Source organism: Pseudomonas proteolytica (assembly GCF_007858275.1).
In the GTDB taxonomy this organism is placed as follows: domain Bacteria; phylum Pseudomonadota; class Gammaproteobacteria; order Pseudomonadales; family Pseudomonadaceae; genus Aquipseudomonas; species Aquipseudomonas proteolytica.
On record NZ_VFEV01000004.1, the window covers coordinates 1 to 115,343 of the forward strand.

Annotated in this window: 95 protein-coding genes, 2 tRNA genes and 1 pseudogene (1 of these 98 running past the window's edge); 55 read left to right on the forward strand and 43 right to left on the reverse strand. The window is 61.9% G+C overall.

Going from position 1 to position 115,343, the window contains the following annotated elements:
• Window positions 1–276: 276 nt before the first annotated feature.
• The 4 genes from speA to FIV38_RS04105 form a co-directional block, all read right to left on the reverse strand.
• Window positions 277–2,190, reverse strand: a complete 1,914-nt coding sequence (gene speA / locus FIV38_RS04090; protein WP_029297633.1) for an arginine decarboxylase — start codon at window positions 2,188–2,190, stop codon at window positions 277–279.
• Between the two features lie 196 nt (window positions 2,191–2,386).
• Complete coding sequence (locus tag FIV38_RS04095) at window positions 2,387–2,758, reverse strand: translation initiation factor Sui1 (protein ID WP_029297635.1); 372 nt, start codon at window positions 2,756–2,758, stop codon at window positions 2,387–2,389.
• A 314-nt stretch (window positions 2,759–3,072) separates the two neighbouring features.
• Window positions 3,073–3,609, reverse strand: coding sequence for an NUDIX hydrolase (locus FIV38_RS04100; protein ID WP_092233171.1), 537 nt, complete (start codon window positions 3,607–3,609; stop codon window positions 3,073–3,075).
• 3 nt (window positions 3,610–3,612) lie between these two features.
• The gene (locus FIV38_RS04105; RefSeq protein WP_029297639.1) at window positions 3,613–4,680 is read right to left on the reverse strand and encodes a DUF2333 family protein; all 1,068 of its coding nucleotides are present in this window, start codon (window positions 4,678–4,680) and stop codon (window positions 3,613–3,615) included.
• Window positions 4,681–4,954: 274 nt separating this feature from the next.
• Here FIV38_RS04105 and FIV38_RS04110 point away from each other — a divergent pair, with 274 nt between their 5' ends.
• From FIV38_RS04110 to FIV38_RS04170, 13 genes and pseudogenes are all read left to right on the forward strand, one after another.
• Window positions 4,955–6,625, forward strand: a complete 1,671-nt coding sequence (locus tag FIV38_RS04110) for a response regulator (protein WP_029297642.1) — start codon at window positions 4,955–4,957, stop codon at window positions 6,623–6,625.
• 1,501 nt (window positions 6,626–8,126) lie between these two features.
• Window positions 8,127–8,642 (forward strand): annotated as a pseudogene (locus FIV38_RS31085) (methyl-accepting chemotaxis protein); the annotation flags it as partial.
• 297 nt (window positions 8,643–8,939) lie between these two features.
• Entirely contained in the window at window positions 8,940–9,395 is a 456-nt protein-coding gene (gene aroQ / locus FIV38_RS04120) for a type II 3-dehydroquinate dehydratase (protein ID WP_029297648.1), read from the forward strand.
• Between the two features lie 24 nt (window positions 9,396–9,419).
• The gene (gene accB, locus FIV38_RS04125) at window positions 9,420–9,884 is read left to right on the forward strand and encodes an acetyl-CoA carboxylase biotin carboxyl carrier protein (protein ID WP_029297651.1); all 465 of its coding nucleotides are present in this window, start codon (window positions 9,420–9,422) and stop codon (window positions 9,882–9,884) included.
• A 17-nt stretch (window positions 9,885–9,901) separates the two neighbouring features.
• Window positions 9,902–11,263, forward strand: coding sequence for an acetyl-CoA carboxylase biotin carboxylase subunit (accC, locus tag FIV38_RS04130; RefSeq protein WP_003188188.1), 1,362 nt, complete (start codon window positions 9,902–9,904; stop codon window positions 11,261–11,263).
• A 284-nt stretch (window positions 11,264–11,547) separates the two neighbouring features.
• A complete protein-coding gene (gene prmA / locus FIV38_RS04135) occupies window positions 11,548–12,426 on the forward strand; it encodes a 50S ribosomal protein L11 methyltransferase (protein WP_092233165.1) in 879 nt (292 codons plus the stop codon).
• A 30-nt stretch (window positions 12,427–12,456) separates the two neighbouring features.
• Window positions 12,457–13,668, forward strand: coding sequence for a DUF3426 domain-containing protein (locus tag FIV38_RS04140; protein WP_092233162.1), 1,212 nt, complete (start codon window positions 12,457–12,459; stop codon window positions 13,666–13,668).
• Between the two features lie 186 nt (window positions 13,669–13,854).
• Window positions 13,855–14,868 (forward strand): tRNA dihydrouridine synthase DusB, encoded by a 1,014-nt coding sequence (gene dusB / locus FIV38_RS04145; RefSeq protein WP_029297661.1) that lies wholly within the window; start codon window positions 13,855–13,857, stop codon window positions 14,866–14,868.
• Window positions 14,865–15,185 carry a DNA-binding transcriptional regulator Fis gene (gene fis, locus FIV38_RS04150; protein ID WP_003186237.1) on the forward strand — a complete coding sequence of 107 codons (321 nt, stop codon included), beginning with the start codon at window positions 14,865–14,867 and terminating at the stop codon, window positions 15,183–15,185. Before dusB ends, fis begins: the two co-directional genes overlap by 4 nt.
• Before the next feature lie 81 nt (window positions 15,186–15,266).
• A complete protein-coding gene (gene purH, locus FIV38_RS04155) occupies window positions 15,267–16,874 on the forward strand; it encodes a bifunctional phosphoribosylaminoimidazolecarboxamide formyltransferase/IMP cyclohydrolase (protein ID WP_070994300.1) in 1,608 nt (535 codons plus the stop codon).
• Between the two features lie 155 nt (window positions 16,875–17,029).
• Window positions 17,030–18,322, forward strand: coding sequence for a phosphoribosylamine--glycine ligase (gene purD, locus FIV38_RS04160; RefSeq protein WP_029297678.1), 1,293 nt, complete (start codon window positions 17,030–17,032; stop codon window positions 18,320–18,322).
• Between the two features lie 102 nt (window positions 18,323–18,424).
• Complete coding sequence (locus FIV38_RS04165) at window positions 18,425–21,202, forward strand: hybrid sensor histidine kinase/response regulator (RefSeq protein ID WP_029297680.1); 2,778 nt, start codon at window positions 18,425–18,427, stop codon at window positions 21,200–21,202.
• A gap of 278 nt (window positions 21,203–21,480) precedes the next feature.
• Entirely contained in the window at window positions 21,481–22,077 is a 597-nt protein-coding gene (locus tag FIV38_RS04170; protein ID WP_029297681.1) for a MarC family protein, read from the forward strand.
• A gap of 8 nt (window positions 22,078–22,085) precedes the next feature.
• Here FIV38_RS04170 and FIV38_RS04175 read toward each other — a convergent pair whose 3' ends face one another.
• The 5 genes from FIV38_RS04175 to cobG form a co-directional block, all read right to left on the reverse strand.
• Entirely contained in the window at window positions 22,086–22,868 is a 783-nt protein-coding gene (locus tag FIV38_RS04175; protein WP_092233159.1) for a hypothetical protein, read from the reverse strand.
• A gap of 297 nt (window positions 22,869–23,165) precedes the next feature.
• Window positions 23,166–24,803 carry a precorrin-3B C(17)-methyltransferase gene (gene cobJ, locus FIV38_RS04180; protein ID WP_092233156.1) on the reverse strand — a complete coding sequence of 546 codons (1,638 nt, stop codon included), beginning with the start codon at window positions 24,801–24,803 and terminating at the stop codon, window positions 23,166–23,168.
• On the reverse strand, window positions 24,803–25,537 hold the full coding sequence (locus tag FIV38_RS04185) for a precorrin-2 C(20)-methyltransferase (protein WP_413469514.1): 735 nt from the start codon (window positions 25,535–25,537) through the stop codon (window positions 24,803–24,805). Before FIV38_RS04185 ends, cobJ begins: the two co-directional genes overlap by 1 nt.
• Window positions 25,534–26,160, reverse strand: a complete 627-nt coding sequence (locus FIV38_RS04190; RefSeq protein ID WP_029297694.1) for a precorrin-8X methylmutase — start codon at window positions 26,158–26,160, stop codon at window positions 25,534–25,536. Before FIV38_RS04190 ends, FIV38_RS04185 begins: the two co-directional genes overlap by 4 nt.
• A complete protein-coding gene (cobG, locus tag FIV38_RS04195) occupies window positions 26,153–27,457 on the reverse strand; it encodes a precorrin-3B synthase (RefSeq protein WP_092237290.1) in 1,305 nt (434 codons plus the stop codon). The genes FIV38_RS04190 and cobG overlap by 8 nt, the downstream gene beginning before the upstream one ends.
• Before the next feature lie 111 nt (window positions 27,458–27,568).
• Between cobG and cbiE the strand changes: the two genes are divergently transcribed.
• The 12 genes from cbiE (at window position 27,569) to FIV38_RS04255 (ending at window position 40,233) form a co-directional block, all read left to right on the forward strand.
• Window positions 27,569–28,774 carry a precorrin-6y C5,15-methyltransferase (decarboxylating) subunit CbiE gene (gene cbiE, locus FIV38_RS04200; RefSeq protein ID WP_092233153.1) on the forward strand — a complete coding sequence of 402 codons (1,206 nt, stop codon included), beginning with the start codon at window positions 27,569–27,571 and terminating at the stop codon, window positions 28,772–28,774.
• Window positions 28,771–29,496: a cobalt-precorrin-6A reductase gene (locus FIV38_RS04205; RefSeq protein ID WP_092233150.1), complete on the forward strand. Its 726-nt coding sequence runs from the start codon at window positions 28,771–28,773 to the stop codon at window positions 29,494–29,496. The genes cbiE and FIV38_RS04205 overlap by 4 nt, the downstream gene beginning before the upstream one ends.
• A 115-nt stretch (window positions 29,497–29,611) precedes the next feature.
• Window positions 29,612–29,935 carry a helix-turn-helix domain-containing transcriptional regulator gene (locus FIV38_RS04210; RefSeq protein WP_057958200.1) on the forward strand — a complete coding sequence of 108 codons (324 nt, stop codon included), beginning with the start codon at window positions 29,612–29,614 and terminating at the stop codon, window positions 29,933–29,935.
• A 102-nt stretch (window positions 29,936–30,037) separates the two neighbouring features.
• Window positions 30,038–30,430 (forward strand): DUF2946 domain-containing protein, encoded by a 393-nt coding sequence (locus tag FIV38_RS04215; protein WP_092233147.1) that lies wholly within the window; start codon window positions 30,038–30,040, stop codon window positions 30,428–30,430.
• A gap of 45 nt (window positions 30,431–30,475) precedes the next feature.
• On the forward strand, window positions 30,476–30,958 hold the full coding sequence (locus FIV38_RS04220; protein WP_029297710.1) for a copper chaperone PCu(A)C: 483 nt from the start codon (window positions 30,476–30,478) through the stop codon (window positions 30,956–30,958).
• Between the two features lie 19 nt (window positions 30,959–30,977).
• A complete protein-coding gene (locus FIV38_RS04225; RefSeq protein ID WP_092233144.1) occupies window positions 30,978–31,400 on the forward strand; it encodes a DUF2946 domain-containing protein in 423 nt (140 codons plus the stop codon).
• 94 nt (window positions 31,401–31,494) lie between these two features.
• The gene (locus FIV38_RS04230) at window positions 31,495–33,570 is read left to right on the forward strand and encodes a TonB-dependent copper receptor (RefSeq protein WP_032867214.1); all 2,076 of its coding nucleotides are present in this window, start codon (window positions 31,495–31,497) and stop codon (window positions 33,568–33,570) included.
• 148 nt (window positions 33,571–33,718) lie between these two features.
• Window positions 33,719–35,101 carry a PepSY-associated TM helix domain-containing protein gene (locus FIV38_RS04235; protein WP_092233141.1) on the forward strand — a complete coding sequence of 461 codons (1,383 nt, stop codon included), beginning with the start codon at window positions 33,719–33,721 and terminating at the stop codon, window positions 35,099–35,101.
• A 153-nt stretch (window positions 35,102–35,254) separates the two neighbouring features.
• Window positions 35,255–37,363, forward strand: a complete 2,109-nt coding sequence (locus tag FIV38_RS04240; protein ID WP_092233138.1) for a TonB-dependent receptor — start codon at window positions 35,255–35,257, stop codon at window positions 37,361–37,363.
• A 130-nt stretch (window positions 37,364–37,493) separates the two neighbouring features.
• Entirely contained in the window at window positions 37,494–38,282 is a 789-nt protein-coding gene (locus FIV38_RS04245; protein ID WP_029297725.1) for an ABC transporter ATP-binding protein, read from the forward strand.
• Window positions 38,279–39,226 (forward strand): ABC transporter substrate-binding protein, encoded by a 948-nt coding sequence (locus FIV38_RS04250; protein ID WP_092233135.1) that lies wholly within the window; start codon window positions 38,279–38,281, stop codon window positions 39,224–39,226. Before FIV38_RS04245 ends, FIV38_RS04250 begins: the two co-directional genes overlap by 4 nt.
• Window positions 39,223–40,233 (forward strand): FecCD family ABC transporter permease, encoded by a 1,011-nt coding sequence (locus FIV38_RS04255; RefSeq protein ID WP_092233132.1) that lies wholly within the window; start codon window positions 39,223–39,225, stop codon window positions 40,231–40,233. The genes FIV38_RS04250 and FIV38_RS04255 overlap by 4 nt, the downstream gene beginning before the upstream one ends.
• Window positions 40,234–40,266: 33 nt before the next feature.
• Here FIV38_RS04255 and FIV38_RS04260 read toward each other — a convergent pair whose 3' ends face one another.
• A complete protein-coding gene (locus tag FIV38_RS04260; RefSeq protein ID WP_092233129.1) occupies window positions 40,267–46,161 on the reverse strand; it encodes a DUF4329 domain-containing protein in 5,895 nt (1,964 codons plus the stop codon).
• 283 nt (window positions 46,162–46,444) lie between these two features.
• On the opposite strand from FIV38_RS04260, the gene urtA reads away from it, so the two are divergent.
• From urtA to FIV38_RS04320, 12 genes are all read left to right on the forward strand, one after another.
• On the forward strand, window positions 46,445–47,710 hold the full coding sequence (gene urtA, locus FIV38_RS04265; protein WP_029297732.1) for an urea ABC transporter substrate-binding protein: 1,266 nt from the start codon (window positions 46,445–46,447) through the stop codon (window positions 47,708–47,710).
• Window positions 47,711–47,806: 96 nt separating this feature from the next.
• A complete protein-coding gene (gene urtB / locus FIV38_RS04270) occupies window positions 47,807–49,309 on the forward strand; it encodes an urea ABC transporter permease subunit UrtB (protein WP_092233126.1) in 1,503 nt (500 codons plus the stop codon).
• The gene (gene urtC, locus FIV38_RS04275) at window positions 49,309–50,388 is read left to right on the forward strand and encodes an urea ABC transporter permease subunit UrtC (protein ID WP_029297736.1); all 1,080 of its coding nucleotides are present in this window, start codon (window positions 49,309–49,311) and stop codon (window positions 50,386–50,388) included. Before urtB ends, urtC begins: the two co-directional genes overlap by 1 nt.
• Window positions 50,385–51,245, forward strand: coding sequence for an urea ABC transporter ATP-binding protein UrtD (gene urtD, locus FIV38_RS04280; protein WP_029297738.1), 861 nt, complete (start codon window positions 50,385–50,387; stop codon window positions 51,243–51,245). The genes urtC and urtD overlap by 4 nt, the downstream gene beginning before the upstream one ends.
• 157 nt (window positions 51,246–51,402) lie before the next feature.
• Window positions 51,403–52,101, forward strand: a complete 699-nt coding sequence (gene urtE, locus FIV38_RS04285) for an urea ABC transporter ATP-binding subunit UrtE (RefSeq protein WP_029297740.1) — start codon at window positions 51,403–51,405, stop codon at window positions 52,099–52,101.
• 30 nt (window positions 52,102–52,131) lie between these two features.
• Complete coding sequence (locus FIV38_RS04290; protein ID WP_092233123.1) at window positions 52,132–52,971, forward strand: urease accessory protein UreD; 840 nt, start codon at window positions 52,132–52,134, stop codon at window positions 52,969–52,971.
• A gap of 144 nt (window positions 52,972–53,115) precedes the next feature.
• Entirely contained in the window at window positions 53,116–53,418 is a 303-nt protein-coding gene (locus tag FIV38_RS04295) for an urease subunit gamma (RefSeq protein WP_032862374.1), read from the forward strand.
• 9 nt (window positions 53,419–53,427) lie between these two features.
• Window positions 53,428–53,958 carry a GNAT family N-acetyltransferase gene (locus FIV38_RS04300; RefSeq protein ID WP_029297747.1) on the forward strand — a complete coding sequence of 177 codons (531 nt, stop codon included), beginning with the start codon at window positions 53,428–53,430 and terminating at the stop codon, window positions 53,956–53,958.
• 5 nt (window positions 53,959–53,963) lie between these two features.
• The gene (locus FIV38_RS04305) at window positions 53,964–54,497 is read left to right on the forward strand and encodes a GNAT family N-acetyltransferase (protein ID WP_029297748.1); all 534 of its coding nucleotides are present in this window, start codon (window positions 53,964–53,966) and stop codon (window positions 54,495–54,497) included.
• Entirely contained in the window at window positions 54,494–54,799 is a 306-nt protein-coding gene (locus FIV38_RS04310; RefSeq protein WP_070994282.1) for an urease subunit beta, read from the forward strand. The genes FIV38_RS04305 and FIV38_RS04310 overlap by 4 nt, the downstream gene beginning before the upstream one ends.
• A gap of 111 nt (window positions 54,800–54,910) precedes the next feature.
• Window positions 54,911–56,611: an urease subunit alpha gene (gene ureC / locus FIV38_RS04315; RefSeq protein WP_092233120.1), complete on the forward strand. Its 1,701-nt coding sequence runs from the start codon at window positions 54,911–54,913 to the stop codon at window positions 56,609–56,611.
• 95 nt (window positions 56,612–56,706) lie between these two features.
• A complete protein-coding gene (locus FIV38_RS04320; protein WP_070994281.1) occupies window positions 56,707–57,834 on the forward strand; it encodes a sensor histidine kinase in 1,128 nt (375 codons plus the stop codon).
• 269 nt (window positions 57,835–58,103) lie between these two features.
• On the opposite strand, the gene cbpA is transcribed toward FIV38_RS04320, so the two are convergent.
• Window positions 58,104–59,048 carry a curved DNA-binding protein gene (cbpA, locus tag FIV38_RS04325; protein ID WP_092233116.1) on the reverse strand — a complete coding sequence of 315 codons (945 nt, stop codon included), beginning with the start codon at window positions 59,046–59,048 and terminating at the stop codon, window positions 58,104–58,106.
• A 272-nt stretch (window positions 59,049–59,320) separates the two neighbouring features.
• Here cbpA and FIV38_RS04330 point away from each other — a divergent pair, with 272 nt between their 5' ends.
• Window positions 59,321–60,589 (forward strand): Hsp70 family protein, encoded by a 1,269-nt coding sequence (locus FIV38_RS04330; RefSeq protein ID WP_092233113.1) that lies wholly within the window; start codon window positions 59,321–59,323, stop codon window positions 60,587–60,589.
• 134 nt (window positions 60,590–60,723) lie between these two features.
• Here the strand turns inward: FIV38_RS04330 and FIV38_RS04335 are convergent, their stop codons facing one another.
• From FIV38_RS04335 to FIV38_RS04345, 3 genes are all read right to left on the reverse strand, one after another.
• The gene (locus FIV38_RS04335; RefSeq protein ID WP_029297762.1) at window positions 60,724–61,737 is read right to left on the reverse strand and encodes an AI-2E family transporter; all 1,014 of its coding nucleotides are present in this window, start codon (window positions 61,735–61,737) and stop codon (window positions 60,724–60,726) included.
• Between the two features lie 178 nt (window positions 61,738–61,915).
• Window positions 61,916–62,215: a PsiF family protein gene (locus FIV38_RS04340; protein ID WP_029297763.1), complete on the reverse strand. Its 300-nt coding sequence runs from the start codon at window positions 62,213–62,215 to the stop codon at window positions 61,916–61,918.
• Between the two features lie 71 nt (window positions 62,216–62,286).
• Window positions 62,287–63,075, reverse strand: coding sequence for an AraC family transcriptional regulator (locus tag FIV38_RS04345; protein WP_029297765.1), 789 nt, complete (start codon window positions 63,073–63,075; stop codon window positions 62,287–62,289).
• Between the two features lie 97 nt (window positions 63,076–63,172).
• On the opposite strand from FIV38_RS04345, the gene FIV38_RS04350 reads away from it, so the two are divergent.
• The gene (locus FIV38_RS04350) at window positions 63,173–64,051 is read left to right on the forward strand and encodes a DMT family transporter (protein ID WP_092233110.1); all 879 of its coding nucleotides are present in this window, start codon (window positions 63,173–63,175) and stop codon (window positions 64,049–64,051) included.
• A 14-nt stretch (window positions 64,052–64,065) separates the two neighbouring features.
• Here FIV38_RS04350 and FIV38_RS04355 read toward each other — a convergent pair whose 3' ends face one another.
• The gene (locus FIV38_RS04355) at window positions 64,066–64,956 is read right to left on the reverse strand and encodes an esterase/lipase family protein (RefSeq protein ID WP_029297769.1); all 891 of its coding nucleotides are present in this window, start codon (window positions 64,954–64,956) and stop codon (window positions 64,066–64,068) included.
• Between the two features lie 176 nt (window positions 64,957–65,132).
• Between FIV38_RS04355 and FIV38_RS04360 the strand changes: the two genes are divergently transcribed.
• On the forward strand, window positions 65,133–65,663 hold the full coding sequence (locus tag FIV38_RS04360; protein WP_029297770.1) for a ferritin-like domain-containing protein: 531 nt from the start codon (window positions 65,133–65,135) through the stop codon (window positions 65,661–65,663).
• Between the two features lie 112 nt (window positions 65,664–65,775).
• On the opposite strand, the gene FIV38_RS04365 is transcribed toward FIV38_RS04360, so the two are convergent.
• Complete coding sequence (locus tag FIV38_RS04365) at window positions 65,776–67,845, reverse strand: AsmA family protein (protein WP_092233107.1); 2,070 nt, start codon at window positions 67,843–67,845, stop codon at window positions 65,776–65,778.
• A 368-nt stretch (window positions 67,846–68,213) separates the two neighbouring features.
• Between FIV38_RS04365 and FIV38_RS04370 the strand changes: the two genes are divergently transcribed.
• Window positions 68,214–68,633, forward strand: a complete 420-nt coding sequence (locus FIV38_RS04370; protein WP_092233104.1) for a hypothetical protein — start codon at window positions 68,214–68,216, stop codon at window positions 68,631–68,633.
• Between the two features lie 152 nt (window positions 68,634–68,785).
• Entirely contained in the window at window positions 68,786–69,418 is a 633-nt protein-coding gene (locus FIV38_RS04375; protein ID WP_029300780.1) for a TetR family transcriptional regulator, read from the forward strand.
• A 5-nt stretch (window positions 69,419–69,423) separates the two neighbouring features.
• On the opposite strand, the gene FIV38_RS04380 is transcribed toward FIV38_RS04375, so the two are convergent.
• Window positions 69,424–69,945: a C40 family peptidase gene (locus FIV38_RS04380; protein WP_029300782.1), complete on the reverse strand. Its 522-nt coding sequence runs from the start codon at window positions 69,943–69,945 to the stop codon at window positions 69,424–69,426.
• Between the two features lie 308 nt (window positions 69,946–70,253).
• On the opposite strand from FIV38_RS04380, the gene ureE reads away from it, so the two are divergent.
• From ureE to FIV38_RS04410, 5 genes are all read left to right on the forward strand, one after another.
• A complete protein-coding gene (ureE, locus tag FIV38_RS04385; RefSeq protein ID WP_092233102.1) occupies window positions 70,254–70,754 on the forward strand; it encodes an urease accessory protein UreE in 501 nt (166 codons plus the stop codon).
• A complete protein-coding gene (locus FIV38_RS04390; protein WP_092233099.1) occupies window positions 70,751–71,425 on the forward strand; it encodes an urease accessory protein UreF in 675 nt (224 codons plus the stop codon). The genes ureE and FIV38_RS04390 overlap by 4 nt, the downstream gene beginning before the upstream one ends.
• A gap of 9 nt (window positions 71,426–71,434) precedes the next feature.
• Window positions 71,435–72,049: an urease accessory protein UreG gene (ureG, locus tag FIV38_RS04395; protein ID WP_029300789.1), complete on the forward strand. Its 615-nt coding sequence runs from the start codon at window positions 71,435–71,437 to the stop codon at window positions 72,047–72,049.
• A gap of 22 nt (window positions 72,050–72,071) precedes the next feature.
• The gene (locus FIV38_RS04400; protein ID WP_092233097.1) at window positions 72,072–72,644 is read left to right on the forward strand and encodes a HupE/UreJ family protein; all 573 of its coding nucleotides are present in this window, start codon (window positions 72,072–72,074) and stop codon (window positions 72,642–72,644) included.
• A gap of 184 nt (window positions 72,645–72,828) precedes the next feature.
• A complete protein-coding gene (locus tag FIV38_RS04410) occupies window positions 72,829–73,950 on the forward strand; it encodes an AGE family epimerase/isomerase (RefSeq protein WP_070996417.1) in 1,122 nt (373 codons plus the stop codon).
• A 120-nt stretch (window positions 73,951–74,070) separates the two neighbouring features.
• Here FIV38_RS04410 and FIV38_RS04415 read toward each other — a convergent pair whose 3' ends face one another.
• The 9 genes from FIV38_RS04415 to amaB form a co-directional block, all read right to left on the reverse strand.
• The gene (locus tag FIV38_RS04415; RefSeq protein ID WP_029300498.1) at window positions 74,071–74,976 is read right to left on the reverse strand and encodes a cation diffusion facilitator family transporter; all 906 of its coding nucleotides are present in this window, start codon (window positions 74,974–74,976) and stop codon (window positions 74,071–74,073) included.
• A 172-nt stretch (window positions 74,977–75,148) separates the two neighbouring features.
• Window positions 75,149–75,913, reverse strand: a complete 765-nt coding sequence (locus FIV38_RS04420; RefSeq protein WP_029300500.1) for an SDR family oxidoreductase — start codon at window positions 75,911–75,913, stop codon at window positions 75,149–75,151.
• A gap of 790 nt (window positions 75,914–76,703) precedes the next feature.
• Window positions 76,704–77,420, reverse strand: a complete 717-nt coding sequence (locus FIV38_RS04425; protein WP_029300502.1) for an ABC transporter ATP-binding protein — start codon at window positions 77,418–77,420, stop codon at window positions 76,704–76,706.
• The gene (locus FIV38_RS04430) at window positions 77,417–78,292 is read right to left on the reverse strand and encodes an ABC transporter ATP-binding protein (protein ID WP_029300504.1); all 876 of its coding nucleotides are present in this window, start codon (window positions 78,290–78,292) and stop codon (window positions 77,417–77,419) included. The genes FIV38_RS04425 and FIV38_RS04430 overlap by 4 nt, the downstream gene beginning before the upstream one ends.
• Window positions 78,289–79,566 (reverse strand): high-affinity branched-chain amino acid ABC transporter permease LivM, encoded by a 1,278-nt coding sequence (livM, locus tag FIV38_RS04435; protein ID WP_029300505.1) that lies wholly within the window; start codon window positions 79,564–79,566, stop codon window positions 78,289–78,291. Before livM ends, FIV38_RS04430 begins: the two co-directional genes overlap by 4 nt.
• A gap of 2 nt (window positions 79,567–79,568) precedes the next feature.
• Complete coding sequence (locus FIV38_RS04440) at window positions 79,569–80,483, reverse strand: ABC transporter permease subunit (RefSeq protein WP_029300506.1); 915 nt, start codon at window positions 80,481–80,483, stop codon at window positions 79,569–79,571.
• Window positions 80,484–80,705: 222 nt separating this feature from the next.
• The gene (locus FIV38_RS04450; RefSeq protein WP_092233094.1) at window positions 80,706–81,842 is read right to left on the reverse strand and encodes a branched-chain amino acid ABC transporter substrate-binding protein; all 1,137 of its coding nucleotides are present in this window, start codon (window positions 81,840–81,842) and stop codon (window positions 80,706–80,708) included.
• Between the two features lie 389 nt (window positions 81,843–82,231).
• The gene (gene amaA, locus FIV38_RS04455) at window positions 82,232–83,515 is read right to left on the reverse strand and encodes an L-pipecolate oxidase (protein WP_092233090.1); all 1,284 of its coding nucleotides are present in this window, start codon (window positions 83,513–83,515) and stop codon (window positions 82,232–82,234) included.
• Window positions 83,516–83,664: 149 nt separating this feature from the next.
• Complete coding sequence (gene amaB / locus FIV38_RS04460) at window positions 83,665–85,155, reverse strand: L-piperidine-6-carboxylate dehydrogenase (RefSeq protein ID WP_092233087.1); 1,491 nt, start codon at window positions 85,153–85,155, stop codon at window positions 83,665–83,667.
• Window positions 85,156–85,304: 149 nt separating this feature from the next.
• On the opposite strand from amaB, the gene FIV38_RS04465 reads away from it, so the two are divergent.
• From FIV38_RS04465 to nadE, 3 genes are all read left to right on the forward strand, one after another.
• Entirely contained in the window at window positions 85,305–86,195 is an 891-nt protein-coding gene (locus FIV38_RS04465) for a LysR family transcriptional regulator (RefSeq protein ID WP_092233084.1), read from the forward strand.
• A 148-nt stretch (window positions 86,196–86,343) separates the two neighbouring features.
• Window positions 86,344–87,558 (forward strand): nicotinate phosphoribosyltransferase, encoded by a 1,215-nt coding sequence (pncB, locus tag FIV38_RS04470; protein WP_029300515.1) that lies wholly within the window; start codon window positions 86,344–86,346, stop codon window positions 87,556–87,558.
• A 3-nt stretch (window positions 87,559–87,561) separates the two neighbouring features.
• Entirely contained in the window at window positions 87,562–88,389 is an 828-nt protein-coding gene (nadE, locus tag FIV38_RS04475; protein WP_092233081.1) for an ammonia-dependent NAD(+) synthetase, read from the forward strand.
• A gap of 133 nt (window positions 88,390–88,522) precedes the next feature.
• Here the strand turns inward: nadE and azu are convergent, their stop codons facing one another.
• Window positions 88,523–88,969: an azurin gene (gene azu / locus FIV38_RS04480; RefSeq protein WP_029300520.1), complete on the reverse strand. Its 447-nt coding sequence runs from the start codon at window positions 88,967–88,969 to the stop codon at window positions 88,523–88,525.
• A gap of 382 nt (window positions 88,970–89,351) precedes the next feature.
• Between azu and FIV38_RS04485 the strand changes: the two genes are divergently transcribed.
• Complete coding sequence (locus FIV38_RS04485; protein ID WP_092233078.1) at window positions 89,352–89,540, forward strand: hypothetical protein; 189 nt, start codon at window positions 89,352–89,354, stop codon at window positions 89,538–89,540.
• A gap of 155 nt (window positions 89,541–89,695) precedes the next feature.
• Here the strand turns inward: FIV38_RS04485 and FIV38_RS04490 are convergent, their stop codons facing one another.
• The 13 genes from FIV38_RS04490 to rnr form a co-directional block, all read right to left on the reverse strand.
• Window positions 89,696–90,586, reverse strand: a complete 891-nt coding sequence (locus FIV38_RS04490; RefSeq protein WP_092233075.1) for a transglutaminase family protein — start codon at window positions 90,584–90,586, stop codon at window positions 89,696–89,698.
• Window positions 90,586–93,072, reverse strand: coding sequence for a circularly permuted type 2 ATP-grasp protein (locus FIV38_RS04495; RefSeq protein ID WP_092233072.1), 2,487 nt, complete (start codon window positions 93,070–93,072; stop codon window positions 90,586–90,588). The genes FIV38_RS04490 and FIV38_RS04495 overlap by 1 nt, the downstream gene beginning before the upstream one ends.
• 97 nt (window positions 93,073–93,169) lie before the next feature.
• On the reverse strand, window positions 93,170–96,454 hold the full coding sequence (locus FIV38_RS04500; protein WP_092233069.1) for a transglutaminase family protein: 3,285 nt from the start codon (window positions 96,452–96,454) through the stop codon (window positions 93,170–93,172).
• A 237-nt stretch (window positions 96,455–96,691) separates the two neighbouring features.
• On the reverse strand, window positions 96,692–97,150 hold the full coding sequence (locus FIV38_RS04505; protein WP_092233066.1) for a hypothetical protein: 459 nt from the start codon (window positions 97,148–97,150) through the stop codon (window positions 96,692–96,694).
• Window positions 97,147–98,067, reverse strand: a complete 921-nt coding sequence (locus tag FIV38_RS04510; RefSeq protein WP_092233063.1) for an Ssp4 family T6SS effector — start codon at window positions 98,065–98,067, stop codon at window positions 97,147–97,149. Before FIV38_RS04510 ends, FIV38_RS04505 begins: the two co-directional genes overlap by 4 nt.
• A gap of 250 nt (window positions 98,068–98,317) precedes the next feature.
• Entirely contained in the window at window positions 98,318–100,621 is a 2,304-nt protein-coding gene (locus tag FIV38_RS04515; RefSeq protein WP_029300547.1) for a YgiQ family radical SAM protein, read from the reverse strand.
• A 212-nt stretch (window positions 100,622–100,833) separates the two neighbouring features.
• A complete protein-coding gene (dnaB, locus tag FIV38_RS04520; protein WP_017138451.1) occupies window positions 100,834–102,231 on the reverse strand; it encodes a replicative DNA helicase in 1,398 nt (465 codons plus the stop codon).
• Between the two features lie 110 nt (window positions 102,232–102,341).
• Window positions 102,342–102,788, reverse strand: a complete 447-nt coding sequence (rplI, locus tag FIV38_RS04525) for a 50S ribosomal protein L9 (RefSeq protein WP_003171376.1) — start codon at window positions 102,786–102,788, stop codon at window positions 102,342–102,344.
• Between the two features lie 18 nt (window positions 102,789–102,806).
• Window positions 102,807–103,700, reverse strand: coding sequence for a YybS family protein (locus FIV38_RS04530; protein ID WP_092233060.1), 894 nt, complete (start codon window positions 103,698–103,700; stop codon window positions 102,807–102,809).
• Between the two features lie 36 nt (window positions 103,701–103,736).
• The gene (rpsR, locus tag FIV38_RS04535; protein WP_003171373.1) at window positions 103,737–103,967 is read right to left on the reverse strand and encodes a 30S ribosomal protein S18; all 231 of its coding nucleotides are present in this window, start codon (window positions 103,965–103,967) and stop codon (window positions 103,737–103,739) included.
• A gap of 29 nt (window positions 103,968–103,996) precedes the next feature.
• Window positions 103,997–104,419, reverse strand: a complete 423-nt coding sequence (rpsF, locus tag FIV38_RS04540; protein WP_003217491.1) for a 30S ribosomal protein S6 — start codon at window positions 104,417–104,419, stop codon at window positions 103,997–103,999.
• Window positions 104,420–104,726: 307 nt separating this feature from the next.
• Complete coding sequence (gene rlmB / locus FIV38_RS04545; RefSeq protein WP_032862039.1) at window positions 104,727–105,482, reverse strand: 23S rRNA (guanosine(2251)-2'-O)-methyltransferase RlmB; 756 nt, start codon at window positions 105,480–105,482, stop codon at window positions 104,727–104,729.
• Window positions 105,479–108,109 (reverse strand): ribonuclease R, encoded by a 2,631-nt coding sequence (rnr, locus tag FIV38_RS04550; protein ID WP_070996432.1) that lies wholly within the window; start codon window positions 108,107–108,109, stop codon window positions 105,479–105,481. The genes rlmB and rnr overlap by 4 nt, the downstream gene beginning before the upstream one ends.
• Before the next feature lie 224 nt (window positions 108,110–108,333).
• On the opposite strand from rnr, the gene FIV38_RS04555 reads away from it, so the two are divergent.
• The 4 genes from FIV38_RS04555 to FIV38_RS04570 all read left to right on the forward strand — a co-directional run bounded on the left by FIV38_RS04555 (window position 108,334) and on the right by FIV38_RS04570 (window position 111,419).
• A tRNA-Leu gene (locus FIV38_RS04555) sits at window positions 108,334–108,420 on the forward strand.
• Between the two features lie 177 nt (window positions 108,421–108,597).
• Window positions 108,598–108,684, forward strand: a tRNA-Leu gene (locus FIV38_RS04560).
• A 144-nt stretch (window positions 108,685–108,828) separates the two neighbouring features.
• A complete protein-coding gene (locus FIV38_RS04565) occupies window positions 108,829–109,854 on the forward strand; it encodes an extracellular solute-binding protein (RefSeq protein WP_092233057.1) in 1,026 nt (341 codons plus the stop codon).
• Window positions 109,854–111,419 (forward strand): ABC transporter permease, encoded by a 1,566-nt coding sequence (locus FIV38_RS04570; protein WP_092233054.1) that lies wholly within the window; start codon window positions 109,854–109,856, stop codon window positions 111,417–111,419. Before FIV38_RS04565 ends, FIV38_RS04570 begins: the two co-directional genes overlap by 1 nt.
• Window positions 111,420–111,509: 90 nt before the next feature.
• Here the strand turns inward: FIV38_RS04570 and FIV38_RS04575 are convergent, their stop codons facing one another.
• The 3 genes from FIV38_RS04575 to FIV38_RS04585 form a co-directional block, all read right to left on the reverse strand.
• Window positions 111,510–113,444 carry a methyl-accepting chemotaxis protein gene (locus FIV38_RS04575; protein ID WP_092233051.1) on the reverse strand — a complete coding sequence of 645 codons (1,935 nt, stop codon included), beginning with the start codon at window positions 113,442–113,444 and terminating at the stop codon, window positions 111,510–111,512.
• Window positions 113,445–113,583: 139 nt separating this feature from the next.
• Window positions 113,584–114,873 (reverse strand): adenylosuccinate synthase, encoded by a 1,290-nt coding sequence (locus tag FIV38_RS04580; protein ID WP_092233048.1) that lies wholly within the window; start codon window positions 114,871–114,873, stop codon window positions 113,584–113,586.
• Between the two features lie 54 nt (window positions 114,874–114,927).
• On the reverse strand, window positions 114,928–115,343 hold the end of the coding sequence (locus FIV38_RS04585; RefSeq protein ID WP_029299587.1) for an ATP phosphoribosyltransferase regulatory subunit. 772 nt of this gene lie beyond the right edge of the window; 416 of the gene's 1,188 nt are visible here — the last part of the coding sequence; its start codon lies off the right edge, out of view; the stop codon is at window positions 114,928–114,930.

Genomic DNA, 115,343 nt, shown 5'->3' on the forward strand with positions numbered 1-115,343 from the left:
GCTGGGCTGCGAAGCAGCCCCAATAAGCCGAATGCGTTGTACCAGATACACCGCAGCGGCTGGTTTTGGGGCTGGTTTTGGGGCTGCTTCGCAGCCCAGCGCGGGGCAAGCCCGCTCGCCACAGGAGAGTTCGTCAGTTTCTGAAAGTTGTGTAGATACCTATGCCGCGATTACGGCAGATCAGTCAGCACCTGTATTGACTGATCCACTGCTTTCGCGGGCAAGCCCGCTCCTACACAAGCGGGCTCCCACCGTTTGGATCGCTGCCTGCCGGTCTTAGGAGGACAGGTAGGACGAGCGGGTCAGGCCCAGGCGCAGCGCATCCAGGAACTGGGTGCGCTCGGCCGCCGTGATCTTCGCGCTGGCGCACTTGTCACGGTAGTGGGTCATCAACTCCTCCGGCGACAAGTGCACGTAGCGCAGCATGTCTTCGATGGTGTCGTGGGTCTCGATCCCGGCGCTGTACACCGTGCCATCGTCACGCTGGTAGATGTTCACCGAGTCGGTGTCACCGAACAGGTTGTGCATGTCCCCGAGGATTTCCTGGTAGGCGCCCACCAGGAAGATCCCCAGCAGGTAGTCTTCGCCTTCGTTCAAGCCATGTACCGGCAGGCTGGTCTCGATGCTCTGCTCGTCGACGTATTGCTTGATCTTGCCGTCGGAGTCGCAAGTCAGGTCCTGCAGCACCGCGCGGCGCAGCGGCTCTTCGTCGAGGCGGTGCAGCGGCAGGATCGGCAGGACCTGGCCGATGGCCCAGGTGTCCGGCAGGCTCTGGAATACCGAGAAGTTGCAGATGTACTTGTCGGCCAGCTTGTCGTTGAGTTCGTCCAGCACCTGGCGGTGCGAGCGCTGGCGGGCCTTGAGGGAGTTGTGCAGGCGACGGCACACGGCGAAGTAGCACTGTTCGGCCAGGGCTTTTTCCGCGAGGGTCAGCTTGCCGTCGGCGTACTGGGCGGCCACGTCGCTCATGTAGTGAGTGGCGCGCCAGTAGGTTTCGGTGACCATTTCAATGTCGGTCGGGCCCAGCAGGTCGACCAGCCATTGCACGGTTTCGGGCAGGCTTTCCTTGTTCTCGATCACCGGCACGTCGTCGTTGTGTTTCTCGACGTCGGTCACCTGCACCACCAGCATGGCGTGGTGGGCGGTCAGGGAGCGGCCGCTCTCGGAGAAGATGTTGGGGTGCGGCAGGTTCTGCGCATCGCAGAATTCCTTGAGCATGCCCACCACCACGCCGGCGTAGTCGTCCATGTCGTAGTTGATCGAGCTGGCGTTGCGCGAGTGGGTACCGTCGTAGTCCACGCCCAGGCCGCCACCGACGTCGATGTGGTCCACCGGCAGGCCGAGGTTGCGCAGCTCGCCGTAGTAACGGATGGCTTCCTTGAAACCGTGCTGGTAGTCCGCCAGGTTGGCGATCTGCGAGCCCATGTGAAAGTGCAGCAGGCGGATGCCCTGGTCCAGGCCCGCGGCGCGGAAGCGCTCGACCACCGACAGCAACTGCGCCGCCGACAGGCCGAACTTGGACTTCTCGCCACCGGTGTCTGCCCATTTGCTCGACGCCAGGGACGACAGGCGCACCCGCAGGCCGACCTGTGGCTTGACCTTGAGGTTGGCGGCTTCTTCGATGACCAGGCCCACTTCGGACTCTTTCTCGATCACGATGAACACGTTGTGGCCCAGCTTCTGGCCCATCAGCGCCAGGCGGATGAACTCACGGTCCTTGTAACCGTTGCAGACGATGGTGCCGCCCTTCGGTGCCAGGGCCAGCACGGCCAGCAGCTCGGGCTTGGAGCCGGCTTCCAGGCCGATGGACACGTCCTGGGTGGCGATGATGTTCTCGATCACCGCTTCCTGCTGGTTGACCTTGATCGGGTACAGCGCGGTGTATTTGCTCTGGTATTCCAGGCGCTCGATGTTCGCGTCGAAGGCACCGGTCAGCTGGCGCACGCGGTCTTGCAGGATATCCGGGAAGCGCACCAGCAATGGCAGGGACAGGCCGCTTTTGCGCAGCTCGTCCACTTGCTCGTACAAATCGATGGGCGAGCTGTTCGGGCCGTTCGGACGGACTTCAACGCGACCGGCATCATTGATCGCGAAATACCCGGCCCCCCAATGGCGAATCCCGTAAACACTGCGGCTGTCCGCAACTGTCCATTGGCTGCCATCGTCTTTGCGTGTGCGTCGTACGGACATCGAAGTCCCCTATATAAAGTCGAAGAGCGCCACCCAAGTCAGAGGCTGGCGCAGTCTAAAGAGTGAAAATGACGATTTGCCTGTGAGAGGGGTAGACCCCACTTGCAGGACAGAGTTTAGACACCGGTCAGGAACAGGCTCTGTGAAACCATGGAGACGACGAGCACGCTCGTCGGTGCGGGTTTCACAGAGGCTGCTAGCCGCCGGACTTCTTCGCCTTGTATCCGAGCTTGATCAACTCGGCCAACAGCAACTCGACGTGATCGCCCTGGATTTCGATGATCCCGTCTTTCAGGGCACCACCGGTGCCACAGCGCTTCTTCAGCACGGTGGCCAACTCCTTGAGTGGCTCGGCGGCCAGGGGCACGCCGGTGATGGTGGTCACCGTCTTGCCGCCACGGCCCTTGCTCTCGCGGCGCACGCGGGCAATGCCGTCACCTTCGGGAATCAGGGTCTGTTTGCAGGTACAGGCGTCCACGGGCTGGCGACAGTCCGGGCAATGCCGACCTGCGTCGGTGGAAAACACCAGGCCACCAAGGGCGGCGAAGGATGCGGCTTTTTTGGCCACCGGCAATCCTCTTGGGAGGATGAAGACTGGTCAGTGCCCGCAATGGGCGGCTGACCGCGAAGCCCCACTCAGGCAGGGGCAGCGCTACCGAACCGCTCAGCCCTCCCCGCCCCTGTAGGAGCGAGCTTGCTGGCGAAAATCGTCAATGATAACGCGGGCATTCAGACAGCACGCGGTGACATTGGGTTTTTCGCGAGCAAGCTCGCTCCTACAGGGGCCGGGGAGACGCGGTGGCGGTTCGGCTTGAAAAGTCGCGCAGTGTAACGGCAAAAAGCCTGATTGCTAAGAGCCAAATGGCGCCAATTTATGCAACTTTAGCGACGCGCGGCCAGATAGCGTTTTAATGCGGCCAGGGAGTCGGGGCAATAGGGCTTTCGCTCGATATCCTCAAGCACCGCCTCGACACTCATAAAGCGCGCTTCCAGCACCTCTTCGGGCTGCAGCTGCAGCGGCCCATCCCAGACCGCCGAGAACGCCGAGCACCAGAGCCGGTTGCCCGTATCCTCGAAAAAAAAGTGGTCGTGGGCGGTCAATTCAACACCACTGACGCCCAACTCTTCTTCCAGCTCACGGGCTGCCGACTGCTCATAGGTTTCGCCAGCCGCCACCATCCCGCCTGCCGCCACGTCCCAGTAACCGGGATAGATGGCTTTGCTCAGGGTGCGCCGGTGCACGCACAACTCGCCCTTTGAGTTGAATAGCATGATGTAGGTGCCGCGGCCGATCAGACCGCGTTCACGCAGGTCGGCGCGCACCAGGGCGCCGAGCAGGTTGTCCTGCTCGTCGACCCAGGCGATATGTTCGGCATCCGAGGCCGCGCGGTGCGCGACCTCCTTGGCGCTATCGACCACGACTCAACCCTGGTTCAGCAGTTGACGCAAGTCGATCACCGCGGCGTTGGCGCGGGAGATGTAGTTGGCCATCACCAACGAGTGGTTGGCCAATACGCCATAGCCGCTGCCGTTGAGGATCATCGGGCTCCACAGGGTTTCCTGCGACGCCTCCAGCTCACGAATGATCTGGCGTACGCTGACGGTGGCGTTTTTCTTGGCCAGTACGTCGGCAAAGTCGACTTCGATGGCGCGCAACAGGTGGGACAGGGCCCACGCCTGGCCACGGGCTTCATAGAACACGTTGTCGATCTGCATCCATGGGGTTTCCACCACTTCTTCATCGACCTGCGGCACTTCGCCCGGCGCCAGCGCTTCGGTTTTCAACGCGGTGTTGAGCTTGACCCGGCCCACACTGGCCGACAAGCGCTGCGACAACGAACCCAGGCGAGTGGCGACGTCGCCCAGCCAGTTGTTCAGGTTGTCGGCACGCGCATAGAACAGGGCGCCTTTCTGGTTGGGGTCGGACAGGCGCGCCTGGTAGCGGTTCAGGGAGTTGATGCCTTCCTGGTACTCCGATTCACTGGAAGGCAGCACCCAGCTCTTGTTATCGAAGTTGAAGCGCGGCTCGGCCTTGGCCAGGTCGGCGTCTTCGGCCGATTGCGATTGCGAGCGGGCGAAATCCTTGCGCAGGGCGCGGGTCAGGTCACGCACCTGCACCAGCACGCCATATTCCCAGCTGGGCATATTGTCCATCCACAGCCCAGGCGGGAAGCGGTCGTTGGAGATATAGCCACCCGGCTTGTTCAGCAGGGTGCCCACCACGGTCTTGACGGTTTCGACGGTGGTAAAGCCGATCACCATTTGCTTGCCGTCTTTTTCGGCGGCAATTTGCGCGTTTTGCTGGACCGGGAACAGCGCCGGCTCCTGGCTCCAATACCAACCCAGGCCACCGGTGACCAACAGGTAAATTACAACCAGGGTCAGCAGGGCACGACTCATCAGCAAATTGCGAAAATAGCTGCGGGAGGCCGACTTGGGCGCAGGGCTTGGGCCTGGGGCGCTGCCTGCACGGTTTTTCCAGTCCAGCATGGCGGATATCCTTTCAGTCACTTGAGTTCAATAGCTACGACCACAACCCTACCCCATCGTGCCCGTCTGTGCGGGGCTTTTAATCAAGGTGGCGTAAAGCTGGCACTCAACTATAAAGGATGGGCGCTGATGCGCCTACGCGACCCAACAGTCAGCAAATGAATCATCTGGACGTTGCAGTTAATTGACGTATGACACTCGCGCGAATGAAAAGAGGTGCTAGCATAGAGCCACCAGTCGACCTCAGCATGCACCCTTACCTAGTAGTCAGGATATGACCGAGCCAGAAGACCCCAGCCGTGAGCGTCTCAAGCACCACTTTGCCCAGCGGGTAATTCATCAGGCGCGTCAAATTCTTGAGATCTGGCAGCGTTTGCAGCGCAGCGAATGGTCGAACGCCGAATTGAACGAGCTCAGCGAGGCCAATCTGCGCCTGCTGCGTTTTGCCGAGCGCTTTGAGCAACCCGAGCATGGCCAACTGGCCCGGCACATCATCGAGTCGCTTAAAGCCGTGGATGAAAACCGCGGCCGCCTGAGCAGCAACCTGATCACCGACCTCAACCGCTTGATGCAGCGCCTGTCCCGTACCGGCCTGCGCCAGGGCGATCAGTTGGACCAGACCTTCCTGCCGCCGATGCGCAAGCCCATCTACGTGATGCTGGCCGATCACGACCGCGCCGAGCGCCTGGCCAAGCAACTGGAATTCTTTGGCTTGAGCGCGCAGTCCCTGGACAGCGTGGCGGCCTTCCGTTCGTCCATGGCCGAACGCCTGCCGGCTGCGATTGTGATGGACGTGGACTTCTGCGGCACCGGCCTGGGCCTGAAGCTGGCCGCCGAAGCCCAGGAAGGCCTGGAGCAGAAACTGCCGCTGCTGTTCTTCAGCCTGCACGAAACCGACACCCCCACCCGCCTGGCCGCCGTGCGCGCTGGGGGCCAGGAGTTTCTCACCGGCACCCTGGAAGCCTCCAGCCTGCTGGAAAAAATCGAAGTCCTGACCTGCGTCGCCCAGTACGAACCTTATAAAGTGCTGATCATTGACGACTCCCGCGCCCAGGCGATGCACACCGAACGCTTGCTCAACAGCGCCGGGATCGTCACCCGCACCTTGATCGAACCGATCCAGGCCATGGCTGAGCTTGCGGATTTCCAGCCCGACCTGATCATCCTCGACATGTACATGCCAGCCTGCACCGGCACCGAGCTGGCCAAGGTGATTCGCCACAACGACCGCTATGTCAGCGTGCCGATCATTTACCTGTCGGCCGAAGACGACCTGGATAAACAGCTGGACGCCATGAGCGAAGGCGGCGACGACTTCCTCACCAAGCCGATCAAGCCGCGCCACCTGATCACCACCGTGCGCAACCGCGCGGCCCGCGCCCGTCATCTCAAGGCGCGGATGGTGCGCGACAGCCTGACCGGCCTGTACAACCACACCCATATCCTGCAACTGCTGGAAGACTGCAGCTTCCGCTCGCGCCGCGAGAACAAGCCGCTGAGCTTTGCCATGCTCGACATTGACCACTTCAAGCGGGTCAACGACAGCCACGGCCACCCCATGGGCGACCGCGTGATCAAAAGCCTGGCGCTGTTTCTCAAGCAGCGCCTGCGCAAGACCGACTATATCGGCCGGTACGGCGGCGAAGAATTTGCCATTGTCATGCCCGACACCGACCTGGACGCCGCCTGCAAGGTGCTCGACGAAATCCGTGGGCGCTTTGCCGAAATCCATTACCCGGCCCAACCCCAGGATTTATGGTGCACCTTCAGCGCCGGCGTGGTGCAGCTATGCGACGGCTCCGACAGCCTGATGATGGCGGCCCAGGCCGATGAAGCGCTGTACCGCGCCAAGGACGCCGGGCGTAATCGGGTGCATGCTTCGGGTGAATCAAGGCAAAGTGCCACTTTTTCACCAGATTCCACTCAGTCCGTCATAACCCTGTAACGAAAACGCAATAACTTCAGGCACTTACTCCTTCTGCCGTTGGTTGAAACCACGCATGCGCCTGAAGCTGCTGACGAATCTGAACACCCTTCTGCTGGTCGCCGTTTGCCTGGCCCTGGGCGCTACGCTCTGGTGGTCGCAACGGGCCCTCGAACGCCCTTATCTATTGATGGAGCGTTATCTGGGCCTGTCCCAGGCGTTCCAGAACCAGACCGCGCGCAATATCGACGACTATCTGGCCAGCGGCGACGCCTTGCGCCTGAGCGCGGCCGGCCAGAGCCTGGAAAACCTGTTGCTGCACCTGGATCAATTGCCGCCTGAGCTGACCGAAAAACTGCGGCCCGGCCTGCTCGACCTCGATGGCTTCAGCAAGACCGACCTGCTGGCCGCCGGCAAACTGGCCGGCGACCCACAAGCCTTGCTGCTGCAAGCCGAGCGGGAACTGGGGGCCAACCTGGAGCAACTGAGCCAGTACGCCATGGGCGTCAACTCAGCCGATGCAGGGCGTTATCTGCCGCCGCTGCTGGCGGCCTCGCAGCACCTGGCCAAGCTGTCCCTGGCGCGGGACAAACTGGTGAGCAGCGGGCGCAGTGAATTGGCCGCCGACGTGGAACGTGAACTGACCAATATCCGCAGCCAGGCTGACCTGCTTGAGCAACTGCCACTACTGGGCGTGACTGCCAGCAGTGCCTCCAACAGCGATGACTTTTCTGCGTTGATGGGCCTGGAAAGCAGCGAAACCACCACCGCCGAAGACACCGGCGTCAATCTCAAACGCGAACTCAACAGCCTGCTCACACGCTACCCGGCAGAGCTTGCGCGGACCCGTGAGCAAATCCATAAGCGCGCAGAACTGGCCGCTGCCACGCACCTGAAAATCGACACCGTGCAGCAAGCCATCGCCGCGCTGGAGCCCGAGGTGCGTGCCCAGCACGGCAAGATCCAGGGCGAGGTGCGGGTGATCCAAGGCGTGATGATTGGCCTGATCCTGTTGATCGCCCTGCTCATCGACACCCTGCAACGACGCCTGGCGCGAGTGCTCACCAGCCTGGCGCCGGCCCTGTCGACCTGGGCCGAGGGCGATTTCAGCCAACCGATCGCCCTGGGTGCGACCAACCGCGAACTGCATGATATTGAAGCCTCGCTCAATCGCCTGCGCGCTTACCTGGTGAACCTGGTGGGCACTATCCGCGCCAACGCAGAGGAAGTGGCCGGTAGCAGCCGCGCCCTGGCCGAACTGAGCGGCGGCCTGCATGACGGCGCCGAACGCCAGGCCGGGGACACTGCGCAAATCCGCGATTCGTTGGGCGAACTGGAAGCCACGATCCAGCAGGTCGCCGGCGACGCCAGCCAGGCCGCCGGGGCCAGCCGCAGCGCCGGCGACGCCGTGGAGCATGGCCAACGGGTGATCGGCTTGAGCCTGACCGGCCTGCACGCACTGGTGGGCGAGGTGCAGGACAATGCGCAAATGATCGAAAAACTCGCCGAAGAGTCCGCCACCATTGGCAGCGTGCTGACGGTGATCCGCTCGATTGCCGACCAGACCAACCTGCTGGCGCTCAATGCCGCCATCGAAGCCGCCCGCGCCGGTGAGGCCGGCCGCGGGTTTGCCGTGGTCGCCGACGAAGTGCGTTCCCTGGCCCAGCGCACCGCAGGCGCCACCGCCGAAATCCAGACCCTGATCGCCGGCCTGCAGACCGCAGCAAGGCAGTCGGTGGAGGGCATGCGCGCCCAGGTCGAACATGCCGAAGCCACCGCTCAACAAGCCCAGGCCGCCGACGGCGCGCTGGACGAAATCGTCAACGCGATCCAGACCATTTCCGACACGGCCATCCGCATTGCCGATGTCACGGCGCAGCAGAGCGGCGCCGTCAGTGAGATCCGTGATAACAGCGAACGCATCCACCAGTTGGGCGAGGACAACCTGCTGCGCATTGGCCAGGGCCGCAGCCAGGGCGAGCATTTTTTGGTGCTCGGCGGGCAGCTTAATACGGCCGTGCAGGCCTTCCGCGTCTAACGCCATCTCCCGCCCCATGAAGATCAAATGTGGGAGCTGGCTTGCCTGCGATAGCGGTGTGCCAGGCGACTAATCGGCTACTGATCCACCGCTATCGCAGGCAAGCCAGCTCCCACAGTCGATCTTCATTGCTTTCTAGACCGTATTACCAATGACCGGATCGTGCGCCTCGGTCACATACTTTGCGCAATCCTCGCTAATCGTGCTGGCTATTGCAGAGAACTGGACAGTCACAAAGGCTTTGCGGCATAGTCGCCGGGTTCTGACGTACCCACCTCCAATAACAAGGAACAGCCGATGGCGACCTTACTGGTTCTGCACGGACCCAACCTGAACCTGCTCGGCACCCGCGAGCCGGGTGTATACGGTGCAGTGACCCTCGAACAGATCAACCTCGATCTGGAACGACGGGCCCGTGAAGCCGGCCACCATCTGCTCTACCTGCAAAGCAATGCCGAGTATGAATTGATTGATCGCATTCACGCCGCGCGCAGCGAAGGCGTGGACTTCATCCTGATCAATCCCGCCGCTTTTACGCACACAAGCGTTGCATTACGTGACGCGCTGCTGGCGGTGAGCATCCCATTCATCGAAGTGCATTTATCGAACGTGCATAAACGCGAAGCTTTCCGCCATCACTCTTACTTCTCCGACGTAGCGGTAGGAGTGATCTGCGGCCTTGGCGCCAGCGGTTACCGACTGGCCCTGGAGGCCGCCCTGGAACAAGTTGAAGAACAGGCTAAACGCCCCTGACCGCCCCTTGGGAGTTGATGATTCATGGATATCCGTAAAGTTAAGAAACTGATCGAACTGCTGGAAGAATCCGGTATCGACGAGCTGGAAATCAAGGAAGGCGAAGAGTCCGTACGGATCAGCCGTCACAGCAAGACCCCGGCCCAACAGTTCTACGCACCACAGATGCAAGCACCGGCTCCTGCCGCTGCTGCTCCGGCCGCCGCACCTGCTGCTGCCGCAGCTCCCGCCGCACCGGCCGCGCCAGTGCTCAACGGTTTCGTGGTCAAGTCGCCAATGGTCGGTACTTTCTACCGCACCCCGGCACCGACCTCGCCAGCCTTCGTTGAAGTGGGCAAGACTGTGAAAGTGGGCGACACCATCTGCATCGTGGAAGCGATGAAAATGATGAACCACATCACGGCCGAAAAAGCCGGCGTCATCGAATCCATCCTGGTAGAAAACGGTCAGCCGGTTGAGTACGACCAGCCGCTGTTCACCATCGTTTGAACCGCGGAGCGCCTTCGATGTTGAAACCTGCGAAGAAACTGCAAAAAGTCCTGATCGCCAACCGCGGCGAGATCGCGCTGCGTATCCTGCGCGCCTGTAAGGAAGAGGGCATCAAGACCGTCGCTGTTTACTCGACGGCCGATACCGAATTGATGCACGTGAAATTGGCGGACGAAAGCATCTGCATCGGCCCGCCACTGGCCACGAACTCGTACCTGAAGGTCTCGAACATCATCGCCGCGGCTGAAGTGACCGGCGCTGATGGTATCCACCCTGGCTACGGCTTCCTCGCGGAAAACGCCGACTTCGCCGAACAGGTGGAAAAATCCGGCTTTGCCTTCATCGGCCCGAAAGCCGAGACCATTCGCCTGATGGGCGACAAGGTTTCGGCCAAGGACGCCATGATCGCAGCCGGCGTGCCAACCGTTCCAGGCTCCGACGGCCCGCTGCCGGAAGACGAGGAAACCGCTCTGCGCATTGGTCGTGAAGTCGGTTACCCGGTGATCATCAAGGCCGCCGGCGGCGGTGGTGGTCGCGGCATGCGCGTGGTGCACAAGGAAGAAGACCTGATCGAAGCAGCCAAGCAGACTCGCTCGGAAGCGGGCGCCTGGTTCGGCAACCCGATGGTCTACCTGGAAAAATACCTGACCAACCCACGTCACGTGGAAGTCCAGGTACTGTCCGACGGCCAGGGCCACGCCATCCACCTGGGCGACCGCGATTGCTCGCTGCAACGTCGTCACCAGAAGGTCCTGGAAGAAGCTCCGGCGCCGGGCCTGGATGAAAAGGCGCGTCAGGAAGTCCTGGCACGCTGCGTCAAGGCTTGCATCGATATCAACTACCGTGGCGCCGGGACTTTCGAGTTCCTCTACGAGAACGGCCGCTTCTACTTCATCGAGATGAACACTCGCGTGCAGGTAGAGCATCCGGTTTCGGAGATGGTCACCGGTATCGACATCGTCAAAGAGATGCTGAGCATCGCCGCTGGCAACGTGCTGTCCTTCACCCAGGACGACGTGAAGATGCACGGCCACTCCCTGGAGTGCCGGATCAACGCCGAAGACCCGAAAACCTTTATCCCAAGCCCTGGTCTGGTCAAGCATTTCCATGCGCCAGGCGGCAACGGCGTGCGTGTGGATTCGCACCTGTACAGCGGCTACAAGGTTCCGTCCAACTACGACTCGCTGATCGGCAAGCTGATCACCTGGGGCGCCACCCGCGACGAGGCCATGGCCCGTATGCGCAACGCCCTGGACGAAATCGTGGTCGACGGCATCAAGACCAACATCCCACTGCATCGGGATCTGGTTCGTGATGAAGGCTTCTGCGAAGGTGGTGTGAACATTCACTACCTGGAACACAAGCTGGCCAACCAGTAAGTTTGTGCTCCACTCACAAAACCGCCTTCGGGCGGTTTTGTTGTTTATGGATGCACACAATCCAAATGTGGGAGCGGGCTTGCTCGCGAATGCGGTGTATCAGTGAACATGTCCATCACTGCCCCACCGCATTCGCGAGCAAGCCCGCTCCCACATTTTGCTCCATGTACACCCGCTGCAGCGCATATCGTCGGCACTGTCGTCTTCTGGCCTGCTCTCGCGTAAACTTGCGCCCTTTCGCAGCCCCACCCCGCTGCACACTCATTTTTTCAAAGGTGCCCGCCATGCCTTGGCTGCAAGTCCGTCTCGCCATCAGCCCAGAACAAGCCGAAACCTATGAAGACGCGTTCCTCGAAGTGGGCGCCGTGTCGGTGACCTTCATGGACGCCGAAGACCAACCGATTTTCGAGCCTGAGCTGAACACCACGCCGCTGTGGTCCCACACCCACCTGCTGGCCCTGTTCGAAGACGGCACCGACGCCGCCAGCGTCTTTGCCCATATGGAACTGCTGACCGGCGGCCCGCTGCCCGAGCACCACAGTGAAGTGATCGAAGACCAGGACTGGGAACGCAGCTGGATGGACAACTTCCAACCCATGCGTTTCGGCCAGCGCCTGTGGATCGTGCCCAGCTGGCATGCCGCCCCGGAGCCTGAGGCCGTCAACCTGCTGCTGGACCCGGGCCTGGCATTCGGCACCGGCACCCACCCAACCACCGCCCTGTGCCTGGAATGGCTCGACGGCCAGGACTTGCACGGTTGCAACGTGCTGGACTTCGGCTGCGGCTCGGGGATCCTGGCTATCGCCGCGCTGCTGCTGGGTGCCCAGGAAGCGGTCGGCACCGATATCGACGTGCAGGCCCTGGAAGCTTCCCGCGATAACGCCGGGCGCAACAACATCCCTGAAGACAAATTCCCACTGTACCTACCGGAGCAGTTGCCCCAGGTACAGGCCGACGTGTTGGTCGCCAATATCCTTGCCGGGCCGCTGGTCTCGCTGGCCCCGCAACTGTCGAGCCTGGTCAAGCCTGGCGGGCGCCTGGCGCTGTCGGGGATCCTCGCCGAGCAGGGTGAAGAAGTCGCCGCCGCCTATGCCCAGGACTTTGACCTGGACCCCATCGCCAACCGCGATGGCTGGGTACGCATCAGCGGTCGTCGGCGCTAGAATGAGCGCCTGCATGAATCGGATGGCCGCATGACCGACAGTTTCGTCACCCAGTGCCCGCATTGCCAAACCCGTTTCCGCGTCAGCCATGCTCAACTGAGCGTGGCCCGTGGCGTGGTTCGCTGTGGCTCTTGCCTGCAAGTGTTCAATGCTGCCCGCCAGTTGCTGGAGCAGCGTGCCCATGCACCTGAGGCGCCAAGTGCCGAAGCTGCGCCGCGCGCCATCAGCCAGAAGCAATGGAGCGCCGAAGAGCTGGACCTGGATAACCTTGACCTGGACGAGGAACTGGCCAAGCTGGAGCGCCGGGAGATCCAGCACACTCAGCCCCAGGGCAGCGAACGGCGCCAAGCCAGCGCCGACCGCCGGCAAAAAGACGAGTCGATGAGCGCCAGCCGCGACACCGCCAAGGCCGAAGAAGAACAATGGGCCGCCAGCCTGTTCAGCGATCCACCAGACGAACGGGCTGCGACAATCGCCCACGCCGAGGAAGCCGTCGAGCCGGCCCCAGTACCCACGGGCAAACCCCTGCGCACCGAGCCTTCGATGTCCTTCGACCTTCACGAGGTGGACGACGAGCCGACGGTGCTGCATACCGCCGACGCCCTCGACCCGCCCGAGCCAACGCTCGGCAGCGAACCGGACGAGCCTGAGCCTGAACCGCGCCGCAAGCGCTCCCGCACCACCTCCAATGCCCATGACGAGATGCTGCAGGACCTGGAAGACGACCCGCTGCACCTCTACACCGGCAAACGCCCCGCTGGCTGGGGCCGCCGCCTGTTCTGGCTGGCCCTGGTGCTGCTGGCCGCCGCTGCGCTCGCCGGACAGTACATCGCCTACCAGTTCGACGAACTGGCCCGCCAGGACAAATACCGGCCGTGGTTCCAGGAGCTGTGCCCGAAACTGGGCTGCACCGTGCCGTCGCGGGTCGATATCGCCCATATCAAGAGCAGTAACCTGGTGGTGCGCAGCCATCCCGAGTTCGCCGGCGCGCTGGTGGTGGATGCGATCATCTACAACCGCGCCACCTTCTCCCAGCCGTTCCCGCTGCTGGAGCTGCGCTTTGCCGACCTCAATGGCCGGATGATCGCCAGCCGGCGCTTCAAGCCCGCCGAGTACCTCAGCGGTGAGTTGGCCGGCCAGACCGAGATGCCATCCCAGACCCCGATCCATATCGCCCTGGACATTCTCGACCCGGGCAACAAAGCTGTGAACTACAGTCTCAGTTTCCACTCCCCCGAGTGATTGGCCGCGCGCGTCAAGGTTCGGACGGCAGGTTATTGACTTGCCCGTCCACGACCAAACCGCTGGCGATAAGAAAATAGCTGCTCAGATTTTATCCAATTCAGCCTTTAACCAGTCATCGAGAGCGGGTATCATGCCAACCCTTTTTCGAACTCTAATGATCCGGCCCCACAACAGGGAAGTCCTATGTCGGCGGTACGCATCGGCCCATATACATTGCCAAACGCTTTGATTCTCGCCCCGATGGCGGGCGTCACCGACCAGCCCTTTCGTCAGCTGTGCAAACGTTTGGGCGCGGGCCTTGTAGTCTCGGAAATGGTCACCAGCGACATGAGCTTGTGGAACACCCGCAAATCGCGGATGCGCATGATCCACGAAGGTGATCCCGAGCCTCGCTCGGTACAGATCGCCGGTGGTGATGCACAAATGCTGGCGGATGCGGCCCGGGCCAACGTAGAGCTGGGTGCACAGATTATTGATATCAACATGGGCTGCCCGGCCAAGAAGGTCTGCAACAAGGCCGCCGGTTCCGCCCTGTTGAAGGATGAGCAACTGGTGGCCGAGATCCTGCAGGCCGTTGTCGGCGCAGTGGATGTACCGGTCACCCTGAAGATCCGTACCGGCTGGGACCGGGACAACAAGAACGGCCTGACGGTGGCGAAGATCGCCGAACAGGCAGGCATTACAGCATTGGCGGTGCATGGCCGCACCCGCGCTGACCTTTATACCGGTGAAGCCGAATACGACACCATCGCTGCGATCAAGCAGGCGGTGTCGATTCCGGTCTTTGCCAACGGCGACATCGACTCGGCCGAGAAAGCCCGGCGCGTGCTGCACGCAACCGGTGCCGATGGCCTGTTGATCGGCCGGGCCGCCCAGGGGCGGCCATGGATCTTTCGTGAGATCGAGCACTTCCTGCGTACCGGCGAAATCATGCCGGCACCGGGGCTGATCGAGGTGGAACGTATTCTGCTAGAGCATCTGGCCGCCCTGCACACCTTCTATGGGGACGTGATGGGCGCGCGCATTGCTCGCAAGCATGTGGGTTGGTATCTCGCAACCCTGCCCGGCGCCAAAGAGTTTCGCGCTGGGTTCAATCGTTTGGATGAAACGCAAGCACAGGTCACCGCCGTTCGTGAGTTCTTTGCCGAACGAGACAAGAGCCTGAGAGCAGGGGACGGAGAAGGGGTGGCCGCATGACGATGATGACCGAGACTTTAGTGAGTGGAACAACACCCGTGAGCGACAACGTCAATTTGAAACAGCACCTCAACACGCCGAGCGAAGAAGGCCAGACCCTTCGCGGGAGCGTCGAGAAAGCGCTGCACAATTATTTCGCCCACCTTGAGGGCGCGGCCGTCACGGATGTGTACAACCTGGTGCTCTCCGAAGTCGAGGCGCCCTTGCTCGAAAGCGTGATGAACTACGTCAAGGGCAACCAGACCAAAGCCAGTGAGCTGCTGGGCCTGAACCGTGGGACCCTGCGCAAGAAGCTCAAACAGTACGATTTGCTGTAAGCATTCAATCAAACCAGAAAGGCGCCCGCGTAAAACCGGTCGCCTTTTTTGCTGACTCCTTTGCTTTTGATGGAAATTGAGATGACCGACCAGACTACCCGCCTGCCGATCCGCCGCGCCTTGATCAGTGTTTCCGACAAGACCGGGATCCTCGAATTTGCCCGGGAGCTGGAAGCCCTGGGTGTGGAAATCCTCTCCACGGGCGGGACCTTCAAACTGCTGCAGGACAACGGCGTGGCCGCAGTAGAAGTCGCGGACTACACCGGTTTCGCAGAAATGATGGACGGTCGGGTCAAGACCCTGCACCCGAAAATCCATGGCGGCATCCTCGGCCGTCGCGGTATCGACGACGCCATCATGAACGAGCACGGCATCAAGCCGATCGACCTGGTGGCCGTCAACCTCTACCCGTTCGAAGCCACCATCAACAAACCAGGCTGCGACCTGCCGACCGCTATCGAAAACATCGATATCGGCGGCCCGACCATGGTGCGCTCGGCAGCCAAGAACCATAAAGACGTGGCCATCGTGGTCAACGCCAGCGACTACGCCCACGTATTGGAAAGCCTGAAAGCCGGCGGCCTGACCTACGCCCAGCGTTTCGACCTGATGCTCAAGGCCTTCGAACACACCGCCGCCTATGACGGCATGATTGCCAACTACATGGGCACCGTGAACCAGGCCGCCGAGACCCTCAGCACTGAAGGCCGCAGCCAGTTCCCGCGCACCTTCAACAGCCAGTTCATCAAGGCCCAGGAAATGCGCTACGGCGAGAACCCGCACCAGAGCGCGGCGTTCTACGTGGAAGCCAAGCCTGCCGAAGTGGGGATCGCCACCGCGACCCAACTGCAAGGCAAAGAGCTGTCCTACAACAACGTGGCCGATACCGACGCCGCGCTGGAGTGCGTGAAGAGCTTCGTCAAGCCGGCCTGCGTGATCGTCAAGCACGCCAACCCATGCGGCGTGGCCGTGAGCCCGGACGCCGAAGGCGGGATCCGCCAGGCCTACGAACTGGCCTACGCCACCGATACCGAATCGGCATTCGGCGGCATCATCGCGTTCAACCGCGAACTGGACGCCGAGACCGCCAAGGCCATCGTCGAGCGTCAGTTCGTTGAAGTGATCATCGCGCCAAGCGTCAGCAGCGAGGCCCGTGCCATCGTGGCGGCCAAGGCCAATGTGCGTCTGTTGGCCTGCGGCGAGTGGTCGGCTGACCGTGCCGCTGCCTGGGACTACAAGCGCGTCAATGGCGGCTTGCTGGTACAGAGCCGCGACATTGGCATGATCGGCAGCCAAGACCTTACAGTTGTGACCAAGCGCGCGCCGACCGAGCAAGAGATCAACGACCTGATCTTTGCCTGGAAAGTGGCCAAGTACGTTAAATCCAACGCCATCGTCTACGCCAAGAACCGCCAGACCATCGGTGTCGGCGCGGGCCAGATGAGCCGTGTGAACTCGGCGCGCATCGCCGCGATCAAGGCTGAACACGCCGGTTTGCAGGTGGTGGGTTCGGTGATGGCTTCCGACGCATTCTTCCCGTTCCGTGATGGCCTGGACAACGCCGCAAAAGCAGGCGTGACTGCCGTGATCCAACCGGGCGGTTCGATGCGTGATGCCGAGGTGATCGCCGCGGCTGATGAAGCCGGTATCGCGATGGTCTTCACTGGCATGCGCCACTTCCGTCACTGATCCAAATGTGGGAGGGGCTTATGTGGGAGCGGGCTTGCTCGCGAATGGGGTGTGTCACTCGACACATTCCTCACAGATCCACCGCTTTCGCGAGCAAGCCCGCTCCCACATTTTAAAGCGCTCCTGCAGCGCCTACAGAATTCGAGGTTCTTGAAATGAATGTTTTGATCATTGGCAGCGGTGGCCGTGAACACGCACTGGCCTGGAAAGTCGCCCAAGACCCACGCGTGCAGAAAGTATTCGTGGCCCCCGGCAACGCCGGTACCGCCATTGAAGCCAAGTGCGAAAACGTCGCCATCGACGTATTGGCCCTTGAGCAACTGGCCGACTTTGCGCAAAAGAACGTGTCGCTGACCATCGTCGGCCCGGAAGTACCGCTGGTGGCGGGCGTCGTGGACCTGTTCCGCAGCCGTGGCCTGGACTGCTTCGGCCCGACTGCGGGCGCGGCCCAGCTGGAAGGCTCGAAAGCCTTCACCAAGGATTTCCTGGCTCGCCACAAGATCCCGACCGCCGACTACCAGAACTTCACCGAGATCGAGCCGGCCCTGGCTTACCTGCGTGAAAAAGGCGCACCGATCGTGATCAAGGCCGATGGCCTGGCCGCCGGTAAAGGCGTGATCGTGGCGATGACCCTGCAGGAAGCCGAAGACGCCGTGCGCGACATGCTCGCCGGCAATGCCTTCGGTGACGCGGGTTCGCGCGTGGTGATCGAAGAATTCCTCGACGGCGAAGAAGCCAGCTTCATCGTGATGGTCGACGGCAAGAACGTCTTGCCGATGGCTACCAGCCAGGACCACAAGCGCGTCGGCGACGGCGATACCGGCCCGAACACCGGTGGCATGGGTGCCTACTCCCCTGCCCCGGTGGTCACCGCCCAGGTGCACCAGCGCGTGATGGACCTGGTGATCTGGCCGACCGTGCGTGGCATGGCCGATGAAGGCAATGTCTACACCGGCTTCCTGTACGCGGGCCTGATGATCGACAAGGCCGGCAACCCGAAAGTCATCGAGTTCAACTGCCGCTTCGGCGACCCGGAAACCCAACCGGTGATGCTGCGCCTGCAGTCGAGCCTGGTGCTGCTGGTGGAAGCCGCCCTGGCCCAGGCCCTGGACAAGGTTGAAGCACAGTGGGATCCACGTCCGAGCGTTGGCATTGTGCTGGCGGCCGGTGGTTACCCTGCCGACTACGCCAAGGGTGATGTGATCCAGGGCCTGGATGCGGCCGCTACACTCGAAGGCAAGGTGTTCCACGCCGGTACCGCGCTCAAGGACGGCCAGGTCGTCACCGCCGGTGGCCGTGTACTCTGCGCCACGGCCATGGGCGCCAGTGTCGATGCCGCCCAGCAGCAAGCGTACAAGCTGGCCGCCAAGATCGACTGGCAGGGCTGCTTCTACCGCAAGGACATCGGCTACCGTGCCATTGCCCGTGAGCGCGGCGAAGATCAGTAACCAGCTATCCGTTCGGCTAGGCAAGGGCCTTTGGCCCTTGCCGTCCTATTGCGGTCCCGCGCATAGTTAACCCCGTGCATCAACCTACGAAGGGATTTCGCCGTGCGCTGGCTCAGGATCGCCATAGTTTTTACTGTCAGCCTGCTGACCTTGCTCTGCCTGTTGCCGGCCCAGGCCGTCGCGCAAGGCAGTGGCTGGGCCGTATTACTCGATGAACAGGCCGACCTGCAACTGAGCGACATTCGCTCCCCCCGCTACAACAACCAATTTAGCCCCATCGAACTGGACCGGATCACCGCCGCCGAGCCCAATGGCGCGCTGTGGGTACGTTTCAGGCTGCAACCGGGCAAGCACGAGCAAGTGCTGCGGGTATTCGCGCCGGACCTGGCGCACCTCAACCTGTATGTGCTGGACGGCGACACGCTGATCGAGCAAGTGAATACCGGCACCCGCCAACCCCAGGCTGAACGTCCGCTGCCGAGCAGCGACTTCATGCTACCCATGCCCCAGAGCCAGAAACCCCTGGATGTGTATGTGCGCCTGGTCTCGGAGCACGAACTGCGGCCGTACCTGACCCTGGAACCGGCCGTGATGGCTGCCGCCAACCAGACCCAGACCCTGGTCTATGGCCTGCTGTTCGGCTGCCTGCTGATGCTGATCCTGCACAACCTTACCCGCTACGCCTACCATCGTTCGCGCAGCAGCCTGTGGCTGGCGGCCTGCGAAGTGCTGCTGTTGCTCAGCCTGTTGCTGCTGCTCAACCTGCTGGGCCCCTGGCTGCCGAACTGGCACGCCCTGCAAACGCCGGGCGCCTATATGGCGTTGCTGCTGACCGCGCCGTGCGGCTTGATGTTCGCCTATCGCTTCTTCGCGCCACTGGGCCCGCACCCGCTGAACAAGCTGCTGATGGCCGATATCCTGCTGATCGTCCTGTGCGGCCTGTTACTGCTGTTCGTCAACACCCTGCCGCTGAACATCATCACCTATGCCCTGGTGGCACTGGCCGGCCTGAGCATGCTGTTTGTCTCGGCCTACCACTGGCAAAAAGGCTACCGGCCTGCACGCTTGTTCTTGCTCGCCATGGTGGTGTTCAACACTGGCACGCTGATTATCCTCCCGGCCCTGCTGGGCCTGACCCTGGTGGCCCCGCAAGGTCTGATCATTACCCTGCTGGCGGTGATCTGCGTCAGCGGCCTGTTGATGAGCCAGGCCCTGGGCGAGCGCCAGCGCAGCATCGTCGAGGATCGCTTCAGCCTCAGCCGCGACCTGGCGGCCAGCAACGCCGAGATCGCAGCCAAGGCCGAGTTCCTGGCGAAGATCAGCCATGAAATCCGCACGCCCATGAACGGCGTACTGGGCATGACCGAATTGCTGTTGGGCACGCCTTTGTCGGTCAAGCAGCGTGACTACGTGCAGACCATCCACAGCGCCGGCAATGAACTGCTGACCCTGATCAACGAGATTCTCGACATTTCCAAGCTCGAGTCCGGGCAGATTGAACTGGACGACGTGCAGTTCGACCTCAATGCCCTGATCGAAGACTGCCTGAGTATTTTCCGCGCCAAGGCCGAGCAGCAGAACGTCGAGTTGATCAGCTTTATCCAACCCCAGGTGCCACGGGTCATCAGCGGCGACCCGACACGCCTGCGCCAGGCCCTGCTGAGCCTGCTGGAAAATGCCCTGCAAAAGACCGACGAAGGCGAAGTGCTGATCGTGGTCGCCCTGGATGAACGCAGCAGCAAACCGCGCCTGCGCATCGCCGTGCAAGACAGCGGCCTGCCAATGGAAGCCGCCGAGCGCGACGCCCTGCTGCACAGCGAACTGCACAGCAAGAATTTCCTGTCGGCCACCCGCCTGAGCGGCCACCTCGGCTTGGTGATCGCCCGCCAACTGATCCTGCTGATGAATGGCGAGTTCGGCATCAAGGCCGGCAGCCAGCAAGGCAGCACCCTGTGGCTGACCTTGCCGCTGGACCCCGAGCGCCTGGAGCACCCGACCTCCGATCTCGACGGCCCGCTGCAAGGCGCGCGGGTGTTGGTGGTGGACGACAACGACACCTGCCGCAAGGTGTTGGTGCAGCAATGCACCGCCTGGGGCCTGAACGTCAGCGCCGTGCCATCGGGCAAGGAAGCCCTGGCCCTGCTGCGCACCAAGGCGCACCTGCGCGACTATTTCGACGTGGTGCTGCTGGACCAGAACATGCCCGGCATGACCGGCATGCAACTGGCGGCGAAGATCAAGGAAGACCCGAGCCTGAACCACGACATCCTGCTGATCATGCTCACCGGCATCAGCAATGCACCGAGCAAGATCATCGCGCGCAACTGCGGGATCAAACGCATCCTGGCCAAGCCGGTTGCGGGCTACACCCTCAAGACCACCCTGGCCGACGAACTGACCCAGCGCAGCAAAGGCGTGGTCCAACCCCGCCACATCGCGCCGAACGTTCCTGTGGCAGTCACCGTGCCCAGTGATTTCCGCATCCTGGTGGCCGAAGACAACAGCATCTCCACCAAAGTGATTCGCGGCATGCTCGGCAAGCTCAACCTGCAACCCGATACCGCCAGCAATGGCGAGGAAGCCTTGCAGGCGATGAAGGCCCAGCGTTACGACCTGGTATTGATGGACTGCGAAATGCCGATCCTCGATGGCTTCTCTGCGACCCAACAGCTGCGGGTCTGGGAAGTCAGCAACCAGCGCACCCGCACGCCGGTGGTGGCACTGACCGCGCACATTCTATCGGAACACAAGGAACGCGCACGCCAGGCCGGGATGGATGGGCATATGGCCAAGCCGGTGGAGTTGTCGCAACTGCGCGAACTGGTTGAATACTGGGTGACACAGCGCGAGCAGCCGGCGGAGCAGGCGCACACCTCCTGAGGCAAGGAGGCTCCCTGTGGCGAGGGGGCTTGTCCCCCGCTGGGCTGCGAAGCGGCCCTAAAACCTGCTATCCGGATTTAACTGAAAGAACTCAGTGAGGCGGGTGAGGCCGCTTCGCAGCCCAGCGGGGGACAAGCCCCCTCGCCACAAAAAGCCCACTTTCCACAGAAAGCCCCTAGCCACAAAAAGTCCACTCTCCACAGAAAGCCCCCTAGCCACAGAAAGCCCACAAGCCTGATAGACTCCCCCTCGCCCTTCCTTCGCTGTGAGCTTCCACCATGCTCCATGTGTTGTTCAGCGTTTATTTGAAGATGCTGGTGCTGTATAGCCCCTTCTTTGTCCTCTCCTGCTTTATCAGCCTGACCCGCGGCTATTCCAGCAAGGAACGGCGGCGCCTGGCCTGGAAGGTCGCTTTGGCGACGCTGGTGTCGAGCGTGTTGCTCTACCTGTTTGGCCGGGTGATTTTCAGTGTGTTTGGCATCACCGTGGATGCCTTCCGCATCGGCGCCGGCAGTGTGTTGTTCATTTCAGCCCTGGGCATGGCCCAAGGCAAGTCAGCGGTACAGACCGACAATGTGCAGCAGGACGTGACCATCGTCCCCCTGACCATTCCCCTGACTGTCGGCCCGGGCACCATCGGCGCGCTGCTGGTGATGGGGGTCAGCCAGCCCCATTGGGACGACAAGTTCATGGCGATTCTCAGCATTGCCCTGGCCAGCCTGACCGTAGGCGTGGTGCTGTACCTGTCCAATCGGATCGAACGCATCCTCGGTGACCAGGGCCTGCAGATTGTCAGCCGCTTGATGGGCCTGTTCGTGTGCGCGCTGGCCGCGCAGATCATTTTTACCGGGATACGCGGTTATCTGGTGCCCTGAAGCAGCGGTCAAATCCGGTATTGGGCAATGGCCTGCAAGACCTTGTCGCCTGCACTCCTGCGCAACTGCTTGAGGGTTGCCTCGTTGACCACCGCCGGGTTGAGCATCAGGCAGGTCTGACCACTGAAGGCTTCGACCGTGGAGCTGTCCCATTCAAAAAACGGGACACCCAGTTTCTTGCTGACGCCATGGGCGCTGTAGGTCACCAAAATCATCAGCACTTCGCCATCGACTTCAGAGCAGGACGCCAGGCCAAAGTCACCGCCTTCATGGGTGACAATGTTGCGCTTGAACAGATCAAACGGCGCCGCCTGCTGCTTCAGCGCGTCGAAGGCGTCCGCCGCCAACTTGGGCAGCGCCATGGCCAACGGGCCCGCAAGGGACGTCGAAGCCACGGTGGACGAGATGATGTTGAGCGCCGCCATCTGCACCGTCAGGCCTTTCCTGGAGGTCGTCACCCGCTCAAAACTGCTGCGTATCGGCAACCACCCCAGGCTGGTCATGACCTTGATGAACTCGTCATACCAGGCCTGGCTGCCGCGCGTCACGTTCAGCACGTCACTCACATAGCTGCTGGCCAACAGGTAGCTCTTGCGGGTGTATTCCTTGTTGAGATGGCTCATGCCCGCGACAAACGAGAACACACTGTTGTTAATCACCGCGCCATTGAGGTCGACCTGCGCCTCGGCGGGCAAAGGGCCCCCCGACGACTGCGCGCTCTCCGGTAAACGGTAAGTGGCAATCAACTTGCTCTTTTTCGCCATATTGATTCGTTTATGTTTTCGCTCCATGAATGTTTCTCCACAAAAACCCACACGGGTCTACTGCCAACACTAGCCGGCCCAGGCGTTTTTTTCAGGGGCCCGGGCAGCGCCGAATGCGGTGGGCAAAAAGCACCTGCCAGCGCCAGCTCCCGCAAACACTGGGGAGGGCGCCAAGCCTGATAAAGCGCAGGTTTGCTTCTGTAGCGATAAGGTGAGAAACCGTGGCTGGCGTGTCGAAACAGCCCCATCGGATAGGGAAACGTCATCGCCGGGAGTTGGTCTTTTCCTACCCGTCAGCGGCCCCATTGCGGGGCCGCTGTTGCATCAGGAGAGCGGTTTTTCACCGTACCAGCGTGGCGTGTACACCCACTCGCCACCGCCCAGCCGAGGGAACGCACAGGTGGTGGACGAACCGATCAGCACCATGGTGCGCATGTCCACCTGGTCCGGTGTCAGTTGGCCCAAGGTGAGGGTGCGCAGCGTCTGCCCAGGACGACCAATATCCCGCCCCAACACCACCGGTGTTGCCGCATTGCGGTGCTGGGCGACGATTTCCAGGGCGCGCCCCAGTTGCCATGGGCGCGAACGGGAGATGGGGTTGTAGAACGCCAGGGCCAGGTCGGCCTGGCATGCCAGGTCCAGGCGTTTTTCGATGATGGACCAAGGCTTGAGGTTGTCCGACAGCGACATCACGCAGAAGTCATGCCCCAGCGGTGCACCCGCCTGGGCTGCAGTGGCGAGGGAGGCCGAGACCCCCGGCAGGATTTCCAGCTCGACCCGCTGCCAGGCCGGGTCGCTGGACTCATGCAACGCCTCCAGCACCGCCGCCGCCATGGCGAATACGCCAGGGTCGCCAGAAGACACCACCACCACCGAACGCCCCTGGGCCGCCAGCTCGAAGGCGTGCCGCGCCCGCTGCATTTCTTCACGGTTGTCGGTGCAGTGCTGCACTTGGTCGGCGCGAAACGGCCCGGCCATGCGCACATAGGTTTCGTAGCCCAGCACATCGGTGCAACGCGCCAGTTCAGCCTTGACCGCCGGCACCATCAGTTCGGCAGCGCCGGGGCCCAGGCCGATCACGGCGAGACGGCCACGGGGGCGGCCCAGTTGCGCCAGGTCTACCGGCGCAGCAGCGCCATGGATGACGATATCCGGCCCGGCAGCCAGCGTCGTAAACCGTAGTGGCACACCCAGTTCCAGCGCAGCTTCCTGCAATTGGCCGCTGGCCATGTCGGCATCGTCGGCCAACAGGCACGCCAGCGACTGCACAGCGATGCCGTCCTGCTGTAACGCCTGGCGAACCCGTGAAGCCAGTTCGGCGCCCGGGCGGCAGGCGACCCAGGTGTTCTTCGGATAGATCAGCAGCTCATTGGCCGCCGGCACACGTTCGGCGCTGCCCACATGAATGCTCAGGCGCGCCTGCTGGTCCTGCGCCAGATTAGCCTGCTCCAGCCACGGCGCCGCGCCTTCGATACGCACTTGCTCACCGGCCAGCAGGTCCGAGACAAAGCGCTTGCCCAGCTCCAGGTCGGCCAGTTGATAGCCCTGGGGCGGGTTGAGCAGGCAGGTGCCAAAGCGCAGCTCGCCACTGGTGGTGATCGCGGCCGCCACACCCAGGGCCGCCGCGATTTCCCGCGCCATGCCATTGACCCCACCCAAGCCACCGAGCAACGGCACCACCGCGCTGCCGTCTTCGGCAACCGCCAGTACCGCCGGCTCTTCGCCTTTTTCCAGCAACAGCGCGGCCAACGTGCGGATCACAATGCCTGCCGCGCACAGGGCAATGATCGGCGTGCCCTGCTGATACAACTGGCGCAGGGTCGCGCCAAACTCACTGTAGGTCTGGTCGGCGCCTTCCACCCGACCGGCCAAGCCGTGGATCTGCGCGCCGGGGTATACCTGCTGGATGCTGCGAGCCGTGGCCAGGCTGCCCTGGCCGAGGATTACGATCGCCGGCGTCATCACCCTTGCCACCTTTCGCCCGGCACGATGATCAACGAGAAATACGGCGACGACATCGGCTCGACCTGATCCAGCGCGACGATTTTCTGGTTGGCCATGGTCGCGCGCTCGACATACAGCGCACGCCCGGCCAGCCCCAGTTCCTCAAGCACCTGGCGCACCTTGGTGAAGTTGCGCCCCAGCTTCATGATCACTGCCGCATCGGCATCCGCCAGGCGCCGCTTGAGCTCGTCATGGGGCAGCACCCCGGACAGTACCGACAGGCTCTGGTTGCGATACACCAACGGCGCGCCCAGCACCGAAGCGCCGCCGAGCATCGAGCACACGCCGGGGATGACCTGGGCGTCGTAGCGCTCGGCGAGGCGGTCATGCAGGTACATGTAGGAGCCGTAGAAGAACGGGTCGCCTTCGCAGATCACCGCCACATCACGCCCGGCATCCAGGTGCGCGGCCACGTCGACACTGGCGGCGTCATAGAAATCGCTGACCACCTGCTCATAGGACAGCGGCGCCGGCAAGGCTTCGGTGGTCACCGGGTACACCAGCGGCATCAGCGTCTGCTGGGGCACCAGGTGCTCTTCGATAATGCCAAACGCATTGCCCTTCTTGCCCTTGGCGACGAAGTACGCCACCACCGGCGATTCGCGCAGCAGGCGCAGGGCCTTGAGGGTGATCAGTTCCGGGTCGCCGGGGCCGACGCCCAGGCCGATCAAACGTCCACGCGCCTGCATCATTCGACCTCCGTGGCCAGGGCGTTGACCGCCGCAGCGGCCATCGCACTGCCGCCCAGACGGCCCTGCATGATCACAAAGGGCACGCCACGGCTGTCGGCGGCGAGCATCGCCTTGGACTCGGCGGCGCCGACAAAACCTACCGGGAAACCGAGGATCAGCGCCGGCTTGGGCGCGCCGGCGTCGAGCATTTCCAGCAGGTAGAACAGGGCGGTAGGCGCATTGCCGATCACCACCACACTGCCGGCAAGATGCGGGCGCCACAGTTCCAGGGCGGCAGCGGAACGGGTGTTGCCCAACTCGCGCGCCAACTGCGGCACGCTGTCGTCGCGCAACGTGCAGATCACTGGGTTGTTGGCCGGCAGGCGGGCCCGGGTCACCCCTTCAGAAACCATCCGCGCATCACACAGGATCGGCGCGCCAGCGGCCAGGGCCTCACGGCCGGCCTTGCCGGCGCCTTCGGAGAACTGCAGACCGTCGATCGCCTCGACCATGCCGCAGGCGTGAATCACCCGCACGGCGAGTTTTTCCAGGTCGGCCGGGATGCGATCAAGCTTGGCCTCTGCGCGAATGATCGCAAAGGAGTTGCGATAGATCTCCTGACCGTCGCGGATGTAATCAATCATCGGTGTTGCTCCGTGGACGGGCACGCAACACGGCGCCCGCCGCTTCAATAGAAAGGTTGTGCGCGTGCAGGCGGCCGAAACCCGGCTGGCCTGCATCGCGAAAATAGAGGTCGTAGTGCCCAACGCCCACCGCCAGCAAGGTGACCGGGGCAATGTGCGCCGCAGCGCAGGTGCGCGGGCAGCCGGACAGGTGCACGTCCAGGCCCTGGCCGTGGTCCTGGAGCAGCGTGGCCAGGTGCAAGGCATCGGCCTTGGTGTCGGCCTGGGCCTTGGCGCAGCCGCTGGAACCGGTGCAGGCAATCATCCGCGCCAGGGCCTGGTCGGCCGAACACAGGAAGCCCAACTGCGCCAGGCCTTCAGTCACGCGTGGGGCTGCGTGCGGCGCCAGGTTGGGTAGCAACAGGCCTTGCCACGGGGTGAAGCGTAATGTGCCGTCGCCACATTCGAGGGCCAGTTGCGCAGCGCCCCGCAGCATGGCTGGGTCCAGCCGGCCCAATGGCGTGACTGCGGCCACGTAGACCCGCTCGGGTTGGCGCTGTGGATAAGTCCCCAGGCGCAAGCGGCTCGCAGTGGTGCGACGACGATAGCCATCGGCGGGGAGCAAGGGCAGGTTCAAACGCCCGACAAAGTTATCCACAGACGTTTGCGCCAGCAGGTCGCGCATGCGGTTCTGGTCGGGCCGGGCCAGGTCGAGAAACAGCTCCAGCACTGCGACGACCAGGTCATGCCCCTGATCCACGCGGACCGCGGCCAGCGGCAGGTCGCGCGCGGGGCAACCGGCCAGGCCGAACGCCAACAAGGTCTGGCCCTGCGCGGCATAGGCCGATAACCACAGGTCGTGATGATGGTCGAGCATCGCCAGGGCTTCACCGCCATCCAGTTGCACGGCGAACTTGGCCGACAACTCATGAAACCGTGGATGGGCTTGCAGGGTGGCGAGGATCTGGTCCGCCAGGGGCCGGGTGTCCAGCAGCATCGCGCGGTCGATACCAGCGCCGGGGCTGAGCATCACATTGCGTACGTCATCGCCGCCGGCGGTGGTCGGGCCCAAGCCTGCAGCCAGCAGGTGCGTGATCAAGCCATCATGCTGCGGGCCAATGCCGCGAATCTGCAGGTTGGCGCGGTTGGTCGCCTCGATCACCCCGCCGGCGTAAGCCTGCGCGGCGTGCGCCACGGCCAAGGCCTGCGCAGCGGTGATGGCCCCACCGGCCAATTTGATCCGGCAAATCCCGCCATCCAACGCCTGGACAATACGCAGCAACCCCGGGCAACCCGAGGGGCGTTTGCTATTGGACAGAGGAAGTGGCTTCACGGGGGCTACCGGTTCACGGGTAAAGGCGCGGTATTATGCCTGCTTTGTCCGGCAGCATGAAAAGCCTGCCCGTCGGATGTCGTTCAAGGAATCAATATGTCGCCCTGGCTGACGGTAGTAGGCATCGGTGAAGACGGCTTCAAGGGCCTGGGCAGGAATGCCCGGCATGCTCTGTTGCGCGCCTCTCGTATCATTGGCGGCCAGCGCCAGCTGGATTTGCTGCCGGTGTGCATTCGTGCTGAGCGCGAGTTGTGGCCCAGCCCGTTTTCCCTGGCGCCGCTGCTGGCGCGGCGCTTTGAACCGATATGCGTGCTGGCCAGTGGCGACCCGATGTTCTACGGCGTCGGCGCCAGCCTGGCACGGCAGGTGGCGGCGGATGAACTGTTGATCCTGCCGGCGCCCTCTTCCGTGTCGCTGGCGGCGGCACGTTTGGGCTGGCCGCTGCAGGATGCGGTGACGCTGTCGGTAGTCGCCCGCCCGGTGGCTGCGCTCAATGCCCATCTGGCCAGCGGTGTGCGCTTGCTGGTGTTGAGCAACGACGGCCAGAGCCCGGCCGCTATCGCCGCCATGTTGCGCAGCAGCGGTTTTGGCCCGAGCCGCCTGAGTGTGTTTGAACACCTCGGTGGCAGCGCTGAACGGCGCATCGATGGCAACGCCGAAAGCTGGCAGGACCCGCCGATTGCCGCGCTGAACCTGATCGCCATCGACTGCCTCGCCGACGCCAATACCCCGCGCCTGTCGCGCCTGGCCGGCCTGCCGGATGCGGCCTTCAAGCATGACGGCCAACTGACCAAGCGCGATGTGCGAGCCATGACCCTCGCGCGCCTTGCCCCCGCCCCCGGCGAATTGCTTTGGGACGTCGGCGCGGGCAGCGGCTCCATCGGCATCGAATGGATGCGCGCCCACCCCAGCTGCCGCGCCCTGGCGATTGAAGCCGACGCCGGCCGCCAGCAGTTGATCGAACACAACCGCGATGCCCTCGGCGTGCCCGGCCTGCATTTGATTCGCGGCAGCGCACCCCAGGCCCTTGCGGGGCTGGAAGCGCCCGATGCGATCTTCATCGGCGGCGGTGTGACCCGCGACGGCGTGCTCGACACCTGCTGGCAACACCTGCGCCCGGGTGGGCGACTGGTGGCCAATGCCGTGACCCTGCAAAGCGAAATGACCCTGATGAGCTGGCGCGCACAACACGGCGGCGAACTGACCCGCATCCATGTGGCCCAGGCCCAGCCCCTGGGCGAGTTCGACACCTGGCGCCAGGCGCTGCCCATCACCCTGCTGGAAGTGATCAAGCCGCTATGAAGCGCATCCTGCTGCTAGGCGGCGTGACTGAAGCCCTGGCCATCGCCCGCACCCTGGGCCCGCACCATATCTACAGCCTGGCCGGGATCGGCCGGGTGCCCACCGACCTGGCATGCCAGGTACGCGTCGGCGGTTACGGCGGTGCCGAGGGGCTGGCGCAGTTTGTCCGCGCCGAGCACATCAGCCTGATCCTCGACGCCACCCACCCCTACGCCGCACAGATCAGCGCCAACGCCGCCCAGGCCGCACAAAGGTGCAATATCCCCTGCTGGGCCCTGCGCCGCCCCGCCTGGCAGCCACAACCTGGCGATGACTGGCGCGGAGTGCGCGACTGGGCCGGGCTGATCGAGGCCTTGCAACCCTTCCAGCGCCCGTTGTTCACCCTGGGCCGCGAACCGCTGCAACACCTCGACGAAATCCCCGCCGGGCAGTTCTGGACCTTGCGCGCACTGGACACCTACCCCGGCAACGAACGCTGCGAAGTGATCGGCGCCCGCGGCCCGTTTTTGCTCGCGGATGAACGGGCGTTGTTCGAACGACGACAGATCGATGTCTTGATCAGCAAGAACAGCGGCAGCAGCGCCACCGAACCCAAGCTGGAAGTGGCCCGCGAGCGCGGTGTACCGGTGCTGATATTGCAGCGGCCGGTGTTGGCGGGGGTGGATCGGGAGTTTTTGACGCCCCAAGAAACACTCACAGCGTTGGCAAGTTTCACTCAATAAGTCAGGATCGCCCGCTTGCTTGATTAGTAACCTATTTGTTACCTTCGAGGCGGGCGATGATTGAGATTGAGGAATATAAACGCGACAAAAAACTGGAACAAAAGAGGTAGCCAGCATGGCACTTACCCGCAGTTATAAACTCACGATTGCCGAAGCCGCCCAGCGCGACCCAGAGTTTGCCCAGGCACTCCTCGATGAGGCTGCTACGCTATTTCTCAACGGCGAACCCGAATTGTCCCGCATCATTCTGCGCGACCTGGTCAACGCCACTGTTGGTTTTGAGAGTTTGGCAAAAGAGACGGCCAAACCGAGCAAAAGCTTGCACCGTATGCTTTCGGCCCATGGCAACCCCAGCATGGATAACCTGGCGGCGATATTTGCGGTACTCCGAAAGGGGCTTGGCGTCGATATGCAGGTGCATGGCGTTCCCGTCGCATAACTTGACATCACTGCGACACCAAACCACACCGCCACTTTTTACTTATGCCCCCCGATCAGGCTAAATACCTACCTGATCGCTTAACCCTACGGATTGTCCGCCATGGCCCGTCAACGCTTTGCATTTGCCTGGATCGCCTGCCTTGCAGTGCTGTTCAACGCGTTTGCCATGCCGATGGCCGGGGCGATGCAGCAGGGTCAGAGCCCTGCCGAGCAATTGCTGTGGGGCAGTTTCTGCTCCTCCAATGGCAGCAAGCTGGTGGCGATCTCCCTGGGCAAGCTGGATATACCGGCGCCGCAGCAGGACGAGCATTCCTCCATGCAGCATTGCTGGTGCTGCTCCGGCTCGCCGCCGCTGCTGGCACTGGGGCATGTGCCGCAGTTGTATCTCACACGGATCGATCCGGCCCCTGGCCTGCCATCACCCACCCTGCAAGCCCCGACTCCGCGCCAGCAATGGCCGAGCCTAAACCCCCGCGCCTCTCCTGTCGTTTGATCACTTCGCAATTGAACTGCGTTTGAATCGTTCTGGAGAACTGCCATGCTCAAATCTTCCCTGCTTCTGGCGGCCTTGCTGCTGCCTGTGTTCAGTGCCGCCAATGCCGAGGACTACAAGGCCGGCGACCTGCTGGTCAGCGATCCCTGGTCCCAGGAGTTGCCGCCCAATGCGCCGACGGTGGCCGCGTACTTTGTGATCCATAACCAGGGTGAAGCCCCGGACCGCCTGCTCAGCGTCGATACGCCAGTGGCGGCCAAGGCCGAGCTGCATGAACACGTCATGCAGGGCGACTTGATGAAAATGCAACAGGTGCCCAGCGTGGCCGTGCCGCCCAAGGGCGAGTTGACCTTCGCACCGATGGCCTATCACGTGATGCTCCTGGACCTGAAGGATCGCAGCCAGTTGCGCGACGGCCAGCACTTCCCCCTGACCCTGAACTTCGAAAAGGCCGGGCCAGTAAAAGTGGAAGTCTCGGTACAAAAAGTACCGCCGATGGCCGGCCACGAGCAAAAGCACGCCCATTAACCACCCCAGGCCGCTCCCCATGGGTGCTTCCGCCAACAGGTCAACCACGCGCCGTCGCCAGCCCTTGAGGCTGGCCCGCGGCAGCTGGATCAGCCTGTTCGCCATGCTGATGATCTTTATCGGACCGCTGATTTCCCAAGCGATGCCGATGGATCATCACGCCGGCATGTCCATGCAGATGTCCATGGACGACACCTGCCACGCCGCGCCAAAGCATCCCGCCGAGCACACCAAGACTCCCGCCGCCGACCACGTCATGTGGGAGAAATGCGGCTATTGCAGCCTGTTGTTCAGTTGCCCGGCCCTGCCGGGCAGTGTTTCATTCGTGGCCCTTGGCACCCCACCACCGGCCAACGCCCTCACCCCTGCAACGCGCCTGGGCCATGCCCGGCAGAGCATTTTCCCTGGCGCGCGCAGCCGCGCCCCGCCCAGCCAGTCGTAAACCGCCAATCACACACAACTTCGCACGGCCGCCTTCACACAGACAGCCGCAGGCTGCTGGCCGTGTTGTTTACGACTGACTGATGGAATTTTTCATGTCCAGGTTTCCTGCTGACACCCGTATGGGATGTACCCCCGTGCTCGCCGTTTTGTGCGGCGCACTCTTGGCCCCACAGGCGTATGCCGACGACCACGCCGAACACCACAACGAGCTCAGCCCGACGGTGATTACCGGCGTTGCCCCAAGCTCCCCGCTGACCATCGTCACCAACCCCAAGGACCCACGCCAGCCGGTGCCGGCCAGTGACGGCGGCGACTACCTCAAGACCATCCCGGGCTTTGCCCTGGTGCGCAACGGCGGCACCAATGGCGACCCGGTACTGCGCGGCATGTTCGGCTCGCGCCTGAATATCCTCACCAACGGCAGCATGATGCTCGGCGCCTGCCCGGGCCGCATGGACGCGCCCACTTCCTACATCTCACCGGAAACCTACGACAAGCTCACCGTGATCAAAGGCCCGCAAACCGTGCTCTGGGGCCCCGGCGCCTCGGCCGGCACGGTGCTGTTCGACCGTGAACCGGAGCAGTTCGGCGAACTGGGCACGCGGGTCAACGCCAGCATCCTCGCCGGTTCCAACGGGCGTTTCGACAAAGTGCTGGATGCCGCCGCCGGTGGCTCGCTGGGGTATATCCGCGTGATCGGCAACCAGGCCCACGCCGATGACTACAAGGACGGCAACCACGACACCGTCGCCTCGCGCTACGACAAATGGAATGGCGACGTCGCCCTCGGCTGGACCCCGGACGCCGACACGCTGCTGGAACTCACCGCCGGTCGTGGCGATGGTGAAGCGCGTTACGCCGGACGTGGCATGGATGGCTCGCAATTCCTGCGCGAAAGCCTCGGTCTGCGCTTCGAAAAATCCAATATCGGCGAGGTACTCGACAAGGTCGAAGCCCAGGTCTACTACAACTACGCCGACCATGTGATGGACAACTACAGCCTGCGCACGCCCTCGGGCACCGGGATGATGGCCGGGCCCATGGCGTCCAACGTCGACCGCCGCACCCTCGGCGCGCGGATCAAGGCCACCTGGCGCTGGGCCGACGTGCAACTGATCAGCGGCATCGATGCGCAGACCAACGAGCACCGCCAGCGCAGCAGCGCCGGGGTCGACACCTACAAGAACCTGCCGCGCAACAAGGACGCCGACTTCCACAACTACGGAGTGTTTGGCGAATTGACCTGGTACGCCGCCGACAATGACCGGCTGATTACCGGCGCCCGCCTGGATCGCGCCTCGGCCAAGGATTACCGCCAGCGCACCGGCAGCGGCATGATGAGTCGCGCCAACCCTACCGCCGGCGATACCCGCGCCGACACTTTGCCGTCCGGTTTCGTACGTTATGAACATGACTTGGCCGACAGCCCGACGACCCTCTACGCCGGCCTCGGCCACGCCGAACGCTTCCCGGACTACTGGGAGTTGTTCTCCCCCAACCGTGGCCCTGCGGGCTCGTTGAATGCCTTCGACGCGATCAAGCCGGAGAAAACCACCCAGCTGGATTTCGGCCTGCAATACAAGACCGCAGACCTGGAAGCCTGGGCCTCCGGTTATGTCGGCCAAGTGCGCGACTACATCCTGTTCAACTACACCCCTGGGATGATGGGCATGACCTCCCAGGCGCAGAACATCGATGCGCGGATCATGGGCGGTGAACTGGGCGCGGCGTACAAACTGACGTCCAACTGGAAAGCCGACGCCACCCTGGCCTACGCCTGGGGCAAGAACAGCAGCGACGGCAAGGCGCTGCCGCAAATGCCGCCCCTGGACGCACGCTTTGGCCTGACCTACAGCGAAGACGACTGGAGCGCCGGCGCCTTGTGGCGTGTGGTCGCAGCGCAAAACCGCATCGACCAGAACAAAGGCAACGTGGTCGGCAAGGACTTCGCCAAGAGCGGTGGTTTTGGCGTGTTCTCGCTCAATGCCGCATACCGCATCAACAAGAGCTTCAAGGTCAGCACTGGCGTCGACAACCTGTTTGGCAAGGCCTACGCCGAGCACTTGAACCTGGCCGGCAACGCCGGGTTCGGCTACCCGGCCAACGACCCACAAGCCATCAATGAACCGGGGCGCACGCTCTGGACCAAGGTCGACATGAGCTTCTAGCCACCACCGTTGTAGGAGCGAGCTTGCTCGCGAAGAACGTGAACGATGACGCAGCAAATCAGACTCAACGCGGCAACCTCAGGTTTTTCGCGAGCAAGCTCGCTCCTACAAGTCATGCACAAAAATAACGTCCTTGCGGAGCACCCTGATGAACCCTCCAAAGATCTCCTTCTACAACCTGGCCTGGCGCTGGCATTTCTACGCCGGGCTGTTTGTCGCCCCCTTCATGGTGTTGCTGGCAGTGACCGGCATCATCTACCTGTTCAAGCCCCAGCTTGACCCACTGATGTACGGTCAGCTGCTCAACGTGCAGCCCGCCGAACACGTCCTCAGCGCCGACGAGCAACTGCAGCGGGCCAAGGCCGCCTATCCACATGCCACCCTCAGCAAATACCTGCCCCCCGTGGACGCCAGCAGCAGCGCGCAGTTTGTCCTGCACAACGCAGGCAACGAGCTGACCGTTTTTGTCGACCCTTACCGCGGCAGCGTGCTTGGCGAGCAGGACGCAACCTACAACCTGCAAGCCATCGTTCGTGCGTTGCATGGTGAATTGATGATCGGCACCACCGGCGACCGCCTGATTGAACTCGCGGCCGGCTGGGGGGTGATGTTGGTGGTGTCCGGCCTGTACCTGTGGTGGCCGCGCGGTCGCTCTGCTGCCGGGATTCTGTGGCCGCGCCTGGGCAGTCGCGGGCGCCTGTTCTGGCGCGACCTGCATGCCGTCACCGGGTTCTGGGGCGCGGCGTTTCTGCTGCTGATGATCCTCAGCGGCATGACCTGGACCGGCTTCTGGGGCAAGCAGTACGCCGACCTGTGGAACCGCTTCCCGGCGGCGATGTGGAACGATGTGCCGCAGTCCGATCAACAGGCCCGCAGCCTCAATACCGCGACGCAGCAGACCGTGCCCTGGGCCATGGAAAACACCCCCATGCCGGTGTCCGGCGAGCATGCCGAACACATGCAGCACGGTGGCATGCACCACGGCCCGGCCGCGCCCTCGATCAGCCTGCAACAGGTGGTGGACCTGGCCACCGCACGCCAGGTCGAGCCGGGCTACAGCGTCACCTTCCCGACCACGGCCACAGGCGTATTCACCATCGCCGTGTTCGCCAACGACCCGCGCAATGACGCAACTCTGCATGTGGACCAATACACCGGCAAGGTCCTCGCCGATGTGCGTTGGCAGCACTACAACACCGTGGCGCGGGTTACCGAGTCCGGGGTGATGCTGCACGAGGGCAAGATGTTCGGCGTGATCAACCAGATCATCGTGCTGCTGGTGTGCCTGATGATTCTGCTGAGTGCGGTCAGCGGCGTGGTGATCTGGTGGAAACGCCGGCCCCAAGGTGGCCTGGGGGTTCCACCGTTGCGCCATGATTTGCCGAAGTGGAAAACCGCCATGGTGATCATGCTCGCGCTGGCGATCATTTTCCCATTGGTCGGTGCGTCGCTGATCCTGGTGTGGGTCCTGGATCGGCTGGTGCTGGCGCGCTTTTTCAAGCAACGTGAATCGGCCTCATCTTCCCCATGAGGCAGGCGAGATGCCCTACATAGAGACGTTATGTAGTCTTACGCGGGCTTTCATCCCAAACGTAAGAAGTGTTAACTTATAACACTTACTGCACCGCCCCCACTCGCCGCGTCCAGCGGCGAGTACCGTCTCGAAGAAGCGATCTGTCGTCCGATGAACAAGTACCTTGCCAGCGGCCTGTGCCTGCTTGCCTTGCAAAACAGCGCCCAGGCCCTGACCCTGCCCGCCAGCCCCGTGACCGCCCCGGCGGTGGACAGCGAATATATCGACCTGAGCACTCCAACCACCGCCGGTTCGCGCCTGGGCCTCACAGCCCTGCAAACCCCCGGCAGTGTCGAAAGCCAGACCGGCACGCAGATCCGCGAACGGGGCGACGCCAGTGTGCAGGACGCAATCTCCCGTGCCACCGGCATCAGCCGCACCGGCACCCCGGGCGACGGCGGCACCTCGCTGCAAGCCCGTGGTTTTACCGGCCAGGGCTCGGTGATGCAGTTGTATGACGGCAACCGCCTGTACACCGGCATGGGCACCTCGACCTTCCCGGTCGACACCTGGGCGGTCGAGCGCGTGGACGTGCTGCGCGGCCCGGCCTCGGTGCTGTACGGCGAAGGCGCCACCGGCGCAGTGGTCAACACGATCTCGAAAAAACCCTTCACTGGCGAGATCGAAAACCACATCCGCCTGGGCTACGGCTCCTATGATCGCCAGCAACAAGCCCTGGACAGCGGCGGTTCGCTGACCGACACCTTGAGCTATCGCCTGAACCTCAACCGCCTGCGCAGCAATGGCTTTATCGACCGTGGCGACTCGGCCAGCGATTTTGCCAGCGGCGCCCTGCGCTGGCAGGCCGCCGATGACCTGAGCTTCACCCTGGCCCACGACTACGGCGACCAGCGCCCACAGAACTACTTTGGTACACCGCTGCTCAACGGCCACTTGCACAAGGGCCTGCGCGACAAGAACTACAACGTCAGCAACGACACCCAGCATTACAACGACCAGTGGACGCGCCTGAGCAGCGAATGGCAGATCAACGATGCCGTCAGCGCGCGCAACGAGCTGTACTACCTCAAGGCCCAGCGCCGCTGGCAGAACGCCGAGAACTACAACTTCAGCGCCGGGCAACTGACCCGCAGCGGGTTCTACGGCATCAAGCACAACCAGGAGCAGGTCGGCGATCGCCAGACCTTCACCTTCAAGCACACCCTATTCGGCCTCGATAGCCAGACCGTGACCGGCGTGGAATACAACCGCATCCGTTTCCGCCTGGCCAGCAACTCACCGTTTAAAGACGTCGTGACCGGTGGCCAGCCGATTGATGTGAAACACCCGGCCCAGGCCCCTTTTGAAAGTGCCGACCCGTTCCTGCCGCTGTTCGCCACCACCACCAAACAGTTCGCAGGCTTTGCCGAAAACCGCCTGCAACTGACCGACCAGCTCTCGCTGATCACCGGCATCCGTCGCGACTACGTGCACCTGGACCGCGATGACCTGCGCAGCGGTGAGCGCAGCGACAGGACCCTGACCGGCAACAACTGGAAGGCCGGCCTGGTATTTGCCATCACTCCAGACACCTCGGTCTACGGCCAGTACGCCACCAGCACCGATGGCGTCGGCGGGTTGATCTCCCTGAGTTCAAGCCAGCAAGCGTTCGACCTGTCCACTGCCAAGCAGACCGAGATCGGTATCAAGCAGGCCTTCTGGGACCAGCGCGGCGAGTGGACCCTGGCGGCCTACCATATCGTCAAAAAGAAACTGCTGACCGATGTGCCGGGCAACCCGCAGTTCAAACAGCAGGTGGGCCAGCAATCCTCCAATGGCCTGGAAGCCAGCCTCGACCTGCAACTGCCCCACGCCTGGCAGCTGCAAGCCAACGCGGCCATCGTGCGGGCGCAGTACGACGACTTCCAGCAGAATGTCGGCGGCGTACAAGTCTCGCGCGATGGCAATCGCCCGGTGGACGTGCCGCGCCGCACCGCCAACCTGTGGCTGAGCAAGGCCGTGACCGAAGACATCCGCGCCAGTGCCGGCGTACGTTATGTGGATGCGCGTTACGCCGACATGGCCAACCAGAACGAGCTGCCCAGCTACACCGTGGTCGATGCCAGCGTTTCGTGGAAAGCCCTGCGCAACACGACATTGGGCCTGCAATTGAATAACCTGTTCGACCGCACCTATGCCGTGAGCCAATACAATGACGGCCAGCAATGGATACTGGGGGAGCCGCGCTCGTTCTTTGTGACGGCCGACTACACCTTCTAACCCCCCACAATGTGGGAGCGGGCTTGCTCGCGAATGCGGTGGGTCAGAGATGAATATGTTGACTGACCCACCGCATTCGCGAGCAAGCCCGCTCCCACATTTTGGGACAGTGTTAACCTTGAGACCGATGATGCCCACCCTCGACCTTCACCACCTCGCCTGGTCCCCCCTGGGCCACAGCCACTGCCATCACCAGTTCCAGTTGCGTGATGCCAGCCTGCAGGTGGGCGCCGGGGAGTTTGTCGGGCTGATCGGGCCCAATGGCAGCGGCAAGACCAGCCTGTTGCGCTGCGCCTATCGGTTCAGCAAACCCGAGCAGGGCGAAGTGCGGTTCGATCACCAGAACGTCTGGAAGCAGCCTTCACGCTGGTGCGCCCAGCGCATCGCCGTGGTGTTGCAGGAGTTCCCCGATGCCTTCGGCTTGCGCGTCGATGAAGTCGTCGCCATGGGCCGCACGCCCCACAAAGGGCTGTTCGACGGCGATACCCAACACGATCGCCAACTGGTGCAACAAGCCCTCGACTCCGTCGGCCTGCTGGGCTTTGAGGACCACGCCTTCGCCACCCTTTCCGGCGGTGAAAAGCAGCGCGTGATCCTCGCCCGCGCCCTGGCCCAGCAACCGCAATTGCTGATCCTCGATGAACCGACCAACCACCTCGATCCGCGCTACCAGCTTGAGTTGCTCAAGCTGGTCAAGCGCCTGCAGATCGGCACCCTGGCCAGTATCCACGACCTGAACCTGGCGGCAGCCTTCTGTGATCGCCTGTACGTGATAAACCACGGGCGCATCATCACCAGCGGCACGCCGCACGAGGTGTTGACCACCGAGTTGCTGCGCGAGGTCTTCGGTGTCGAGGCCTTGATCGATGCCCATCCTTTGTCCGGCTACCCTCGAATCACCTGGATAACCCAACCATGATCCTGCGCTCCCTGCTCTCCCTCGCTTTGCTGCTGGGCACCGCCCAGGCGTTTGCCGAAGCGACCCATTACCCGCTGAAAATCCAGAGCTGCAACCGCGAAGTGACCTTCAACCAGGCGCCGGAACACGCCGTCAGCCACGACATCAACATGACCCAGATGATGCTGGCCCTGGGGCTCAAGTCGCGCATGGTCGGCTACAGCGGCGTGACGGGCTGGAAATCCGTGACCCCGCAAATGGCCCAGCTACTCGATGGCCTGCCAGAGCTGGCGAGCAAGTACCCTTCGGTGGAAACCCTGCTCAATGCCAACGTCGATTTCTTCTTCGCCGGCTGGGACTACGGCATGCGCGTGGGCGGCGACCTCACGCCGCAAACCCTGCAACCTTTGGGCATCAATGTGCTGGAGCTCACTGAGTCCTGTGCGTTTGTGATGAAGCGCCCGGCCGCGACCCTGGATGACACCTATAACGACCTGCGCAACCTGGGCAAGATCTTCGACGTGCAGGACCGCGCCAATACCTTGATTGCACAGATGCAGGCACAGGTCGCCCAGGTGCAGAAAAACCTGCCGGCGGAAAAGCCCCGGGTATTTCTCTACGACAGTGGCGAAGACCGTGCCATGACTTCCGGGCGCCTGGGCATGCCGCAAGCGCTGATCGCGGCGGCGGGCGGGCGCAATATCCTCGATGACGTGGACGCCAGTTGGACCCGCATCAACTGGGAAACCGTGGTCGAGCGCAACCCACAGGTGATCGTGATCGTCGACTACAGCGAAATCAGCGCCGCGCAGAAGCAGCAGTTTTTGCTGGATAACCCGGCACTGCAATCGGTGGACGCCATCAAGCACCAGCGCTTTATCGTGATTCCCTACGTGCAGGCCACGCCGGGTATCGACAACGTGCTGGCGGTTGAAACCCTGGCCAAGGGGTTCCACGGCCAATGATCGAGCGCCGCTATGCCCTGCTGCTGATTGCCCTTGGCGCGCTGTTGCTGGTCTCTTGCGTGGTGTCGCTGGGGTTCGGTCCGGCGCGGGTGCCGCTGGAAGTGGTGTGGCGGATTCTGTTGCACAAGGCAGTGGGCATCGGCGAGGTGAGCTGGAGCGCCGGCCAGGAACATATCGTCTGGTTGATCCGCGTGCCGCGCATGCTGCTCGGCGCCCTGGTGGGCGCGGGCCTTGCGCTGATCGGCGCGGTGCTGCAGGCCGTGACGCGCAACCCGCTGGCCGACCCCCATCTGCTGGGCGTGACCTCCGGCGCCACCTTGGGCGCGGTGATTGTGGTGCTGCATGTCGGCCAGGTCATCGGCTTGCTGACGCTGCCGCTGGCCGCATTTATCGGCGCGCTGTTGAGCATGCTCGTGGTGCTGGCCGTGGCCAGTCGCAACGGTCGCCTGGAAAGTGATCGCCTGTTGCTGTGCGGTGTAGCGGTGTCGTTTGTGATGATGGCGGTGGCCAACCTGCTGCTGTTCATGGGCGACCATCGCGCCGCGTCGGCGGTGATGTTCTGGATGCTCGGCGGCCTGGGCCTGGCACGCTGGGAGTTGCTGGCAATTCCCTCTGCGACTGTGCTGCTCGGGCTGCTGTTGCTGCTGGGCATGGCGCGCCCGCTCAACGCACTGATGGCCGGCGAACAGACCGCCGTCACCCTGGGCCTGAACGCACGCAATGTGCGCCTGAAGGTGTTCTTGATTACGTCGCTGATGACCGGCGTACTGGTGTCCATCAGCGGCTCCATCGGCTTTGTCGGGTTGATGGTGCCGCACATTGCCCGGCGCCTGGTGGGCGCCGAGCATCGGCGACTGCTACCGGCCTGCGGCTTGCTCGGCAGCCTGTTCCTGGTGTGGGTCGACGTCGCTGCACGCACCCTGATCGCCCCCGAGGACCTGCCTATCGGCGTAGCCACGGCGGCGATTGGCGGGCTGTTTTTCATTGGCCTGATGCGCAAGCGTTAGGCCGCCGGCCCCCTGAAAAAACCGGACCTGCGCTTACAGCTCATCCCGGTCCCGTATGTTCAGCGGCTCATCCCCCCCGATCGCTTCCAGGCTCAGACCATTGGCATATCCCAACTGCTGCTCGGACAACTGCCCTTCGTTGATCCAGAATCCGTCTTTATCCAGGACCAACAGCTTGCCAGCGTTGACCATGCCTTTGAGAAACACGCTGGGATAAACCGTGGGCCCGGTCACCAGCGTCTTGCCTTCGGTGGGCATAAAACTTGGCACGTATTTCAATAGCGCACCGCCCTGGCACGAGAGATAAAGAGCGGCGGACTCACGGGGCAAGCTACGCAATACCCAGATGAAATAGCTCATGAGTTCCGGCCCCACAAAATTGCGCAACAGGGCCTGGTCCGCTGGATCCAGGCTGTCCGTGGCAGGCATGCTGCTGTAGAGCAGATGCACCCCGACAACCCCATGGTTTGGCGGGAAGTCCGGCATTGGCGCCGGGGGCTCCACCGGTTGGACGGGACCTTGAGGGCCGCTGTAGAACAGCCGCAAAATCAGCGCGCGCCCAACCCCAGGAGCCACGGGGAGCGTGACCAGGAACGAGGAGCGCGTGGCGTCGGCCAGAACGGCAGCGAGGTACTGCTGATCCTGATAAGGCGAGAGTTGCCGCTGCAGATAGCGCACCGCATCATCCCCATGGGAGAACACCGGGCCACATGCCGCCGCCCATGGGTCGACAAAGACCTCGACCACGCCAGGCCGCCAGAACTGATCCACACGATTGCGCGTGGTCCACACCCGCCCCTGGATCAGCGTGCTCAGATCGCCGCGCGCCACCAGGTCCTGCACGTAACTGAGTACGGTCCGCTTGCCTTCCAGTAACTGCTGGCGCACCTCGACCAATCGCCCAAAATCCTCCAACTGGGCCTCTGTTCCCTGGTACTCATAGTGGAGCAAGGCGCCGTCCTGGCACGACAAGTACAACCCCAGGCGCTTGTCCTTCAAGCCATGCAGGGAGAAGCGAATGCCGGTGTCGATATCCGTGGGCGCAAAGAACGCCTGGCGCAGTGGATCATCGGCGGGCGCCTGGGCTACGTTGCTGGCGCACAGGTAGAAACCTTCGAGCCCATAGTCCTGGGGAAACTGGCCATTGGGAAAGACTTGCCAGAAGTCGCGATAGCTCTGGCGCACCATCGGCAGGCTGGCCATATAACGCGCGGTTTTCTTCGACTTGAAGAGATAGCCAAACTGTAGATTTTCGCCATGTCGGCAGCGCTCATGGACATAACGTATCGCATCCTTTTCGTTGGCAAAGAGCGGACTGAACGCCGGGTCTGCCAGGGCGTTGCGGATCATCAACGGCGCGACCTGAAACGCAATGAACTCCCCACTGATCCGGCGTGGAACACCCCAGGCAGGGCTGCCCTGCACCACTCGCAACACCCCGGTTTTGCCCAGGCGGGTGACAAACTCAGTGGGGGTCAGTTCGCCCTTGCGGATCTGCCGCTCAATGCGGTTATCCAGCAGATCTGCACGCACCGGGTCCAACGCTTGCAGGTCTTTTTTCAGTTGCTCTTCCAATGGCGTCCCGCTGCGGGTGTAACTCACCACACAGCGATCGGCGCCCAACAGGTACTCGTCAGTCAAGCTGGCGTCCTGCCCCCAAAGCGCTGCGCCAATCACCCTAGTGGACGGCATATTGCGATACAGCTGCTCCTGGTGGGTCTCCAGGGCAAAGGGCAACTCGCGGACCGGGCTTGAGCGGTAGCGCCCCACAAGGGTGTGGGCGGCGGGGAAGCCGCCCGTGCTGACCACTTCATCCGGGAAGATCCATTTGGGGTCGAAATCTTCACGCGGCACTTTCAGCGGCTCAGTGGCCACAAACAGGCCGTCGGGGCGCTTGAGGATCACCCCGCCCATCAAGCCGTTGCCCTGGAGCAACAACGACTGTACATGGCGTACCGCATCGTCCTGATGATGGAAGGCCGGCCCCAGACGACGGCGCAGGAAATTGGCATAGGGTCGCCATGGCTCGGAGCCTCGGCTCACCGCCCCTCGCCGATCCCAGCACTGGCTGCTGTACAGCACCCGCAAATCCCCGGCCTTGGCGACCAATGAAACAAACTTGGCGGTATCGAACGTGCCGTTGCGCAGGCTCATGCCCTCGATTGTCACGTCCTCACCTTGAGGGGGCTCTGTGAGCAGGGGCGCGACTTGTGGCTGATAACGCAATAAGGCGCCGTCCAGCGTCGACAGGTAGACCGGCAAAATGCCTGTCGCTGAAGCGCGCGGTATCGAGCGGGCGTCGTCTTCGGCACGCATCAGCACATTCGGGGTGACAAAAAACCGCATCAGCCAGGCCTCGACCGGCGGCAACCCCGACGGTAGCCATTGCTGCGAATAGAGCAGCCCCACCACCGTAAAGCCCCTGGCGAAAGCACCACCAGCCAGATAGCCGGCACCTTTGGAGGCGTCACGTAACGAACGCCCGCTGAGGGCTACCGGTAACAGTTCGCTGACCACAAACTCATCCGCCTCTGGGTGCTTGAGCACATAGGCGATGTAGCCCTGGGCATCCAGGTTCCTGCCAGCCCAGCGCAAATGGGCATTGAGCGCCGCGCCATCCTGGCTGCTGAAAATCGCGCCGAATGCCGGGCTCAACGGATCGACATCGGCGTAGTCGAAGTTAGGCGTCCAGTCGCTGTAGACCCGGCCACGGGGGCCCCACAACGAACTGCGGACCAGCACTTGCAGGTCGCCTGCGTCAGCCAGCCGGGTAACGATGTCTGCCGGCTTGAGCGCACCTGCTTCCAATCGCTCGAAATACCCATGCTTGCCAGGCTCACGGGTGGTGTTGCTCTGCACCACCACCTCCCTGGCCGAGCCGCCGGGGACGTAGCCGATCAGGTTGTTCGGCGAGCCACTCAGGTAGGCAGGCCGGCGCGACGCAATCACCGCGTGGAGTTCCTGATCCGAGAACATCGTGGTCATGACTTCCAGGTCCGTCAGCGTCCAGTTCAACCGCTGCTGGCGCTCGCGGTCACTGGCCGACAGTGCGGCGTGGGAGGCGTAGCGCGCATGCAGCTCGTAACCTCGCGGCGGTACCAGCACCCCATTACCGGCAACCGGCGTGAGCAGGTCGGCAGTGAATCCATTGCCGTGGATAGTCAACGGCTCAGTGAAGACAAATCGCCCATCCAGGCCCTTGAGGATATAACCACCATAGGCCGCCGCTCGGCGAAAGCCGATCCGCTCATGGGCATGGCGAGCGGCATCCTCGGCCGTCAGGAACGCCGCACTCAACACCATGGGAACCGAGCCCAATGGCAGGCTCTCGCTGTCATACACCGGTCCCTGGGTTTGCCATAACGCGCCCTGCTGAAGCACCGACAACGCACCGGCACGGATCACCCGGCGCACGAAGTCCCGTGGAGACAACGAGCCGTCGAGCAAAGCGGCCTGGTTACCTTTGTCGGTCACCGTACTGCCAGTCACCGTCACCAGTTCGTTGTCGGGCGCGGCACCTGGCACCTGCCATTGCAGCAATGCGTCGTCGGCGGTGCGCAGATACAACTTCAGCCCCAGCCCGGCGACCTGCAACGCAAAGGTTTCCAGCCCCTGTTGTACGCTCTCCACCAGCAATTTCGGGCTGGTAAAGCGCCTGTACAGCCAACCCTCCCGAACGGGCAGTTGCGCGGCATCAAGGGGCGGCGCATTGCGGTAGATGCCGACCAGGCGGTAATTGGCCGGCAGTCTTGGCTGACCGTCGGCCCGCAGCGGAAACTGGCTTGCCACGCTCGTGCCGGCCGCAACGGGCAGCGTCGCGGCGTAGGTTTGCGTGGTCTTGTGCTTGAGTACAACGCCTTGGTACGCACCGGCTGGCAAGGCGGCCATCTGGTTCAGTGCAATCAGCGCAGCCACTTGCCCCGTGTTCGCGGCGGATGTGAAGAAGGGCTGCTCCTGCACGACATTGGCAGGACCGACCGGCGTACCGAGCCGCCACCCTTTGGAGACACGGCCGCGAACACCTCCCCAAATACGACTGGGCAGCACCACTCGCAGGTCTCCAACGTCTGCAATACTCCAAATCACCGCCTCAAATTCAGTGTTCGGCTCAAATGGTTCTTCACCGGTCAACTGATCCAGCAGCTTCTGCTCTGCAGCCGAACCGCTGCTTAAGTATTTGAGCAACGAGCCCCCCGGCCCCGATAGATAGTGGGCCGAAGCAAACGTGCGATTAGCGATGATTAACGTCGCGTCAGCCGACGAAAAAAAGCTGACAAACAAAGCGACCTGATCAGCGGGGTGTTGCGTCAACAGTTCTTGCTCTCCCTCGGACTTGGCCGGATGGGAGTGATAGAGGGCGTAGCACTCATAAGATTGCGGGGCGATGAAGTGATCATGTTCATCGGTGGCCAGGATGGTGATAAAACTAAACTGAGTGGCCATGCCGGCCACCGGCTCCGTGGCGAAATAGCGCACTCCCTGTTTCAGCACGACACCGCCGTACTCCTTGTCTCGCTGGTTGCCAATCCGGTCGTGGGCCCAGCGGGCAGCATCGTCAGCGCTGATGAAGGGCGGGCTCAAGACCGGTTTGGGAATCAATGAAAACGCGCGCCACTGAGCATCCACTGGGCCGCTCCTGTCCCAGACTTTTCCCGTGCGCAAGACCGTCAGATGCCCTGCTGCGGCCACGCGCAACACAAAGGCCCGAGGCCGCAATGTACCGGCGAGTAACGCCGAATCGATCTGGTTATCCAACACCCGACCGTCAGCCTCGACGCGAAAAAGATCGGCCTCCGCCGCCGAGAACGAACAGGTGTATTGCAGCAAGGCTCCATCATTGACACTGCGATAGAACACCAGCCGCTGCTGTGGCCCCAACAAGTCCTTGGACTGGTGCCCTTGATAAAGCTGGGTTGCCAGTTCGGCGGGAGCAAAAAAGTTGCGGTACAACCATGGTTCCTGGGCGGTGAGCCTGGCAGGCACTGGGGTGCGTCCCTGGTAAACGCCGTACCAATGAAACTGATCGTGCTGCACCCGATTGCCATCCGGGGTCAGTGCAAAAAGCTGTTGAATGGTCACAGGCGCCGCGCCACCGGCCAGCGGCTCGATCAGCACGTAATCTTCTTTATCGATGTGCTTGAGGATAAACGCCGTTTGGTGGTGTTCAAGCAATGCCAGCGTGGCATCCAGCCCGGACTGCACAGCCCCGCAAGCCGGCAGGTCGTAGGTGCGCGAGACGAACGGGGAAAAAGGCTGCCATTGCGTGGGCACTGTACCTACCGAGCCGCCCCATAAACCACTGGGCACCACGAAGGACAATTGGCTGACGCTGAGCAGCTTCTTGATGAGGCTCTCAGGTTTCACGTCGGGGGGACCGTCCTCATGGCCGAAGTGCAGGCCTTTCTTCAACCACACGCCAAAGCGCCGCTCCGCTTCCGACCCCGTGGTGACATGTTTGAGCAGCGCACCGTCCGGACCGGACAGGTAAGAAGCAGAAAAAAAGCCGCGCTCCAAAATATTGATGCTCAGGTCGATATCCGAAAAGAAGCTGTTCAAGGCCCTGGCCTGGCGTTCGGAAAGCTCAGGATTATTGGCCGCAAAAGCGTCGAAAATATCGGGGTGTGAGTGATATTCGGCCACGCACCGATAGCCTTGCGGGTGCAAGTACTGACTGTTGCTGTCGACCTTGAGCACGTCCCAGAAGTCGAAAGTATTGCGCTGCCCCGCAATAGGTTCGGTGCTATAGAAATAGCCATCTGACAAGCGCTCCAGAATCACCCCCCCATACTCGATAGCACGCCGGCTGCCGATCTGCCGGTGGGCGTAGCGGGCCGCATCGTCCATGGTGATAAAGGCAGGCCCCACAGGTGGTAGCGCCACATCGGACTTCAGGCCACCGCCGAACCATCCGCGTTTAGGTCGTTCCATGACATCCCCTCAAATGTGCCGTGGCCAGACGCTGGCCAGGGTCAGGCGATCTTTGCCCCTGGCGCCATCCCCAGGGCGCTAGATAGTTATCCACACCCTGCCCCGTTCAGGCGCGCGCCCTGCACCAACACCTGAAACAAGCCCTGACTTGGTGCACAGCTCGCGATCCAGACGCCTGACTCCCCGCATAACCAGGGGCCACTCGCAGTAGGCACAGCCTTTGCAAACGCTCCCTCAGCGCCCTACCTGCCCCCTAAAAATATTGAGTTCTGGAGACCACACCATGAAGCGTCGCAGCTTGATAAAGGCTTTCACTCTGTCGGCATCCATTGCCGCCATGGGCATGACCTGGACTGTCCAGGCCGCCGAGACCATCAAGGTCGGCATCCTGCATTCGCTGTCCGGAACCATGGCCATCTCCGAAACGTCCCTCAAGGACATGGCGCTGATGACCATCGACGAGATCAACGCCAAGGGTGGCGTGAACGGCAAGATGCTCGAGCCGGTGGTGGTGGACCCTGCGTCCAACTGGCCGCTGTTCGCCGAGAAAGGCCGGCAGTTGCTGACCCAGGACAAGGTCGCGGTGGTGTTTGGCTGCTGGACCTCGGTGTCGCGCAAATCGGTGCTGCCGGTGTTCGAAGAACTCAATGGCTTGCTGTTCTACCCGGTGCAGTACGAAGGTGAAGAAATGTCGCCCAACGTGTTCTACACCGGTGCGGCGCCCAACCAGCAGGCAATCCCGGCGGTGGAGTACCTGATGAGCGAAGAAGGCGGCAGCGCCAAGCGCTTCTTCCTGCTGGGCACCGACTACGTGTACCCACGCACCACCAATAAGATCCTGCGCGCGTTCCTGCATTCCAAAGGCGTGGCCGACAAAGACATCGAAGAGGTCTACACCCCGTTCGGCCATAGCGATTACCAGACCATCGTCGCCAACATCAAGAAGTTCTCGGCGGGCGGCAAGACGGCCGTGGTGTCCACGGTCAACGGCGACTCCAACGTGCCGTTCTACAAGGAACTGGCCAACCAGGGCCTGAAAGCCACCGAGGTTCCGGTGGTGGCGTTCTCGGTCGGCGAAGAAGAACTGCGCGGCATCGACACCAAGCCGCTGGTGGGCAACCTGGCGGCGTGGAACTACTTCCAGTCGGTAGAGAACCCGGTCAACGCCAAGTTCGTCGCCGACTGGAAAGCCTATGCCAAGGCGAAAAACCTGCCGGGCGCCGACAAGGCCGTGACCAACGACCCGATGGAAGCCACCTACGTCGGCATCCACATGTGGGCGCAGGCCGTGGAAAAAGCCAAGTCCACCGACGTCGACAAAGTGCGTGAAGCCCTGGGCGGCCAGACCTTCGCCGCGCCGTCGGGCTACACCCTGACCATGGACAAGACCAACCACCACCTGCACAAGCCGGTGATGATTGGTGAGATCCAGTCAGACGGGCAGTTCTCGGTGGTGTGGCAGACCGAAGGGCCGATCCGCGCCCAGCCTTGGAGCCCGTACATCCCTGGCAATGACAAAAAGCCGGATCACGCGGTGAAGAGCAACTAAGCCCCAACACAGATCAAATGTGGGAGCGGCGGTGCGACGATTCGACTTGCTCGCTCCCACATAAACCTAGTCCGTGCATGACCAGGACATTTGTTTATGCCCACTGCCCTCCACCGTTTCATCCTGGCCTGCCTGCTGTTGCTGCCCCTGGCCGCACACGCAGGCGATGCCGAAGACTTCCTCGCGGCCAACCCCATGCAACAGGCCAAACTGTTGCAAGACTGGGCCGCCCAGCCCGACCCGGCGCGCATCGAGTTGGTCAACGCCTTGCAACAAGGCCAAGTCAGCGTCAACGGCGAAACCAAGACCGTACGCCTGAACAACCGCCTGCGTGGCTTGATCAACAACGTGCAGGCCAGCCAGCAACTGCTCGCCGCCGACCCCAAGGTCCGCCTGGCCGCTGCCCAAACCCTGCAAAAAAGCGCGCAACCTGCGCAACTGAAATTCCTCGACCAGCAACTCGCCAGCGAAACCAATGACGAGGTACACAGCGCTCTGGGCCTGGCCCTGGCCAACCTGCAACTGGTCGACCCCGACCCGGCCGTGCGCCTGGCCGCCGTGCGTCTGCTGGGCAGCACCGGCGACCCACTGGCCCGCACGCGCCTGGAAGCGCTGCTGGCGCCTGGCGTAGAAACCGATGCCGGGGTGCACACCGCCGCCGAAACCAGCCTGGCCCAGGTCAAGCGCAAGCTGCTGGTGGGCGAGGTGCTTGGCCAGGCCTTCAGCGGCATGTCCCTGGGCTCGATCCTGTTGCTGGCGGCCCTGGGCCTGGCGATCACCTTCGGCCTGCTCGGCGTGATCAATATGGCCCACGGCGAGATGCTGATGCTCGGTGCCTACTCCACCTATGTGGTGCAGTTGCTGATGCAGCGCTACGTGCCCCAGGCCATCGAGTTCTACCCGTTGCTCGCGCTGCCGGTGGCGTTTTTTGTCACCGCCGGCATCGGCATGGCGCTGGAGCGCACGGTGATCCGCCATCTCTACGGCCGGCCGCTGGAAACCCTGCTGGCCACCTGGGGCATCAGCCTGATGCTGATCCAACTGGTGCGCTTGCTGTTCGGCGCACAGAACGTCGAAGTGGCCAACCCGGCCTGGCTGTCGGGCGGGATCCAGGTGCTGCCCAACCTGGTGCTGCCGTACAACCGCATCGTCATCATCGGCTTTGCGTTGTGCGTGGTGGTGCTGACCTGGCTGCTGCTGAACAAGACCCGCCTGGGCCTCAACGTGCGCGCCGTGACCCAGAACCGCAACATGGCCGCCTGCTGCGGCGTGCCCACCGGGCGCGTGGACATGCTCGCCTTTGGCCTCGGCTCGGGCATCGCAGGCTTAGGTGGCGTGGCCCTGAGCCAGATCGGCAACGTCGGCCCGGACCTGGGCCAGAGCTACATCATCGACTCGTTCCTGGTGGTGGTACTCGGCGGCGTCGGCCAACTGGCCGGCAGTGTCATGGCCGCCTTCGGCCTGGGGATTGCCAACAAGATTCTTGAACCGCAGATCGGTGCCGTGCTCGGCAAGATCCTGATCCTCGCGCTGATCATTCTGTTTATCCAGAAACGCCCGCAAGGACTCTTCGCACTGAAAGGACGGGTGATCGACTGATGAACCAGCCATTGATGCTCACGGCCGCGCAAAAGGCCGGCCCCAAGGTGACGATTGCGGTGGGCGCGGTGATCCTCGCCGTGCTGCTGGCGTTGCCGCTGCTGTCGCTGTTGCCCGCAGAGAGTGCATTCCACGTCTCGGCCTACACCCTGACCCTGGTGGGCAAGATCCTCTGCTACGCCATCGTCGCCCTGGCCCTGGACCTGGTGTGGGGCTACGCCGGCATGTTGTCCCTGGGCCACGGCCTGTTCTTTGCCCTCGGCGGTTACGCGATGGGCATGTACCTGATGCGCCAGGCCGCCGGCAGCGAGTTGCCGGCGTTCATGACCTTCCTGTCGTGGACCGAACTGCCGTGGTATTGGGTCGGCACCGAACACTTCCTCTGGGCCCTGTGCCTGGTGGTATTGGCGCCGGGGTTGCTGGCGCTGGTGTTCGGCTTCTTCGCCTTCCGCTCACGGATCAAGGGCGTGTATTTCTCGATCATGACCCAGGCCCTGACCTTTGCCGGGATGCTGTTGTTTTTCCGCAACGAGACCGGCTTTGGCGGCAATAACGGCTTTACCAACTTCCGCAGCATCCTGGGCTTTGGCATCACCGAACCCGGCACCCGTGCGGTGCTGTTCCTGGCCACGGTGCTGCTGTTGGTGGGCAGCCTGTTTATCGGCTGGCGCCTGGCCCGGAGCAAGTTCGGCCGCGTGCTGACGGCCCTGCGCGATGCAGAAAACCGCCTGATGTTCTGCGGCTACGACCCCCGTGGTTTCAAGCTGTTTGTCTGGGTGTTGAGCGCCGTGCTGTGCGGCCTGGCCGGGGCGCTGTACGTGCCGCAGGTGGGCATCATCAACCCCAGCGAAATGTCACCGACCAACTCCATCGAAGCCGCCGTGTGGGTCGCCCTGGGCGGGCGCGGCACGCTGATCGGCCCGCTGCTGGGTGCCGGCGTGGTCAACGGCATGAAGAGCTGGTTCACCGTGGCCTTCCCGGAGTACTGGCTGTTCTTCCTTGGGGCGCTGTTCATCATCGTCACCCTGTACCTGCCCAAGGGCATCATCGGCCTGTTGAAGAAAAGGGGCGAACAATGAGAGTCACGGCAACCGACCAGTTCATGCTCGAACCGATCATCGAACCGAACCGCGACCAGGGCACCAGCCGCGATGCCATCGGCCTCGGCCAGGCCGCCGGCAAAGGCCTGAACACCCGCCACGGCACGATCCTGACCCTGGAAGACATCAGCGTCAGCTTCGACGGCTTCAAGGCCCTCAATGACTTGAACCTGTACATCGGCGTTGGCGAACTGCGTTGCATCATCGGCCCCAATGGCGCAGGCAAAACCACCCTGATGGACGTGATCACCGGCAAGACCCGCCCCAGTCACGGCAAGGCCTGGTTCGGCGAAACCCTGGACCTGACCCGCATGAGCGAAGTGCAGATCGCCCAGGCCGGCATCGGCCGCAAGTTCCAGAAGCCCACGGTGTTCGAAGCCCTGAGCGTGTTCGAGAACCTGGAGCTGGCGCAGAAGACCGACAAATCGGTATGGGCCAGCCTGCGCGCACGCCTTGGCGGGGAACAGAAGGACCGCATCGAAGAGGTGCTGGACACCATCCGCCTTAGCGCGTCGGCACAACGCCCGGCCGGCTTGCTGTCCCACGGCCAGAAGCAGTTCCTGGAAATCGGCATGCTACTGATGCAAGACCCACAGCTGTTGCTGCTCGACGAGCCGGTGGCCGGCATGACCGACGCCGAGACCGAGTTCACCGCCGAACTGTTCAAGCGCCTGGCGGGCAAGCATTCGCTGATGGTGGTGGAGCACGACATGGGCTTTGTCGGCTCGATTGCCGACCACGTCACGGTGTTGCACCAGGGCAGTGTGCTGGCCGAAGGGTCGCTGGAACAGGTGCAGGAAAACGAGCGCGTCATCGAGGTGTACCTCGGTCGCTGAACCCGATGCGGATTGCTCTCTGTAGGAGCGAGCTTGGCTCCGGGCGGCGTTCCGACGAAGATCGTCAACGATAACGCGCCGAGCCTGAATGCCCGCGGTGCCTTGGCGTTTTTCGCGAGCACGCTCGCTCCTACAGGGAATTGAGGAGAGTTTGAACATGCTGCAAGTCGACAAATTGCACCAGTACTACGGCGGCAGCCATATCCTGCGCGGCCTGTCCTTTGACGTGAAAGTCGGTGAAGTCACCTGCCTGCTCGGCCGTAACGGTGTGGGCAAAACCACCCTGCTCAAATGCCTGATGGGCCTGTTGCCCGCCAAGGAAGGCGCGGTGAACTGGGAAGGCAAGGCCATCACCGGTTTCAAGCCGCACCAGCGGGTACACGCCGGCATTGCCTACGTGCCCCAGGGCCGGGAGATTTTCGGCCGGCTGACGGTGGAAGAAAACCTGCTGATGGGCCTGTCGCGTTTTCCCGGCAGCGAAGCCAAGCAAGTCCCGGCGTTTATCTACGAGCTGTTCCCGGTGCTGCTGCAAATGAAGCATCGGCGCGGTGGCGACCTGTCTGGCGGCCAGCAGCAACAACTGGCCATCGGCCGCGCCCTGGCCAGCCGTCCGCGCCTGCTGATCCTCGACGAGCCCACCGAAGGCATCCAGCCCTCGGTGATCAAGGAGATCGGTGCGGTGATCAAGAAACTTGCCGAGCGCGGCGACATGGCGATTTTGCTGGTGGAGCAGTTCTACGACTTCGCCGCCGAACTGGCCGATCAATACCTGGTGATGTCCCGCGGGGAAATCGTCCAGCAAGGCCGTGGTGAAAATATGGAGGCCGAGGGTGTACGCGGCCTGGTTACCATCTAATCTGTAGCGTCTTGTCGATAAGCCCAAACCATGACTGTGCCTGCCCCCACCGCCCTGTTCACCCCCAGCTGGCACGCCGCGCTGGAGTTGGGCTATGCACGATTCGGCGCGACCACGCGCCCGGTACTGCGCCGCCACCTGGGCCCGCTGCGGGTGCAAAAACACCTGTACGCCGAAGGCCCCGAGGTGTGCCAGCACATCATCGTGCACCCGCCGGGCGGGATTGCCGGTGGGGATCGCCTGGATATCACCGCCCATCTGGCTGAGGGCGCGTGGGCGCAATTGACCAGCCCCGGCGCCGCCAAGTGGTATCGCGCCAGCGGGCCGGCCTACCAGCAGGTGGTGTTGACGGTCGAGGCCGGCGCCACCCTGGAGTGGCTGCCCCAGGAAACCATCGTGTTCAGCGCCGCCCAGGCCGAACTCAGCACGCGCATCAACCTCGAAGGCGACGCCCGGCTGTTCTACTGGGACGTGGTGGCGCTAGGGCGCCCGGCCAGTGGCGAGCGTTTCGACCGTGGGCACTTTCAGTCGCACCTGGATATCCGCCGCGACGGCCAGTTGCTGTGGCATGAGCGCCAACGCATTGTGGGCGACGACGGCCTGCTCGACTCGCCGATTGGCCTGGATGGGCAGCCGGTGTTTGCCACGTTGCTGGTGAGCGGGGAAATCGATACCGAACTGCTTGAACAATGCCGTGCGCTGCCGCATGCAGTACGTGGCGACCTGACCCAACTGCCGGGTTTGCTGGTGGCGCGCTGCCTGGCCAGCGAGACGTTACTGGCGCGGGCCTGGTTGATTGATCTGTGGCGGCTGTTGCGCCCGGCATTGCTGGGGCGTGAGGCCATACCACCAAGAATTTGGAACACATGAGATCAAAATGTGGGAGCGGGCTTGCTCGCGAATGCGGTGTATCAGTCAACATATCCATTACTGACCCACCGCATTCGCGAGCAAGCCCGCTCCCACATTGGACCTGTGTTGTTAATAATTGTTTTTCAAAACGGATTGCTGACCATGGACCTGACCCCACGGGAAAAAGACAAACTGCTGATCTTCACCGCAGGCCTGGTGGCCGAACGCCGCCTGGCGCGCGGGGTGAAGCTTAACTACCCGGAAACCATCGCCTACATCTCCGCCGCCCTGCTCGAGGGCGCGCGCGACGGGCGCACGGTGGCCGACCTGATGCACTTTGGCACCACCCTGCTCAGTCGCGAGCAAGTGATGGAAGGCATCCCGGAGATGATCCCGGATATCCAGGTCGAAGCCACCTTCCCCGACGGCACCAAGCTGGTGACCGTCCACCAACCCATCGCCTGAGGCCCAGCCATGTCCTTGCTGATTCGTGACGCGGTGCACGGCGACCTGCCGGCGATCCGCGATATCTACAACGATGCCGTGCTCAACACCACGGCGATCTGGAACGACCAACCGGTGGACCTGGGCAATCGCCAGGCCTGGTTCAGTGCGCGCCAGGCGCAGTTCTATCCGATCCTGGTGGCGGTGGAAGCCGAACACGTGGTCGGCTATGCCTCGTTCGGCGACTGGCGGCCCTTCGACGGCTTTCGCCATACCGTCGAGCATTCGGTGTATGTGCGCAACGACCAGCGCGGCAAAGGCCTCGGCCCGTTGCTGATGCAGGCCCTGATCGAACGCGCCAGGGCCTGCGACAAACACGTGATGGTCGCCGCCATCGAAAGCGGCAACCAGGCTTCGATCCGCCTGCATGAGCGCCTGGGCTTTGGCATCACCGGGCAAATGGCCCAGGTGGGCACCAAGTTCGGCCGCTGGCTGGACCTGACCTTTATGCAACTGATGCTCAACCCTGGCGCCCAGCCGCCGGCGGTTCACAAGGAGTAACAGCAATGAGCGCCGCCCAACTGCGTCGAGTGAACACCGAAAGCTTTGCCCATTACCGCCAGGGTTTGATTGAGCTGTTGCTGGACGCCGTGCAGCACGGCGCATCGGTGGGCTTCATGGCCGACCTCGACGCGGCTCAGGCACGGGACTATTTCGACGGCGTACAGGCTGGTATCGAGGACGCCAGCCTGCTGCTGTGGGTGGTGGTGCGCGATGAACAGGTGCTGGCCAGCGTACAACTGGCGCTGTGCCAGAAAGCCAACGGCCTCAACCGCGCCGAGGTGCAAAAGCTGCTGGTGCGCAATGACGCCCGGCGCCACGGCCTCGGCCAGCAATTGATGAGCGCCCTGGAGCTGTGCGCACGCCAGCACAAGCGCGGCCTGCTGTACCTGGACACCGAAGCCGGCTCCCCCGCCGAAGCTTTCTACCAGGCGCTGCGCTACACCAAGATCGGCGAACTGCCGGACTACTGCCAAAGCCCGGACGGGCGCTACAGCCCGACCGCCATCTACTACAAGACCCTGGGGCAACCTGCATGATTCCTGGTGAATATCAGATCCAGCCTGGTGAAATCGAACTCAACGTGGGCCGGCGCACTGTCACCCTGAGCGTGGCCAACAGCGGCGACCGGCCGATCCAGGTGGGTTCCCATTACCATTTTTTCGAGACCAACGACGCGCTGGCCTTCGATCGTGCCCTGAGCCGCGGCATGCGCCTGAACATCCCGGCGGGCACGGCGGTGCGCTTTGAGCCGGGGCAGAGCCGCGAGGTGGAGTTGGTGGAGCTGGCGGGGTTGCGCCGGGTGTTCGGGTTTGCCGGACGCATCATGGGCGACCTGTAGGGCCTCATCGCAGGCAAGCCAGCTCCCACATGGGAATGCATTTCAAATGTGGGAGCTGGCTTGCCTGCGATAGCGGATTCACATTCAACACAAATTCTTCAGGACACCCCTATGAAAATCAGCCGCCAAGCCTACGCCGACATGTTCGGCCCCACCGTCGGCGACAAGGTCCGCCTGGCCGATACCGAGCTGTGGATTGAAGTGGAACAGGACTTCACCACCTACGGCGAAGAAGTGAAGTTCGGCGGCGGCAAAGTTATCCGCGACGGCCAGGGCCAGAGCCAACTGCTGGCCGCCGACGTGGTCGACACGGTGATCACCAACGCGCTGATCATCGATCACTGGGGTATCGTCAAGGCCGATGTCGGCCTGAAGAACGGGCGTATCGCCGGGATCGGCAAGGCCGGCAACCCGGATATCCAGCCGGGCGTGACCCTGGCCATCGGCGCCAGCACCGAAGTGATTGCCGGCGAAGGCATGATCCTCACCGCCGGCGGCATCGACACCCATGTGCACTTCATCTGCCCGCAGCAGATCGAAGAGGCGCTGACCAGTGGCGTCACCACCATGATCGGCGGCGGCACCGGGCCGGCCACCGGCACCAACGCTACCACCTGCACCTCGGGCCCGTGGCACCTGGCGCGCATGCTGCAGGCCAGCGATGCGTTCCCGATGAACATTGGCTTTACCGGCAAGGGCAACGCCAGCCTGCCTGAGCCGTTGATCGAACAGGTCAAGGCCGGGGCGATTGGCTTGAAGCTGCATGAAGACTGGGGCACCACCCCGGCGAGCATCGACAACTGCCTGAGCGTGGCCGACGAATACGATGTGCAGGTGGCGATCCACAGCGACACCCTCAACGAGTCCGGTTTTGTCGAAACCACTCTCGCCGCGCTCAAGGGGCGCACCATCCACACCTACCACACCGAAGGGGCCGGCGGCGGGCACGCGCCGGATATCATCAAGGCCTGCGGTTTCCCCAACGTGCTGCCCAGCTCCACCAACCCGACCCGGCCATTCACCCGCAATACCATCGATGAGCACCTGGACATGTTGATGGTCTGCCATCACCTGGACCCGAGCATTGCCGAAGACGTGGCCTTCGCCGAAAGCCGCATCCGCCGCGAAACCATCGCCGCCGAAGATATCCTGCATGACCTTGGCGCATTCTCGATGATCAGCTCCGACAGTCAGGCCATGGGCCGCGTGGGCGAGGTGATCATGCGCACCTGGCAAACCGCCGACAAAATGAAAAAACAACGCGGGCCGCTGCCGGGGGACGGAGCAGGCAACGATAACTTCCGTGCCAAGCGCTACATCGCCAAGTACACCATCAACCCGGCGATCACCCATGGCATCAGCCATGAAGTGGGCTCGATCGAGGTGGGCAAGTGGGCCGACCTGGTGCTGTGGCGCCCGGCGTTCTTCGGGATCAAGCCCACGTTGATTCTCAAGGGTGGGGCGATTGCCTCAAGCCTGATGGGCGATATCAACGGCTCGATCCCTACGCCGCAGCCGGTCCACTACCGGCCGATGTTCGCCAGCTTCGGCAGCGCGCTGCACGCCACCAGCCTGACGTTTATCAGCCAGGCCGCACTGGCCGAGGGCCTGCCGCAAGCCCTGGGCCTGAAGAAGCAGATCGGGGTGGTCAAGGGCTGCCGCCAGGTGCAGAAAACCGACCTGATCCACAACGACTACCTGCCCGAGATCGAGGTAGATCCGCAGACCTATCAGGTCAAGGCCGACGGTGTATTGCTGTGGTGCGAACCGGCGGATGTGTTGCCGATGGCCCAGCGTTACTTTCTATTCTGACCGTTCATCGGCATTAACCCTGTGTGCCAGTGAAGCGAAGAGGCGTAAGGCGCTACGATGCGCCTCTTTACTGTCTTGCACTTGGGAACCTGGCTATGGGCCTATCCGAATTCATCGTGTTGCATGCCGAGCGGATCGTCGATGAATGGGAGCAGTTTGCCGAAACATTGACCCCGGCCGCCGACACCCTGAACCGCACGCAACTGCGCGACCACGCGCACTCGATCCTGCTGGCCGCCGCACGGGACATGAACACCCGCCAGAGCGCCGACGAACAAGCGGCCAAGGCCAAGGGCGAAGGCCCGGAGAAAACCCCAAGCCTGGACGAAGCCGCCGCCAGCCATGGCGAGCTACGTCATACCGTGGGTTTTGACCTGGTGCAGATGACCTCCGAGTTCCGCCACCTGCGGGCCTGTGTGATCCGGCTGTGGGTCGATAGCCTCGAGGTGCCGGACATGACGTACTTCCAGGACATGATCCGTTTCAATGAGGCCATCGACGAAGCCCTGGCCGAATCCACCGCGGCCTACGCCGAGCAGGTCAATCGCTCGCGGGATATTTTCCTCGCCATCCTCGGCCACGACCTGCGCGCACCGTTGCAGGCGGTGAACATGTCCACCGAGATGTTGCTGCGCAAAGTCGCGCTGGACAGCCAAGGCTTGAGCCTGGTGGGCAATATCAAAAATGGCGCCCGGCATATGGGGGCAATGGTCCGCGATCTATTGGAGTTTGTGCGCAGCCGGCTGGGCAGCAGCCTGCCGATCGAACCCAAGCCGATGAACCTGGCTGACGCCGCGCAGGCCGCCATCGACGAAGCATGCGCTGGTCGCCCGGATTGCCAGGCCCATTTGCATGTCGAGGACGACACCCAGGGGCAGTGGGATCGTGGGCGAATCGATCAACTGCTGCAGAACCTGATTGGCAACGCGTTGCAGCACGGCCTCAACAGCCAGGCCGTGACCCTGAACCTCAAGGGCACGCCCGACACCGTGGAACTGAGCGTGCACAACTACGGCATCCCGATTCCCCAGGCGGCGCTGGGCACCGTCTTCGACCCGCTGGTACGCAGCGCCACTGAAGAACTGGGCAACACCTCGACCAGCCTCGGGCTGGGGCTGTTTATCGTCAAGGAAGTGGTGCTGGCCCATCAGGGCACGATTGAAGTGACCTCCAGCGAGGCCGAAGGCACCACATTCACCGTGGTGCTGCCGCGACGGTGCTAGTGCGATTGTTGTGACTAGTGGGCCTGTTGTGATGAGCCGGCTTGTCGTGGCGAGCGGGCTTGTTGTGGCGAGCGGGCTTGCCCCGCGCTGGGGTGCGAAGCAGCCCCAATAAAGTCACTGCATTCTTCCAGATACACCTCAGCGGCAGGGGATAGGGCTGCTTCGCACCCCAGCGCGGGGCAAGCCCGCTCGCCACAACAAGCCCACTCATCACAACGGGCCCGCTTGCCACAACAAGCCCCCTGGTCACAGTAAGCCCGCTCCCCCCCTTAGCGACCCCAGTTTTCCCGCGGATCAAAATCAGCCTTTTTCGCCAGCTCCTGCCACAACGCCTTGACCTCTTCGTCGCTGCTTTTGGGCATCACGGCCTTGAGCTGCACAAACAGATAGCCGCGTTGCCCGGCCTTGTTCAGCAAGCCATGGCCCTTGGCGCGCATGCGCTGGCCATTCTGGCTGCCGGCCGGGACCTTGAGGTTGATCTTGCCGGTCAACGTCGGCACCGCGACTTCCGCGCCCAACGCCAGCTCCCAGGGGGCCAGAGGCAGGTTGATGATCAGGTTTTCGCCGTCGACTTCGAACTTGGGATGCGGCGCAAACTTGATGATCAGGTACAGGTCGCCATTGGCCCCACCGCCAATCCCCGGCGCGCCCTGGCCCTTGAGGCGGATGCGCTCGCCATCGGCCACACCGGCCGGGATTTTTACATTCAGGCTCTTGGTGGTGTTGCTGACATGCCGGCCCGACGCATCGTATTGCGGAACCTGGAAGCTGATCGCCTTGGACTCGGTAGACAGGGTCTCTTCCAGGAATACTGGCAGCTCCATCTCCACATCCTGGCCGCGACGGCCGGGGCTGCGCCCTTGGGCACCGCCAAAGCCATTGCCGCGCGAGCCGAAGATCGAGCTGAAGAAGTCCGAAAACTCGCCCGTATCCTGGCCACCGCCAAACCCGCCACGGCTCTGCCAGCCTGGCGGCCCCTGGAAGGGCTGACCGTGCTGGCCATAGCGGCGCAACTCGTCGTATTCGGCGCGCTTGTCTGCGCTTTTCAGCGCTTCATAGGCTTCCGAGGCGTCCTTGAACTTCGCTTCCGCGTCCTTTTCCTTGCTGACGTCGGGATGATACTTACGGGCCAGCTTGCGATAAGCGGCCTTGATTGTCTTGTCGTCGGCCGTCGGCTCGACACCAAGAATCTTGTAATAGTCTTTGAAATCCATGGGGGCATCACCATCCGTTATCGAGATCGCACAGTCGCGCCCTGCCTGCCGGGGCATCGCGGGGCGATTCGAGGTGCGTCAGAAAATTATCGGCGGCTTGCAGGACAAACTTGATCCTTTCGACAGCCACCAACCGTATGCACAGGAGTTGGGGGCAAAGAGCCGACCTTTCAAGGTAACAAGTCTGCTGTATTTAGCGGATAGTCGGCCTACGCATCTGCACGCGAGTGACATACACTGCGCGGCCGTTTTTTAACCGGAACCTGTTAGACATGAACAACACCTCCCCAGCCCGTGCCTGCGGCATCGACTTCGGCACGTCCAACTCCACTGTCGGCTGGATCCGTCCCGGCATGGAAACGCTTATCGCGCTGGAGGACGACAAGATCACCCTGCCGTCAGTGGTGTTCTTCAACTTCGAAGAACGCCGCCCGGTCTATGGCCGCCTGGCGCTGCACGAGTACCTGGAAGGCTACGAAGGCCGCCTGATGCGCTCGCTCAAGAGCCTTTTGGGCTCCAAGCTGATCAAGCACGACACCAGCGTGCTGGGCACGGCCATGCCGTTCAAGGACCTGCTGGGGCTGTTTATCGGCCAGCTCAAGAACCGCGCCGAAGCCACCGCCGGTCGTGAGTTCGAGGAAGTGGTGCTGGGCCGCCCGGTATTTTTCGTCGACGACGACCCGATGGCCGACAAAGAGGCCGAAGACACCCTGGTGGACGTGGCCCGCAAGCTCGGCTTCAAGGAAGTTTCGTTCCAGTACGAGCCGATTGCCGCAGCCTTCGACTACGAGTCCACCATTGAAAAAGAAGAGTTGGTACTGATTGTCGACATCGGCGGCGGTACGTCCGACTTCTCCCTGGTGCGCCTGTCGCCTGAGCGGCGCCAGCACGACAACCGCCACGACGACATCCTCGCCACCGGCGGCGTGCATATCGGCGGTACCGACTTCGACAAACAGCTCTCGCTGGCCGGCATGATGCCGCTGTTCGGCTACGGCAGCCGTATGAAAAGCGGCGCCTACATGCCCACCAGCCACCATATGAACCTGGCCACCTGGCACACCATCAACTCGGTGTACTCGCAAAAATCCCAGATTGCGTTGGGCAGCATGCGCTACGACATCGAGGACACCGGTGGCATCGACCGCCTGTTCAAGCTGATCGAACAGCGCGCCGGGCACTGGCTGGCGATGGAGGTGGAAGAAACCAAGATCCACCTCACCCACGACGATAGCCGCCATGTACCGCTGGACCGGGTAGAACCAGGCCTGAGCGTGGAACTGAGCCGCGCCCTGTTCGAGTCCTCCATCGACAACCTGCTGGAGCGGGTGCGCAACAGCGTGACCCAACTGCTCGACGACGCCTCGGTAGACGTGGCCCAGGTCGACACGGTGTTCTTCACCGGCGGCTCCAGCGGCATCCCGGCCCTGCGCCAGAGCATTTCGGCGATGCTGCCCAATGCCCAACATGTAGAAGGCAATATCTTCGGCAGCATTGGTAGCGGGTTGGCGATTGAGGCCAGTAAGCGTTATGGCTACTGATCTTTAGTTAAGACTGTGGTGCGGCCTTCGCGAGCAAGCCCGCCCACATTTAGATCGAGTTCCGCCTGGGGAATGCAGTCTAAATGTGGGAGCGGGCTTGCTCGCGAAAGGGTCAGTCCAGGCACCCTGAACCCTCAGACCATCCCGCCCAGCTTCAACTCACTCTTCAAATACGCATAGTAGATCGGCCCCGCCACCACGCCCGGCAGGCCGAATGCGGCTTCAAACACCAACATCGCCAACAGCAACTCCCACGACTTGGCACTGATCTGCCCGCCGACGATGCGCGCGTTGAGGAAGTACTCGACCTTGTGGATCACAATCAGATAACCCAGCGCCGCCACCGCCACCCAGATCGACATCGACAACGCAACGATGGTGATCAGGGTGTTGGACATCAGGTTGCCGATCACCGGCAGCAGGCCCAGCAAGAATGTGAGGACGATCAGGGTCTTGGTCAGCGGCAGGTGGATCCCCGCCAACGGCAGCACCACCGCGAGGAATATCCCGGTGAACACGGTGTTGAGGGCAGCGATTTTGATTTGCGCGAAGACGATGTTGCGAAAAGCCTGGACCAGCAGGTGCAAGCGGTCGAACAGCGCGGCGGCCAGGGGTTTGCGTTTGGTCAGGTCGGGTACCCGCTGCAGGGCGATGATTGCCCCCAGGACCATGCCGATCAGCAGGGTCACGAACATATGCGCCGCGTCCTTGCCCACCAGTTGCAGGTCGCTCAGGTGCTTGCTCAACCATTCGCCGATGGCTACGCGAAACTCGGCGGCGCTGGCCGGCAGGTAGGCGTCGAGGAACGGCGGCAACTGGCCGCGCGCGCGGTCGACCACGCCCATGAATTTATCCAGGGAGGCCCCGGGGTTTTCCGCTTCGTGCAGCAAAAAGCTGATGGCGCCGGCGAAGATCAGGGTCAGCACGCTGACAATCACGGTACCGAGCAATGCCACCGCCAGCCAACGCGCGCGCCGCCCTTCGATCAGGCGTTGCAGCTGTGGAGTGAGCATGTTGACCAGTTCGAAAACCAACAGGCCGGCCAACAGGCTAGGCAGCAGTTTTAACGGCAGGACCAGCAGCAACCCGCCGAAGATGATGATGTAGCTGGCCAGCAACAACACATGACGCGAAGAAAACGTTGGCATACAGCCTCTAAACGAACGGCGTTAAAGGACATGTAGGAGCGGGCTCGCCCGCGAAAAACTCACGGGCAACGCGTGCATTCAGGATGAGCGCGATACCGTTCACGTTCTTCGCGAGCAAGCTCGCTCCTACAGGTGTAAGGGCTGTGCGAGTGTCGCAGCCTTAGGTAGTCCGGGGCTATTAATTCTTCAGGCAGGTGCTCATAAAGGTTTTACGCGCATCGCCAGTCAACGCCTTGGTTTTCGCCGATGCGTTGCAGTCCTTCATTTTTTGCTGCTGCGGGGTCAGGGTCTTGGCGTCGTTGGCTGCCGGGGCCGAGAGGCAGGTTTTCATGAAGGCCTTGCGCTCGTCGCCCTTCAAGGTCTTGGTGGTGGCTTCGGCGTTGCAGGTGGTCATTTTGTTTTGCTGGGCAGTGGCCGCAAACCCTTGGGAACAGAGCAGCAGACCGATCATCAACAACGGAATACGCAACATCTTCATGGAGTTTTCTCCCTGTTACCACGCCGAGGGGCGCGGCCTCTCCTGCAGTGTAGACAAAGCCTGTTACACCTTCACCTGCTACGTAGATTCGTCCGCCGATACTGCTCCGGCGTGCTGCCGGCCTGGCGCTGGAACATCGCAATAAACGCCGAGGCGGTGCTGTAGCCCAGGTCAAAGGCCACTTCCTGCACGCTGCGGCTGCTTTCCAGGGCTTCGATGGCCGCAAGAAAGCGCAAGCGCTGGCGCCATTCGCCAAAACTCATGCCCAGTTCCCGCGCAAATTGCCGGGCCAGGGTGCGTTCGCTGACGTGCACCTGCTGTGCCCACTGCGCCAGCGCGCGGTTGTCTCCAGGATCCACCTGCATGCCTTCAAGCACGCTGAGCAGGCCGGGACTGCTGGCATAGGGCAGGAAACAATCATGCACCGGCGCCTGCCGGAGTTGGTCCACCAGCACTTGGGCCAGGCGCACGTCGGCCTCGTTGGCGGGGATGTTGACATCGCGCTCGGCAAAGTCACTGAGGATGGCCTTGAGGATGTTGCTGATGGTCAGGGTGCAGGGCTGCGAGGGCAATTGCTCGCACAAGGACGGCGCCAGGTACACCGAGCGGTAGACAATCGCCTGGGCGTTGTAGGAACTGTGCTGGGTGTTGGGCGGGATCCACACCGCGTATTGCGGTGGCGACATAAACCGGTTGCCGCCCACTTCAAAGCGCATCACGCCACGGGCCGAGTAATCCAGCGAGCCCCAGGCATGCTGATGGCTGGAGGCGCGGCTGTCGGCGGCAAATTCCGAATAGCGAAAGTACACCGGGGCCGGCAGCACCTCGAAATCGGGCAGGTTGATGTAGGTCTGGGACATGTTGTCTGGATCCAAAGGTGGCTTGGCCGGATTGAAGTATAGGCTTCGATCCAGACAAAGGATAATCAGCCTTCACTAACGTTCCTGGTTCCTTGCAATGCAATACGCTTATCCACTGCTGGCCATCTTTATCTGGGCCGGCAATACCGTGGTCAACAAACTCGCCGTGGGTTCGATTTTCCCGGCCGAGATCGGCTTTTATCGCTGGCTGCTGGCTGCCATCCTGTTTACCCCGTTCATGCTCAAGCCGGTCATCGCCAACTGGGCGCTGATCCGCCCCAACCTGGGCAAGATCACCGTGCTTGGCGTGCTCGGCATGGCGGTCTACCAGAGCCTGGCGTACTACGCCGCGAGCCTGACCAGCGCCACCAATATGGGGATCATCCTGTCGCTGATGCCGTTGATGGCCCTGACCGCGGCCATTATCAGCCTCGGCCAGCGCCTGACCTTTGGCGCCCTGACTGGTGCGGTACTGTCGTTTGCCGGGGTCGCGGTGGTCGTCTCGTCCGGCAGCCTCGGCGCGTTGCTGCAACACGGGGTGAACCTGGGCGACGCGATGATGCTGGTGGCCACCCTGGCCTATGCGATCTACAGCACCCTGCTGAAGAAATGGCAGCTGCGCCTGCCACCGTTGGTGCTGCTGTATTTGCAGGTGCTGGTGGCGGTGGTGGTGCTGTTTCCGCTGTTCCTGGCCTCGGACAAGGTCGGCCTGGGCCCGTCGAATATTGGCCTGGTGGTGTATGCCTGCCTGCTGGCCTCGATGATCGCGCCACTGGCGTGGATGCATTCGGTGAAAAACCTGGGACCGAGCCGGACCACGCTGTTTTTCAATCTGCTGCCGTTGATCACGGCACTGATTGCAGCGGTGGTGCTCAAGGAGCAGTTGGCGCTGTATCACCTGGTGGGGGGTGTGCTGACGTTGGGTGGGGTGATTCTTTCGGAGCGGTGGACGACACCGGTCAGGCGCGTCGCCTGACCGATTGCTACCGCCTAGACCCCGGCCGCCTTCAACCGCTGCGCATGTTCGACAAACAGCCGAACCGGCTCGGCGCCCTTGCCCACCAGGCCCAGGGACTGGTTGACGATATCGAAATGGTCCAGCGCATAGTCATCGCCGATCACCGTACCCAGGTGTGAGCTGTAGCGCCCGACCATGCCATCGCACTGGCCCTTCTCCTTGACGAAGGTCCGCGCAAACAGCCGGCAACTGCGGTTTGTGCCGTCCAGCAGGTTGCGCCCGCGATCGGTCTTGCCCGGCTGCAGGGTGCCGGACCAGGAGTAATAGCGCACACCGTTCACTTCCTCGGCGCCCTGCCCGCCCCAGGTGTGTGGCAGGCCTTGGGGGTATTGGCGATTGAACAGCGCCACCCCCGCGCTGGTCAGGGATTGATGGGAGGCATGGATATCCGCGGCAAAGCGCGGGCCGCGATAACCGGTTTCGAGCAGGCCCATCACCACGCCCACCAGGCGCAACAGCGCACTCATGATGCGGCCCTTGGCGCTGTCGGCCGGGTAATGGGTGTGCAGGTAGTCCGCCAGTTCCGACCCGTGGTTAGGCCCGGCCACCGAAGTGACCGAAGCCACCCATTCCGGACGTTTGGCCGCCGCGTAACGGGCGGTGAGCGAACCCTGGCTGTGGCCGATCAGGTTGACCTTGTCGGCGCCGGTCTGGCGGCGTATCTGCTCGATCTGCACCAGCAACTGCTCGCCGCGCACCTCACTGGAGTTGAGCGGCGCCACCTGCACCGCAAACACCTGCGCCCCACCGGCACGCAAGGCCGGGACGATGCCGTACCAGTAGGGGTACAGCACCAGCCTTACAAACCCGAGCATGCCCGGCACCAAAACCAGGGGATAACGTGTAGCCAATGTCTGCGCCATGGCGGCGAACATCCTTGAAAAGGGGCGACTGAGCTGATCCTAGATCAGCTCTTGGGCAATCGATATGACAGCCGGCAACATCCGATAAAACTTTTTGCGCCGCGCAGCACTCACAACTTTGAGCGATCACACCACCAGAGTGTGGCGCAAAACCGGATTAGCCTCAGGAGATTGAAATGACCGACATGCATTTGTCTGACGTAAGCACCCTTCGCGAACGTGCGCGCAAGAATGTGGAAAACGGCGCAGTGACCGAAGGCTACAGTGCCGACCGCGAAGAGATCCTGCGCCTGCTCAATGAGTCGCTGGCCACCGAACTGGTCTGCGTCTTGCGCTACAAGCGCCACTACTTCATGGCCAGCGGCCTGAAAGCCAGCGTGGCTGCCGATGAGTTCCTGGAGCACGCCAACCAGGAGCTGGAACACGCCGACAAACTCGCCGAACGCATCGTACAACTGGGCGGCGAGCCGGAGTTCAACCCGGACCTGTTGTCCAAGAATTCCCATGCGCAATACGTGGCCGGCAAGACCTTGAAGGAAATGGTCTACGAAGACCTGGTGGCCGAGCGCATCGCGGTGGACAGCTACCGCGAGATCATTCAGTACATCGGCGAGAAAGACCCAACCACCCGCCGGATCTTTGAAGACATCCTGGCCCAGGAAGAAGAGCACGCTGACGATATGGCGGACATTCTCAAAGACCTGTAAGCCTGCCAGCAGCACTCACTAATGTGGGAGCGGGCTTGCTCGCGAATGCGGTAGATCAGTGACGGATATGTTGACTGATACACCGCATTCGCGAGCAAGCCCGCTCCCACCTTTAGCCCTTCACCGTCTTCGGCGCCTTGCCTTCCTTCATCTGCTGCAACAACGGCACACATTGATTCGGCTCATCCCCACTGGGCGCCACCAGCGCCAGCAAGCCCGCCGCAGGTGCGACGATCACACCCAGCGCCACCATCCCCGCGCCACGCAGCAACAGCGGCACCGTCTTGACCCCGGCATTGGGCTTGATGAACGGCCCGTTGACGTACAACGGCGAACGCAGTGAGAACAAGCGAAAGCCCTTGGACTCTGGCGTGATGGTCAGGTCCAGTTGTTCGCTGGCCATGTTCGCGGTGCCATCGATGTAGATAATCGCGTTCTCGGTATCGAACACAAACAGCCGGCTGGTGGCCAGGCCGGTCTTGATCCCGAAGTCCGCCGCTGCGCAGTTGATCTTCACTTCCTTGTCGCCAAACAACTTGCCGATCACATAGTTGCCCACGTTCAACCCGGCAATTTCCATCAGGCTGCGGCTGATCGCGCCGTCGTTGATGAGCATTTTCAGATCGCCATTGGCACTGCCCAACAGCGCCGCCACCGAGTTGCCGCGCCCGGCGATATCGGCGTCGCCGTTAAGCTCGCCGAAGCTGGTTTTCATCGGTTCAAAGGTTGGGAACAGCTGCTTGAGCTTGAAGTTGCGCGCCGTCAGCTTCGCCCGGCCTTCCAGCGGCGTGATGCGGCCATTGAGGCGGATCTGCGCATCGAGCTTGCCGCCCGCCACGCCGAAGCGCAGGGGTTCGAGGCTTAGTTGGCCATCGTTGAGCACCAGGTGGGTGTAGAGGTCGGTAAAGGGCAGTTCGGCGCTGTGCACGATGCGCTTGCCGGTGAACTCGACGTCGGCGTCCATATCGCGCCAGCGCTCAGTGCGGAACTCCTCCACCGGCAGCACTTTGGTCGCCGGTTGCTTGCTTTCACCGCCACGGGCCTTTTGCTTGGCGTTGGAGTCGGCACCGATCAGCGGCGCCAGGTCGGCCAGCAGCAGTTGGTTGGACACCAGCGCGCCACTGAGCTTGGGCCGTGGCTGGCTGGCGACATAGGCCAGATCGCCGTGGATATCGCTGTTGCCGATCTTGCCGTTGAAGTTTTCATAGCGGAACGACGCGCCGCCGGCTTCATGCAACTTGGCGATCAAGCGACCATCGGTGGAATAGGCCGGCGAGTCCGGCAGGGTCACGCCGGTCAGGGGGTAAAGGTTGCCCAGGCTGGTGCCGGACAGTTTCAGGCGCAGATCCAGGGCGCCGAGGTTCAGGGGGTCAGTCAGGGTGCCGGCCAGGGCGATGCTGGTATCACCGACCTTCGCCTGGGCCTGCAGGGGGAATGGCTTGGCCGCGTCTTGCAAAGCCAGCAGCCCGCCGATCTTGCCGCTACCCGCCAGTTTCTGCCCGTGGTACTGGCCGCTGACCTTGAGGCCAAACGCATAGTCCTGGGGCGTGGCGCCCTGCTCTAGGGCTTTTTTTGCATCGCGCTCGCCAACGATCTCACTGAACGCAATCGGCTTGCCCAGGGGGTCGATCAGCACATCGAGACGGGTCTTGAGGGTCTGGTCGTCGAGGGTCACGTGGCCTTTATCGAAGCCTATGGCGCCGATGTCCACCACCCAATTGGAGGGTTCGGCATTCGGATCCTTGGGATCAAAGGTGAAGGTCCAGTTGGCGCGACCGTCGGCCAGACGCTGCAACTCGGCACTCGGTTCGGTCAGGTCGATGCGCGGGATCACCACGCGCTGGGCCAGCAACGCCAAGGGCGAGATGCGCAGTTCGACGCGCTTTAAGGTGACCATCTGCGGTTTTTTCGACCACTCGGGGTTGCCCAGGCTCAGGTCCTCGGCCACCACATGGGGCCACGGCACCCAGGCACGCCAACCGCCCTCGTCCGGCTCGCGCTGCCAGACCACAGCCAGGTTGCCATTGATGGCAAAGGCGCGGTGCAGCTCTTCAGAGACCTTGGCATTGATTTGCGGCTTGATCCGGTTCCAGTCGAAGAACACCAGGATCAACACCACGGCGGCGATTAACAGAACGAAGCAGGCACTGCTCCAGGCGAGAATTTTACGAGTGCGCGTCATTGCACAGGGCTCCTGATTACGGCTGCGCGTGCCACCGGCAACGCGCGCAAGGACTAAAGCTTATATGGCTACGACTGGCAAATGGCCTGGGGGTTTAACCGCAGATGGCATTTAGCGGTGAAAAGCGCTTTTTCTGACTGATCCGACAGCTTGCCTCATGGCCAGCGCACCGTTGTTACCCATGCCCGTATCGAAAATACCCACCCCGGTGCAAAAGCGCGTGCTTGAGAGGCGCGATCTAGAGCCTCGGCGCAGAACAATCAATTCTGTTGATTATTACCATTGTGTTTATGAACTTTTATATCGAGATATCGAGAGTAGCATTGCCTCCGTACCCACTTTATCGCCCTCCCAAGGAGCAACTCATCATGAAACGCCAATTACTGCTCAGTGTTGCACTCTCTGTCCTGGCCACCAGTGCTTTTGCCCTGCCAGCGGCCGAACAAGCCATCCCACAAGCCAAGGCTGACGCTTCGCACATCGGCCAGACCGTTGCCGAAGGGGGTCGTGATCGCCTGGAACAGAAAGGCCTGGTTGAAGGTGGTTCGGACCGTCTGCAAAAACGCGAATTCGTCACTGAAGGTGGCCGTGATCGCCTGGAACAGAAAGGCCTGGTTGAAGGTGGCTCGGACCGTCTGCAACAACGCGAATTCGTTGCCGAAGGTGGCCGTGATCGCCTGGAACAGAAAGGCCTGGTTGAAGGTGGCTCGGACCGCCTGCAACAACGCGAATTCGTTGCCGAAGGCGGTTCCGACCGTCTGGAAGAAATGCATAAAGCAACGAGCTAAGCCGGTGCTGGCCCTGAAAAAAGCCCGATCCCCTGAGATCGGGCTTTGACTTTGTACGATCCGCACCACCTTTGTCCTGCTTCAAGTTCGACGCCGGTAAAGTTGTTTTGCTAGAGTGCGTCGCTGTCCTTGTCTACAAAGCCCACCCGCCCATGCTGCCCCGCGCCGAACAGAAGCAACAGACCCGCCTTGCCTTGATGGACGCAGCCCGCCATCTGATGGAGGGTGGCCGAGGGTTTGGCAGCCTGAGCCTGCGGGAAGTGGCCAAGAGCGCCGGCATCGTGCCCACCGGTTTTTACCGTCACTTTGCCGATATGGACCAACTGGGCCTGGTGCTCGTCAGTGAGGTCGGCCAGACCTTTCGCGCCACCATCCGCCTGGTACGCCACAACGAATTTGTCATGGGTGGCATCATCGATGCCTCGGTGCGCATCTTTCTCGATGTGGTGGCGGCCAACCGTTCGCAGTTTTTATTCCTGGCCCGCGAGCAATACGGCGGCTGCCTGGCCGTGCGCCAAGCCATCGGCGCCTTGCGCGAAGACATCACCTCGGACCTGGCGGCCGACCTGACGCTGATGCCCAAGCTCCAGCACCTGGATGCCGAGGGCCTGCATGTGATGGCCGACCTGATCGTCAAGAGCGTGTTCGCCACCCTGCCCGACATCATCGACCCGCCCGCGGCTGCCCTGCCGGCGCACCTCACGCCCCAGGCCAAGATCACCCAGCAACTGCGCTTTATCTTTATCGGCCTCAAGCACTGGCAAGGCCTGGGCAGCACCGAGTAGCGCGCTCAACGCACCGCGTGGAAACGCTTGGCCGTGGTGTAGTTCTTCTTCCAGTAATTGTTGGCCAGCGAGTCGATGCGCACGCTCTTGCCCTTGCGCGGCGAGTGAATGAATTTACCCTCCCCCACATACAGGCCGACATGGCCGACCTGGCCACTGCCATTGGCCCGGAAAAACACCGCATCGCCGGGTTGCAGTGCGTTGCGCTTGATCGTCGCCGCCGTTGAACGGTGCATCGCTGCCGTGGTGCGCGGGATGACGATGTTGGCTTCAGTCTTGAACAGATAGACCAGCAAGCCGCTGCAATCAAACCCCTGCTCCTGGGAGGTTCCGCCCCAGGTGTAGGCGGTGCCCAGCAATTGGTGGGCGCGGTCGATCACATTGTCGATGGTCGGTTGCGGCACGGCCTGCAGCGAAGAGCCGAACGGGGCCAGGCCAGTGTTGTTGCGCTTGGTGAAATTGGCCGAGGCCGATGAAACGATGCCGAACAGACCGACAAGAACTACACATAAAAATGACTTGAACATGATGAACGTCGCAATGGATTAAACACGGGGCGAAATCCTAGTAAAACGACGCGTAGCATGATGAACGGAAAATCCAAGATTCTCGTAGGACAAATCCCAAACATCACCACCGATAAATACCCCACGTTCAAATCGCCCAATTCGAGTGCCTGCCCCCCCATCGCGCACCAAATTGGACCACCCCCTTCCAGAACGCTCGCCCCGTTTAGTGGCGTAACGCCCAGAACCTACGGCGTTTTCCTACATCCAGCCTGGTTGGCAAGCCCCTTGCTCTAGCCTGTTTATCGCTCATAGCTGGAAGCTTCCCGATGCTGGTGATCCACCGCAAAATTGCGCACCAATCCACCTGGGCTGCGGAGTTGCTGCTGAACTTCGAAGCCCGCAGCAAAAGCCGTCTGCGCTGTTTCAGTGCCGAGGGCGAAGACGTCGGCCTGTTTTTGGAGCGCGGCCAGCCGCCGCTGCATGATGGGGAATTCCTACAGGCCGAGGACGGACGTGTCGTACGTGTCTGCGCGCGCCCTGAACAACTGCTGCACGTCACCTGCAGCAGCGCCTTCGAGTTGACCCGTGCGGCCTATCACCTGGGCAACCGCCACGTAGCATTGCAAGTGGGTGACGGCTGGCTGCGTCTGCTCGATGACTACGTGCTCAAGGCCATGCTCGAGCAACTGGGCGCCCATACCCAAACCCTCGAAGCGCCCTTCCAGCCCGAGCACGGGGCCTATGGTGGCGGTCATCATCACTCGCGCCACGGTGATGAAGACTTCAACTACCCGCCCAAACTGCACCAGTTCGGCGTGCGCCTGTGAACCCGGCCTGGGCGCTGCTGCGTCTGGCCAGTCCGCAATTGCCGATTGGCGGCTACAGCTACTCCCAGGGCCTGGAAATGGCCGTGGACAATGCCCGTGTGTGCGATGCCGCCAGCGCCCGACGCTGGATCAGCGACCAACTGCTGCTCAACCTCGCGCGTTTCGAAGCGCCGCTGCTGCTTGCCCATTGCCAGGCCGCTGCGGACCACGACTGGGAGGCGCTGCGCCACCTGTGTGAAGAACACCGCGCCAGCCGCGAAACCCGCGAGCTGTTCCAGGAGAGCCGGCAAATGGGCTACTCCCTGCAACAATTGCTCAACGGCCTGCCGGAGCTTGATGAGCCGGCCCGGCGTTTTCTCGATGCCACCCACGAACCCCACCTGGCCCTGGGCTGGGCACTGGCCGCACGCGCCTGGGCAATCAGCCCCGACGATGCCCTGGCCGCCTGGCTCTGGAGCTGGCTGGAAAACCAATTGGCGGTGCTGATGAAAACCCTGCCCCTGGGCCAGCAAGCCGCCCAACGCCTGACCAGCGAACTGCTGCCGTTGCTGCAACAGGCCCAGCAGGACGCCCGCCAGCGCGATCCCCATCATTTTGGCAGCGCCGCGTTCGGCCTGTCCCTGGCATGCATGGCCCACGAGCGCCAGTACAGCCGCCTGTTCCGTTCCTAGGAGAGCCCCATGAACACACAACCCCTGCGCGTCGGTATCGGCGGCCCCGTTGGCTCCGGCAAGACCGCCCTGACCCTGGCGCTGTGCCTGGCCCTGCGTGATCGCTACAACCTGGCGGTGGTCACCAACGATATCTATACCCGCGAAGATGCCGACTTCCTGGTGCGTAACCAGGCGCTGGCACCCGAGCGCATCATCGGCGTGGAAACCGGCGGCTGCCCGCACACGGCCATTCGCGAAGACGCGTCGATCAATCTGGAAGCCGTAGACCAGTTGAACCGGCGTTTTCCAGGCCTGGACCTGATTCTGGTGGAGTCGGGCGGCGACAACCTGTCGGCCACCTTCAGCCCCGAACTGTCGGACCTGACGATCTACGTGATCGATGTGTCGGCCGGCGACAAGCTGCCGCGCAAGGGTGGGCCGGGGATCTGCAAGTCGGACCTGCTGGTGATCAACAAGATCGACCTCGCGCCGTTGGTCGGCGCCTCGCTGGAACTGATGAACAGCGACACCCAGCGCATGCGCGGCGGCAAGCCGTTCGTGTTCAGCAACCAGAAAACCGGCGTCGGCCTGGAAGAAATCGTCGCCTTTATCGAACGCCAAGGCCTGCTGAGCGCAGCCTGATCCCCTTACCAAGGAGCTGTTTATGAGCCTCAAAAAACTGTTTGCCGCCGCCACCCTGCTGCTGGCCCCGGCCCTGGCCTTTGCCCATCCGGGTCATGGCGACAATGGCCTGGTGGCCGGTATCAGCCATCCACTCGGCGGGCTGGACCATTTGCTGGCGATGCTGGCGGTCGGCCTGTGGGCGGCGCAGCAACAGGGCGCGGCGCGCTGGGCGCTGCCGTGTACCTTTGTCGGCACCATGCTGCTGGGCGGCATGCTGGGTTTTGAAGGGTTGGCATTGCCAGCCCTGGAAAGCGGGATTGCCGCGTCGGTACTGGCCCTGGGCCTGGCGGTGGCCTTGGCGATTCGCCCACCGGTGGCGGTGGCCGTGGCCGCAACAGCCGTGTTTGCCCTGTTCCATGGTGTGGCCCATGGCCTGGAGCTACCGGACATGACCAGCCCTTGGGCGTATGCCGCCGGGTTCGTGGGGGCGACGGCGGTGTTGCACGCGGCCGGTTATGCGCTGGTGCGGTTCCTGCCGGCTGCGGCGGCACCGCTGGTGCGGGTGGCGGGGGCGGCTTCGGCGGCGACTGGGGTTTGGTTGCTGGCGGGCTGAGTGATGCAGCGCTGTTGAGGGCCTCTTCGCGAGCAAGCCCGCTCCCACATTTGACCGCATTCCAACGATGGAACCCGGTCAAATGTGGGAGCGGGCTTGCTCGCGAAAGCGGTAGCAAAACCACCGCTGCCCCCAAGCCTGCTAACATGCGCGGCAAACACCCCTGCCGTGACGACGCCAGCCGATGCCCATCGCTCCAAGCTCTGCCAACAAGCCTCACTTGAACGCTGTGCTCACGCACTTCAACGACCTGATCGTGCCGCTCTGGCAGGGTCCGGGCTGGAATGCCGAGTTGGCGTTGCCCTATGAGGCGCTGGATGCCGATCACCGCCCCTTGCCCCCACAGCGCTACCGCGCCATGGCCTGTGCGCGGCAGTTGTACGTGTTTGCCAGCCTGATCGGCGAGCCGGGCCAGGACTTTGCCGAAGAACGTGCCGCGGCCTTGTTTCGCTCGCTGCAACGGCACTTCCACGACGCCGAGCACGGTGGCTGGTTCTACAGCATCGACCCCCACGGCAAGCCGCTGGACAAGCGCAAAGACCTGTATACCCACGCGTTTATCATCTTCGCCTGCGCCCATTACTGGGCCAAGGTCCGTGAGCCGCTGGTGGAATCGGTGCTCAATGCCGCCCTGGAAGTGGTTGCCGAACGCTTTGCCACGGGCGACGGCCTGTATGAGGCGGTAGTGGAGCGTAACTGGTCATCCCTCAAGTCCGGTCCGCTGCAAAACCCGCTGATGCACCTGGCCGAAGGCTTCCTCGCCACCCTCGCGGTGCGTGAAGACGCCGCAGTGCAACAGGCCCTGCTGGCATTGGCGACGGCCATGCAGCAGCGTTTCATCGACCGCCAGCATGGGGTGATGATGGAGAAGCCGCTGGGTGCTGTGGATAACTGGTTCGAACCGGGGCACCAGTTCGAATGGTTCTTCCTCCTGGAGTCCTCACCCGTATTGCGCGGCACTGCGCTGCATGCCTCGCTAAGCCGGGCATTTGCCTATGCCGAGCAGATGGGTGTGGATAACGTAAGCGGCGCCGTCAGTGGCATGTTGGCCCTGGACGGTACCGTGCGTGACGGCACCCAGCGCATCTGGGCCCAGGCCGAGTACCTGCGGGCACTGACTTTGCGTGCGGGTAGCGCAGCGGTGCTGCAGCGCCAATTGCTGGCGTTGCAGCAGCATTTCTTGCATGCCCGGGGCTGGAATGAGTGCCTGGATGCCAAGGGAGAGGTGAGCCGCCGGGATATGCCGTCGACTACGCCCTACCATTTGGCGACGTGCTATCAGGGCCTGATCGAATTTTTCGGCTGATCTTTGCAGCCCCTTCGCAGGCAAGCCAGCTCCCACACTTGACCGAGTTCCATCTTTGGAATGCGGTCGAATGTGGGAGCTGGCTTGCCTGCGATAGCCTCACCGCGGTCTAACTGACTATCAGGCAATCCACTTGCGATCGCCGGTAAAGCTGATGGTCAACCAACGCGCCTTGTCCGCCGCGCCCAGCCCTGTGGATATCTCTTCACGCAGCTCATCGAGCGTTGCGACTTTATCCACCGGGTAGTCAGCCGGCAGCACCACATGAATCTCGATAAACCGCGCCCGCCCGTGTTTCTGCACGTAGGACACGTAGTCCTCGAAACCATGCCGGGCCTGGGCCGCGTCCATCACTTCGCGCACCTTGTCGTCCAACTGGTCCGGGGCAATCCCCAGCACATCGCGCAAGGCCGGGCGCAGGATCTTCAAGGCCGGCGCCAGCATGCTCAGGGCCAGCAGGATCAGGATCATGGGGTCGACATACACCGCCCACTCGCCATAGCCCTGGGACTTGAGCAGCAACGCGGCCAGGAAGCTCACCAGCAAGCCCACCGAGAGCATCGCGTCCACCAGCCAACTGATGTTGTCGAACTGGATCAACGACGATTGCAGCTTGCGGTTGCGGTGGCGCACATAGAAGAAGTACGCGAACTCGACCACGGTAAACACCGCGGCGTAGATGATCACCAGCCCCAACTCGATCTCGCGCCCGCCATTGATAATGCCGAACACCCCGTTGAGAAACGCATAGATGGCGATCAACAGCAGGAAACTGCCCTCGATCAGCAGCACCATGGGCTCCAGGTGCCAGTAGCCGAACTGGAAACGGTCGTTGCTTTTCTTGGCGATCAGCTTGGCCGTGATCAGCATCAGTACCTTAATAAAGGTCGCGATCAGCGAAAAAAAGCCATCGAATAAAATGGATTGGGCGCCTGATATCACACCCGTGACAATCCCGGCGATCGCCACGGCGAACATCAGGATGGTCGATTGTTTGAGCAGTGCCTGCTCACCTCGGTTACTCACATATCCTCCTGTCAAAACCTTTAAACCGCTGGGTGCGGTGGGGTTTTCAGGAGTGGAGTGTACCTTATGCCCTGTTTTGACCGATCTGACGCCTTCGCGGGCACGTCGAATCGTCGCACCGGCGGTGCAATGACCCGACTTGCCCGCGAAACACGCGACGCAGTCTCAAGCCTTACTTGGCCCCACGCTCAATAGCAAACCCAGCCCAGGTCTGGCTCACTGGCATCAGTTCCAGGCGGTTGATGTTCACGTGCGCCGGGGTGTTCATCACCCAGAAGATGGTGTCGGCAATGTCCTGGGGCTGGATCGGCTCGGCGCCGGCGTAGGTGGCGTCGTAACGCGCCTGGTCACCGCCAAAGCGCACCAGGGAGAACTCGCTCTCGCACAGGCCCGGCTCGATGTTGGTCACGCGCACGCCAGTGCCTTGCAGGTCGCAGCGCAGGTTCAGGGAGAACTGTTTGACGAACGCCTTGGAGCCGCCATACACGTGGCTGCCCGGGTACGGGTAGTTGCCGGCGATGGAGCCCAGGTTGATGATCCCGGCACCACGGCCATGGGCGATCAGGCGCGGCAGCAGCAGGCTGGTGGTGGTCAGCAGGCCCTTGATGTTGGTGTCGACCATGGTTTCCCAATCGTCGAGGCTGCATTTGGGCGCCGGGTCAGTGCCCACCGCCAGGCCGGCGTTGTTGATCAGCCCGCGTAGCTTGCTGAACGACGCTGGCAGGTTGGCAATCGCTTCTTCCATGCCCTTGCGGTCACGCACGTCCACTACCAGGCCATGCACCTCGGTCTGCTTGGAAAGCTCCTCGACCAGCGCATTCAAGCGCTCGGCACGCCGGCCGGTGAGCACCAGTTTCCAGCCGGCCTCAGCGAAGCGACGGGCACAGGCTTCGCCGAAACCTGAGGTTGCGCCAGTAATAAACAGCGTGTTGGACATGGTGTTCTCCTTGCAGGCATCGAGAAAAAATCAGCCAGCAGAATGCCCTTACGCCGCCGTCGCGGCAACCGCTATGCACATAATCCCACGCACACCTGGTCACTTTTTAACCACACCACGTAAAGCCTTGTGAACCGTGGCTTACAGCCATGTGCGCGCAGGTTATCCACAGCTGCGCCCACAGTCTTTGGGGGCAACTGCAAAACCCTCCAGGCCGCTATGTACAAGGCTTTCAGCGCGATTCAAAAAGTTTTTTGCTTGACCTTGGACCCGCCCTATGTAGGCCTGTGCAAAGCAACGCGCCGAGGGACATGGCTCCAGGCCAGCAAATCCGGCCCCTACCAAGGTCTTTCCAGAGTTTAACCACAGACTTATCCACAGGCTCTGGCATCATCTTTCGGTCATATACCTGTGTCTATGAACAGGTTGACAAATCCTGTGCAAGCCCACGAAAAAGCCGCTGATCAAAAAATACTCACCGCGCTGCAGGCCACGTAAATAGAGGCTTGCAGCCAGCTACTCCCATGTTACCCACAGCCGGTTCCACAGTGGATGGGGACAAGTCATTTGTGTGACAAAACAGGGATTTGCGGCGGCTATATGTCGCGCTTTGGCAGGTGTGTGGATTTGTTTTCCACAATTTGCCGGTGTGCTTGAGAACACCCTAAAACACTGTGGGAGCGGGCTTGCTCGCGATAGCGGTGTGTCAGCCGAATAAGAGGTCAACTGACACACCGCTATCGCGAGCAAGCCCGCTCCCACAGGGGTCTTGCGTACAGCTTGTGATTATCTAGTGCCCGCCGAGGTAGGCGTTGCGCACTTCCTCGTTCACCAGAAGCTCTTTGCCGCTGCCTGTGAGGCGAATCTCGCCGTTGACCATCACATACGCCCGGTCAGACAGGCGCAGCGCGTGGTTGGCGTTCTGCTCCACCAAAAAGATGGTCATCCCGGTGGCGGCCAACTCACGCAGTGTGGCAAAAATCTGCTTAACCACGATCGGTGCCAACCCCAGGCTCGGTTCATCGAGCAGCAGCAGCTTGGGCCGGCTCATCAGCGCCCGGGCGATGGCGAGCATTTGCTGCTCGCCACCGGACATGGTCATTGCACGCTGGTTGCGCCGCTCCTTGAGCCGTGGAAACAGCTCGAACATGCGTTGCATATCTTCGCTGGCGTGCTTGTCACCAATCGGGATGGTGCCCATCAGCAGGTTTTCCTCGACGGTCATGTCGGGGAACACCCGCCGCCCTTCCGGGGACTGGGCGATGCCGTTGGAGGCGATGTAGTGGGACGACTTGTGGGTAATGTCCACGCCCTGATACAGGATCTGCCCGGACTCGGCGCGCGGCTGGCCGAAGATCGACATCAGCAGCGTGGACTTGCCCGCGCCATTGGAGCCGATCAGGCTCACCGTCTCGCCTTCGTCGATGTGCAGCGAGACCTTCTTCAAGGCCTGGATCGGGCCATAGAACACGTCCAGGTCCTTCATTTCGAGGATAGGCGTCGTCATACCAACTCCTCTTCATCGGCGCCCAGGTAGGCCGCGATCACTTTCGGGTCGTTGCGGATCGCTTCCGGCCCCCCCTCGGCGATGACGTTGCCGTGGTCCAGCACCACAATGTGGTCGGAAATACTCATCACCATGCCCATGTCGTGCTCGATCAGTACCACTGTGAGGTCGTGTTCGTCGCGCAGCAGGCGAATCATCGCGCTGAGGGCTTCGGTTTCCTGGGGGTTGAGGCCCGCAGCCGGTTCGTCCAGGCAGATGATCTGCGGCCGGGTGCACATGGCCCGGGCGATTTCCAGGCGGCGCTGCTGGCCGTAGGAGAGTTCGCCAGCCAGGCGGTTGGCGCAGTCCACCAGGTCCACCACTTCCAGCCAGTAGAAGGCATGGTCCAGTGCATCGCTTTCGGCCTTGCGGTAGCCCTTGGTGTTGAGGATGCCCGCCAGCATGTTGCGGTTGACCCACATGTGCTGGGCCACCAGCAGGTTTTCCACCACAGACATTTCCTTGAACAGGCGAATGTTCTGGAACGTGCGGGCCAGGCCGGCGCGGTTCACCAGGTGGGTGCCGCCGAACATCTTGTAGTACACCCGGCTGAAAAAGCTCTTGGGCGAAACAAAGTCGGTGGGCTTGAAACGTTCCCCCAGCAACTGGATCACGTTGGTCTGCTTGCCGCGGATGTTGAGTTCGATCTTGCCGCCGCTGGCCGTATAAAACCCGGTCAGGCAGTTGAACACCGTGGTCTTGCCGGCGCCGTTGGGGCCGATCAGGGCGAAGATCGAGTTGCGCTCGACCTTGAGGCTTACATCGCTCAAGGCCTTGATGCCACCGAAGTGCATCATCAGGTGTTCCACGTTGAGAACGACTTCCTTGCTCATGGCGCCACCCCCTTGCGTGGTGTCACACCGGTACGGCTGATCCGGATCAGGCCCCGTGGCCGCCAGATCATCATCACCACCATCAACACGCCGAACAGCAGTACGCGGTACTCGGAGAAGCTGCGCAGCAGTTCAGGTGCCACGGTGAGCACAAACGCGGCAATTACCACGCCCACCGTCGAGCCCATGCCGCCCAGCACCACAATCGCAAGGATCAACGCCGATTCGAAGAAGGTAAACGACGAGGGGTTGACGAAGCCCTGGTAGCTGGCAAAAAACACCCCGGCCAGGCCAGCCGTGGACGCGCCAATGGTGAACGCCGAAAGCTTGACCAACACGTGGTTCAGGCCCATGGAACGGCAGGCGATCTCATCTTCACGCAAGGCTTCCCAGGCGCGGCCCACCGGCATGCGAGTCAGGCGGTGCTTGATGTACAACACCAGCAATACCACCAGAAACAGCACGATGTAGATGAACAGGAATTTCACGTTGGGGTTGTAGGCAATGCCGAAGAACTCATGGAACGGCACCCCGCCTTCCTTGGCCCGCCGGCCGAATTCCAGGCCGAGGAACGTCGGCGATGGCACCGGCATGCCGTTCGGCCCACCGGTAAACGACAGCCAGTTATTGAGCACCAGGCGGATGATTTCACCAAAACCCAGGGTCACGATGGCCAGGTAGTCACCGTGCATTCGTAACACCGGGAACCCCAGAATACATCCGGCCAACGCCGCCGCGATGGCCGCCAGTGGCAGCACCGTCCAGAAGCCCAGCCCGAGGTATTGATAACCCAGGGCCAGGCCATAGGCGCCGATGGCGTAGAACGCCACGTAACCCAGGTCGAGCAGCCCGGCCAGGCCGACCACGATGTTCAGGCCCAGGCCCAGCAACACGTAGATCAGCCCGAGGATCACCACGGTCAGCAGGTACTTGTTGGCGAAAAACGGAAAGACGATGGCAATCACGATCAACGCCGGGATGATCCAGCGCAGCCGCGACTTGTAGTCCGGCGCCAGCACATGCACGCCGGAGCCCGAGTTTTCAAAGCCCTGGAGAATCTTCAAGCCCTTGGGGGTTTGCAGGAACAGGCTCATGACCAGGCGCCCGGCCATCACAATGGCCACCAGCAAGCCCACGCGGGCGGGCTCCAGGTTGAAGCTGTAGCCGTCCAGGACCACGCCGACGATGGGCCCGAACACGATCAGGGAAATCAGCCCGGCGAGGACTGCATCGACCACACTTTTCTTGATATCGATAGATTTGGCTGCAGACATGTTTACACCTTCGCCACGAGTGGGCGACCAAGCAGGCCCTGGGGACGGAAAATCAGAATCACCACCAGCAGGGAGAAACTGAACACGTCTTTGTAGTCAGAGTTGATCAACCCCGAGAACAGCGACTCGGAAATCCCCAGGATGATCCCGCCCAACATCGCCCCAGGCAGGGAGCCGATGCCGCCGAGTACCGCTGCGGTAAATGCCTTGATGCCAATGATGAAGCCGGCATAGAAGTCGAACGTGCCGTAGTTCAGGGTGATCAGCACACCGGCCAGGGCCGCCATGGCCGCACCGATGACAAACACGTAGGAGATCACGCGGTCGGTGTTGATCCCCAGGATCGAGGCCATCTTGCGGTCTTGCTGGGTCGCGCGGCACATGCGGCCGAGCTTGGTGTACTTGATGATGTAGGTCAGCAGCGCCATGCCGGCAAAGGCCGCGACCAGGATAAACACCTTGGTGTAGGTCAACTGCACGAACCCGGTGCCGATATCGACGCGCCAGGCGCCGGCCAGCAGGGTCGGAATGCCTTGTTGCTTGGCGCCCTGGGCGATCTGCGCGTAGTTCTGCAGGATCAGCGAGATCCCGATGGCACTGATCAGCGGGGCCAGGCGGGTGGAGTTGCGCAACGGTTTGTAGGCGACACGCTCGATGACCCAGCCGTAGACGCCGGTGACGACGACGGTGAATATCAGGGTGCCGAGTATGAGCAGCGGGAAGGATTCAAGACCAAAGTACGCCAGCAGTGCCAGACTGATCGCCGCGAGGTAAGCGGAAATCATATAAACCTCGCCGTGGGCGAAGTTGATCATGCCAATGATGCCATAGACCATTGTGTAGCCGATGGCGATCAGGCCATAGACCGACCCGAGGGTCAGGCCGTTGACCAGTTGCTGCAGGAAAATACCATCCATAACGCAATCTCACGCGGTGAGAACCTGCACACCATCAGGTGTGCGGCCCTTCTGGAGGAAAAGACAGATTGGGTGCCGGACACCATGGCCCGGGCAACCTCGATCCAATGTGGGAGCTGGCTTGCCGGCGATAGCGGTTTCACATTCAACACAGGTGTTGGCTGTCAGTCCGTCATCGCGGGCAAGCCCGGCTCCCACAAGGGGTCGGTGGTGGCTGGTTGATTACTTCTGCTTTTCCAACTGGTGGTATTTGCCGTCCTTGTCCCACTGGTACACCACGTAGTCGGAGACCTTCAGGTCGCCCTTGGTATCCCACTCTTTCTTGCCCATCACGGTTTGCACCGGATTGGCCTTGAGCCACTTGGCCGCGTCTTCACCCTTGTTGGACTTGGCGCCATTGAAACCGGCCGCCAGGGCCTGGATCGAAGCGTAGGCGTACAGGGTGTAGCCTTCAGGCTCGGTGCCGTTTTTGCGGAACTCTTCCACTACCGCCTTGCTGTCTGGCAGCAGGCGCGGGTCGGCGCCGAAGGTCATGTAGACGCCATCGACGTACTGCGCACCACCGGCGGTCGCCACCAGTTCATCGGTCACTACACCATCGTCGGACATGAACTTGACGTCCTTGAGGCCCGATTCACGGATCTGGCGCACCAGAGGGCCGGCTTCCGGGTGCAGGCCGCCGAAGTACACGACGTCGGCGCCCAGGGAGCGGATCTTGGTGACCAGGGCGCTGAAGTCTTTCTCGCCACGGGTCAGGCCTTCTTCCAGCACCGGCTTGACGCCGCGCTTGGTCAACTGGGCTGCGGTGGCATCGGCCAGGCCTTTACCGTAGGTGTCCTTGTCGTTGATAACGGCGACTTTCTTGCCCTTGAGCACGTCGACAATGTAGTCACCGGCCACGATGCCCTGCTGGTCGTCACGCCCGCACATACGGAACATGGCGCTCAGGCCACGCTCGGTGACTTGTGGGTTGGTGGAGCCTGGAGTGATGGCGATGATGCCCGCTTCGTCGTACACCTCGGAGGCTGGAATGGTGTTCGAGGAGCAGAAGTGCCCGACCACGCCGATCACTTTGTCCTGGTCAGCCAGGCGGTTGGCCACGGCCACGGCCTGCTTGGGCTCGCAGGCATCGTCACCGGCCACCAGCTTGATCTGCTCGCCGTTGATCCCGCCGGCCTTGTTGATAACGTCAGCTGCCGCCTGGGCACCTTTCATGTACTGCTCACCGAAGGCAGCGTTGGCACCGGTCATCGGCCCCGCCACGCCAATCTTCACATCAGCTTGAACAAACGTAGAAACACCCAACGCGGCAGCTACCGCGAGGGCCAGGAAACCTTTCTTGTAAAACGTCTGGGACATGAGTGGTGCTCCGAGTTTTTTGTTGAATGGGCACTGCAATTTCACTTCAAACTTTCACTTGAAACCTTCACTGGAAAGCTGAGAGCAAGCAGCGTGCCATTGCGTTTTTTTATTTCAGAAAGACACGGTGTCATTGTTATTACAGGTGTTTCGGTGCCTTTTTGGCGGGACGTGCAACCCTCTAGATCACAGAGGTGCAACCAAGGTGCAAAAAAGGTAAAACCCGCTCGATGAACTGATGTCAGCCAGCCATCAAGCGCGCCTTAGAGCATCTGTAACCATGTGCGTAACGGAAGTGCACATTTACAGTGCGTCACTGCTACGACTCGCACCAATACAGATTAGTAGCCGGCTAAGAAAATGCCGGCTTCTGAAGGGTATTTCGCTGATCAGATGACAATTCGCAGGCATTGGCCGGCGTGGTACAGCGAAAACCCCGCCTCGTACAGGCAACTGCGCAGGCCTACACCGGCCAGCGGCTGCATCGGCGCAAACGGAATCGGCAGGGCCTGGGGATCCTGGTGGCACAAATAGTCGGCAAATGCCTTGCCGACCACGCTGCCCGTGGTCACGCCACGCCCGTTGTAGCCAGTGACCGCCACCAAGCCGGGCGCTGGCTCGAAAAGCCGCATCAAATGGTCTGGGGTAAAGGCGATGCAGCCGGTCCAGGTGTATTCCCAGTCCACCGCCTTGAGGAACGGGAAGTAGTGCTGCTGCACGCGGTCAGCCCAGGCCTTGAGGAACCACACAGGTTTCTGGTTGCCATTGCCCAGGCTACCGAGCAACAAACGCCCCTCGGCATCGCGGCGGATGCTGCTCAGCACTTGGCGTGTGTCCCAGGAACCCTGGCCGCCCGGCAGGATTTGTTGCGCAGCGTCATCACTCAATGGCGCCGAAGCCACCTGGTAGTAATAGCCAGGGAAAAAATTGCGCCGCAGCTCGGTCCACTCGCCTTCGGTGTAGGCATTGGAGGCGATCACCACTTGTGCAGCCTGCACCGCGCCCTGGGCAGTTTGCACAGACCAGTGCTGGCCCTGGCGCTCCAGTTGCGTCACCGGGGAATGGTCGAACAACTGCCCGCCCAGGCCCACCGCCGCATTGGCCAGGCCACTGGTGTAGGCCATCGGGTTCAAGGTGCCGGCGCGCCGGTCGAGCAAGGCGGCAGCGATCTTCTTGGTGCCGGTGGCCTGCTCGCACGCAGCACCGGTCAATAACTCCACGGGCGCGCCACGGCGCTTCCATTGTTCCTCGCGGCTGCGCAGGTCGGCTTCGCCACGGGCGTTGTGCGCCATGTGCAAGGTGCCCTCGCGGCGCAGCTGGCAATCAATTCTGTACTTGTCGATCAGGCTGAACACCAGGGACGGCGCCGCACCGAGCATGCGGTTGAGCTGGCTGCCCACCGCCGTGCCGAAACCGGCCTCGATGTCGTCCGGGGGGATCCACATCCCGGCGTTGACCAGGCCCACGTTACGCCCCGAACCGCCATGGCCGGTGCGATGGGCCTCCAGCACGCAGACACTTTTGCCTTGCTCCAGCAGATGGATGGCCGCCGACAAACCGGTGATACCGGCGCCAATCACACACACATCCACCTTGACCTCGCCCGTGAGCGCGGCGCGATCTGGCCGGCCAGGGGTCAGTTGTTCCCACAAACACGCTTCGCGTAATGGCATTGCCAGACTCCGGGATGAGACCTAACAAACAATTGTTGAACTGCAAACCCGATCAACTGTGGAAGCTGGCTTGCCTGCGATAGCGGTATTGGATCCGCCATCGCCATCGCAGGCAAGCCAGCTCCCACATTGACCGCATTTCGGCTGGCTCAGTCGAACGTAATGCCCTGGGCCAGCGGCAATTCCAGCGAGTAGTTCACGGTATTGGTCTGCCGACGCATGTACCCGCGCCACGCATCCGAACCCGATTCACGCCCGCCACCGGTTTCTTTTTCACCGCCAAACGCGCCGCCGATCTCCGCACCGCTGGGGCCGATATTGACGTTGGCGATCCCGCAATCACTGCCTATCGCCGACATGAACTGCTCGGCCTCGCGCACATCGGTGGTAAAGATGCACGACGACAAGCCCTGTGGCACAGCGTTGTTCAGGCGCAATGCCTCGCTGAAGTCCTTGTAGCCGACCACATACAGGATCGGCGCGAACGTTTCGTTGCACACCACATCGCTCTGCTCGGGCATTTCCACAATGGCCGGCGACACGTAGTACGCGTCAGGGAACTGCTCCTGCAACTGGCGCTTGCCGCCAAACACCTTGCCACCTTCGCTCAGGGCCTGCTCCAACGCGTCCTGCATGTTTTCAAAGCTGTGTTTGTCGATCAGCGGGCCGACCAGGTTGCCTTGCAGCGGGTGGCCGATGCGCACCTTGGAATAGGCGGCCTTGAGGCGCGTGACGATTTCTTCCTTGACCGACTCATGGGCGATCAACCGGCGCAGGCTGGTGCAACGCTGGCCGGCGGTACCCACCGCGCTGAACAGGATCGCGCGCACGGCCATGTCCAGGTCGGCGCTGGGGCCGAGGATCATCGCGTTGTTGCCGCCCAGTTCAAGAATGCTGCGGGCAAACCGCGCGGCGACCTTGGGCGCCACTTCGCGGCCCATGCGCGTGCTGCCGGTGGCGCTGATCAGTGCCACACGTGGGTCGTCCACCAGGGCGGCGCCGGCGTCACGCCCGCCAATGACCACCTGGCAGAGGTACGGCGGTGCATCGCTGAAGTTTTTCGCCACCCGCTCGAACAGCGCCTGGCAGGCCAGGGCGGTGAGCGGGGTCTTTTCCGAAGGCTTCCAGATCACCGCGTTGCCGCACACCAGCGCCAGCGCGGTGTTCCATGCCCACACCGCCACCGGGAAGTTGAAGGCGCTGATCACGCCGACCACGCCCAGCGGGTGCCAGGTTTCCCGCATATGGTGGCCAGGGCGCTCGGAGGCGATGGTCAACCCGTACAACTGGCGCGACAGGCCCACGGCGAAGTCGCAGATGTCGATCATTTCCTGCACTTCCCCCAGGCCTTCCTGGGTGATTTTGCCGGCTTCCCAAGACACCAACTCGCCCAGGTCGGCCTTGTACTCACGCAGCAGGTCGCCGAACTGGCGCACCAGCTCACCGCGACGGGGTGCCGGCACCTTGCGCCAGGCGTCGAATGCATGCTCGGCGCGACTGACCTGCTGTTCGACCTCGGCGGCCCCTTCCCAGTGCACACTGGCGATGCGGCTGCCATCGATGGGTGAATGCACAGGCTGTTTACCGGCCTGGTACAACACCGGGTCTACGCCGAGACGATCAAGCAATGCGGCAACCATGGGTCACTCCTTCAATCCACACAAAAATTGCGCCGCGACCAACACGACGATCAGCGCTTATTTGTAGCTGGCCCAGGACTTGCCAACAAACGACGTTTAGGCGAGATATCATTCCGTTTATTCATGCCAAAACAAAAAAGGGGCAGGCCGTGCTCAATAAAAGACATTTACCCTCGATCACCGCCCTGCAGTGCTTCGAGGCCGTGACCCGCCACCTGAGCTTCACCCGCGCCGCCGAGGAACTGAACCTTACACAGAGCGCGGTCAGCAAGCAGGTGGCGCAGCTGGAAGAGTTGCTGCAACACCTGTTGTTTCGCCGGGTGCGCCGCCGCTTGCAAATGACGCCAGCGGGCGATCTGTACCTGGTGGAAGTACGAAAGATCTTGAGCCATGTGGAGATGTCGACCCACTACCTGCGTTCCTACGGCGGCGAGACCGAAGTACTGCGCGTGTCCACGCCCTACACCTTCGGCGCCCGCTGGCTGGTGCCGCGCCTCAAGGGCTGGCGCCTGCGCCACCCGCAGATTCACCTGGACCTGTGCAACGAGCAGACCCCGGACGAGTTGCTGCAAGGCAAGGCCGACTTGGCGTTTTACTTCGGCACAGGCTCGCGACCGGGCACCGAGAGCCTCAAGTTGTTCGGCGAAGAGTTGGTACCGGTGTGCGCTCCCGAGAGCCTGCCGGCCCAGCCGTTGCGTGACCCCACGCAACTGAGCGAACTGGTGCTTCTGCAAAACGCCTCGCGCCCCCAGGGCTGGCACGACTGGTTCGCCAGCCTGGGCTACCAGACCGAGCACAGCTACCACGGGCCGCGCTTTGACACCTTCTATATGTGCATCCGCGCCGCCCAGGTGGGCTGTGGCGTGGCGCTTCTGCCACGGTTCCTGGTGGAAGAAGAGCTGGCAGACGGCAAGTTGGTGATCCCCTGGCAACATGCAATGCCCAGCCAGGATGCTTACTACCTGGCGTATCCAGAGCATTCGGCGGAGGTGCCCAAGGTGCGGGATTTTGTGAAGTGGATGATGGAGCAGGTTGTTTAGCCCCTGGAATGCTCCCACATTTGGAATGCATTCTCCTGTGGGAGCTGGCTTGCCTGCGATGACGCCAGTGGCCACGACAAAAAAACCTCTGGCAAAACAACACAGGTCTATGCGCCACTAGCGCCATTCTTGTCTGGAGATTCCCGTTATGAGCGAGAGTGTGTTTGCCGATCGCATCGTGCAGAACCTGCTCGACACCGACTTCTACAAGCTGACCATGATGCAGGCGGTGCTGCACAACTACCCCAATGTGGAAGTTGAATGGGAATTCCGTTGCCGTAACAGCGAAGACCTGCGCCCGTATCTGGCAGAAATCCGTTACCAGATCGAGCGCCTGGCCGAGTTGAGCCTGAGCCCGGATCAACTGGGCTTTCTGGAACGCATCAGCTTCATGAAGCCGGACTTCCTGCGCTTCCTCGGCCTGTTCCGCTTCAACCTGCGCTACGTGCAGACCGGCATCGAGAACGGCGAGTTGTTTATCCGCCTGCGCGGCCCGTGGCTGCATGTGATCCTGTTTGAAGTACCACTGCTGGCCATCGTTAGCGAAGTGCGCAACCGTTATCGCTACCAGACCATCATCCTGGAGCAGGCGCGCGAGCAGTTGTATCGCAAGTTCGACTGGCTGAGCGCCAACGCCAGCAGCGACGAGCTGGCCGAGTTGCAGGTCGCGGACTTCGGCACGCGCCGGCGCTTCTCCTACCGCGTGCAGGAGGAAGTGGTGAATGTGCTCAAGCACGACTTCCCCGGCCGTTTCGTCGGCACCAGCAACGTACACCTGGCCCGCGAGCTGGACATGAAACCCCTGGGCACCATGGCCCATGAGTGGATCATGGCCCACCAGCAGCTGGGCCCGCGGCTGATCGACAGCCAGATCGCCGCACTCGATTGCTGGGTTCGCGAGTACCGTGGCCTACTGGGTATCGCCCTGACCGATTGCATCACCACCGATGCCTTCCTCAGCGATTTCGATCTGTACTTCGCCAAGCTGTTCGACGGCCTGCGCCACGACTCTGGCGACCCTGTGCAGTGGGCCGAAAAAGCCATCGCCCATTACCATAAGCTGGGCATCGAGCCGATGAGCAAGACCCTGGTGTTCTCCGACAGCCTGACGCTGCCCAAGGCCCTGGAGATTTTCCGCGCGCTGCGTGGACGGATCAATGTCAGCTTTGGCATCGGTACCAACCTGACCTGTGACATTCCAGGTGTGGAACCGATGAGCATCGTGCTTAAAATGACCGCCTGCAATGGCCAGCCCGTGGCGAAGATCTCTGATGAAGCGGGCAAGACCCACTGCACGGACCCGAACTTCGTCGCCTATTTGCGCCACGTTTTCAAAGTACCTGCCATCTCTAGCGAGGAGTGAATCATGCAAGCCGTACAGCGTGAGATTGCCCAACAGCTCAAGGTCCAACCACCGTTCCAGGACCACGCCGCCCTTGAGGCGGAAGTGGCCCGGCGGATCACCTTTATCCAGGACTGCCTGCTCAACTCGGGGCTCAAGACCCTGGTGCTCGGCATCAGCGGCGGCGTCGACTCCCTGACCGCCGGCCTCTTGGCCCAACGCGCAATGAAAGAGCTGCGCGCCCTCAAAGGCAATGACGCTTATCGTTTTATTGCGGTGCGCCTGCCCTACGACACGCAGTTCGACGAACACGATGCCCAGGCCTGCGTCGACTTTATCAACCCGGACGAGCGCCACACGGTCAATATCGGCCCGGCGGTCAAGGCCCTGGCCAATGAAGTCACCGCTTTCGAAGGCAAGGCCGCGGCATCCCGTGATTTTGTGCTGGGCAATACCAAGGCGCGGATGCGCATGGTCGCGCAATACACTATCGCCGGCGCGGCGAGCGGCCTGGTGATCGGTACCGACCATGCGGCGGAAGCAGTAATGGGGTTTTTCACCAAGTTCGGCGATGGCGCCTGCGACCTGGCACCGTTGAGCGGGCTGGTGAAAAACCAGGTACGGGCGATTGCCCGGCACTTTGGTGCGCCCGAGTCGCTGGTGGAGAAGATCCCGACCGCCGACCTGGAAGACCTGTCACCGGGCAAGCCGGATGAAGCGTCCCATGGCGTGACCTACAGCGAGATCGATGCGTTCCTGCACGGCCAGCCGGTGCGGGAAGAAGCGTTCAGGATTATCTGCGATACCTATCGCAAGACTGAGCACAAGCGGGTGATGCCGTTTGCGCCTTGAGGTAGGCCTGGTGCTTGTGTATTGATTGTTAGACCGCTATCGCGGGCAAGCCCGCTCCCACATTTGAATGTATTCACAAATCAAAATGTGGGAGCTGGCTTGCCTGCGATGAACGATAACGCGGTCTTGAGCCTTACTTCAGGGTCACAGTGCCTTTCATCATCGCGATGTGGCCTGGGAACGAGCAGAAGAACATGTATTTGCCGTCAGCCTTGAGCTTGGACACATCGAAGGTCACCGAGTCGGTTTCACCAGCGCCGATGATCTTGGTATGGGCGATGATGCGGGTATCGCCTTCTTTCAAGTAGTTCTTGTCGATACCGGCGGCCATGCCATCGGTTGCAACCGGCTGCATATCAGCCTCAGTGGTCAGCACCCAGTTATGGCCCATGACGTTCTTCGGCAGGTTGCCGGAGTGTTTCAGATCAACGGTGAACGTCTTGCAGCTCTTGTCGATTTCAATGGCCTTGGTGTCGAAGGACATTTGGTCAGTGGAGTCGACAGTGACCTTGCACTCTGCAGCAAGCAACTGGCCGCTAGCCAGCGTCAGCAGGGAAACAGCAACGATTTTGGCAAACATGTGAATCTCCAAGGCAGGGTTTAAAAAACGCATGTGCGACAAGGGTGCCTGAGGCAGGCAAATGTTCCAATGATCTGAATCAACAGATTGTATACAACTTTAGGCTATCAGACTGATCGACAGAATCAACCGGCCAAAGTGCCGCACACGACCTATGATCGGCCCATCTTTACTTCCTGGAGTCCGAGCCATGCACCTCAACAGCCTGTTGCGCAGCTTGCTTGCTACTTACGCCTGTGGCGCCAGCGGTACTTACGAAACGGTTAATGTCGACTAACGTTTAATCGGTAGAGGCGATTCTGAAACCCGATTAACCCTTGGGGCGCGTTTAAAGGCAGAATAGCCGCCGCTCAACCTCACCTTCGACCCCAGAGGATCGCCCATGGCAAAACCTAATTACTCCTTCGCCAAACGTCAGAGAGACTTGGCCAAGGAACAGAAGAAAGAGGAAAAGCTGCAACGCAAGAAAGCTGCAGCTGACGAAGAAGCAGGCGCACTGAACCCGGATGCCGAAGGTGAAGTGGCTGCTGATGACACTGAAACCCCGAAAGACTCTGCACCTGAGGCCTGAACACCCGCCTCAATGAATACCTGACCTGTATGTGGCGAGCGGGCTCGCCCCGCGTTGGACTGCGCAGCAGTCCCATTTCTGGGGCCGCTTCGCGCCCCAACGCGGGCGATGCGGCGTTCCGACAAGCCCGCTCGCCACAACACGGGAACCATCGGTTATTCCAGCGGCATCACCGTTACCCGCACTTCCGGGTCATGGCTGCCCCCTCCCAGAATCACCCCGCGCAACGGCGAGACATCTGAAAAATCCCGGCCCCAGGCCAGGGTGATGTGCTCCAGTGCCGGCTGCACATTGTTCGTCGGGTCAAAATCCACCCAGCCCGACCGCGGGCAAAACACCGATACCCACGCGTGCGACGCATCGGCGCCGATCAGCCGTGGCTGGCCGGGCGGTGGCTGGGTCAGCAGGTAGCCACTGATGTAACGTGCCGCCAGGCCCCGTGAGCGCAGGCAGGCGAGCATCAGGTGGGCAAAGTCCTGGCACACCCCCCGTCGACGCTCCAGCACCTCCACCAGCGGCGTGGCGACCTGGGTGGCTTCGGCATCGAAGGTGAACTCGCTGAAAATCTTCTCCATCAACGCCTGCACCCCCAACAACAGCGGGCGACCGGGCGCAAAGCAGCTCTCGGAGAACTCGACAAAGTTTTTCTTCAAATGCACGTAGGGCGATTCGAAACGATAGCGGCACGCCTCGATCGCCTCTGCCGACAACGGCTGGCCGCTGTAGCTCAGGCTGTTGCGGGTCTGGTCCCAGGGTGGTGACTGGCTGAAATCCAGCACCGGCCGGGCCAGCACTTCGACGGTCAAGCCGGCGTTGACCAGCAATTCGTCATGGGGCCGCTCGAACGCCAGCCGGGTGATGGGGTTGCCAAACACGTCCAGCTCATCGCGGCGCGCGGTCGGCTCGGGGCTGATCTGCAACTGCCGCGAGGTGCAGCGCTGCCAGGCACAGGGGCGCGGCCACAGGTGCGCCAGTTGCTGGGCCAGGGACACCGGGCTGTCGTAGTGATAATGGGTGTCGTGGAAAATCTGATAGCGCGCGCTCATTACACAGACACCGTTTGCTGGCTGACATCATCCACGTGGGCAAAATGGCGCAGGGCCAGGCGATCAGAAACTTGCCCGCTCTCATCGGCGACAGCCTGCAACAGGTCCGCCAGGCCATCGAGGGCCGCACGCACGCTGGCGTCGCCAAACAACGGGTTCTCCAGGCAACCCAGGTCAAAGCGCGCCAGGCGCTCCACCAGCGGTGCCAGGCCGGTCTCCCGGGGTACGCCGAAGTCATCGTTGAGCCGGCGCAAAGTGCGGCTCACCAGCTTGAGCTGGAACAGCACCGCATGGGGGTTCTGTTCATCCAGCAGCAACAGGTCCAGCACCGGAATCAATTGCGGCACCGCCAGGTAGCGCGAACGGTAGGTGATGCTGCTGTTGCCCAGTTCCAGCAACCACTCCAGCCCGGCCTGATCGAACACCGCTACCCCGCGCAGGAAGGCCGCGAGGCTGCTGCTGAGAAACTGCAGGCGCTCGATGCGCCGGCCCATCATCAAAAAGCGCCAGCCTTCGTCGCGGGTCATGTCGTCGAGGGCAAAGCCGGACAAGGCCGCCAGGGACATTACCAGGCGATTGAGGAAGTCCAGCAGTTCGCCAAAATCCGGCGTTTCGCGTTCCAGCTCCATGGCTTCGCGCTGCAACTCCACCAGGGCCTGCCAGTTCTCCCGGGACAGCTTGCCGCGCACCTGGGACGCCGCCCACTGCAGACGCTGCAGGTTGGCGCGCAGGCTCGATGGCCAGTCATCACCGAGCAGGGCCTGCAGCAGGCGCTCGGGCAACTCGCCCTCCTCCGGCAGCAGGCGCAGGCTTTCCCCCAGCTCCACGGCGGCCTGCAAGGCCAGGGGGTCGTCACCGTCGACATAGCGCGCCAGGACGATGCGCAGCCAGCGTGCACTGTCATCACAGCGCTCACAGTAACGGCCGAACCAGAACAGGTTTTCTACGACCCGCGAGGGCAGGTACGGGTCGCGACGTACTAGGTCATGGGTGCCGATCGCCCGCTGCGCGCGCCATTGCTCGCCACCGGGCGCGCGCTCGCCCAGCACCCAGGTGTCCTTGCTCGCCCCGCCACGCTGCATCGAGACCACTTCGGCATCGGCCTGCGCTGCCACGCGGGTCAGGCCACCCGGCAGCACCCGGTAGCCATCCTCACCGGCCACTGCGTACACGCGCATGCCGATGGCGCGATGTTGCAGATGGTCATCCACGGTGTGCCAGACCGGCGCCTGGGACAGTTGGGCCAACTCCTGGGCCACATAGGCGTAGGGTCGCGCCTGCATGCGCTCGACCAGGGCCTGGCGTTGCTCATCGTTCAGGTCGCGGCCAAACACCGGGGCAAAACTTTGCGAAGGGAACGCCGGCTTGATCAGCAGTTCCGGCAGTTTTTCCAGGGCTTCGGCCAGCACCGGCGCTTCGCCGCACCACCAGGTGGCGATGGACGGCAGGATCAGTTCTTCGCCAAACAGAAACTGGTTGATCTTGGGCAGGAACCCCAGCAGCCCGGGCGATTCCAGCACGCCGGCGCCCAGGGCGTTGGCCACCAGCACATTGCCCTGGCGTACCGCGTCCAGCAGGCCGGGTACGCCCAGGGCCGAGTCGGTACGCAGTTCCAGGGGGTCGCAGAAATCATCGTCCAAGCGCCGCATGATTGCGTGCACACGGCGCAGACCACTGAGGGTCTTGAGGTACACGGTGCTGTCGCGCACGGTCAGGTCGCCGCCTTCTACCAAGGGGTAGCCAAGCTGACGGGCCAGGTACAGGTGTTCGAAATAGCTTTCATTGAAGCGCCCCGGGGTCAGCAGCACGATCAGCGGCGGCTGGTCATCGCCGGGCGCCTGGCGGGCCAGGGTTTCCTGCAGGGTGCGGAAGAACCCGGTGAGGTGCTGCACCTGCAAGTCGCGATACAAATCCGGGAATGCGCGGGAGACGATGGTGCGGTTTTCCAGGGCATAACCGGCGCCGGACGGCGCCTGGGTACGGTCCGCCGTGACCCACCAGCGGCCATCCGGGGTGCGCGCAAGGTCCACCGCATACAGGTGCAGGAACACCCCATCGGGCGGCTGGATGCCCTGGCACGGCCACAGGAAGTTGTTATGGCCAAACACCAGCTCAGCCGGCAGCAAGCCTTCGGCAATCAGGCGTTGCGGGCCATACAGGTCGGCCAGCACCGCGTTGAGCAGCCGCGCACGCTGGGCGATACCCGCCGCCAAATGCGCCCATTCATCCGCAGCCAATACGTGGGGTAGCAAGTCCAGCTCCCAGGGGCGGTCGGCGCCCTTGGGGTCGGCGTAGACGTTATAGGTCACGCCGTTTTCCTGGATCTGGCGGGTCAGTAGCGCCTGGCGCTGGGCCAACTGCGCCGGGGTGCTGCGCTGCAGATGGTCGAGCAGGCGCTGCCAATGGGCGCGCACCGCGCCGCTGTCGTCCAGCAGTTCGTGATAAGTGCCCGCAGTCAGCGGGTAACGGTCGAGCAAGTCGGACATGGAACGCTCGGCAGGGGCAAGGGAAGGCAGATTAACTCACAAACACTGCAAATCTACTGTAGGAGCGGGCTTGCCGGCTCCTACCGTAGGTTTGTGTTTAGTTATTTTTATGGGGAAAACGCCGTAGGTCCAGGGTCATAGGCAGTTCATCGTTGATCACCACCGGGGGTATCGGCAACTTCCCGGGGCTATGCCCCAAGCGGAAAAAGCGCGCCATGCGCCGGCTCTCCGCTTCATTGGCATTGACCGGCAGGCTGTCGTAATTGCGCCCGCCCGGATGGGCCACGTGGTACTGGCAACCGCCCAGGGAGCGCTGCATCCACGTATCGAGCAGATCGAATACCAAAGGTGCGTGCACTGGAATGGTCGGCTGCAGGCAGTTGGCCGGTTGCCAGGCGCGATAACGTACGCCCGCGACGAACTCGCCCACCCGGCCGGTGGCGTGCAGCGGCACGGCCACGCCGTTGCAGGTCAGCACATAGCGCTGGGGTGGCAAGCCGCTGAGTTTCACCTGCAAGCGCTCAAGGGATGAATCCACATAGCGCACCGTACCGCCCGCTGCGCCCTCTTCACCCAGCACATGCCAGGGCTCCAGGGCCTGGCGCAGTTCCAGCTCGATACCGCTGACGGCATAGTCGCCGACCTTGGGAAAACGGAACTCCAGGTGTGCGGCAAACCATTCGGCACGCAGCGGATAACCGGCCGCGTTGAGTTCGACGATCACGTCGGCAAAATCCTGCTCGATAAAGTGCGGCAGCAGGAACCGGTCGTGCAGCTCCGTGCCCCAGCGCGCCAGCTTTGGCGGCGCGTAGGGCTCACGCCAGAAGCGCGCCACCAGGGCTCGCAGCAACAACTGCTGGGTCAGGCTCATGCGTGCGTGGGGCGGCATCTCAAAGGCGCGCAGCTCCAGCAAACCCAGGCGGCCGGTGGCGCCGTCGGGGGAGTAGAGCTTGTCGATGCAAAACTCGGCGCGATGGGTGTTGCCGGTCACGTCGATCAGCAGGTTGCGCAGTAAGCGGTCCACCAGCCACGGCGGGCATTCCTCTCCCGGCGCGGGCATCTGCGCGAAGGCGATTTCCAGTTCATACAACGCATCGTTGCGCGCCTCATCCACCCGTGGCGCCTGTGAGGTAGGACCGATAAACAGCCCGGAAAACAGGTACGACAAGGACGGGTGATTGTGCCAGTAGCTGATCAGGCTGCGCAGCAGGTCCGGGCGGCGCAGGAACGGCGAATCCTTGGGCGTGGCGCCGCCCAGCACGAAGTGGTTGCCGCCGCCGGTGCCAGTGTGGCGCCCGTCGATCATGAATTTTTCGGTGGTCAGGCGAGTTTGCCGGGCTTCCTCATAGAGGAACTCGGTGCGCTCCACCAATTCATCCCAGGTCGTCGATGGCTGCACGTTGACTTCGATCACGCCTGGGTCGGGCGTGACGCGGAAGTTGCTCAGGCGTGGGTCGCTCGGCGGCTCGTAGCCTTCCAGCAGCACCGGGCAATGCAGTTCCTGGGCGGTGGCCTCGATGGCAGCCACCAGTTCCAGGTAGTCCTCGACCCGCTCCAGGGGCGGCATGAACAGGTAGAGCCGCCCCCCGCGCGCTTCGGCACACAACGCGGTGCGGGTCAGCCAGTCAGCGGACTCGTCGACCTTGGGCACACGCTCGTCGATGGGGGCGGGCTCGCCAGGCGCTGGCGCGGTGAAGGGCAGCTCCGGCAGGTCCTGATTGGGGTCGGTCGGATGCACAAAGGGGTAGTCTGCCGCCGTCACCCAAGGCTGTGAGGCCAGGGGCAAGCGATAGCCCAGCGGCGAATCACCCGGTACCAGCCGGCAATGGCTGTCGCGCAGGTACCACCGGCCACTCTGCCAGCGATCATTGGCCGCCGTGCGCGCCAGGGGCAGCACACGGCCGATGACTTTATCCAGGCCCTGGCTGAATACCTTGCGCAGGCGTTCGCGCTCCAGCCCATCCTCCAGGCGTGAATCCTCGGCGCTGACGTTCTGCGGCAAGGCACCTTCGCGCCACAGGTAGTAAAAATTGTCCTCGAAGGCCGGGAATACATAGCGCGCGGGGAGTTTCAGGCGCTCGGCAATGCTCGCCAGGAAGCGCCCGGCCATCACGTCATCGGCGCCGTAGTCTTGCTGCTCGTCGGCAATCAACGCGTCGTTGTGCCAGACCGGCACGCCATCGCGGCGCCAATGGCAATTGAGCGACCAACGCGGCAGTTGCTCGCCGGGGTACCACTTGCCCTGGCCGAAGTGCACCAGGCCCTTGGGCGCGTAATGCTTGCGCATGCGCTGGAACAACTCGGCAGACAGCCGGCGCTTGTCCGGGCCGAGGGCGGCGGTGTTCCATTCGGCACCGTCGGGGTCGTCGATGGAAACAAACGTCGGCTCGCCGCCCATGGTCAGGCGCACATCGTCCTTGAGCAGGTCGCCATCGATCTGCCGGCCCAGGGCCTGGATCGCCAGCCATTGCTCTTCGGTGTAGGGCTTGGTCACCCGGGGGGCTTCCCAGATGCGCTCCACGGACATTTCGTGGGTAAATTCGCACTCACACGGTTCCACCAGCCCACTGATCGGGGCGGCGGACGATGGATCGGGACTACAGGCCAGCGGAATATGGCCTTCACCGGCGAACAACCCGGAGGTGGCATCCAGGCCAATCCAGCCGGCGCCGGGCAAATACACCTCGCACCAGGCGTGCAGGTCGGTGAAGTCCACCTCGGTGCCAGACGGGCCGTCGAGGGCCTTGACGTCGGCGGTGAGCTGGATCAGGTAACCGGAGACAAATCGCGCCGCCAAGCCCAGGTTACGCAGCAATTGCACCAGCAGCCAGGCCGAATCGCGACACGAGCCGGAGGCGTTTTCCAGGGTGAATTCCGGGGTTTGCACGCCCGGCTCCATGCGGATCAGGTAGCCGATATCCGCCGCCAGGCGCTGGTTGAGACCGACCAGGAAATCCACGGCCGGCAGCGGCGTACGGTCGATAGCGGCCAGGTACGCGGCAAATTTTGGCGTCAGCGGCAGGGTTTCCAGGTACGGCGCCAGCTCGCGCTGCTCATCGGCGGCGTAGCTGAAAGGGATTTTTTCGGCGTAGGGTTCAAGGAAAAAGTCGAACGGGTTGAACACCGCCATCTCGGCGACCAGGTCGACTTCGATGCGCAGCTCATCGGTTTTTTCCGGGAACACCAGGCGCGCCAGGTAATTGCCCTGGGGGTCTTGCTGCCAATTGATGAAGTGCTGCTCGGGCAGCACCTTCAGCGCATAGGACAGGATCCGCGTGCGGCTATGAGCCGCCGGGCGCAGGCGCACAATCTGCGGGCCAAGCTCCACCGCACGGTCGTAGCGGTAATGCGTAACATGGTGCAACGCGACATGAATCGACACGGCGGCCTCCTGCGAGCCAGGGCATGGAAACAAAGCGCGCAAGACTTATGCCAGAGCGGCGGTCATTACGCTTTATCGAGGGACCCGGTGCAGTACAGCACCAAAACGGCGCGAGAGTGAACGCCGTGGTGCGAGGGTTGCACATATTTGTGGCGCAAGTGCGGGGCGCAGTGGTGAATCTACCCAATCAACGCTTTTTGCGCGTTGCGATAAAACCGGTTATCGAAGGCGACGCCTTCACACGCGACTACTCGATCTAGCGGTTGATTTGACAGACTGCCGAATGCGACGGATTCCAACGAGTTTTGTACGCATCTCTCGTTGGACGTTGCTGTTAAGTGTCAGTAATCCAAGGAGTGGGAATAACAGCGCCAACCCGTAGAGACCTTTATGAGGCTGGTACTGAACCATTGGAACTACAAACACCAGACAGGCGAGGTAAATACCGACCATCACCCACACCCAGGAGGGTCGGCCCCGCAAAATCATAAAGTTGCTATGGACCGTCAACAGAATGAGCAGCGCCCCGACCAACATGATCTTGAGCCCCACTTGAGCCAGCGGCACATCACGAAAATAAGTGACGAACGCCAGCGCCACAGCCAACGCCAACGAAAAATACGCAGCGAATACGCCACCCATAAACGTCAGAAAGTATTGCCTAAAAAAGTCTCGCAACGTCATTAGCTGGTTCATTCGTTTATTTCCTCGTACAGCCCTATCGCGATGGTATTGACGTTTCCGGAGTACGCACTCCCGCCAAACCCTACGCTTGCGCCCAGGACATCCTTGATCTGGGTAGTGGTGCTGTGCTTGAGCTGCGTAGGGGTGAAACGCTTGGTGAGTTCACCCGACGCCTGCTTCAATTTGAGCATCTTCGCAGTCAAGCTGGGATGGTTAATGCTGAGTAGCTCTTTCGTGAGCTTGGCTCTTTCCTGGCGATTCAACCCGCGAAGCACGTCACGCAGACTCTTGCCCGTCGATGCTTTGGCGGCCCTGACCAGCTTGACCGTCGTCAGGGCCGAAGCGCCCACGCCTGCCAGTGATACTGCGTCCAGCACAATGGAAGCATTCTGGTACCAGCCCTCACTGTCGAGCCAATCCTTTACCTCAGGCTTGGCGACCTCCAGCGCCGTTCGAGCAATGCCGTTGAAACACTGAAGCGAACTTGCACCGGCAGCCGCATATCCCACCACAACGATGACGGAACTGGCACCGCCACTGAAAGGCACCAGAATTGTTCCACTGGCGATCGCAGCCCAACTGATGACAGCCCCCAAGCAGGAGACTCCGGTATTTACGGCTTCGCCAATCAGTCGGGATTCTCGAGGATTGCTCACGACATGTTGGGCAAACTGCGTCGGCGCGATGTACTTCTGCGCCTCACGCAAAATGATGCGCTTGGGCTTGATGCTGCAGATCGGCTTGAACTCGCGCAGGGTAATGACATTGAAGTCAGCGTCGATGTACACCACCCCCGCGCCGACGATGCCGGGGTCGGCGTCGATGGCGGCGAACAGGCGTGGGAGGTTGATCTGGCTTTCGATGCGCTGGCGCGCCATGAACTGGGAGCGGTTGGAGTCCATGCCGATGTTGAGCAGGGGGTTGCTCATGGGGTGTTCTTCCTTGAAGGGTTCGAGTGACCGCAGAGGCCTCATTTCTGTAAGAGCGAGCTTGCTCGCGAGAAACTCACAAGCGCCGCGTTTGTCCAGGCAGCTCGCGTTATCGTTGACGTTTTTCGCGAGCAAGCTCGCTCCTACAGGTATGGCAGCTTAACGGGCGCCACCTTAACAAACAGGTTCCCCACCCGCTAGAAAGCAAAACGCCAGCACGAGGCTGGCGTTTTGCATGTTCAGGCTGCGATCAACGCGGTACGACCGGCTTGCGCGCAGGCTTGCCGCCCTTGCCCTTCGCCGCATCAGCGCGCTCCTTGGCCGCCTGCTTGTTGCGTGCCTGGGCCGCGGCCTTGGCTTGTTCGCGCTTGTCCCACGGGTTGCTGCCGTCGCTGCCGCGAGGTGGCAGGCCGGTGTGCTGGGTGAGAATCCTGGTGGTGGTTTCCTTGGCGACCTTATGGCTGCCCACCGGCGTCGAGTTCTTGCGACGGGCACTCTGGTAGCTGTCGGTGGACGGCTGGTGCAGCGGGATCAACTGGTCCTTGCCCGACCCGATCAAGTCGGCGCGGCCCATGCGGGTCAATGCTTCACGCAGCATCGGCCAGCCCTTCGGGTCGTGATAGCGCAAGAACGCCTTGTGCAGGCGGCGCTGGTCTTCGCTCTTGACGATGGTCACCGCGTCGCTCTTGTAGGTGACCTTGCGCAGCGGGTTCTTGCCCGAGTGGTACATCGCGGTGGCGGTGGCCATTGGCGAGGGGTAGAACGCCTGCACCTGGTCGGCGCGGAAGCCATTGCCCTTGAGCCACAGGGCCAGGTTCATCATGTCTTCATCGGTGGTGCCCGGGTGGGCCGCGATGAAATACGGGATCAGGTACTGTTCCTTGCCCGCTTCCTTGGTGTACTTCTCGAACATGCGCTTGAACTTGTCATAGCTGCCGATGCCCGGTTTCATCATCTGGTTGAGCGGACCTTCCTCGGTGTGTTCCGGGGCGATCTTCAGGTAACCACCGACGTGGTGGGTCACCAGTTCCTTGACGTACTCCGGCGACTCGACAGCCAGGTCGTAGCGCAGGCCGGAAGCGATCAAAATCTTCTTCACACCCGGCAATGCACGGGCGCTGCGGTACAGCTGGATCAAGGAGGAGTGGTCGGTGTTCAGGTTCGGGCAGATGCCGGGGAACACGCACGATGGCTTGCGGCACGCGGATTCGATTTCCGGGCTCTTGCAGGCGATGCGGTACATGTTCGCGGTAGGGCCGCCGAGGTCGGAAATCACCCCGGTAAAGCCCGGGACCTTGTCGCGGATCTCTTCGATCTCGCGAATGATCGACTCTTCGGAACGGTTCTGGATGATCCGGCCTTCGTGCTCGGTGATCGAGCAGAAGGTGCAGCCGCCGAAGCAGCCACGCATGATGTTCACCGAGAAGCGGATCATGTCGTAGGCCGGGATCTTCTCCTTGCCGTACACAGGATGCGGGACACGTGCGTAAGGCATGCCAAACACGTAGTCCATTTCTTCGGTGGTCATGGGAATGGGCGGCGGGTTGAACCACACGTCTACTTCGCCATGCTTCTGCACCAGGGCGCGGGCGTTGCCTGGGTTGGTTTCCAGGTGCAACACGCGGTTGGCGTGGGCATACAGCACCGCGTCGCCACGCACTTTCTCTACGGAAGGCAGGCGGATCACGGTCTTGTCGCGGGTCATGCGCGGGCTGGCCAGGATCTGTACGACCTTGGCTTCTTCCGGATCTTCAACCGGCCCCTTTTCCTGCTCGATGGCGCAGGCCTGGGTGTCCTGGGTATTCACGTACGGGTTGATGATCTTGTCGACCTTGCCCGGGCGGTCGATACGGGTGGAGTCCACTTCGTACCAGCCGGCTGGCGTGTCACGGCGAATGAACGCGGTGCCGCGCACATCGGTGATGTCTTCGATCTTGTGGCCCCACGACAGGCGCTGGGCAACTTCGACGATGGCCCGCTCGGCGTTGCCGTACAGCAGGATGTCGGCGGTGGCATCGATCAGGATCGAGTTACGCACCCGGTCCTGCCAGTAGTCGTAGTGGGCGATGCGACGCAGGGAGGCCTCGATACCGCCGAGTACGATCGGCACGTTCTTGTAGGCTTCCTTGCAGCGCTGGCTGTACACCAGGCTCGCGCGGTCCGGGCGTTTGCCGGCCATGCCGCCGGGGGTGTAGGCGTCGTCGGAACGGATTTTCTTGTCGGCGGTGTAGCGGTTGATCATCGAGTCCATGTTGCCGGCCGCGACGCCGAAGAACAGGTTCGGCTCGCCGAGCTTCATGAAATCATCTTTGGACTGCCAGTTAGGCTGGGCAATGATCCCGACGCGGAAGCCCTGGGACTCCAGCAGCCGGCCGATGATTGCCATGCCGAACGACGGATGGTCAACGTAGGCATCACCGGTGACGATGATGATGTCGCATGAATCCCAGCCGAGCTGATCCATCTCCTCCCTGCTCATGGGCAGGAATGGCGCTGGACCGAAACATTCGGCCCAGTACTTGGGATAGTCAAATAACGGCTTGGCTGTTTGCATGACGGTGACCGGTGTTGAGATGAAAAATCGCGGGCGCGGAATATAGCACAAATTTTGACCAATTCCGACGGTAATGGTCGGAATTGTGGAGTGCCCTGAATTGTGAATGCTTTGCAATGTGGGAGCGGGCTTGCTCGCGAAAGCGGCGGATCAGTCAGTCGATATATTGACTGACACACCGCCTTCGCGAGCAAGCCCGCATTGGATGGCGCTTATTCGTCGTCGTCGAAGTTATAACTGCCCGGCGCCAGGTTTTCGAAGCGCGTGTATTTGCCGATGAAGGCCAGGCGGATAAAGCCGATCGGCCCGTTACGCTGCTTGCCGATGATGATTTCGGCAATGCCCTTGTGCTCCGTTTCGGGGTGATACACCTCGTCGCGGTACACGAACATGATCACGTCGGCATCCTGCTCGATCGCTCCGGATTCCCGCAAGTCGGAGTTCACCGGGCGCTTGTTTGGGCGTTGTTCCAGGGAACGGTTGAGCTGGGACAGGGCCACCACCGGGCAGTTGAATTCCTTGGCCAGGGCTTTGAGGGACCGGGAGATTTCGGAAATCTCGTTGGTACGGTTATCACCGCTGGAGCCAGGGATCTGCATCAACTGCAGGTAGTCGATCATGATCAGGGCGATGTCGCCGTGCTCACGCACCAGGCGCCGGGTACGCGCACGCATCTCGGAGGGGCTGATACCGGCGGTGTCGTCGATGAACAGCTTGCGGTCATTGAGCAGATTGACCGCCGAGGTCAGGCGCGGCCAATCGTCGTCTTCCAGGCGACCGGCACGCACTTTGGTCTGGTCGATCCGACCCAGCGAGGAAAGCATACGCATGATCAGCGATTCGCCTGGCATCTCCAGGGAGTACACCAGAACGGCCTTGTCGCTGCGCAACACGGCGTTTTCCACCAGGTTCATCGCAAAGGTGGTCTTACCCATGGATGGACGGCCGGCGACGATGATCAGGTCGGACGGCTGCAGGCCGCTGGTCTTCTCGTCGAGGTCGGTGTAGCCGGTGGAGATACCGGTGATGGCGTTGTCGGTGTTGAACAAGGTGTCGATACGGTCGATAGCCTTGGTCAACAGGTCGTTGACGCTGACCGGGCCGCCGGTTTTCGGGCGGGCTTCGGCGATCTGGAAGATCTGCCGTTCGGCTTCGTCGAGGATCTCGGCGGCAGTGCGGCCTTCGGGGTTGAAGGCGCTGTCGGCGATTTCGGTGCTGATGCCGATCAACTGGCGCAGGGTTGCCCGCTCGCGCACGATTTGGGCGTAGGCCTTGATGTTGGCGACGGATGGCGTGTTTTTCGCCAGCTCACCGAGGTAACCGAGGCCGCCGACTTGTGAGGTCTGGCCTTCCTTGTCCAGTTGCTCGGCCAGGGTCACCACGTCGATCGGTGAGTTCTGGTCGGCCAGCTTGGCAATGGCGCGGAAGATCAGGCGGTGGTCATGGCGATAGAAGTCACCGTCCGAGACTTGATCGAGCACGCGTTCCCAGGCGTTGTTGTCCAGCATCAAGCCACCGAGCACGGCCTGTTCGGCCTCGATGGAATGCGGCGGCACCTTCAGGGCAGCGGTTTGCAGATCGTATTGCTCAGGAGCTGAAATATCGTTCATGGCCACTTGGAATTAGGGGTGTGTAGAAAAACAAAAGGCACGACCTGTAAACAGGATCGTGCCCGATGTTAACTGGCTGACACGCGAGGTGCCAGTCAGTTAGGTGCTTCTTAAGCTGCTACCACGACAACGCGTACGGTGGCTTCAACTTCAGCGTGCAGGTGCACGGCTACGTCGAATTCGCCTACGTTGCGGATGGTGCCGTTCGGCAGACGAACTTCGCTCTTCTGCACTTCAACGCCGGAGGCGGTCAGTGCGTCAGCGATGTCGTGAGTACCGATCGAACCGAACAGCTTGCCTTCGTCGCCAGCGGTGGCAGTGATAGTCACTTCCAGCTCGGCCAGTTGGGCAGCACGGGTTTCAGCCGAAGCTTTTTTGTCTGCTGCGGCTTTTTCCAGCTCAGCGCGACGCTCTTCAAACGCGGCCAGGTTGGCAGCGGTTGCAGCGGTGGCTTTGCCGTATGGCAGCAGGTAGTTACGACCGTAGCCGGCCTTAACGTTTACTTTGTCGCCCAGGTTGCCCAGGTTGGCGACTTTTTCCAGAAGGATCAGTTGCATGTGAAAATCCTCTAACTTTTAACCTTCACCGTTCGCGTTATCGGCGTCTTTCGGCGCCAGACGACCGCGAAAATCAATCAGGCCGTCGACAATGGCCAAGACCACGAGTAACGGATAGATCAGTTGCATAAACAGCAACAGCGTCACGTACAACCCCACCAGCCAGAACTTGGCCAGGCGCTTTTGCGCCACCAGCCCGTGTATCAGGGCCAGCCCGGCAATCACCAGCGGTACGCTGCACAACGGCGTCAACATGGCCATTTGCGGGCCGAAGTTCGGCCCCACAAGCATGCACGCCAGCAGCAACATCGCTGGGCCTGCGGGGATTCTGATACTGCGAAACTCGCGACCAAAACCACCCGGGTTATACAACAACGCCTGCCAGTAGCGCCCAAGAATCAGGCTCAGCACACTGACGATCTGCAACAGTGCCGCTATCAGGCCGGTAAGGACCGGAGCAATCAGTGTGGCCATGCGCGCTCGCTCATCTACCGACAATTGATGGTAGAGATCCCCGAGGGCCAGTGGCAGGATTTTTACCAACTCCTGCGACAGCGCCTCGATTTGCGGGCGGAAAGCCGCGCCAAGCACCACTGAATACACCACTCCCAATGCCACGCTGACCAGCAGCGTACGGACCCAGGACTCACTTGCGCGCAGAACCAACGCAAGGCTCGAAGACCCCAGCAGTACCAGAAGTACCCGTGGATCGTCGAATTGCAGCCACCAGATCAAGGCCGGCAGCAACCCCAGGGCAAGGACGCCCAAGGCGTCCTTCAAACCGCGCCGCAGCAACACAAGGCTTCCTGCGGCAGCACCCAACCAATACAACAACGGCAACGCTGCACATCCAGCCACTACCAGAGTGGCCTGCACACGACCGCGCATGATGAACTCAGCTAAGGCGCGCATGCATTCAATCCCTTACTACTTGTCGACTGCCCGGTCTCAGCGGCCGTGGCTGTCGGTGTAGGCCAGCAGGGCCAGGAAGCGGGCGCGCTTGATAGCGGTGGCCAGCTGACGCTGATAACGAGCTTTGGTACCGGTGATACGGCTTGGAACAATTTTGCCGGTCTCGGATACGTAGGCTTTCAGAGTGTTGAGATCTTTGTAGTCGATCTCCTTCACTTCTTCAGCGGTGAAGCGGCAAAACTTACGACGACGGAAGAAACGTGCCATTTGATAGGCTCCTTAATAAGGTCCGTGGATTACTCGTCAGCGTTATCGCTGTTGTCGCTGTCATCACTATCAGCGCTTTCAGCGCCTTCGTGCTCAGGACGGTCGCGACGCTCACGGCGCTCACTGCGGTTTTCTTCAGCCTTGAGCATCTCGGATTGGCCGGTAACGGCTTCTTCGCGACGGATGACCAGGTTACGGATCACTGCATCGTTGTAGCGGAAGTTGTCTTCCAGCTCGGCCAGGGCCTTGCCAGTGCACTCAACGTTCAGCATCACGTAGTGAGCCTTGTGAACATTGTTGATTGCGTAGGCCAGTTGACGACGGCCCCAATCTTCCAGACGGTGGATTTTGCCGCCGTCTTCTTCGATCAGCTTGGTGTAACGCTCAACCATGCCGCCGACTTGCTCGCTTTGATCCGGGTGGACCAAAAAGATGATTTCGTAATGACGCATGAATGCTCCTTACGGGTTGTAGCCTGCCGCTCAAAAACGGTCAGACAAGGAGTGAATGACACTTAGGAATCTTGCCGCTGGGAGGCACATGCGTGCCCGCCGGGAAGGCAAGGGGCGCAATTGTAGAGAAGGGGAAGAAAGGGTGCAAGGCAATTGGTGATTATTTGAACAATCTTTCAAGCGATGCAAAACCAGTGTGGGAGCGGGCTTGCTCGCGAATACGTTAGGCCAGCCAACATTTATGGCGACTGACACTGCGCATTCGCGAGCAAGCCCGCTCCCACATTTGGACCTGCGTCAGGCCTGATTATTTCTTGGTCTTGGCCTTGGCGCCGCGCTGGCGCTGGGCTTCGAACAGGCAGACGCCCGTTGCGACTGAAACGTTGAGGCTGCTGACGCTACCGGCCATCGGCAAGTGCACCAGGTAGTCGCAATGCTCACGGGTCAGGCGACGCATACCCTTGCCTTCTGCCCCCATGATCAAGATGGTCGGGCCGGTAAGGTCCTGGTCATAGATACTGACCTCGGCCTCCCCCGCCGTACCCACGACCCACAAGCCGCGCTGCTGGAGTTTTTCCAGGGTGCGCGCCAGGTTGGTCACGGCCACCAGCGGAATCACTTCCGCCGCGCCGCAGGCAACTTTACGCACAACCGGCGTCAAGGTGGCCGACTTGTCTTTAGGCACGATCACTGCCAACGCACCGGCAGCGTCCGCCGAACGCAGGCAGGCGCCGAGGTTGTGCGGATCGGTCACCCCGTCAAGCACCAGCAACAGCGGCGCGCCTTCGGTGCGATCGAGCAGCTCGTCGAGCATCGCCTCGCCCCAGACCTGGCTCGGACTCACGTCCGCGACCACGCCCTGGTGCACGCCTTCGACCCAGACGTCCATTTCACGACGCTCGGCCTGGCCGATGGCAACCTTGTTCTGGTTGGCCAGCTCGACCAGCGCTTGCACGCGCGGCTCGCTACGACCTTCGGCCAGCCACACTTGCTTGACGCGCTTGGGATGGTGACGCAACAACGCTTCTACGGCGTGCACGCCGTAGATTTTTTCCAGACTCATGACTTGGCCTTAGGTTTGCGCGACCCGCCGCTTTTCGCAGGGGCCGAACCCGCCTTAGGCGGGCCTTTACGGTGCTTACTCGGTTTGCTCGACGGTTTGTCGGCGCCCTGGGACTTTCCCCCAGACGCCGCTTTACCACCGCTTTTGGCTTCGTTGAGCAACTGCTGCTTCAATTCGCGACTCTTGCGCAGCTCGGCGTTTTTCGCCGCGGCATCGCTAGGACGGTAAGCATCGCTGACCTTTTCCTTGGTCGACGAGCGACGAGCAGGCTTGGCGGCTGGCTCAGCTGCAGCGGCAGCTTTCGCCGGAGCGCCTTTTTTCGCCGGTGCTGCAGTTTCAGCACCACGCTTTTTGCGGCCAATCGGAGCGTCGATGGTTTTTTCAGCCATCTCGAAGTCGATCTTGCGTTCGTCGAGATCGACGCGCATGACCCGCACTTCGACGGTATCGCCCAAACGGAAGCTACGACCGGTGCGCTCGCCCGCCAGGCGGTGATGCACAGGGTCGAAGTGGTAGTAGTCACCCGGCAAGGCGGTGACGTGCACCAGGCCTTCGACGTAGATGTCGGTCAGCTCGACGAACAGGCCAAAGCCGGTCACGGCGGTGATCACACCCGGGAACGACTCGCCTACGCGGTCTTTCATGAACTCGCACTTGAGCCAGTTCACCACATCGCGAGTGGCTTCGTCGGCACGGCGCTCGCTCATGGAGCACTGCTCGCCCAACTGTTCCAGGGCCGCTTCGTCGTACGGATAGATCCGTGCCTTCGGAATGGTCATGGCACCGGCGCGCTTGACGTGCGGGGTGTTCTGCTTGGAATGGATCACGCTGCGGATTGCGCGGTGCGTGAGCAGGTCCGGATAGCGACGGATCGGCGAGGTGAAGTGCGTGTACGCCTCGTAATTCAGGCCGAAGTGGCCCTGATTGTCGGCGCTGTACACTGCCTGGCTGAGGGAACGCAGCATCACGGTCTGGATCAAGTGGAAATCCGGACGATCCTTGATGCTGGCCAGCAAAGCCTGGTAATCCTTCGGCGATGGGCCGTCCTTGCCTTTGTGCAGCGACAGGCCGAGCTCGCCGAGGAAGGCGCGCAGTTTTTCCAGGCGCTCCGGCGGCGGACCATCGTGGACCCGATACAACGCAGGAATCTCGTGCTTTTTCAGGAACTCAGCGGTGGCCACGTTGGCCGCCAGCATGCATTCCTCGATCAGCTTGTGCGCGTCATTACGGGTGGTCGGCGTGATCTCGGCGATTTTGCGCTCGGAACCGAAGATGATCCGGGTTTCCTGGGTTTCAAAATCGATCGCGCCACGCACATGACGTGCGCCCAGCAACACCTTGTACAGCGAGTACAGCTGCTTGAGGTGTGGGACTACGTCTGCATACTGGGTGCGCAAAGCCTTGGCTTCGCTGGTCTTCGGCGTCTCCAGGATGGTGCTGACCTTGTTGTAGGTCAGGCGCGCCTGGGAGTGAATCACCGCTTCGTAGAACTGATAGTCGGTCATTTCGCCGGTTTTCGAGATGGTCATCTCGCACACCATGGCCAAACGGTCGACTTTCGGGTTCAGGGAGCACAGGCCGTTGGACAGCTGCTCCGGCAGCATCGGGATCACGCGCTCAGGGAAGTACACGGAGTTGCCGCGCACCTGGGCTTCGTTATCCAGGGCCGAACCGATCTTCACGTAGCTGGATACGTCAGCAATCGCGACGAACAACTTCCAGCCGCCGGAGAACAGGCGCAGTTTGCCGGGCTTGGCTTCGCAGTAGACCGCATCGTCGAAGTCGCGGGCATCTTCACCGTCAATGGTGACGAACGGCAGATGGCGCAGGTCGATGCGCTTCTCTTTGTCTTTTTCTTCGACTTCCGGCTTGAGCTTGGCGGCTTCCTTGAGCACGGCCTCAGGCCAGACGTGCGGGATATCGTAGGTGCGCAGCGCAACATCAATTTCCATGCCCGGCGCCATGTAGTTGCCGACCACTTCGACGATATCGCCCTGTGGCTGGAAGCGCGGCGTTGGCCAGTGGGTGATTTTCACCTCGACAAACTGACCGACCTTGGCAGCGCCATTGCGGCCCGGGGTTACCAGCACTTCCTGCTGGACCTTCGGGTTATCCGGAATCACGAAGCCGATGCCGCCTTCTTCGAAGTAACGACCGACGATGGACTCGTGGGCACGGGACACCACTTCGACGATCACGCCTTCACGGCGACCGCGACGGTCCAGGCCGGACACGCGCGCCAGGGCACGGTCGCCATCGAATACCAGGCGCATTTGCGCCGGGCTCATGAACAGGTCATCGCTGCCATCGTCAGGGATCAGGAAGCCGAAGCCATCACGGTGACCGGCAATGCGGCCAAGGATCAGGTCGAGCTTGTCCACCGGGGCGTAAGTGCCACGACGGGTGTAGATCAACTGTGCATCGCGCTCCATGGCGCGCAGGCGGCGGCGCAGCGCTTCGACCTGGTCTTCGGTGGTCAGACCGAATTCTTCAACCAGCTGCTCGCGGCTAGCAGGCGAACCCCGATCGGCGAGATGCGCCAGGATCAGTTCGCGGCTAGGAATAGGGTTTTCATATTTTTCCGCTTCACGAGCGGCCTCGGGATCGAGGGACTGCCAATCGGCCATTAGAGAGTTTTCACCTTGTCTATATGTGGGTTAGTTTGGCATACGCGTATTGAAACGGGAAATTTCCAGCAATAACTAGCCGGCAAATGCGTTTTATAGCCCCAGTAAGCCACCTTGCGCGACCGCCCGCGAAATTTTCCAGGCTTTTTTGATGACGGGGGTTTACAGCGCAAAAGTCACTCCGTATAGTGCGCGCCATCGACGACGGCAACGTTGAAGATACTGCCCAGATGGTGAAATTGGTAGACACGCCAGCTTCAGGTGCTGGTGACCGCAAGGTCGTGGAAGTTCGAGTCTTCTTCTGGGCACCAATTCAAAACCCAAGGCCAGCCTTGAGTTTCACAAAAACCCGCGAAAGCGGGTTTTTGCGTTACAGGCCTTTGATTTTTAACTGAAAATTTGATTTATAAAATCAAATCAGGGGTTTACAGATCAAAAAGCCCGCCGTATAGTTCGCCCCATCAACAGCGGCAACGTTGTTTGATAATGCCCAGGTGGTGAAATTGGTAGACACGCCAGCTTCAGGTGCTGGTGATCGCAAGGTCGTGGAAGTTCGAGTCTTCTCCTGGGCACCAAATTCAGATCAAACCCGCGAAAGCGGGTTTTTTCGTTTCTGGGGTTTAAAAACTCTGCCAGCAATTCCTGCCATGCCCGGACTTGAGAAGGTTTATCGTTTATCCTTGTAAGAATTTGTTGCATACAAGTGAGGAACACCCCGGATGATGATCCGCGATACCCGTCTCAAGACATCCCTTCTGCGTGGCCTGACCATCACTCTGCTCGGCCTGACCCTACTCTCGCCCACTGCCTATTCCGCCGACAAGGTTGAACTGACCCTGTACAACGGCCAGCACAAGGAAGTCGGCGATGAACTCGCCAAGGCCTTCGAGGCCAAGACTGGCATCCATGTGAATGTGCGCAAGGGCAGCAGCAACCAACTGGCCAGCCAGGTCGTTGAAGAGGGTGATCGCTCCCCTGCCGACGTGATCTACACCGAAGAGTCCCCGCCGCTGAACAAACTCGGCGAACAAGGCCTGCTGGCGACCATCGATGCCAGCACGCTAGATGTATTACCCAAGGAATACGTGGCCGCCGACGGCGCCTGGATGGGCGTGACCGCACGCACCCGGGTCGTGGCCTTCAACCCGAAACTGATCAAGGAAGACGAACTGCCCAAGTCGGTGCTGGATTTTGCCGACCCCGAGTGGCAAGGCAAGGTTGGCTTCGTCCCCACCAGCGGCGCCTTCCAGGAACAAGCCGTCGCGATCCTCAAGATGCACGGGCGCGACGCCGCCGAAGAATGGCTCACCGGCCTGCGCGCGTTCGGCAAGGTCTACAGCAACAATATGGTCGCCCTCAAAGCCGTGGAAAACGGCGAAGTGGCCACGGTGCTAGTGAACAACTACTACTGGTTTGCCCTGAAAAAGGAAAAGACCAACCTGGATTCGCAACTGCACTACTTCACCGATGGCGATGCCGGCGGCCTGATTACCGTATCCGCAGCAGCAGCACTGAAATCCAGCAAGCATCCCAAGGAAGCGCAGCAGTTGCTGGCGTTCATGGCCAGCGAAGAAGGCCAGCGCGTGATTACCAACACGTCCGCCGAATACCCGCTGCGCAAAGGCATGGAATCCAATCGCGGCCTCAAGCCATTTAGCGAACTGCAACCGCCGAAAATCACTCCCGCCGACCTGGGCAATGCCGAAGAAGCCCTGGAGCTGGAACGTGAGGTTGGCCTGAACTGATGAACCCATCGCTACCGACCCCCGCCTTGCGCGGGGGTTTTAGCCCACGGCGCAAGCGCCCCTCGATCTGGTTGCTGCTGCCGGTCTTACTGTTGGTCGGCCTGAGCCTGCTGCCGTTGGTGTATGTAGGCCTCAAGGCCTGGCAAGCCGGCTGGGCCGAAGCAGTGCATCTGCTGTGGCGACCGTATGTGTTCGGGTTGCTGCGCAATACTTTGGCACTGATGATCGGCGTGACCGTGGCCTGCGCCGTGATCGGCCTGTCCCTGGCCTGGCTGCTGGAGCGCAGTAACCTCCCGGGCCGGCGCATCTGGGGCGTGATTTTGTGCCTGCCGTTTGCCGTGCCGGCGTTTGTCAGCAGCTTTACCTGGGTGTCGCTGAGCGCCCAGTTCGAAGGCCTTGGCGGGGCGATCCTGGTGATGACCCTGTCCAAGTACCCTCTGGTGTTTTTGCCGGTAGCGGCCACCCTGCGCAACCTCGATCCGTCCCTGGAAGAGTCGGCCCGCACCCTGGGACTCAATCGTTGGGGCGTGTTCTTTCGCATTACTTTGCCGCTGTTGTGGCCGTCGCTGCTGGCCGGCGCCCTGCTGATTGCCTTGCATATGCTGGTGGAATTCGGCGCCCTGTCGATCATCGGCCTGCAAACCTTCACCACGGCGATCTACCAGCAGTTCGAACTGGAGTTCAGCAATGCCAACGCGGCGATGCTGTCTGCGGTGTTGCTGATGATGTGCCTGACCCTGCTCTGGCTGGAATTGCGCGTGCGCGGCAAGGGCCGCCATGTGCGCACCGGGCAAGGCGCGGCACGGCATGCCGAGCAGGTTCGACTGGCTAAATGGGCGCCACTGGGCCAGCTTTATTGCTTGATGCTGGCGATCATTGGCAGCGGCATTCCACTGGGGATGCTCGGTTACTGGCTGGCCGTGGGTTCTTCGGCCGCCTTCCCGGTCGCGCAAATCAGTGAGGCGTTGCTGTCGTCCCTGGCCTTGTCCTTGGGCGGCGCCGCACTTTGCCTGGCGCTGGCGGTGCCAGTCGGCTTGCTGGTGGTGCGCTACAAGGGCCAACTGGCGCTGTGGGCCGAACGCCTGCCCTACCTGCTGCACGCCCTGCCCGGCCTGGTGATTGCCTTGACCCTGGTGTATTTCGCCCTGCATTACGTGCCGGCGCTGTATCAGACCTCGGCACTGCTGTTGATCGCGTATGCATTGCTGTTCTTGCCGCTGGCCCAGGCGCCGATCCGGACCGCGCTGAACAAGGCGGCGCCCCAACTGGAGGAAGCGGCCCGCACGCTGGGTGCATCGTCATTCAGCGCATTTTGCCGGGTGACCTTGCCGATTATCTTTCCGGCATTGGGGGCCGCGTTTGCGCTGGTGTTCCTCGATGCGATGAAGGAATTGACCGCGACCCTGCTGCTTAGCCCGACCGGGCTCAATACCTTGGCCACTGCCGTGTGGGCGCATACCTCGAATGTGGAGTTTGCGGCGGCGGCGCCTTATGCAGCGTTGTTGATTGTGGTGTCGGGGTTGCCCGTCTATCTGCTCACGACGCGGATGTATCTGAGCCGCTGAGGCCGCAATCGCGGGCAAGCCCGCTCCCACATTGGAACGCGATTACCTGTGGGAGCGGGCTTGCCCGCGATGAGGCCCGAGCAGCCAACCTCAGGCCCGAAACTGCCCCAGGCTGGCCTTCAACTGCGCCGCCAACCCATCCAGCACCTTGCCACTGGCGGTGGTTTCCACCACCGCCTGGGCCGCACGCTCGGCCTGGGCGTGGATCACTTCGACCCGACCACGCACCGCATGCGCGCCCTGGGCCTGATGCTCGGCAGCCCGAGTCGCCAGGCCAATCGCCGCATGCACCTGCTCAACCGAGGCCTGCACCGTTTGCTGCAAGCGCACGCTGTCGCGCAGTACCAGCAGCCCCTCACTGGCCTGGCGTCCGGCCTTGCCGATGGTTTCCACCGCCTCGCGCGCGCCTTGTTGCAGCGCCACGATATGCGCCTGGATATCGCCCGTGGAGCTTTGGGTTTTACTGGCCAGCGCGCGCACTTCGTCCGCCACCACCGCAAAACCACGCCCGGTCTCACCGGCCCGCGCCGCTTCGATAGCCGCGTTCAGGGCCAGCAGGTTGGTCTGCTCGGCGATGCCGTGGATCACCGTCAGCACCACTTCAATCTGCTCGCTTTGCTGGGCCAGGCGCTCGATCACCTTGGAGCCGGCCTGCACCTGGCCCGCCAATGCCTCGATCAAACTGCCGACCTCGGCCGAGGTCCGCGAATTTTCATCGGTGGCCTGGCGTATATCCACCACCTGCTGCAACGCGGCCTGCATGGCATGGCTTTCGGCCTGGGCCTCATCAGCCATTTGCGACAGCGCCCGCAGGCTTTCGGCCACTTCATCGCGCTGCAAACCCGCCGCCGCATCGGCACCGGCGTTGCGCAGAGTCATCGCGCCGATTTCCACACCGGTACGCTGCGCCACATCACCCGCCTCCCGCACAATGGGCTGCAACTTATCCACAAAGCGATTGACCGCAGAGGCCATGGCGCCGATTTCATCCTGGCTGTTGATCTGCACGCGCTTGGTCAGGTCGCCCTCACCCGCCGCCAGATCATCCATGGCCGCAATCAGCAGTTTCAAGCGGTTGACCACACGCCGCCCAAGCACCACGGCAATCAGCAACAACACGCCCAGGCCAACCACCGCCAGGCCCAGGCCGATGCGCCAGCGCAAGGCTTGCGCGGCCTCCTGTACCGCACCCGAGGTGTTGGCCGTCATTTGCGTGGCCGTGGCTTGCGCCGACTGCAGGCGGGCGCCCATGGCTGCCGCACTGTCCGCCGCTGCGCCCTTGAGGCTATCCCCCACCAATTGACCGCCGCTGGCGATCAGCGCAGCAAAGCGCTGGTCCAGCGCCGTCAGGTCAGCCTCCACCGCCGCAGTGGAAACCCCCATGAGCACCTTGCCGATCTCCACGCCATTGGGGCTGATAGAGGCTTCGACGTAGTACACCGAAGGGTCGTTTTTCGCGGCATTCAACACTTTATCCAACGCACGGTCACCCTCGCCTTTCTCCAACAGCGCCTTGTTGATCGGGTTTTCCCGGTTCAGATAACGGGTCAGATGCTGGCCAGTAGCGTCGTCATACACCACAAACAACACATTGGGATTGCGCTGGGCGCGCCGGGCGAATTCCGACAGTGCCGGAACATCACTGTCCCACATCGCACGCGGTGCAACCGAGGCCAGCAACTGCGCCATGTCGTTGGCAGAGTCTTTCAGGTCCTTTTCCAGGGTCGCACGCAGTTGCTGCTGCTCTTGCTTCAAACGCGCAGAAAGCCCGGCAGTCAGGCGGTCACTGGTACTGGTCGATAAGCTGTCCAGGCTGGACATCACTTCCTTGCCCGCCTGCGTCAATTCGCCCGACAGTTTCTGGCTGTCGACGCCCAGGCGCTTGCCCAAATCGGCTTCCAGGGCCGTGACTGTGCTCCGGGTCAGGGCGACCGCCACCAGCACTTGCACCAAAAGAGCGATACCAAGGGTAACGAACACCGGTCGCAACAACCGGCTTTGTAACAATGAGAGAACGGCAGACATCGGGAATCCCTCCACCACGGGTGCCATTAAATTGATAGCACCGCGAAAGAGAGAAACATAGCAAGGGTCGTGCCGTGCCCGAGACAGAAACGACAAAGGGCCCCCGAAGGGGCCCTTTGCTTTTTACATCAACAGCTTATTAAGCGAACGGATGACGCAGGACGATGGTCTCGTTGCGGTCCGGGCCCGTCGAAATAATGTCGATCGGCGCGCCGATCAACTGTTCAACGCGCTTGATGTAGGCACGGGCGTTGGCAGGCAGCTCTTCCAGGGTCTTGGCACCCACGGTCGACTCGGTCCAGCCCGGCACTTCTTCGTACACCGGCTGCAGGCCCACGTAGCTGTCGGCGTCAGTCGGGGCAACATCGTTACCGTCTGCATCTTTGTAGCCGATGCAGATGTTGATGGCTTCCAGACCGTCGAGCACGTCCAGCTTGGTCAGGCAGATGCCCGAGATGCTGTTCACATCGATAGCGCGACGCAGGATAACGGCGTCGAACCAGCCACAACGACGAGCACGACCGGTAGTCGCGCCGAACTCGTGACCCTGTTTGGCCAGGTGCGCACCGACGTCGTCAAACAGCTCAGTCGGGAATGGACCCGAACCTACGCGAGTGGTGTAGGCCTTGGTGATGCCCAGGATGTAGTCCAGGAACATCGGGCCAACACCCGAACCGGTCGCCACGCCACCAGCGGTGGTGTTGGAGCTGGTCACGTACGGGTAGGTACCGTGGTCGATGTCCAGCAACGAACCCTGGGCACCTTCGAACATGATGTCTTTGCCGGCGCGACGCAGGTCGTGCAGCTCGGCAGTCACGTCCAGCATCAGCGGCTTGAGCAGCTCAGCGTACTCTTTGCACTCAGCCAGGGTCTTGTCGAACTCAATGGCCGGCTCTTTGTAGTAACCGACCAGCATGAAGTTGTGGTAATCCACTAGCTCACGCAGCTTGTCTTCAAAGCGCGGCATGTTGAGCAAGTCGCCCACACGCAGGCCACGACGTGCAACCTTGTCTTCGTAGGCCGGGCCGATGCCGCGACCGGTAGTACCGATCTTCAGCTCGCCACGGGCCTTTTCACGGGCCTGATCCAGGGCGACGTGGAAGGACAGGATCAGCGGGCAGGACGGGCTGATACGCAGGCGCTCGCGCACCGGTACGCCTTTCTCTTCCAGCTTGGTGATCTCGCGCAACAGGGCGTCAGGTGCAACCACCACGCCATTGCCGATCAGGCACTGCACGCCTTCGCGCAGGACGCCCGACGGGATCAGGTGCAAGACGGTTTTTTCGCCATCGATGACCAGGGTGTGGCCAGCGTTGTGGCCACCTTGGTAGCGCACTACGGCGGCAGCATGTTCGGTCAGCAGATCAACGATCTTGCCTTTGCCCTCATCACCCCATTGGGTGCCCAGGACTACGACATTCTTACCCATAACACTTGTCCTCATTCGCGCAAACTTGGTGCCGGCGTTGGCCGGCAGGAAAACTCAAGAAGCCAGTGGCGATACTTGCCAAAGCCCGTTCTGCTGAATCAATTGCCGGTCGCAGTCCGCTTCACGGGCGGCGGCCAATGGCTGCCCAGGCAAGGCCTGGACGACACGCTGACCCTCGCTGCGCAACTGGCAGACCTGCTGCCAGAGTGCCGCGTCCGTACTGTCTGGCATCCAGATACCGCCAGACGGTAGCTCGACTTCAGCACGCCCCAGGGTCACCAGGGTTTTCAAATCGGTAGAAAAACCAGTTGCCGGACGGGCACGACCGAAGTCGGCGCCGATATCGTCATAACGACCGCCCTGGGCAATGGCTTGGCCAACACCCGGCACAAACACGGCGAACACCACACCGGTGTGGTAGTGGTAGCCGCGCAACTCACCCAGGTCGAAATACAAAGGCAACTGCGGGA

What these genes read in the sequence shown, in the direction of transcription:
- speA (WP_029297633.1), bottom strand. Translation starts at nt 2,190, where the DNA reads ATGTCCGTACGACGCACACGCAAAGACGATGGCAGCCAATGGACAGTT.
- FIV38_RS04105 (WP_029297639.1), bottom strand. Translation starts at nt 4,680, where the DNA reads ATGCTGGACTGGAAAAACCGTGCAGGCAGCGCCCCAGGCCCAAGCCCT.
- FIV38_RS04110 (WP_029297642.1), top strand. Translation starts at nt 4,955, where the DNA reads ATGACCGAGCCAGAAGACCCCAGCCGTGAGCGTCTCAAGCACCACTTT.
- aroQ (WP_029297648.1), top strand. Translation starts at nt 8,940, where the DNA reads ATGGCGACCTTACTGGTTCTGCACGGACCCAACCTGAACCTGCTCGGC.
- accB (WP_029297651.1), top strand. Translation starts at nt 9,420, where the DNA reads ATGGATATCCGTAAAGTTAAGAAACTGATCGAACTGCTGGAAGAATCC.
- accC (WP_003188188.1), top strand. Translation starts at nt 9,902, where the DNA reads ATGTTGAAACCTGCGAAGAAACTGCAAAAAGTCCTGATCGCCAACCGC.
- prmA (WP_092233165.1), top strand. Translation starts at nt 11,548, where the DNA reads ATGCCTTGGCTGCAAGTCCGTCTCGCCATCAGCCCAGAACAAGCCGAA.
- FIV38_RS04140 (WP_092233162.1), top strand. Translation starts at nt 12,457, where the DNA reads ATGACCGACAGTTTCGTCACCCAGTGCCCGCATTGCCAAACCCGTTTC.
- dusB (WP_029297661.1), top strand. Translation starts at nt 13,855, where the DNA reads ATGTCGGCGGTACGCATCGGCCCATATACATTGCCAAACGCTTTGATT.
- fis (WP_003186237.1), top strand. Translation starts at nt 14,865, where the DNA reads ATGACGATGATGACCGAGACTTTAGTGAGTGGAACAACACCCGTGAGC.
- purH (WP_070994300.1), top strand. Translation starts at nt 15,267, where the DNA reads ATGACCGACCAGACTACCCGCCTGCCGATCCGCCGCGCCTTGATCAGT.
- purD (WP_029297678.1), top strand. Translation starts at nt 17,030, where the DNA reads ATGAATGTTTTGATCATTGGCAGCGGTGGCCGTGAACACGCACTGGCC.
- FIV38_RS04170 (WP_029297681.1), top strand. Translation starts at nt 21,481, where the DNA reads ATGCTCCATGTGTTGTTCAGCGTTTATTTGAAGATGCTGGTGCTGTAT.
- FIV38_RS04175 (WP_092233159.1), bottom strand. Translation starts at nt 22,868, where the DNA reads ATGGAGCGAAAACATAAACGAATCAATATGGCGAAAAAGAGCAAGTTG.
- cobJ (WP_092233156.1), bottom strand. Translation starts at nt 24,803, where the DNA reads ATGACGCCGGCGATCGTAATCCTCGGCCAGGGCAGCCTGGCCACGGCT.
- FIV38_RS04185 (WP_413469514.1), bottom strand. Translation starts at nt 25,537, where the DNA reads ATGATGCAGGCGCGTGGACGTTTGATCGGCCTGGGCGTCGGCCCCGGC.
- FIV38_RS04190 (WP_029297694.1), bottom strand. Translation starts at nt 26,160, where the DNA reads ATGATTGATTACATCCGCGACGGTCAGGAGATCTATCGCAACTCCTTT.
- cbiE (WP_092233153.1), top strand. Translation starts at nt 27,569, where the DNA reads ATGTCGCCCTGGCTGACGGTAGTAGGCATCGGTGAAGACGGCTTCAAG.
- FIV38_RS04205 (WP_092233150.1), top strand. Translation starts at nt 28,771, where the DNA reads ATGAAGCGCATCCTGCTGCTAGGCGGCGTGACTGAAGCCCTGGCCATC.
- FIV38_RS04210 (WP_057958200.1), top strand. Translation starts at nt 29,612, where the DNA reads ATGGCACTTACCCGCAGTTATAAACTCACGATTGCCGAAGCCGCCCAG.
- FIV38_RS04215 (WP_092233147.1), top strand. Translation starts at nt 30,038, where the DNA reads ATGGCCCGTCAACGCTTTGCATTTGCCTGGATCGCCTGCCTTGCAGTG.
- FIV38_RS04220 (WP_029297710.1), top strand. Translation starts at nt 30,476, where the DNA reads ATGCTCAAATCTTCCCTGCTTCTGGCGGCCTTGCTGCTGCCTGTGTTC.
- FIV38_RS04225 (WP_092233144.1), top strand. Translation starts at nt 30,978, where the DNA reads ATGGGTGCTTCCGCCAACAGGTCAACCACGCGCCGTCGCCAGCCCTTG.
- FIV38_RS04230 (WP_032867214.1), top strand. Translation starts at nt 31,495, where the DNA reads ATGTCCAGGTTTCCTGCTGACACCCGTATGGGATGTACCCCCGTGCTC.
- FIV38_RS04235 (WP_092233141.1), top strand. Translation starts at nt 33,719, where the DNA reads ATGAACCCTCCAAAGATCTCCTTCTACAACCTGGCCTGGCGCTGGCAT.
- FIV38_RS04240 (WP_092233138.1), top strand. Translation starts at nt 35,255, where the DNA reads ATGAACAAGTACCTTGCCAGCGGCCTGTGCCTGCTTGCCTTGCAAAAC.
- FIV38_RS04245 (WP_029297725.1), top strand. Translation starts at nt 37,494, where the DNA reads ATGCCCACCCTCGACCTTCACCACCTCGCCTGGTCCCCCCTGGGCCAC.
- FIV38_RS04250 (WP_092233135.1), top strand. Translation starts at nt 38,279, where the DNA reads ATGATCCTGCGCTCCCTGCTCTCCCTCGCTTTGCTGCTGGGCACCGCC.
- FIV38_RS04255 (WP_092233132.1), top strand. Translation starts at nt 39,223, where the DNA reads ATGATCGAGCGCCGCTATGCCCTGCTGCTGATTGCCCTTGGCGCGCTG.
- FIV38_RS04260 (WP_092233129.1), bottom strand. Translation starts at nt 46,161, where the DNA reads ATGGAACGACCTAAACGCGGATGGTTCGGCGGTGGCCTGAAGTCCGAT.
- urtA (WP_029297732.1), top strand. Translation starts at nt 46,445, where the DNA reads ATGAAGCGTCGCAGCTTGATAAAGGCTTTCACTCTGTCGGCATCCATT.
- urtB (WP_092233126.1), top strand. Translation starts at nt 47,807, where the DNA reads ATGCCCACTGCCCTCCACCGTTTCATCCTGGCCTGCCTGCTGTTGCTG.
- urtC (WP_029297736.1), top strand. Translation starts at nt 49,309, where the DNA reads ATGAACCAGCCATTGATGCTCACGGCCGCGCAAAAGGCCGGCCCCAAG.
- urtD (WP_029297738.1), top strand. Translation starts at nt 50,385, where the DNA reads ATGAGAGTCACGGCAACCGACCAGTTCATGCTCGAACCGATCATCGAA.
- urtE (WP_029297740.1), top strand. Translation starts at nt 51,403, where the DNA reads ATGCTGCAAGTCGACAAATTGCACCAGTACTACGGCGGCAGCCATATC.
- FIV38_RS04290 (WP_092233123.1), top strand. Translation starts at nt 52,132, where the DNA reads ATGACTGTGCCTGCCCCCACCGCCCTGTTCACCCCCAGCTGGCACGCC.
- FIV38_RS04295 (WP_032862374.1), top strand. Translation starts at nt 53,116, where the DNA reads ATGGACCTGACCCCACGGGAAAAAGACAAACTGCTGATCTTCACCGCA.
- FIV38_RS04300 (WP_029297747.1), top strand. Translation starts at nt 53,428, where the DNA reads ATGTCCTTGCTGATTCGTGACGCGGTGCACGGCGACCTGCCGGCGATC.
- FIV38_RS04305 (WP_029297748.1), top strand. Translation starts at nt 53,964, where the DNA reads ATGAGCGCCGCCCAACTGCGTCGAGTGAACACCGAAAGCTTTGCCCAT.
- FIV38_RS04310 (WP_070994282.1), top strand. Translation starts at nt 54,494, where the DNA reads ATGATTCCTGGTGAATATCAGATCCAGCCTGGTGAAATCGAACTCAAC.
- ureC (WP_092233120.1), top strand. Translation starts at nt 54,911, where the DNA reads ATGAAAATCAGCCGCCAAGCCTACGCCGACATGTTCGGCCCCACCGTC.
- FIV38_RS04320 (WP_070994281.1), top strand. Translation starts at nt 56,707, where the DNA reads ATGGGCCTATCCGAATTCATCGTGTTGCATGCCGAGCGGATCGTCGAT.
- cbpA (WP_092233116.1), bottom strand. Translation starts at nt 59,048, where the DNA reads ATGGATTTCAAAGACTATTACAAGATTCTTGGTGTCGAGCCGACGGCC.
- FIV38_RS04330 (WP_092233113.1), top strand. Translation starts at nt 59,321, where the DNA reads ATGAACAACACCTCCCCAGCCCGTGCCTGCGGCATCGACTTCGGCACG.
- FIV38_RS04335 (WP_029297762.1), bottom strand. Translation starts at nt 61,737, where the DNA reads ATGCCAACGTTTTCTTCGCGTCATGTGTTGTTGCTGGCCAGCTACATC.
- FIV38_RS04340 (WP_029297763.1), bottom strand. Translation starts at nt 62,215, where the DNA reads ATGAAGATGTTGCGTATTCCGTTGTTGATGATCGGTCTGCTGCTCTGT.
- FIV38_RS04345 (WP_029297765.1), bottom strand. Translation starts at nt 63,075, where the DNA reads ATGTCCCAGACCTACATCAACCTGCCCGATTTCGAGGTGCTGCCGGCC.
- FIV38_RS04350 (WP_092233110.1), top strand. Translation starts at nt 63,173, where the DNA reads ATGCAATACGCTTATCCACTGCTGGCCATCTTTATCTGGGCCGGCAAT.
- FIV38_RS04355 (WP_029297769.1), bottom strand. Translation starts at nt 64,956, where the DNA reads ATGGCGCAGACATTGGCTACACGTTATCCCCTGGTTTTGGTGCCGGGC.
- FIV38_RS04360 (WP_029297770.1), top strand. Translation starts at nt 65,133, where the DNA reads ATGACCGACATGCATTTGTCTGACGTAAGCACCCTTCGCGAACGTGCG.
- FIV38_RS04365 (WP_092233107.1), bottom strand. Translation starts at nt 67,845, where the DNA reads ATGACGCGCACTCGTAAAATTCTCGCCTGGAGCAGTGCCTGCTTCGTT.
- FIV38_RS04370 (WP_092233104.1), top strand. Translation starts at nt 68,214, where the DNA reads ATGAAACGCCAATTACTGCTCAGTGTTGCACTCTCTGTCCTGGCCACC.
- FIV38_RS04375 (WP_029300780.1), top strand. Translation starts at nt 68,786, where the DNA reads ATGCTGCCCCGCGCCGAACAGAAGCAACAGACCCGCCTTGCCTTGATG.
- FIV38_RS04380 (WP_029300782.1), bottom strand. Translation starts at nt 69,945, where the DNA reads ATGTTCAAGTCATTTTTATGTGTAGTTCTTGTCGGTCTGTTCGGCATC.
- ureE (WP_092233102.1), top strand. Translation starts at nt 70,254, where the DNA reads ATGCTGGTGATCCACCGCAAAATTGCGCACCAATCCACCTGGGCTGCG.
- ureG (WP_029300789.1), top strand. Translation starts at nt 71,435, where the DNA reads ATGAACACACAACCCCTGCGCGTCGGTATCGGCGGCCCCGTTGGCTCC.
- FIV38_RS04400 (WP_092233097.1), top strand. Translation starts at nt 72,072, where the DNA reads ATGAGCCTCAAAAAACTGTTTGCCGCCGCCACCCTGCTGCTGGCCCCG.
- FIV38_RS04410 (WP_070996417.1), top strand. Translation starts at nt 72,829, where the DNA reads ATGCCCATCGCTCCAAGCTCTGCCAACAAGCCTCACTTGAACGCTGTG.
- FIV38_RS04420 (WP_029300500.1), bottom strand. Translation starts at nt 75,913, where the DNA reads ATGTCCAACACGCTGTTTATTACTGGCGCAACCTCAGGTTTCGGCGAA.
- FIV38_RS04425 (WP_029300502.1), bottom strand. Translation starts at nt 77,420, where the DNA reads ATGACGACGCCTATCCTCGAAATGAAGGACCTGGACGTGTTCTATGGC.
- FIV38_RS04430 (WP_029300504.1), bottom strand. Translation starts at nt 78,292, where the DNA reads ATGAGCAAGGAAGTCGTTCTCAACGTGGAACACCTGATGATGCACTTC.
- livM (WP_029300505.1), bottom strand. Translation starts at nt 79,566, where the DNA reads ATGTCTGCAGCCAAATCTATCGATATCAAGAAAAGTGTGGTCGATGCA.
- FIV38_RS04440 (WP_029300506.1), bottom strand. Translation starts at nt 80,483, where the DNA reads ATGGATGGTATTTTCCTGCAGCAACTGGTCAACGGCCTGACCCTCGGG.
- FIV38_RS04450 (WP_092233094.1), bottom strand. Translation starts at nt 81,842, where the DNA reads ATGTCCCAGACGTTTTACAAGAAAGGTTTCCTGGCCCTCGCGGTAGCT.
- amaA (WP_092233090.1), bottom strand. Translation starts at nt 83,515, where the DNA reads ATGCCATTACGCGAAGCGTGTTTGTGGGAACAACTGACCCCTGGCCGG.
- amaB (WP_092233087.1), bottom strand. Translation starts at nt 85,155, where the DNA reads ATGGTTGCCGCATTGCTTGATCGTCTCGGCGTAGACCCGGTGTTGTAC.
- pncB (WP_029300515.1), top strand. Translation starts at nt 86,344, where the DNA reads ATGAGCGAGAGTGTGTTTGCCGATCGCATCGTGCAGAACCTGCTCGAC.
- nadE (WP_092233081.1), top strand. Translation starts at nt 87,562, where the DNA reads ATGCAAGCCGTACAGCGTGAGATTGCCCAACAGCTCAAGGTCCAACCA.
- azu (WP_029300520.1), bottom strand. Translation starts at nt 88,969, where the DNA reads ATGTTTGCCAAAATCGTTGCTGTTTCCCTGCTGACGCTGGCTAGCGGC.
- FIV38_RS04485 (WP_092233078.1), top strand. Translation starts at nt 89,352, where the DNA reads ATGGCAAAACCTAATTACTCCTTCGCCAAACGTCAGAGAGACTTGGCC.
- FIV38_RS04490 (WP_092233075.1), bottom strand. Translation starts at nt 90,586, where the DNA reads ATGAGCGCGCGCTATCAGATTTTCCACGACACCCATTATCACTACGAC.
- FIV38_RS04495 (WP_092233072.1), bottom strand. Translation starts at nt 93,072, where the DNA reads ATGTCCGACTTGCTCGACCGTTACCCGCTGACTGCGGGCACTTATCAC.
- FIV38_RS04505 (WP_092233066.1), bottom strand. Translation starts at nt 97,150, where the DNA reads ATGAACCAGCTAATGACGTTGCGAGACTTTTTTAGGCAATACTTTCTG.
- FIV38_RS04510 (WP_092233063.1), bottom strand. Translation starts at nt 98,067, where the DNA reads ATGAGCAACCCCCTGCTCAACATCGGCATGGACTCCAACCGCTCCCAG.
- FIV38_RS04515 (WP_029300547.1), bottom strand. Translation starts at nt 100,621, where the DNA reads ATGCAAACAGCCAAGCCGTTATTTGACTATCCCAAGTACTGGGCCGAA.
- dnaB (WP_017138451.1), bottom strand. Translation starts at nt 102,231, where the DNA reads ATGAACGATATTTCAGCTCCTGAGCAATACGATCTGCAAACCGCTGCC.
- rplI (WP_003171376.1), bottom strand. Translation starts at nt 102,788, where the DNA reads ATGCAACTGATCCTTCTGGAAAAAGTCGCCAACCTGGGCAACCTGGGC.
- FIV38_RS04530 (WP_092233060.1), bottom strand. Translation starts at nt 103,700, where the DNA reads ATGCGCGCCTTAGCTGAGTTCATCATGCGCGGTCGTGTGCAGGCCACT.
- rpsR (WP_003171373.1), bottom strand. Translation starts at nt 103,967, where the DNA reads ATGGCACGTTTCTTCCGTCGTCGTAAGTTTTGCCGCTTCACCGCTGAA.
- rpsF (WP_003217491.1), bottom strand. Translation starts at nt 104,419, where the DNA reads ATGCGTCATTACGAAATCATCTTTTTGGTCCACCCGGATCAAAGCGAG.
- rlmB (WP_032862039.1), bottom strand. Translation starts at nt 105,482, where the DNA reads ATGAGTCTGGAAAAAATCTACGGCGTGCACGCCGTAGAAGCGTTGTTG.
- rnr (WP_070996432.1), bottom strand. Translation starts at nt 108,109, where the DNA reads ATGGCCGATTGGCAGTCCCTCGATCCCGAGGCCGCTCGTGAAGCGGAA.
- FIV38_RS04565 (WP_092233057.1), top strand. Translation starts at nt 108,829, where the DNA reads ATGATGATCCGCGATACCCGTCTCAAGACATCCCTTCTGCGTGGCCTG.
- FIV38_RS04570 (WP_092233054.1), top strand. Translation starts at nt 109,854, where the DNA reads ATGAACCCATCGCTACCGACCCCCGCCTTGCGCGGGGGTTTTAGCCCA.
- FIV38_RS04575 (WP_092233051.1), bottom strand. Translation starts at nt 113,444, where the DNA reads ATGTCTGCCGTTCTCTCATTGTTACAAAGCCGGTTGTTGCGACCGGTG.
- FIV38_RS04580 (WP_092233048.1), bottom strand. Translation starts at nt 114,873, where the DNA reads ATGGGTAAGAATGTCGTAGTCCTGGGCACCCAATGGGGTGATGAGGGC.